A 112,614-nucleotide genomic window follows, 5' to 3' on the forward strand; every position below is an offset into this window, starting at 1 on the left:
AGTGGTTGTATCCCAACCAAAAAGGAATCCATCAAAACAGCCGAAACCGTTTCGACGGGGTTATGCATGGTATTTCATGCACTGGCTTTTAACACACTGTTGAGTTCTCAAGAAACGGACGCGTACATCTCCACTAGAATCCGACTAGGACCCTAGCAGTGAGGCGCACATTTCATTTCCTTCAGTCTACTAGATCTGGACGATCCTTGTCAAACCGCCCGATCCGGGAGCTTCCGGACTTGCCCCTCTTCGAGGCAACCCTGCTAACTTACTCCAACTTTCGGCCCTTGTCCAACCGCATGGTCGGCGCAGCCCGAGAATCGGGATCCATCAGAGGGGTGTCAGGGCTAACTGCCCTGCGTTGAAAACTGTAGCAGCCCCGACGGGGTCGAAGGTCCAGTCTTAGGTAACGAATGGACCTTCCCCGCGTGCGTACCTTTCAAACACCGAGCCCGGCGAGCTGTGTCTCCAGCCGCGCGATGTCCGCGGCGGCCTGCTCGGCCCGGCCTCTGACCTTGGCGACGACGTCGTCCGGCGCCTTGGCCATGAACTGCTCGTTGCCCAGCTTGGCCGCCACCTGAGCGGCCTCCTTGCGCGCCACCGCCAGGTCCTTCTCCAGCCGCTTGCGCTCGGCCACGACGTCGATCGCGCCGGCCGTGTCGATCTCGATGCTCACCTCGCCCACGGTGAAGCGGGCTGTGGCGTCGAACGTCTCCGGCGGCTCCGTCAGGCGCAGCAACGACCGGATCGCCGCCTCCTGGCCGGCCAGGAGCGTGCCGGTGAGCCCCAGCCTGGCGGCCACCTTCTGGCCCGGCTTGAGCCCCTGATCCGACCGGAACCGGCGGACCTCCGTCACCAGCTCCTGGAGCGCGTCGATCTCCGCCTCGGCGGCCGCGTCCGTGTAGCGGGCCTCGGCCACCGGCCAGGGCGCCACGACGATCGACTCACCACCGGTGACGGCCCGCCACAGCTCCTCGGTCACGAACGGCACCAGCGGATGCAGCAGCCGCAGCAGCGCGTCCAGGACGTGGCCGAGCACCAGCCTGGTGTGCTCCAGCCCTTCGCCGAGCTGGATCTTGGCCAGCTCCAGATACCAGTCGCAGACCTCGTCCCACGCGAAGTGGTAGAGCAGATCGGCCGCCTTGGCGAACTCGAACTCCTCGAAAGCCGCGTCGGCCGCCCCCACCACGCTCTGCAGGCGCGACAGGATCCACCGATCGGCCGCCGTCAGCTCAGCCCCTTCGAGCGAGCCCACGGCCGCGCCGTTCATCAGGGCGAACCGGGTGGCGTTCCAGATCTTGTTGCAGAAGTTGCGGGATCCGGCCGCCCACTCCTCGCTCACCGCAACGTCCGCGCCGGGATTGGCGCCGCGCAGCAGGGTGAAGCGGGTGGCGTCGGCGCCGAAGCGGTCGATCCAGTCGAGCGGATCGACCACGTTGCCGAACGACTTCGACATCTTCTTGCCGTACTGGTCGCGGACCATGCCGTGCAGGGCGACGACGCGGAACGGCGGCTCGCCGTCCATGGCGTACAGGCCGAACATCATCATCCTGGCCACCCAGAAGAACAGGATGTCGTATCCGGTGACCAGCACGGAGGTGGGGTAGAAGCGCGCCAGCTCCGGCGTCGCGTCCGGCCAGCCCATCGTCGAGAACGGCCACAGCCCCGAGGAGAACCAGGTGTCCAGGACGTCGGGGTCCTGCGTGTAGCCGGCGGGCGGCTCCTCGTCGGGGCCCACGCAGACGACTTCGCCGCCCGGGCCGTACCAGACCGGGATGCGGTGGCCCCACCAGAGCTGGCGGGAGATGCACCAGTCGTGCATGTCGTCGACCCAGTCGAAGTAGCGCTTGGCCAGCTCCGGCGGGTGGATGCGGGTGCGCCCGTCGCGAACGGCGTCGCCCGCGGCCTTGGCCAGTGGCGCCACGTTGACGAACCACTGCAGCGAAAGCCGCGGCTCGACCACGGTCTTGCAGCGCGAGCAGTGACCGACCGAGTGCACGTAGGGCCGCTTCTCGGCGACGATCCTGCCCTCGGCGCGCAGCGCGGCCACGACGGCGGGACGGGCCTCGAAGCGGTCGAGCCCCTCGAACGGGCCGTGCGCGGTGATCACGCCGCGCTCGTCCATGACCGTCAGCGAGGGCAGCGAGTGGCGGCGCCCGATCTCGAAGTCGTTGGGGTCGTGGGCCGGCGTCACCTTGACCGCGCCCGTGCCGAACGACGGATCGACGTGCTCGTCGGCGACCACCGGGATCATGCGGCCGGTGAGCGGCACCTCGACCAGAGTGCCGATCAGGTGGGCGTAGCGTTCGTCGGACGGGTGAACGGCCACGGCGGTGTCGCCGAGCATGGTCTCGGCCCGGGTGGTGGCCACCACGATCTCGTCGGAGTAGCGGATCGAGACCAGCTCGCCCTCGTCCTCGCTGTGCTCGACCTCGATGTCGGACAGCGCGGTGAGGCAGCGCGGACACCAGTTGATGATCCGCTCGGCGCGGTAGATCAGCCCGTCGTCGAACAGCTTCTTGAAGATGGTCTGCACGGCCCGCGAGAGGCCGGTGTCCATCGTGAACCGCTCGCGCGACCAGTCGACCCCGTCGCCGAGCTTGCGCATCTGGCCGAGGATCCGGCCGCCGGACTCCTCCTTCCACTCCCAGACGCGCTCGACGAACGCCTCACGCCCCAGGTCGTGCCGCGACAGGGACTGCTTGGCCAGCTCGCGCTCGACGACGTTCTGGGTGGCGATGCCGGCGTGGTCCATGCCGGGCAGCCAGAGAGTCTCGCGCCCCTGCATGCGGGCGCGGCGCGTCAGCGCGTCCTGGATGGAGTGATCGAGCGCGTGCCCGATGTGCAGGACGCCCGTCACGTTGGGCGGTGGGAGGACGATGCTGTACGGCTCGCGCGAGCTGCCCGGATCGGCGGAGAAGTAGCCTTCGGATACCCAGCGCTCATAGCTACGGGTCTCGACGTCGGCCGGTGTGTATTGGGTGGGCAGCTCTGGCGTTGTCACAGTGACCAATTCTAGGGAGGCGGACAAGCGAAACGCCCCATGGTTTCGTGACCACGGGGCGCTCGGGGTGCGGAAAGGCGGCTCAGGCCGACTTTTCGCGAGGTGTGCGCTGCTGCTTGGCGGCGAGCTGGTCGCGCGGGACGAGCGTCGGGATCGCATGCTCAAGCACCGACTCACGGGTGATGACCACGCGGGCGACGTCCTGCCTGGAGGGCACTTCGTACATGACGGACTGGAGCACCTCCTCCAGGATCGCGCGCAGGCCGCGGGCGCCGGTGCCGCGCAGGATCGCCTGGTCGGCGATGGCCTCAAGGGCGCCGTCGGTGAACTCCAGCTCCACGCCGTCGAGCTCGAGCAGCTTGCGGTATTGCTTGACCAGCGCGTTGCGGGGCTCGGTGAGGATCTGGATGAGCGCCTCGCGGTCGAGGTTGTGCACCGAGGTGATGACCGGCAGGCGGCCGACGAACTCGGGGATCATGCCGAACTTCAGCAGGTCTTCGGGCATCACGTCGGCGAAGATGTCGGCCATGTCGACCTCTTCCTTCGACCGGATGATGGCGTTGAAGCCGATGCCCTTCTTGCCGATGCGGGACTCGATGATCTTTTCCAGACCCGCGAACGCGCCGCCGCAGATGAACAGCACGTTGGTCGTGTCGATCTGGATGAACTCCTGGTGCGGGTGCTTGCGGCCGCCCTGCGGGGGCACGCTGGCCGTGGTGCCCTCCAGTATCTTGAGCAGCGCCTGCTGCACGCCCTCACCCGAGACGTCGCGCGTGATCGACGGGTTTTCGCTCTTGCGAGCGATCTTGTCGACCTCGTCGATGTAGATGATGCCGGTCTCGGCCTTCTTGACGTCGTAGTCGGCGGCCTGGATGAGCTTGAGGAGGATGTTCTCCACATCCTCGCCCACGTATCCCGCCTCGGTCAGCGCGGTGGCGTCGGCGATGGCGAAGGGAACGTTGAGCATCTTCGCCAGGGTCTGCGCCAGCAGCGTCTTACCCGAGCCGGTGGGCCCGAGCAACAAGATGTTGCTCTTGGCCAGCTCAAGGCCGTCGTCTCTGCCCCGGTCTCCGGACTGCACCCGCTTGTAGTGGTTGTAGACCGCCACCGAGAGCGCCTTCTTCGCCTTGTCCTGACCGATGACATAGGCGTCGAGGAACTCGTAGATCTCCCTCGGCTTGGGCAGGTTGTCCCACTTGAGCTCGGAGGACTCGGAAAGCTCCTCCTCGATGATCTCGTTGCAGAGATCGATGCACTCATCGCAGATGTAGACGCCTGGACCGGCAATGAGCTTTTTGACTTGCTTCTGACTCTTTCCGCAGAAAGAGCACTTCAGCAGGTCTCCCCCGTCGCCGATGCGTGCCACCCCAGATACTCCTTTGCGTGGGACCGCCCTGCTTGCTCTCGCGAGCAGTGTCTCCGGACATCCTCCGGACTAGGCCGAACCGCTCAGGTTTCGACGTTACCGTCTTCTGGGCCCTCAGTGAGCCCCCTAGCGGCGAGTCGCACCGGAACGTGCCCTATTGGGCAGCGCTCCGGTGCGTCACCTCTCGTCTAGGAAGCTACGGCCTGAGCTCGTTTCTTCCTGGACGGGATGATGTCATCGATCAGACCATACGCCTTCGCCTCGTCCGCGTTGAGAATTTTGTCGCGTTCGATGTCCTTGCGGACTTCAGCAGAGGGCTTGCCCGAGTGCTTCGCCACGATCTCCTCGAGCAGAGAGCGCATGCGCAGGATCTCACGGGCCTGGATCTCGATGTCGCTGCCCTGGCCGCCACCCTCGGTGGACGGCTGGTGGATCAGCACCCGGGCGTTGGGCAGCGCGAACCGCTTGCCCGGGGTGCCGCCGGCCAGCAACACGGCCGCGGCCGAAGCGGCCTGGCCGAGGCAGACGGTCTGGATCTCCGGCCGGACGAACTGCATCGTGTCGTAAATCGCCGTCATGGCGGTGAAGGAACCGCCGGGCGAGTTGATGTAGATGCTGATGTCACGGTCGGGGTCGAGCGACTCCAGCGTCAGCAGCTGGGCCATCACGTCGTTGGCCGACGCGTCGTCGATCTGCACTCCGAGGAAGATGATGCGGTCCTCGAAGAGCTTGTTGTACGGGTTCATCTCCTTCACGCCATATGACGTGCGCTCGACGAAGGAGGGGAGAACGTAACGGCTTTCGATGTTCATGGTCAGCTCCCCCTAGGAGACCGGGCCCTGCGTGGGCACCTGCCGTGCGCTGCGCACGACGTGGTCGATGAAGCCGTAGTCCTTGGCCTCTTCGGCGGTGAACCAGCGGTCGCGGTCGGAATCTGCCTCGATCTGATCAAGCGGCTGCCCCGTGTGGAAGGCGATCCGCTCGGCCAGCGTCTTTTTCACATAGAGCATCTGCTCGGCCTGGATGGCGATGTCGGCGGCGGTGCCACCGATGCCGCCGGACGGCTGATGCATCATGACGCGGGCGTGCGGCAGGCCGTAGCGCTTGCCCGCCGCACCGGCGGACAGCAAGAACTGGCCCATCGAGGCCGCCATCCCCATCACGACCGTGGAAACGTCGTTAGGAACGTATTCCATCATGTCGTAGATGGCCATGCCGGCACTCACCGAGCCACCCGGCGAGTTGATGTAGAGCGTGATGTCACGGTCGGGGTCGTCGGCCGCGAGCAACAGGAGCTCGGCGCAGATCCGGTTGGCGATCTCGTCGTTGACCTCCTGCCCGAGCACGATGATCCGCTCCCGGAGCAGGCGCTGGTAAAGCTGGTCCTCAAGCCGGAAGGACGAGCCGTTCTCACGGCCTCGCGACTCAGGCTGATAGAAGGTCGGCGGGCTGGTCACAGCGTCACCTTCCGATGCGTCGTAATCGATTGGCTTTGCTTGTGACCTTAACGCGCGCCACCTACAGGTCATGCCCGGTCCCCGTACTGTTCGCTGACGGCGCAGGTACGGAAGCGCGCAAGACGCCCGGCTTCTGGCGCCTCGCCCGGTATCGCCGGCGCAGGCCGCCGCAGCGTCGCGAGGTCCGGTGTGGCTATCAGGGCGCTCTGTGGCGACCTCGCGGGGGCGGGCCCCTACCCGATGAGCCGTCCCCGTCTCCCGGCTCGCCACACGCCGTCTGAGCGCCCCGCGCGGAGCCGGCGACGTCCAAGTCCCTGGAAAGGCGGAAGCCCCCGGACCGGTGTGGTCAGGGGGCTTCGGCCGTTGCTCGGGCGGAGGTTACGCCTGGGCCTTGTCCTCGGCGGGAGCCTCGTCCTCGGCCGGGGCCTCTTCCTCGACGACCTCTTCGCCGTTGATCTCGGCGTAGATCGCCTTGAGGTCCACGTCGTTGCCCTCGCTGTCGACGACCTTGGCCGCGTCACCGAGCACCGACTTGGCCTTGTCGCGGACGATCTCGACCATCGCCAGCGTGAGCTGGTCGTTGTCGGCGAGGTGCTTGGCCAGCTCGTTGGGCTGTACGCCCATCTCCATGGCGCGGCGGACCACGAAGTTGGTCAGCTCCTGCTCGGAGACGCCCAGCTCCTCGGACTTGACGATCTTGTCGAGCACGAAGCCGACCTTGAGCGCCTTGGCGGAGCCGTTGTCGAACTCGGCGAAGCGCTCCTCCTCGCTCGTCTGGTAGAGACGGAAGAAGGCGTCGCGGCTCAGGCCGCTCTCGGCGATCTGGTGGTCGAGGTTGTGCTTGCGAGCGTCGACCTCGGCCTTGAGCGCGCTTTCCGGCAGCGGGATGTCGATCTTCTCGAGCAGCGAGTCGAGCGCGTTCTCGCGGGCCTGCACGACCTGGTCGATCAGCTTGTTGCGGCGGGACTGCTCGCGGATGCTGTTCTTCAGCTCGTCGAGCGTGTCGAACTCGCTCGCGAGCTGGGCGAACTCGTCGTCCAGCTCGGGGAGGACCTTCTCCTTGACCGCCTTGACGCTGATGATGACGTCGGCCTCGTCGCCGGCGTTCTCGCCGCCGACCAGCTCGGTCTTGAAGCTCTTCTCGTCGCCCGCGGACATGCCTTCGAGCGCGGTGTCGAGGCCCTGCAGGACGGAGCCGGCGCCGACCTCGTAGGAGACCTCGCTGGCCTGCTGCTCCTCGATGTTCTCGCCGTTGATCTCGGCACGCAGGTCCATGATCACGAAGTCGCCGTTGGCGGCGGCCCGCTCGACGCCGGTCAGCGTCGCGAAGCGCTGGCGCAGCCCGTCGAGCTGGCCGTCCACGTCTTCGTCGGAGACCTCGGCGGAGTCGACCGTGACCTCGGCGCCCGCGTAGTCGGGCACCTCGAAGTTGGGCCGGATGTCGACCTCGGCGGTGAACTCGATCTGCTCACCGTCGTCGATCCTCGTGACCTCGATGTCCGGCTGGCTGACCGGGAACACGTCGACCTCGTCGACGGCCTGGCCGTACAGCTTGGGCACCGCGTCGTTGAGGGTCTCCTCCAGCACTACCGCCCGGCCGAAGCGCTGCTCGATGATGCGGGCCGGAACCTTGCCAGGCCGGAACCCGGGGACGCGCACCTGCTGCGCGACCTTCTTGTACGCCGCATCCATGCTCGGGCGCAGCTCGTCGAACGGCACCTCGACAGTGAGCTTGACCCGGGTCGGGCTGAGCTCCTCGACAGCGGTCTTCACGGAATGGTCTCCTTGATCAAGCTACGAGTGATCGCGGGCGCGTCCATCGGCTCACGCGCCGCGCCCACATGTGCGGCGTTGGGCATGCTCCGCCACGGCGGGATCCAACGCCGATGGCCAGTCTAGGGCAGATGCGTACCCAACAACGACGCCGCCGCCGTCAGAACTCGTCCGCGATCGTACGCAGGAGCTCGATCGTCTCATCCGGAGTGGTGCTCACGGCGCACAACCGCTCCATCACCTCGGTGTACCGATCCACGTCCTCCCGCTTGTCCAGGTAGAGGGCACTGGCGAGCTGCTCGACGTACACCACGTCGGGCAGGTCGGCGTCGGGGAAGCGGAGGATGCTGAACGCTCCCCCCTCCGACGGGTGCCCGCCGAAGCTGAACGGCATGATCTGGATCGTGATGCTCGACTGGCGCATCAAGTCGATGAGGTGTTCGATCTGGGCTCGCATCACCTCGGTGCCGCCGATGGGCCGCCGCAACGCGGCCTCGTCGATAACGGCCCAGAAGATCGGGCCGTCCGGTCTGTCGAACATCCGCTGGCGCTCCAGCCGGAGATCCACCCTACGGGCGATCTCCTCCGCCCCGATGCCCGCCGATCCGGCGGTCACCACGGCCCTTGCATACTCCTTGGTCTGCAACAGTCCTGGCACGAACTGGACCTCGTAGGTCCTGATCCTGGCGGCGGCCTCTTCAAGGCCGACGTACGCCTGGAACCACGTGGGCAGGACGTCGTTGAACCGGTGCCACCATCCAGGCTCGTTGGCCGTGGCCACCAGGTCGAGCACGGCCGAGCGGGCCTGATGATCCACGACCCCGTACAGGGTCAGCAGGTCCGCCACGTCGCGTTCTTTGAACCCCACTCGGCCGAGTTCCATCCGGCTGATCTTGGATTCCGAGCCCCGGATGAGGTGGCCCGCCTCCTCACGAGTGACATTCTTCGCTTCCCTGAGCTTGCGCAGCTGGGAGCCCAGGAGGATGCGCAGCGCCGTCGGCCCGGAACCCGGCTGGTTCTGCGTCACTTTGCCTCCTATCAAGGTCCGCACACACAGTGACACCACATTGCCGGGTATGACAAGGTCTCAACCTCGTGTCCGATTCGGATACCTATGCACCAAAACGCCGCTTGCTGCTGCACAATGCAACTGCACGTGCATTTGGGTCTTGCAGCAGCAGCGGATCGTGACCCATGATGGCCTAGTGCATAGTGGGATATTGGGCCAAACATGCACTAACCAAGGTTGAACGGGGAGGTATCGGCAGCATGGTGGAGGATCCTCTGACCACTGCCGATTGCCTGCAGATCACCCGCGAGGTCGGCTTCGATCACCTGCTCATGGGCGGGAAGCCGTACACGACCTCGTGCCCCTTGCCTTTCCAGGCCGACTCGGTGAAGACCGCCAGGGACGTGACCCGCTCGACGCTGCGGCGGTGGGGGTTGCACGAGCTGAGCGACGACGCCGCGCTCGTGGTGTCCGAGCTGGTGACGAACGCGGTCAGGTACGCGATGTACGACGCGGGACGCCGGGAGATCGAACTGCTGCTGATGCGGGTGGCCCCGCATGTGCTGCTGGCGGTGGCGGATCCCAGCGACGACGTGCCGCGGCCCAAGGAGCCCGACTTCATCTCGGAGAACGGGCGCGGCCTTTACATCGTCGAAACGTACAGCCAGTGCTGGGGCTGGGACCCGCTCGACCGCGGCGGCAAGGCCGTCTGGGCGCTCTTCCGCACCGAATCCTGACTGCTCCACCCGTCTTTTTCCTGCCTTAGGGCATCTTTGCGCGCGCTCATGACTGGAATGCTAGTTTGGTCACCAGTCATCAGTCATGGGAGGAGCGCTCGTGCGGGATGATCAGAGCGGCCGGGCCGACCGGATCCTCGACGCGGCCAAGGACCTGTTGCTGCGCTGGGGATACCGGCGGGTGACGATCGATGAGATCGCCAAGCGGGCCGCGGTCGGCAAGGGCACGGTCTACCTGCACTGGCGTACGCGCGAGCAGTTGTTCTTCGCCGTGGGCGCCCGGGAGGCGGTCGCGATGATCGACGCGATCGCGGCGGCCATGCGGGCCGATCCCGGCGAGATCGCCCTGCACCGGTACATGCGCCGGTTCTTCATGGAGGCAATGAGCCGGCCCGTGTTGCGCGCTCTGTTCACCCGGGACGCGGAGACGCTCGACAAGTTCCTCTCCAGCCCGGCCAGGCAGCCGCTGCAGGGCGCGAAGCTCCTGGCCTCGCGCGAATATCTGGGCGTGCTGGCCGCGCACGGCCTGCTGCGACCCGGCCTGCGGCCTGAGGACCTCGACTATTCGCTGCCGACGATCGTGTTCGGCTTCTTCGGGGTCGATCCGCTGCTGCCCGCCGGCCTCACGCTCGGGCTGGAGGAGAAGGCCGGGCATCTGGCCGACACGCTGCGCAGGACGTTCGAGCCCGAGCCGTTGCCGGACTGCGGGCCGGCCGCCGAACGGGTGATCGAGGTCTTCGAGCAGCTCTCCCGTGACTTCAGCGACGCCGCTTACGGAGGCAACGATGGATCATGACATCACCGGGCTGCACCACGTGGGCCACCTCGTGCACGACATGGAGCGGGCGCTGGAGCTGTATCGGCGGCTGGGGTTCGTCCTGCCCGGGCCCGCGTACCCGGTGCTGGGCGAGCCGCCGGAGCCGTTCGGGGTCGGGAACACGCACGCGTACTTCCCGGGCAACTTCATCGAGCTGGTCACGGTCGCGGGCTCAGGGCGGGTGCCGGACGACGCCCGGCTGATGCCGCTGCGGGCGCCCGAGGGCGCGCTGCCCCGTCTCAAGGAGGCCATCCGCGGTACGGCCGCCAACCTGGAGTCCTGCCTGCGGCGGTTCGAGGGGGTGCACATCCTGATGTTCGACTCGCCCGACATCCTGGGCGCCGCCGCCCGGCTGGAGGGGAACGGGGTCGGGCATGGTGGCGTGCAGGCCGCGCAACGACCGGTGGAGACGGCTGACGGGGTGCGGATGGAGCCGGTCCGCTATCTGGAGCTCGACGGGACGGGGCCCGGGCTCGTACCGGAGGGCAGGGTGGGCCTGGCCGCGAACTCCCCCGAGGCCGCCCCAGACGTCCCCGAGCATCCCAACGGCGCTGTCGCGCTGGTGGAGTGCGTGCTGTGCGTCGCCGACGGCGAGCTGGACGACGCCGAGCGGCGTTACGAAAGCTATCTGGGACGGGCGGCGTGGCGCGGGGCGGCGGGGACGCGGACGTTCGAGCTCGCGGGCCCCGCCAGGGTCACGCTGGTGGCGGCGTCGGCGCTGGACGGGCTCCTGCCGGGCGAGGCGGCGTCCGCGCTGCCGGGCTTCGTGGCCTACGCGGTGGCGGTACGCGACGTCGCGGCGGCCGAGCGGCTCCTGCGGGACGCCGGGCTCCCGGTGGGCAAGACGGCCTCGGGAGAGGTCTTCGTGCCCGGCCGGGCGGCGTTCGGCGTCGCCATCGTCTTCCGCCAGATCGCCTGACGGCGGTGGACGGACCGTTATTCGCCGGTGACGCCGTCGATACGCTCGCGTAGCAGGTCTGCGTGACCGTTGTGCCTGGCGTACTCCTCGATCATGTGGATGAGGATCCAGCGGTGGGAGCAGTCCTGGCCGTTGCGGTCGCCGACGGCGTCCAGCGGCTTGGCCGCCGAGATGGCGCGGGCGCGAGCGATCTCGTCCTGCCAGGTCGCGAAGGCTTCTTCGGCGGAGGCGGTGCCGGTCTCCTTGAAGTCGGCGTCGTTGTCGCGGTCCTTGTCCCAGAGCTTGGGGATGTCCTCGCCGTTCAGCACACGGCGGAACCAGGAGCGTTCGACGTGGGCCATGTGCCTGACCAGGCCGAGCAGGGACAGGTTCGAGGGTGGCGCGGAGCGCTCGCGCAGTTGCGCCTCCGACAGGCCCGCGCATTTGACGGCGAGCGTGCCACGGTGCCATTCGAGCCAGTTGTTCAGGACGGTCAGCTCGTCGCCGATGAGGGGTGGGGGGATGCGGCTGTCAATCACGAGGCTCGACCTTATCCGCCTGCCGCGACTGCTCCCGACCATGGGTCGCGCGGCGTTCGTCCTGGAAGAAGCGGTAGACCGCGGCGCGTACCTCCTCGTTCACGACGTTACTGACGAACGCGTCGGCGGTGTCGCCGCACAGGTGCCGCAACGCGGGGGATTCGTCGAGCAGGGACTGGATCAGGGCTCGCTGAGGTGTCAGGCGCAAGGGGCGGCCGGCGGCGTCGGCCAGGAGGCCGTGCCTTCCCGTATAGGCGAACGCGGGTGCGAGGCGTTCGCCGTCGATGGCGACCGGGTGATCCAGGGGCCTGCGGTGGTAGTTGGGCTCGGTGAGGTCGAGTGCGGCGAGCTGGCTTTCGTCGAGCCAGAGCACGTACAGGCTGGAGGTCTCGCCGGGGGTCTCCAGCGGCGCGGCCGGCACGTAGCCCCATCTGCTCACGTGGGCGGAGACGCCGGGCGCGATGCCGCGGACGTCGGCGAGCGTCATGGGGACGACGGGGCGTACGCCGTGATCGAGGAACTTCCTGCGTATCTGGCTGGGTGCGGCGTTGGAGCCCACGGCGACGACGAGGTGGCGTGCGTCCAGCGGGTGGCAGGCCAGGCGGGCCAGCAGGCTCCCCAGCGCCTCCTCCCCGGCCCGCCACTCCTCCGGCGGCCTGCCCGCGGTGGCGCGCAGCGGTACGTAGGCGTCGTCGAGCAGGACTCCGGACGCGGCCGGGATGCGGCCTGGGTAGGTGAGCGGACGCGACATGGGGTCGTCTGCGAAGAGCTTCACGCACTCCAGCATGGCGTCCCCTCGCCTGTTCTGTTTCTTGGTACGGCCGCCGTCACCGGCCGGTGAGCCGGGCCCACAGCGCCGCGGTGCCCGCCCGGCGCCCCCAGGCGATCACGGCGGACAGCACGAGCAGGAGCAGCGGCAGGAACACGCCTCCGCCCGACACGAACACCTCGGTCAGCGTCGCGCCGACCATCAGGCCTGCGAGCGCCAGCCCCGCCGTCCCCGCCAGCCGCGGCACGAACAGCGCCGCCGCCCCCGCCACCTCCAGCACCGCCACCAGGTAACGGAACCAGTCGCCGAGCCCGATCGCCTCGAACGTCGAGGCCGCCGGCTCGGCGTTGGTGAACTTGCCCATGGCCGACATCAGAAAGAACCCCGCCACCGCGACCTGGAGCACCCACAGGGCGACGTTGAGCACGCGTCCCGCGGTGGTCGCCGGCTTGCCGTCGGAACGCGGCGCTGTCCTGGTCATGATCTCCTGCCTTCCCTTGAGCTGCGTGCTTCCGACGCTAGGCGGGAAGATCGGCGGAGAGAATCGGCTCAGGTGCCGGACCGGGGTGTACCTACCTACACCAGCGACGTGAGCCCTGGCCGATCAGCCTGGCGGATTCGATCCGCCAGGCCACGTCGATCGCTAGTCCTTGGCGGCGTGCTCTGGGCGCATCCGCTTCTCGGCCTCCGCGATCTCGGCAGGGAAGGAGGCGTCGAAGTCATCGGCGTCGAGGATCTTCCGGAGCTCGACCTCGCTGCCGCGCAACGGCGAGCGCTTGACCCACTCGACGGCCTCCTCCATCGAGGCGACCTCCCAGATCGAGTAGCCGGCGATCAGCTCCTTCGTCTCGGCGAACGGGCCGTCGATCACCGTGGCGTTGCCTTCGGCGTCGAACGCGACCCGCTTGCCCTTGCTGGACGGCTGGAGCCCGTCGCCGGCCACCACGACGCCCGCCGCGACGAGCTTCTCGTTGAACAGGTCCATCGCCACGAACTCCTCGGCGGTGCCGAACTCTCCGGACTCGGACTGCTCCGTCGCCTTGCCCAGAACCATGACCTTCATCGCGATGCTCCTTCGCGCCTGCCCGAGATCGGCCCCATTGACCGATTCAACCCTGGCTCACCCATGCGTCGAACGGGAAGGGATGGATTCGACATGACGCCGCACTTTTTCTCGCGAATCTTGGAGCATTGCTCTCCGGCAGCGGGCCACCGCAGGCGACGTAGTCAAGCAGGCGGGGCGCTGCCATCAGGGCTGTCAGGAGCTTCGCCCGCATTTTCAGGCCGTGCTTCGCCCGGGACAGGCGCTGCAACATGTTTCAGCAGATCTCCCAGGCGCACCGCGCGTCGAGGAGCCGGCTTGGGGTCAGCCCTTCTGAACTCTATGCAGGTGTGTTCTCGCGCCAGCCACTGCTCATCCATGGGCGCGCCCATGATGGCCTCCGCCGTCATCAGCGACGCCTTGCGGTAGCGGGTCTGCCACCCCTCCAACCCGCTGGGGGTGGTGCTCATCCAGTGCTCGACCGTCTCCTGGTCGGGCGTGGCGTCGTACTCCCACCCAGTGCCCTCGAAGCTCACTACAACGCGCCCCTTCTCCCGGTACGTGACGAAGGGTGGACCGAAGTCACTCCAGCCGACGTCCAGGCACACGCCTGCCTGAGAGAGGCGAGCCTGCGCACCGGTCTCCATGAAGGGCAGCCCTGGCTCCAAGAGGACGACGCCATGGCCGAGCGCACCGGCGAAGAGGAACGGTATCCCCTCCTCGACACCGAAGTGGGCGGCTAAGTCGGTCTCGCGAAACGTGGCGGTCGTCACCAGGTTCCGGCCTCCGCTGTAGATGGCGAGGACGTCGTCCAGGGTGACGCCCGTACACCAGGTGATCCAGGTGGTGTTCCCTAAGGTGTCGGCCACCTGCTTGTAGTCAGTCACGGCGTGATCTTGCCGTTCCCTACCGGAGACAGCAAGGGCTGGACGCTTCGTCGAGGGACAGCTGGGACACCCTGTCGGCCTCCTCATGCCACGCCGAAGCACGCGCCGAACTGAATGCGGTCCGACCGGTCCCGGCACCCGGGCCGGTGCCAGGGCCGGTGCCAGGGGTGGATTGGGTCGACCATGTGGAAACGGATCCGATCCGGGCTCTGGAAGCCTTCGTCCTCGGCTGGTTCCCTGCCGAGGAGCCGGAAGAGGAGAGTACGGCGGGCGAACTGGGCGACCTGCCGGAGGCGCTGGCTGCCTTCCACCGCTTGGCCCGCCTCCGACCGGCGCTCCACAGATTCCACGACCCGGTGCTGCAGCAGCCCAAACGCACATCCGGGCCGCTCGGCGACCGGCTGGCGGGCAGGGCGGACGTCGTGCCCAGAGCCGGCGACGACCGAAGCGGTTACCGGAGCCGTCGTCCGGTCCGGGACCGTAGCGATCGATCGCATCTCCGGCGGCTCTGAGAAGACTCAGAAGGCCCCTCCCGATCGGGAGGAGCCTTCTGGCTGGTCGGGGCGACAGGATTTGAACCTGCGACTTCTTGCTCCCAAAGCAAGCGCGCTGCCAAGCTGCGCCACGCCCCGTCTCGCCGAGTGCGCATACGCTCCGGGACTCCGGTACGCTTACGCCCTGACGACCGGATGAAGTCTAGACCAGAGTTCGACCGGTTCGCGCGGACGTAGCTCAATGGTAGAGCCCTAGTCTTCCAAACTAGCTACGCGGGTTCGATTCCCGTCGTCCGCTCCAGATGACGAAAGGCCAGGTCGCCGAGGTTCGGCACCTGGCCTTTCCCGATGTTCAGGGCGTCGCCGGCGATTTACACTGCGCGTTATGGCTTCCGAGAAGATCCCCCGGTCCTTCACCCGGCACGAGGGCGATCCGGGCCGTGTGGCGGTGCTGCTGCCCGGCCAGGGCTACACGGCCGCCCGTCCCCTCCTCCACTTCGCGCGCGCGGTGCTCGTGCAGCATGGCTGGTCCGTGCAGGAGATCTGGTGGGACGCTCCGATCGGCCCGTCTGTCGAGGACCGGGAGAAGTGGGTCGTCGATCAGGCGCGGCAGGCCCTCGATGCCGAGGATGCCGGCCGGGTGCTCCTGGTCGGTAAGTCGCTCAGTACGTTCGCCGCGCCCCTCGCGGCGGATCGCGGGCTGCCGGCGATCTGGCTGACTCCGCTGATCGCCCTGGGCGGTGTGCTGGAGGGCCTGCGCCGCAGCGAGGCGCCCACGTTGCTGGTCGGGGGCACCGGTGACCGGTCGTGGGACGGTGACGTCGTACGGACGCTGGATCACCCGTACGTCGAGATCCCCGACGCCGACCACGGCCTCGAGATCCATGGCGACGCGGTCGGGTCGGTCCAGATACTCAAGGATGTGACGGCTGCCATGTCCGGCTTCGTGGCAGGGCTCGGCTGAGTGGCTGGGGCACGCCGCTCGGAAGAGGGCTCGTAGGCTGGCGGTGATGCGTGCGCGACCGATCTCCCATGACGTGCTCGTCGAAGAGCTGGCCGAGCTGATCTCCGCCCGCCCCCCGGACGAGTGGGTGCGGGTGGCCGTGGACGGCGCGCCCGCCGCGCGGCCCGACCGGCTCGCCGACGCGCTGGCGGCGCCGCTGCGGCTGCGGGGCCGGCCCGTGCTGCGCGTGTCCGCCGGCGACTTCCTGCGGCCCGCGTCCCTGCGGCTGGAGCACGGCAAGACCGATCCCGACGCCTTCTACGAGGACTGGCTCGACGTCAAGGCCCTGCGCAGGGAGGTGCTCGAACCGCTCGATCCGGGCGGGTCCGGGCAGGTGCTGCGGGCGTTGTGGGACAGCAGGATCGATCGGGCCTACCGGCTGCCGTACCAGGAGCTGCCCGAAGGCGGCGTGGTGATCGTCGACGGGACGCTGCTGCTGGGGCGCGGGCTGGCGTTCGAGGTGAGCGCGCATGTGTGGCTGTCCCCCGGCGCGCTGGAGCGCGGGACGCCGGAGGACGAGCGGTGGCGGCTGCCCGCGTACGAGCGCTACGAGCGGGAGGTACGGCCGCAGCGGGCGGCGGACGTGGTGATCAGGGCCGATCATCCGGATCGACTGGCGTTGCTGCAGCCGGACGCGGATCATGAGTGACCGCCCGCACCGGCCGTGGACACTCCGGCGGGTGGCGCTGGAACAAGGTGCGTAACCGGCGCAGAAGCCGTACCGCCGTTCTCTCATGCAGGTGTACGGCGCCACCGTCCACGCCAGCCCCTCCCCCGTGACCGGCTCGGGCAGCAAGGTGCTGGCCGACGACCCGGAGTCGCCCGGCAGCCTGGGCATCGCGATCAGCGAGGCGGTCGAGGTGGCCGCCGCGACGCCCGATGCCCGCTGCGCGCTCGGCTCGGTGCTCAACCACGTGCTCATGCGCCAGACAGTGATCGGCGAGCCGGCGTCCGCTTCGCCAGGACGGAGGGCATCCTGCCCGCGCCCGAGCCCACGCACGCGCTGGCCGAGACCATCGCCGAGGCCCTGCGCTGCAAGGAGAGCGGGGAGGAGAAGGTCATCCTGACCGCCCTCTGCGGTCACGGCCACTTCGACCTGGGCGCCTACGACCGGTATCTGGCAGGCGACCTGGAGGACTTCACGCTGCCGCAGGAGTGCATCGACCAGGCGCTCAGCGAACTGCCCACATGAGAAAAGGGTGGCCGCCCGCGAGCGGCCACCTCTCAACGTGCCGTGGGGCGCTTGCCGTGGTTGGCCTTCTTCTTCCTGCGTGCCTTGCCCTTGCGTGCGCGCCTGGCCATAGGCTGCCTCCCGGTGCTCGGTACGACACATGAGCACCCAACGTCTCTCGGCTGCCCCGGCCCGGCAAGCGATCCGCCCGAACTAACATTCCTCAACAATTCCGTGTCATAATTTGGTGGAATCTGTTGGAAGGAACGGGCGTGCTCGCACAGCAGCGACAGCAGGCGATCCTCGAACGCGTGCGCACCAGCGGGGGCGTCCGGGTCGCCGATCTCGTACGCGAGCTCGGCGTCTCCGACATGACCATCCGCCGCGACCTCGAGGTGCTGGCCGAGCGCGGGCTGCTGGAGAAGGTGCACGGCGGCGCGACCGCCCTGGGCCCCGGCTCGACCGAGGAGCCCGGCTTCACCGCCAAGTCCGCCCGCCAGCAGCCGGAGAAAGAGGCCATCGCGCGGCGCGCCGCCCAGCTCGTCCGGCCGGGCACGGCCGTGGCGCTCAGCGCGGGCACCACGACCTGGGCGCTGGCCCACCATCTGATCGGCATCCCCGAGCTGACCGTGATCACCAATTCGATCCCCGTCGCCGAGGTCTTCCACCGCAATCCGCTCACCGACAGGACCGTCGTGCTGACCGGCGGCGTGCGCACGCCGTCCGACGCCCTGGTGGGCCCGGTGGCCGTGGCGGCGATCCGCCGCCTGCACGTGGACACGTTGTTCCTCGGAGTGCACGGGATGAGCGTGCGGGCCGGCTTCACCACGCCCAACCTGCTGGAGTCCGAGACCGACAGGGAGCTGGTGGCGGCCGCGCACCGGCTGGTCATCCCCGCCGACCACACCAAGTGGAACACCGTCGGCATCAGCACCATCGCCGAGCTGACCGAGGCCGACGTGGTCATCAGCGACGCGGGGCTGCCCGAGGACGCACGCATGGAGCTGGCCGAACGGGCCGGAGAACTGATCATCGCGGAGGGCACGTCTTGAAACGCACCATCACCCACCTGGCCGACGGCCGAGAGCTGATCTACTTCGACCGGCGGGACGACGCCGACAGGAGCGCGATCGACCGCCGGGTGCTCGACCCCCGGCCGGTGGCCTCCGAGCTGCGTTACGACCCGCTGACCGAGGAGTGGGTCGCGATGGCGGGGCACCGGCAGACGCGGACGTTCCTGCCGACGGGCACGGCCGCCGAGTGCCCGCTGTGCCCGTCGTCGGACACGCGGTCCACGGAGATCCCGGCGTACGACTACGACGTGGTGGTGTTCGAGAACCGCTTCCCCTCCTTTTCCGGAAATTTCGGGACCTATGGCGAGCCGGGCGGGCTGAGTGAGGTACGTCCGGGCGTGGGGCGCTGCGAGGTGGTCTGTTTCACCTCGGAGCATTCGTCGTCCTTCTCCAGGCTGTCCGACGCCCAGGTCGAGCTGGTCATGGAGGCGTGGGCCGACCGTACGGCCGAGCTGTCCGGCATCGAGGGCGTGGAGCAGGTGTTCTGCTTCGAGAACCGGGGCGAGGAGATCGGCATCACGCTCGCCCACCCGCACGGCCAGATCTACGCCTACCCGTACGTCACACCGCGGACCAAGCTGCAGCTCGCCGCCGCCGCGCGCTATCAGGGAGCGGGCAACCTGTTCGCCGACGTGCTGGCCGCCGAGCGCGCCGCAGGGACGCGCGTGATCGCCTCCAACGAGCTGTGGACGGCCTTCGTGCCGGCCGCCGCGCGCTGGCCGTTCGAGGTGCACATCTACCCGCACCGGCAGGTGCCCGACCTGGCGGCGCTGTCGGAGACGGAGCGGGCCGCGTTCGCACCGCTCTACACCTCGGTGCTGCGGGCCTTCGACGACCTGTTCGGCGTCGTGATGCCGTACATCTCGGCCTGGCACCAGGCGCCGGTCCGCCAGGACCGCGAGCTGGGCTACCTGCACCTGGAGCTGTTCAGCATCAGGCGGGCGCCGGGCAAGCTGAAGTATCTCGCCGGCTCGGAGTCGGCGATGGGCGCCTTCGTCAACGACGTGCTGCCCGAGGAGGCCGCCAGCATGCTTCGGTCACAAGTAGATCACTAATAGATTGCTAGTTAAGGTCGCATGACTCGTGATCTACCACTAACATCCCTATATGCACCGGCCATAACGGTCGTTGTTGCCTAATTCCGGGCGCGTCGCCCGGGAGCCGGGGACCCATCGCATTTGGGGTGAATCCACTTCGGTGGTAGGGAAGCACTCCCATGCCCGAACCCGTCAGCTAACCCGGTCGGCAGAGGGAGAGGAACACCTACGTGGCGGCTTCGTCCCCTGCGAAACTTGCCATCGGTCTCATCATCGCCGCCGCCGTCGCACTCTTCCCGGTGACCTCGGCGGCCGCGGCCCCCAAGCCGACGGAATCCGAGCTCCGCGCCCAGCTCAAGCAGCTCAACAGCAAGGTCGACAAGCTGATCGAGAAGTACAACCTCAAGCGCGTCGAGCTGGCCAAGGCGCAGGAAGCCGCCAAGACCGCCGAGGAGCGGCTGGCCACCGCCGAGCAGACGCTGGTGACGGCCGAGCAGCGGGTCGCCGAGATCGCCACCCTGCGCTACCAGGCCGGGGATCCCACGCTGCCCGGCTTCATGGTCCCCGACAGCACCGGCGGGGCCGTCGTGCTCGACCATCTCATCGCCGAGCAGCAGGCCGTCGTGCAGAGCGTGACCAAGGCCAGGGACGACAAGAAGAAGGCCGCGGACGACGCCGCCACACTCGCCACGCAGATCCGCGGGGACACGGCGGAGGTGGCCGAGCAGCGCGACGAGGCCGAGGACGTCATCGACGACATCAAGAAGAAGCTCCAGGACCTCGTGCCGTTCGGCACCGGCCGCAAATCCGACGGAAGCTGGGCTCCTGAGCTGCCCACCGGCTCGGACAACATCACCCCGCGTACGCAGCTGATGAAGGCTCAGGTGCAGAAGAACTTCTCACTGCCGTTCGAGGTGGGCTGCTTCCGCTCGGGCTCCAGCGGCGAGCACCCGCTCGGACGGGCCTGCGACTTCATGATGAGCACGGGCGGCTCGATGCCCTCCGCCGTCAACAACGCCCTGGGCGACCGGATCGCCGAATGGGCGCTCAAGAACAAGAGCCGGCTCGGGATCAAGTACGTGATCTGGAAGCAGCGCATCAACCAGGGGTCTGGCTGGCGCGCGATGTCGGACCGCGGCAGCGTCACGGAGAACCACTTCGACCACGTGCACATCTCGATGAACTGAGCTGCATGGGGCAGCCTCGCAGGTAGACGACGCCTTTCGCTCGGCTGCCCCATGATCAGGGCGCTTTCAGGGCACTCCACGCCTTACCTACAGCCTCCCTCATACGATCTTCGCTAGACGGCATCAGATGGGTATAGGTCCGCAGTGTGAAGCCGGGATCGGCATGCCCGAGGAATTCCGCCACGGCCTTGATCGACACACCGTCTTCCAGCAGCACCGACGCGAAGTGATGCCGAAGCATGTGGAATCCGTTCTCACGAGTGGCCGCTATGCCGGCCTTCTTCAGGGCGGGCTTCCAGACGTAGAGATTGAACTCCGTACGGGAAATCGGAGTGTGCTGTCGCGTCACGAACACCAGCTTGGCCGTGTGCAACGGCCCGTCAGGCGTCCTCCACGGCAAAGTGACCTCTGTGAGCGGATGGCCAGCAATGTGATCGGCCAACTGCTCCGCCACCACCTTGGGTAACGGAATGTCTCGGAGCTTGCCACCCTTGGGCGGAGCGAAGACGCGCACGCGACCTCCCAACACCTTGACTTGGCGTCGAACGTGCAGGACAGCGCGTTCGCTATCGATGTCATCGGCAGCCAGGCCGAACGTTTCCCCTTGTCGCAAGCCGAGGCCAGCAGCAGTCAGGACCATCGCCCGGTACCGCTGAGTAATGGCGTCCGCCATTGTCCAGACCTGGCTCACCGTTCACGGATGGATTCGCTTGGCCTCGAACTTGGGACTCTTCACCGAACCAACCGGCCCGTGCCAATGTGTCGACAGCTAACACCCGTTACAACTTTGCTTACGTCTTCAAGCCCGCCGTACGGCGGGGAGGCTCCGGCCCAACGATGAGGGGTATGGAGTCGTGGAAGCCTCATGATCGTCAGCCAGCGGTAAAGATCCACGAACAGAATCCACTCGTTCCCAGGGCTCCACCGAAGATCGAAAGAAGGCGTCCAGGCAGACAGCAGGACAGCGCGACGACCACCAAGGCCGCGCCAGCTCACAAGCCCGAGAAGCCTCACGGAGGCAGGCGCCGGCCACCCACGCACCGCCTCTTCTACTCTGCCCTTGCCAACACGCACACCACCGCGAAAGACGCAGCACAGGAGCCTGGCCTCTGCGCGCCCGCTCGCGACTGCTGCGGCTCGTTCCGGCCGCGTCAGCCGCGGCGGCGCGCGTGCCGACAAGCGGCACACCGTAAGCAGAAACGACGCCCTGGACGACCTGGAGCACTCCACTCCACATACCTCAAGCCTCCAGCACAAGGCACAGGACCATCAGCGGCCACCACACAGCCCACGCGTCAGCGACGTCAAGTCAAAGGGGCGGAGAACACTCGCAGCCACGCCCGAGGAGAGGAAGACCGCACGGCCAGACGGGCGGTTCCGGGGGTCGCCGAATTGTTTCGGAGCCAGATCCATGGAAACCCTCCAAGATCGCAAAAGAGGGGCCGGAGGGGAAAGTTCGCGGGCAGGGGCGCTTCCCCTCCCCATTAAGTCGATCATTGCAATGCCCCTCTTTTACGATCTTTCCCCATGGATCCAGCGCCACCGCAACAATTCCTCAACCCCCTGCAAGCCCCGCATCCCTGGAGCCGACTCGCACGGAGCCCCGCCCTGGGCAGCGTTGCCCAGTCGTGATGCTTTTTCTCTACTATCGCCTGACGTGATGGATCTTGAAAACACGCTCCTTGGCCTTCTCGCCGCAGGTACGGTGTCGCTACTTATTGCCGTTTACTGGATCGTCCTCGGCGACTTCCGGATCAGACCGGAGGTCGCCTTCGTCTGGATAGGCGTAGGTGCTACGTTCATGATCGGCGCAGTCGCAGCGGCCATCTATGAGGCAGGTCGTAAGCGATAAGCATCCCCTGAGCACCCGCTGCTCGATCCTTCAGCGCGCCCGGAGCCCATCAAGGGCGCCACGTGCTCGCAACGCTCCGGACTGTCTCCGGAATGATCAATACCCCCCAGCGTGATTCAAAGTACGTTTCACCAGCTCACAGCCGCACTTAGCAGGGAATCGCAAGCTCTCTCCCAAAGCGGTTGCCTTCCTGGTCCGCACACATCCAGGGCACATCCAGGGCACACGGCCACGTAAAACGCCGTGAAACGTTGGCAATTGGTCAGATACAGCAGCGCAGCTCAACCAAGCCCTAGTAGTACTTTGTTAGTTTGTTATGGCGGGTGCTGGTGGCAGGTCGGGCAACGACCGCTCCAGGTGGCTAACAACACCTGGAGCATGTGCAAGATCTTGTAGAAGGTCAGGCCGCTCCAGCCGCTTTTGGGCTGGTCAACCGCAGTTCAGTGCGGAACAGGTGGACGGCCGAGACCAGGTGACGTGGCGATGCCATCCCATCCAGGAGCGCCCCTCGAAATGGGTCAGGCCCAGGCCGGTCTTGAGCTCGCGGTAGTCGTGCTCGATGCGCCAGCGGATCTTGGCCAGGCGGACCAGTTCCCGCAGTCGCATGTCGGCCGGCAGGGTGGACAGCCAGTAGTCGGTGGGCTCGCTCTCGCCGGGTGGCCATTCGGCCAGAAGCCAGCAGTCGGGCAGATGCCCGTCATCGTCTCGGGGGATGTCGCTGTTGGCGGGCCGTACCCGCAGGACGAGGAAGCGTGAGCGCATCGTGGCGGCCGGGTTGCCCCTGCTCTTCTTGGTGCCCTGCCGCCGGCTCACCCGGCGCAGACTGCCTCGTCCGGCGGCCAGGGCCAGCTCGCGCAGGCTGGAGGGCGCGCTGCGGTACTTGGCCACCGGACGGCGGCCGTTGCCGGAGTACGGCACCGTCTCAGGAACGACATCGGCGGCATACGCGCTGGTGCCGCCCTTGACAGCGACCACGTACGACAGGCCGCGCCCGGTCAGGCCCAGCCGCAGCGCGGTCACATCGCCGTAGCCGGAATCGGCCACCACCAGCGGCGGCACCTGGCCCCAGGAGGCCAGTTCATCGAGCATCTCCAGGGCCTGCTGCCACTTGGGATGGTGTCGCTGATCGTCAGGGATCCGGCAGCGCCGCCGCCGCTCGGCGATCGCTGCCGTTTCGGCCGCGTCTTCGGCCAGCGCGTCGTCCCAGCGTTGCGGCAGGAACAGCCGCCAGTTCAACGCGGCCGAGCAGGCGTCGGTGACCGCGTGCACGCTGACCGCGATCTGGCAGTTGGTCACCTTCCCCGCGGTCCCGATGTACTGCCGGGCCACTCCGGGCGAGGCGTCACCGTCCTTCAGGTGCCCGGTGTCGTCCAGCACCCACGCCTGCGGCGCCGCCACCTTGACCGCACGCTGCGCCAGACATCGCCGTACCGTCACGTAATCCCAGGTCGAGGAGGTGATGAACTGCTGCAGCCGCTGATGATCCACGCCCAGCCGCTCAGCCATCGGCACCATCGACTTACGCCGCCCGTCCAGCATCAGCCCCCGCAGGTACAACCCACCGTTGGACCGCTGCTCCCGACGCGTGAAGGAGGTGAACACCTCACCCGCGAAGTCCTCGAGACGGCCGCGGACATCGGCCAGCTCCACCGGAGTCATGTAAAGACCGTCGCACATAGTCTCGAACTAACAAAGTACTACTAGTGCCCTTCTCGCAGGTAAACTAGCCAGCGCCATCACATCTCGATGAACTGAGCCGGCGGGTCAGGGCAGCCGGGCGGCGAGCGACTTGGGGGCGATCCTGCGGTAGGCGTCGGCGACGATCTCCGCCACCTCCGCCCAGTCGACCTCGACGTCCAGATAGACCCCGAGCCACCCCCTGTGCCCCACGTACGGCGGGCGGAAGAAGCGCTCGGGGTCTTCCGCGACCAGCTCCTCCTGCGCTCCGGGAGGAGCCGCGCACCAGAACGCCAGCCGGTCGTCGTGATGGTGGTCGGCGAACATCACGAACGTCTTCTTGCCCCTGACGAACCACGTCGGCTCGCCGTGGCTGAGCCGCTCGGTGGTCTCCGGCAGCGCCAGGCACAGCTCGCGCAGCCGCTCCACGGCGTCCAACGTGTCAGCCGGTCAGCGTGAGCGGGTTGACCAGGTCGGCGTAGACGAGCAGGCCCGCCATGATCATCATGACCAACGCGATCGCGTACGTCAGCGGCAGCACCTTGGCGATGTCCACGTATCCGGGCTCCGGCCGCCGCAGGAGCTTGGCGTAGGCCCGCTTGAGCCCCTCCCACAGGCCGCCCGCGATGTGGCCGCCGTCCAGGGGCAGCAGCGGGATGAGGTTGAACATGCCGATCGCCAGGTTGAAGCCCGCCAGCAGGTTGATGAAGAAGGCGAGCTTGTTCTCGTTGGACATGTCGGAGGAGAAGATCTCGCCGCCTATGCGGCCCGCGCCGACCACGCCCACGGGCCCCTCGGGGTCGCGCGCCTCGCCGGAGAAGGCCGCGTGCCAGATCCCGACCATCTTCTCCGGCAGGTTGACCAGGGAGCCCGCCACCCTGGCGGTGAGGTCGCCCATGTAGCCGACGACCTGGCCGACGCTCTGCGTCTGCATGATCTGGGTGGGCAGGACGCCGAGGAAGCCGACGTTCTTGTCGATCTTCTCCGGGTCCTGGAGGTTGGGCCGGTCCTGGGCGATGAGGCTGACGTTGAGCGTTATCGGCTTGCCGTCGCGCACGATGCCGAGCGCCACCGGGCCGGCGCCGTGGGAGCGGATGAGGCGGGTGGCGTCGTCCCAGGAGGCGATCTGCTGCCCGTCGAAGGAGACCATGCGGTCGCCCGCCTTCAGCCCCGCCTGCGCGGCGGGCGTGGGCTTGTCGCTGGCCTTGCAGGCGGTGCGCTGCTCCGCCATCGGGATGACGCACGTGTTGGTGTCGGGCGACACGATCGGCGCCCACGTCGGCAACCCGATGCCGACCAGCAGGATGCTGAAGAACACGAAGGCGAGCACGAAGTTCATCGCCGGGCCGCCGGACATGATGATGACCTTCTGCCACCACTTCTTCCGGTAGAAGACCCGGTCCTCGTCGCCCGGCTGCACCTCTTCCTGCGCGGCGTCGCGGGCGGACTCGATGAGGCCCTGGAACGGCCCCGTCGCCGTGCTGCGCAGCTTCGTGGGATCGTCGCCGGGACGCGGCGGCAGCATGCCGATCATGCGGATGTAGCCGCCGAGCGGGATCCACTTGATGCCGTATTCGGTCTCGCCCTTACGCCGTGACCAGGCCGTCGAGCCGAAGCCCACCATGTATTGGGTCACCCTGACGCCAAAGATCTTGGCAGGCACGAGGTGGCCGATCTCGTGCATGGCGATCGAGAACATCAACCCGAGCAGGAAGATGACGATCCCCACGAGGTAGAGCCAGTTCATCTAGACGCGCTCCATAGCAGACGGCAAGGGCTGACGAAAGGTTCGACAGCCCCAGAGTAGTCGAACTCCCCGCAGCGCACGGCTTGCGCGCCTTTTGGTGAGCATTGACAGTACGCAATCAAACGATCACCCTAAGAGACGACGGAGGGGGACGTCTTGATCCGCATACTCATCGCCGAACACCTGCCCTTGGTCCGCCGTGGCCTGCTCGCCACGCTCGGAGCCGAGCCCGACCTGCGGGTGGTCGCCGAGGCCGGCCGCCCTGAGGAGGTGGTGGACGCGGCGCTGGCCGGGGGGCCCGACGTCGCGGTCGTCGATCTCGACCTGCCGGGGTTGCCGGTCGCGGCCCAGCTCACCGAGCAGGCGCCGGGCTGCGGGGTGCTGATGCTGTCGGCCGCGCCCAATCCCGGTCAGGTGCGCAGGGCGCTGGCGGCGAACGCGCTGGGGTTCATGAGCCTGTGTGTGCCGCCCGAGCGCCTGGCCGAGGGGGTGCGCCAGGTGGCGGCGGGCCGGCGGGCCATCGAGACGGAGCTGGCGGTGGCCGCACTCCAGTGCGCCGACAATCCGCTGACCAGGCGGGAGCTCGACGTGCTGCGGATTGCGGCGGGCGGGGCGCGCTCGACGGAGATCGCCGACGAGCTCTTCCTGTCGGTCGGGACCGTGCGCAACCATCTGTCGCGGATCATGTGCAAGACGGGCGCCCGCAACCGGCTCGACGCCGTACGGATCGCCAGCGACTGCGGCTGGCTGTGAGCCGGGCCTGAACCGGTCGAGGTGTTACGGGACCCCGGTGGAGCCGCGCCGCTCCGCCGGGACCCGAACCCCTAGAGGATCTCAGCCACGCGAAGCCCGCTGCCAGTGACCGCCATCACGACCTGACCTGTGTGAAACGTCACTACGGCCGCCAGATCAGCACCAGCGCGCAATCGTCGTTGTGCCCCGACGCCATGGAGTTGACCAGCACACGGGCGCCGTCGCGGAACCCGGAGGGCAGCAGCCGCTCCGCCTCCCCGAGCAGCCGGTCGAGCCCGGCGTCGATGTCGCGGCCCGGCTGCTCGATCAGCCCGTCGGTGTAGAGCAGCAGCGCGTCGCCCTTGCGCAGGGTGCCGCTGTCGGGCTCGCAGTGCAGGTCGGGCACGACGCCGAGGACCACGCCCTTGGCCGTGGCGACCTGCCAGTTGCCCGTGCCCGCGTCGAACTTCACCACCGGCGGATGCCCGGCCGAGGTGATCGTGTAGTCGCCCGTCTCCAGGTCGAGGCGTACGTGGACCGCCGTCACGAACCCTTCGTCACCGCGCTGGCGGTGCAGGTAGGCGTTGCAGGCGGGCAGGAAGTCGCCGACCGAGCCCAGCAGCCCGCCGAACGTGCCCGACAGCAGCAGCGCCCTGGTGCCGGCGTCGACGCCCTTGCCCGACACGTCGACCAGGGCGATCTCGACGGCGTTTCCGTCGCGCATGGAGACCAGGAAGTCGCCGCCGAACGACGAGCCGCCCGCCTGCTTGAGCACGACCTTGCCGCCCCAGTCTTTCGGCAGCGGCGGCAGTTCGCCCTGGCTCCGCAGCCGGTCGCGCAGCTCAAGGAGCATCGCGTCGCCGCGCAGGCCCTGCACGCCCAGCTTGCCCCTGGTACGGGCCATGAGCACGGCGAGCACGGTGGTGAACCCGATCGTCACGGTGAGCCCCAGGCCGATGCGCGCCACGCCCAGCGTGATCGCGATGTAGCCGAGCGCCGCGCCGACGGCCACGAGCAGCTTGACCAGGCTGGCCAGCCGGAGCTGCAGCCCGCCGAGGAGGGTGACCAGGATGAGCAACGAGGGCGAGAACCACTCGGTGGACACCTTCGCGGCCAGCGCCCCGATGACGAGCGCGAGCACGGACAGGGTGACGAGCAGGTTGCGGTCGCGGGCCAGCGGGCCTCTGCGCACGAACCGGACGGCAGACACCAGAAACGGCACCCGCACCAGGACGGCGCGGACCCGTGGCGGGATCAGCGGCGCCGGACGGGAACTCATGATGCGCCTGACTGTATCGGTCTGACCCCTGTTTGGGCAGCCCACTTGACCAAGGCCTTGATCATTAAGGACGGATATTGGGTGGCCGTCCTCCTTTGCCCGCTCTTACCTTGGACGGATGACGTATCCGATCCGCCCGATTGACGAGGCCGAGTGGCCTGCCTTCTCCGGGGTCCTCGAAGAGGCGTTCGGCTGGACACCGCACCCCACGCAAAAAGAGCGGTACAAGGCCGAAACCGAGTTCGACCGGACGCTCGCCGCCTTCGACGGCGACGTCATCGCAGGGGTCACCTCCATCTTCAGCTTCACCATGACGGTGCCGGGAGCCCAGCTCCCCGTCGCGGGCGTGACGAGCGTCAGCGTGCTGGCCTCGCACCGCCGCCGCGGCCTGCTCACCGCGCTGATGCGCAGGCAGCTCGCCGACATCCGCGAGCGCGGCGAGAGCGTCGCCGCCCTCTACGCCTCCGAGGCCACCATCTACAGCAGGTACGGGTACGGCAGGGCGGCCAGCGAGCTGTCCTTCCAGATCCGCAAGCACGGCTCCGCGTTCGTCAAGAACGCACCCCAGGACCCGGAGCTCAGGCTCAGGGTCGCCAAGCCCGCCGACGTACGCGCCGAGATGGAGCAGCTGTTCGCCTCCGTCGTCTCGGCCCGGCCAGGACGCTACGAGCGCAGATCGCAGACCTGGACCGGCCTGCTGGCCGACGAGGAGTTCGACCAGCGCGGCGCGGGCCCGCTGCGCTCGGTGCTCGCCGAGGACGATCGCGGCGTGCGCGGCTACGCGCTGTTCCGCATCAAGTCGTCCTGGGACGACAACGGCGTGCCCGACAGCGAGCTGAAGCTGTACGAGCTGGAGGCGGCCGATCCCGCCGCCTACGCCCTGCTCTGGCGCAGCGTCCTGGACCGGGACCTGGTCTCCAGGATCGAGGCGGGCACCAGGCCCGTGGACGACCCGCTGATCGCGCTGCTGGCCGACACGCGCCAGCTGCGTGCGCGGTGGGGCGACGAGCTGTGGATCCGCCTCGTCGAGGTGGACAGGGCGCTGACCGCGCGGGCGTACTCGGCTCCGGTGGACGTGGTGATCGAGGTCGAGGACGACATCTGCCCCTGGAACGCCAGGCGCTGGCGGCTCACCGCCGACCTCACGGGGGCCGAGTGCAAGCCCGTAGAGGACCAGCCCGACATGACGCTGCCGGTCACCGCGCTCGGCTCGGCGTACCTGGGCGACGGGCTGCTCATGGAGTCGCTGGCGGCGGGGCTGCTGCGCGAGCACACGCCGGGCACGGTCCGCGCACTGGGCACCGCCATGTCCTGGAGCCCGAAACCGTGGGCGGGTCTGACGTTCTGACGTAAGGTCGGAGACATGGCGCTGCAAAGTCTGCAGATCACGGCGGTCATCGCCATGCGTGCCCGCGACGTCTCCAAGCCGTCGAAGGAGCAGCAGGAGGCCGCCGACCGGCGGCCTCTGCGCGATGAGATGCCCAGACGCGATTCCAAACGCAAGCCGGGTTAGGGCAGCGAGGGGAGCTGGCCGATCGTCTCGTAGGTGGCCAGCTGGGCGATCCGCCTGCTGTGCCGCTCGCTGCCGGAGAACGACGTCGTCAGGAACACCTCCACGAACCTGGTCGCCTCCTCCGTGGAGTGCATGCGGGCACCGACGCTGACCACGTTGGCGTTGTTGTGCTCGCGGGCCAGGCTCGCCGTCTCCTCGCTCCAGGCCAGGGCGGCGCGGATGTTGCGCACCTTGTTGGCGGCGATCTGCTCGCCGTTGCCCGAGCCGCCGATGACGATCCCCAGGCTGCCGGGGTCGCCCGCGACGCCCTCCGCGGCGCGCAGCACGAACGCGGGATAGTCGTCCTCGGCGTCGTAGACGAAGGGACCGCAGTCGGTCACCTCGTGGCCGTGGTCCTTGAGCCAGGACACGAGGTGGTTTTTGAGCTCATAGCCGGCATGGTCGGCACCGATGTAGACACGCACCCGCCCAGTCTTCCACAGCCCCGGCCTTCGGGCTCGCTGACTAGAGTAAGGACTCTTAACGTTGTCCAGTCCTTACGAAAGTGGAGACCCATGCGTGAGATCCGCGTCATCGGCGATCCGGTCCTGCGCACGCCCGCGGAGCCGGTGACGGATTTCGACCGCGAGCTGCGCCGCCTGATCGATGAGATGTTCCAGGCCATGTACGCGGTCGACGGCGTCGGCCTGGCCGGCCCGCAGATCGGCGTGTCGCGGCGTCTGTTCGTCTACGACATCAGCGGGCGCAAGGGCCACCTGGTCAATCCGGTCCTGACCGTCGACGACGAGGAAGAGGTGCTCGACGAGGAGGGCTGCCTGTCGGTGCCCGACCGCCGGACCCGCCTGCCGATCTACGCCCCGGTCGGACGGGCCGCCGGCGTGACCGTCGAGGGCCTCGACCGCCTCCAGCGGCCGGTACGCGTCAAGGCCCGCGGCTCGCTGGCCCGCTGCTTCCAGCATGAGACCGAGCACCTCGACGGCAAGCTGTACGTCGACCGCCTCCCCAAGGACGAAGCCCGCAAGATCATGCTCAGAGCGTAGGTTGGCGGCATGAGCGTACTTTCGGGAAAAGGCGCATTGGTAACCGGCGGCTCCAGGGGCATCGGCAGGGCCGTCGTGGAGCGGCTGACCCAGGACGGCGCCGAGGTCGTCTTCTGCTACGAGCACTCGGAGGAGGCGGCCCGGCAGGTCGCCAAGGAGACGGGCGCGCACGCGGTGCGCGCCGATCTGGGTGACAAGGAGGACCTGGAGCGGCTGTTCGGCGAGGCGGAGGCGCGGCTGCCCGGTCTGGACATCCTCGTCAACAACGCCGCCATCACCGGGCAACTGCCCATGGCGGACATCACGGACGCCGACTACGAGCGGGTGTTCGCGGTGAACACCCGGGCCGTGTTCCTGGCCACGCAGTGGGCGGGGCGGGTCATGCGGGACGACGGGCGGATCATCAGCATCTCGACCCTCAATACCCAGGTGCCCGCGCCGGGCCTGATGCTCTACTGCGGCAGCAAGGGCGCCATCGAGCAGTTCGCCAAGGTGGCGGCGCGGGAGCTGGGCGGGCGCGGGATCACCGTCAACGTCGTCTCCTCCGGCGCCACCGACACCGACATGCTGCGCGGGGCCAACGCACCCGAGGCGCTGGCTCAGACGGCGGCCTTCACCGCGCTGGGGCGGCTCGGCCGGACCGACGACCTCGCGGCCGTGGTGGCGTTCCTCGCCGGTCCCGACAGCCGCTGGGTCACCGGCCACAACATCCACGCCACCGGCGGGATGATCGTCTGACGCCGGCGCCGGGGCGGGCGACCGCCCCGGCGCCGCGCGCTAGAGCTGCAGGGACTTGACCTCGAGGTATTCCTCAAGGCCGTACTCGCCGAGCTCGCGGCCCACGCCCGACTGCTTGTAGCCGCCGAAGGGGGCCAGCGGGTTGAACCGGCCGCCGTTGACCGCCACCTGGCCCGTGCGCAGCCGCTTGGCGACCGCGAGCGCGTGCTGCTCATCGCCCGACCAGACCGCGCCGGCCAGGCCGTACTTGGTGTCGTTGGCGATCCGGACGGCGATGTCCTCGGTCGTGTACGGGATCAGCGACAGGACCGGCCCGAAGATCTCCTCCTGCTCGATCGTCATCCCCGGCTCCACCCCCGCGAACACCGTGGGCTCGACGTAGTAGCCGCGCTCGTGCGGCCGGTCGGTGCCGCCCGCGACCAGCCGGGCGCCTTCTTCCTGGCCCCGGTTCACGTAGTGGATCACCCGGTCGCGCTGGGCCGCGGACACCAGCGGGCCGATCTTGGTGGACTCGTCGAAGGGGTCGCCGACGGTGTAGCCGCGGGCGAACTCGACGGCCAGCCGGACGGCCTCGTCGTACTGGTCGCGGTGGACGATCATGCGGCTCCACGCCGAGCACGTCTGGCCGGCGTTGACGAAGCAGTTGGCCACGCCGACCTTGACCGCCAGGGCGAGGTCCGCGTCGGGCAGGATGATGTTGGCGGACTTGCCGCCGAGCTCCAGCGCCACCCGCTTGACCGACTCGGCCGCCAGCGCGGCGACCCTGCGGCCCGCGGCCGTCGAGCCGGTGAAGGAGACCATGTCCACCTCGGGGTGGGCGGCCATGGCCTCGCCGACGACCGGCCCGCGCCCGCTGACCAGGTTGAACACACCGGGGGGCAGGCCCACCTCGTCGAAGATCTCCGCCAGCGCGTACGCGGCCAGCGGCGCCACCTCGCTCGGCTTGAGCACCACCGTGCAGCCCGCGGCCAGCGCGGGCGCGACCTTGCAGATGACCTGGTGCAGCGGATAGTTCCAGGGGGTGATCGCGGCGACCACCCCGATCGGCTCCTTGACCAGCAGGGAGTTGCCGATGCGCGACTCGCGCGGGTAGCTCTCGGCGAGCTGGGCGTAGGACGACAGGACCGTCGCCGGCATCAGCGTCTGCACCTTGAGCGCGAACCCCAGGGGCGCGCCCATGTCGGTGGCGATCGTCCTGGCCACCTCGTCGGAGCGCTGTTTCAGCAGCTCGGCCGCGGCGCCGAGCAGCTTGCCGCGCTCGGCGGGCGGCGTCTCGGCCCAGGCGGTGAAGGCTTGTCTTGCGGCGGTGACGGCGGATTCGACATCGTCGGGAGAGCCTGCCGGCACCCGGTCGATGATCTCTTCCGTAGCCGGATTGACGACCTCGATGGGCTCGTCCGACGCCGAAGCAGTCCACGAGCCGCCGATATACAGCTGACGCATAGCCACATCCTGACAGTGCCTCAGGAGGCAAGGGCAAGGCAAACCTTGACTGGAGGATAAGCCTTCTCCACCGCGATCAACGTTTCCCCCGTCCGCGTATCACGATTGTCCCCAGCGGCCCCCGACGCCGGATGGACATGTCAGTCGAACTGCGGGCGCTTGGTGCGGGTGCGCTTCAGCTCGAAGAAGTCATCGGATTCGGTGACCATCAGTACGCCGTCCCAAAGCCGGCCCGCTTCCTCTCCCCTCGGGATCCTGGTGATCACGGGCCCGAAGAAGGCGTTGGCGCCGACGCGGATGACCGGGGTGCCGACCTCCTGGCCGACGAGGTTGATGCCCTCGTCGTGGGAGGTGCGGATGATGCCGTCCCATTCGTCGGACTGCATGGCGTCGGCCAGGCCCGGCTCGAGGCCCGCGCTCGCGAGCGCGCCCTCGACGACCTCGCGCAGGCGCTCGGGCTCCTTGCTCATGCCCTCGTTGTGCAGGCGCGTGCCGAGCTCGGTGTAGAGGGTGCCGATGACCTGGTCCCCGTGCTTGGCCGCGGCCGCGGCCACCACCCGCACGGCTCCCATCGCCCGCGCGGCGCGCTCGCGGTATTCATCGGTGACGTCCTTGTCCTCATTGAGGATGAACAGGGACATGAAGCGCCAGCGGGGCTCGATGGAGCGGACTTTCTCAACTTCGAGCAACCATCGTGACGTAACCCAGGCGAACGGACAGGAAGGATCGAACCACAGATCCACGGGAATCTTCTCAGTCACGTCTGGCCATAACCTGAGGTGGTTCGGATCGTATTCCCGGCATGGCAGGATACGGACAACCCCGACGAAGTGGTGAAAAGGAGCGCAACTTGGCAGGCAACCTGACCCGGGACGAGGCTCGCGAGCGCGCCCGGCTGTTGAAGGTCGAGTCGTACGAGGTCGCACTCGACCTGACGGAGGGGGACGAGCGTTTCGAGAGTGTCACGACGGTCCGCTTCGCCAGCAGCCGCCCAGGCGCGTCCACGTTCATCGACCTGCACGGTGCGCGCGTACGCAAGGTGACGCTCAACGGCGCGGACCTCGACGTCGCGGGCTACGACGCGGAGAAGGGGCGCTTCCCGCTGCCCTCCCTCGCCGAGTCCAACGAGCTGCGGGTGGACGCCGACTGCAGCTACATGCGCACGGGCGAGGGCCTGCACCGCTTCGTCGACCCGGTGGATCAGAAGGTCTACCTGCACAGCCAGTTCGAGACGGCCGACGCGCACCGCATGTACGCCTGTTTCGACCAGCCCGACCTCAAGGCCTCCTTCCAGCTCACCGCGCTGGCGCCCGGCGACTGGGAGGTCGTCTCCAACGCCGCCGCCGCCAAGGTGACGGAGCTGCCCGGGGAGAGCGGCAAGCACGGCACGGTGCAGGCGGCCAGGCGCTGGGAGTTCCCGCCCACGCCGGTCATGTCCACCTACATCACCGCGCTGGTCGCGGGTCCCTACCACAAGGTGACCTCCGAGCACGACGGCATCCCGCTGGGCATCTACTGCCGTGCCTCGCTGGCCGAGCACCTCGACGCCGACAACATCCTCGAGGTCACCCGGCAGGGCTTCGACTTCTTCCACCGCGTGTTCGGGGTGCGCTACCCCTTCGGCAAGTACGACCAGCTCTTCGTGCCCGAGTTCAACGCCGGCGCGATGGAGAACGCGGGCTGCGTGACGTTCCTGGAGGACTACGTCTTCCGCTCCCGGGTCACCGACGCGGTGGTCGAGCGGCGCGCCGAGACGATCCTGCACGAGATGGCGCACATGTGGTTCGGCGACCTGGTCACCATGCGCTGGTGGGACGACCTGTGGCTGAACGAGTCGTTCGCCACCTACATGTCCGTCCTCGCCCAGGCCGAGGCCACGAGGTGGGGCAAGCGGGCGTGGACCACGTTCGCGAACGTGGAGAAGGCCTGGGCCTACCGCCAGGACCAGCTCCCCTCGACGCACCCCATCGCCGCCGACATCCCCGACATGCAGGCGGTCGAGGTCAACTTCGACGGCATCACGTACGCCAAGGGCGCCTCGGTGCTCAAGCAGCTCGTCGCGTACGTGGGCCTGGACAACTTCCTGGCCGGCGTCCGCGACTACTTCGCCGAGCACGCCTGGGGCAACACCGAGCTGAAGGACCTGCTCACCGCGCTGGAGCGGACCTCGGGCCGCGACCTGTCCTCCTGGTCGAAGGAGTGGCTGGAGACCTCGTGGGTCAACACGCTGCGCCCGTCGTTCGAGGTGTCGGGGGGCCGGTTCACCAGCTTCGAGGTGCTCCAGGAGGCTCCGGCCGACTATCCGACGCTGCGCTCGCACCGGATCGCGATCGGCCTGTACTCGCTGGCCGACGGCGCCCTGACCCGGACCAAGCGGGTCGAGCTGGACGTGGTCGGCGGCCGTACGAGCGTGGCGCAGCTCGTCGGCGAGGAGCAGCCCGACCTGGTGCTGCTCAACGACGACGACCTGACCTACGCCAAGATCCGCCTCGACGACGACTCCCTGCGGACGCTGGTCAACGGCGGCATCGCCCAGTTCACCGAGTCGCTGCCGCGAGCCCTGTGCTGGTCGGCGGCCTGGGACATGACCCGCGACGGCGAGATGTCCACGCGTGACTACGTCAAGCTGGTCATCTCGGGCGCGGCCACGGTCGCCGACATCACGGTCCTGCAGGCGGTGCTGCGGCAGGCCCGCATGTCCGTGCAGCAGTACGCCGACCCGGCCTGGCGCGCCGAGGGCCTGACGCTGCTGGCCGCGGAGCTGCGCTCGCTGTTCGCCGCGGCCGAGCCGGGGTCGGACCACCAGCTCGCGTTCCTCCAGGCGTTCGCCCCCGTGGCGAACTCCGCGGCGGACCTGACGCTGCTGGAAGGCATCCTCGACGGCTCCTCGGTGCCCGAGGGGCTGACCGTGGACGCCGACCTGCGCTGGACGCTGGTGCACGCGCTGGTGGTCGGCGGCCGGCTGGCCGAGGCCGACATCGACGCGGAGCTCGACCGGGACCCTACGGCGACGGGTGAGCGGTCGGCCGCGCTGTGCCGGGCCGCGCTCCCGGACGCCGGGGCCAAGGCGGCGGCGTGGGAGCGGATCGTGGGCGGCAAGCTGGCCAACCACATCGCCCGCACCACGATCGGCGGGTTCCAGGACCCGCACCACCCCGAGCTGCTCGCGCCGTACCGGGAGAAGTACTTCGCGGAGGTCGGGCGGATCTACGCGGAGTGGACGTTCGACCAGGCGTCGTCGTTCGCGGTGGGCTGCTTCCCCTCGCTGCTCATCGAGCCGGCGACCGTACAGGCCGCGCACGACTTCCTGGCGGCCCAGAACCCGCCGCAGGCGCTGCGCCGGCTGATCCTCGAAGGGGCCGACGGCGTCAGCCGCGCCCTGCGTAACCAGGAGAAGGACGCCGCCTCCGCCTGACGTCTCCACCGGAAGGCCCCCGCCACACCTGGCGGGGGCCTTCCGCGTTTCGCGGAGGTTTCCGGGTCTTGACAGCCGCCTGCCCGACGGCCATTCTTCGTGACTAACTTTATTCCTAAAGAAAGTCCTCATCCATGGCAGGCACTGACCGCGGCGACCTCACCAGAACGGCGATCCTCGCCCTGCTCGGCACGGGCGGGCCGCTCAGCAGGACGGAGATCGCGCGCAAGCTCGATCTCAGCCCGGCCACCGTCACGCAGCTCACCCGCGAGCTCATGGGGCAGGGGATGCTGGCGGAGCTGGACCTCAAGCCGTCGCGCGGCGGGCGGCCCGCGCAACGGCTCGGGCTGGTGGGCAGCGCGGGGCGGGCGCTGGGCGTCAAGGTGACGGCCGATCACCTGGTGATCGTGGACGTCCGGCTCGACGGCGCGGTGCTGGGGTCGTGGGAGCGGCCGTTCGACCCGTCGTCGCGGAACGTGCTGGACGAGCTGGCGGCGGCGGTCGAGTCCGTGGTGTCGGAAAGCTCGGCACCCCCGGAAAGCTCGGCACCCCCGGAAAGCTCGGCACCCTTGGAAAGCTCGGCGTCCCCCGAGAGCTCGGCGTCCCCCGAGAGCTCGGCGTCCCCCGAGAGCTCGGCGCTCCCCGAGGCGGGCGGGCAGGTGCCGCCGCTGCTCGGCGTCGGGGTCGGGGTGCCGGGCAGCGTGGACGACCAGGCGGCCGGGACGGTGAACGCGCCGACGCTCGGCTGGCAGGCCATGGCCGTGGGCGACTGGCTGCGGCGGCGGCTGAAGCTGCCGGTGCTGGTCGAGAACGACGTGAACGCGCTGGCGGCGGCCGAGCGGCTGTACGGGCGCGGGCGTACGCACCGGGACTTCCTCGTGGTGACGATCGGGCGCGGCGTCGGCGCGGCCATCGTCGCGGACGGACGGGTGTACCGGGGGGCGCGGGGCGGCGCGGGCGAGTTCGGTCACCTGCCGGTGGCTCCTGACGGGCCGGAGTGCGGCTGCGGGGCCAGGGGCTGCCTGGAGGCCTTCGTCGGCAGCTCCGGCCTCCTCGCCGCCGCCCGCCAGGCCGATGACGGCGGTGATCCGCTGGGCGCGGTGGCCGCGCTCGGGCGGGCCGGCGCGGACGGGGATCCGGTCGCGCGGGCGGTGTTCGCCGAGGCGGGGACGATCCTGGGGCGCGCCACCGCCGGGCTGATCAACGTGGTGGACCCCGAGGTCGTGGTCGTGCTCGGCGAGGGCACCGCCGACTGGCCACTGTGGCGGGCGGGGTTCGAGCCGGCGCTCAGGGCCCAGCTCTACCCGGGAAGGCGCGACATCTCCGTCGAGGTGGAGGGCTGGGACGACACGAGCTGGGCCCAGGGCGCGGCGGCGCTGGTGCTGGCCACGCCGTTCGACGCCGCCGGGACCGCCGGCGAGCAGGGCCGCCTGGTGCGCGCCCGCCTCATCGGGGCCACACCATGAGCGCGCCGGCCAGGCCGTCCGCGCCGTCAGGGCGGCGCGGCGGCTGGCGGTACGCCGGGACCGTGGCGGTGTTCCTGCTCCCGAGCCTCGTCCCCCTGACGCTCTACACCCTCGTCCCGATGCTCGGCTCGCTCTGGACCAGCCTGCACGAGTGGGACCTCATCACCGAGATGCGCTGGGTGGGCCTGGCCAACTACGCCGAGCTGCTCGGCGACCCCGAGACGCGGGCCGCGTTCGCGCACACGCTCACCTTCATCGCCGGCTACCTGCCGCTGGTCTATCTGGGCGGTCTCGGCCTGGCCGTGCTGCTCAACCGGGCGATGGCGGGCCGCAGCCTGCTGCGCGGCGTCTACTTCCTGCCGGTGATCACGAGCTGGGTCGTCGTCGCGCTGATGTGGAAGTGGCTGCTCAACCCGGCCAGCGGCATCGTCAACTGGGCGCTCGGCCTGGCCGGCGTCGAAGGGCCCGGCTGGTGGACCGACCCGGACTGGGCGATGCCGTCGATCATCCTCGCCTCGGCCTGGAAGGACCTGGGCTTCGTGATGATCATCCTGCTGGCCGGCCTGCAGGCGATCCCCCGGGAGTACCAGGAGGCCGCCATGGTCGACGGGGCCACGGCGTGGCGCAGGTTCCTGCACATCACGCTGCCGCTGCTGTCGCCTTCGACGTTCTTCGTCGTCGTCATCTCGCTGATCAACGGCTTCCAGGTCTTCGACCAGGTCAAGATCATGACGGGTGGCGGTCCCGGCGGCGCCACGCAGGTCGTGGTCTCGCAGATCTACGACCTCACGTTCAGGTACGGCAGGGCCGGCGCCGCCTCGGCGCTGTCCTGGCTGCTGTTCGCCCTGGTCCTGCTGGTGACGATCGTGCAGATCCGCGGGCAGAGGCGGTGGGTGACCTATGGGTAAGGCCCTGCTGGGTAAGACGCTGCGCTACCTGCTGGTGGGCCTGGGCGCGCTGGTGATGCTGTTCCCGTTCGCGTGGGCGGTGATCACCTCGATCACGCCGAGCGACGCGGTGCTGGCCGTGCCGCCCGACTTCACGCCCGACGGCGCGAGCCTGGACGCGTACGGGAAGCTGCTGGAGACGCTGCCGTTCTGGCGGATCGTGCTCAACAGCGCCTGGATCGGCGCGGCGTCCACCATGTTGCAGCTCGTCACGAGCGCGATGGCGGCCTACGCGTTCGCGCGGCTGCCCTTCCCCGGCAGGGGCGCGCTGTTCGCGGTCTACCTGACGACGCTGATGATGCCGCTGCCCGTGCTGGTCGTGCCGCTGTTCATCGAGATGCGCACGTTCGGGCTGGTGGACACGTACTTCGCGCTGCTCGCGCCGACCATCGCCTCGGCGTTCGGGGTGTTCCTGCTGCGGCAGGCGATCAGCCAGGTGCCGCGCGAGTTCGACGAGGCGGCCGTGCTGGACGGCGCCGGGCATTTCCGCATCTTCCTGTACGTCGTGCTGCCGCTGATCCGCCCGGCCCTGGCCACGTTCGCGATCTTCGGCTTCATGGCGAGCTGGAACAGCTACCTCTGGCCACTGATCATCATCAAGTCGCCCGAGTTCATGACGCTCCCGCTGGGCCTGGCCACGCTGCACGGCCAGTTCACCACCGAATGGGACGTGGTCATGGCGGGCTCGGTGATCAGTGTCGTACCGATCCTCATCCTCTACGTCTTCGCGCAGAAGCACGTCATCGCCAGCGTCGCGCAGAGCGGGCTCAAGTAAAGGAATCCCCCCATGTCAAGACACCTTCCCATCGCCACCGTCGTAGCGGTCGCCCTGCTCGCCACCGCCTGCTCCCAGGGCTCGGCCACCAGGGTCGAGAGCGGCGCGGACGGCAAGACCACGCTGCGGTACTTCACGTTCTCGGCGGCCCCTGACCACGTCAAGGAGCTCGGCACGATCGAGAAGGCCTTCGAGAAGGAGAACCCGAAGGTGGACGTGGTCGTCGAGACCGCCCCCTTCGACGAGTACTTCACCAAGCTCCAGACCAGCATCGCGGGCGGCACGGCGCCGGACGCGTTCGAGCTCAACTACGAGAACTTCGTCACCTACGCCAGCGCGGGCTCACTCCTCGACCTCGGCACGGTCGCGGGCGACGGCGACAGCGCGGTGTACGCGCAGGAGTCGCTCAACGCGTTCAAGAGCGACGGCAAGCAGTACGCCCTGCCCGCCTCCTTCTCCACCGTCGTCCTGCTCTACAACAAGGACCTGTTCGAGCAGGCCGGGGTGGCCACGCCGACGGCGGACTGGACGTGGAAGGACGAGCAGGCCGCCGCGGCCAAGCTGACCGACAGGAAGAAGGGCGTGTACGGCGACTTCCAGCCGGTGCAGTTCTTCGAGTTCTACAAGGCGCTCAAGCAGGCGGGCGGCGAGTTCCTGGCCGCCGACGGAAAGAGCGCCACGTTCGACAGCCCAGAGGGGGTCGAGGCCGCGCAGTGGCTGGTCTCCAAGGTAGGCAAGACGATGCCGACCGAGGCCGAGATCGGCGGCACCGCCGACTACGACACGAACCTCTTCAAATCCGGCAAGCTCGCCATGTGGCACAACGGCATCTGGCAGTTCGCGGGGCTGAAGGACGTGCCGTTCGAGTGGGACGTGGTGGTCGAGCCCGGTGACGCGGCCAAGGCCAGCGCGGTCTTCCACAACGCCGTCGCCGCCTCCGCCACGACGAAGCACGGCAAGGAGGCGTACGCGTGGGCCCGCTTCCTGTCCTCCTCCGGCGTCGCGGCGACCACCCGCATCGAGTCGTCGTGGGAGCTGCCGCCGGTCGCCGACCAGCAGGTCCTCGCCGGCTACCTCAAGGACCCGAAGCCGGCGAACCGGCAGGCCGTGTTCGACTCGCTCAAGTCGATCGCGCTGCCGCCGGTCATCAAGCGGCAGCAGGAGATGCAGGACGCGGTGACCAAGCAGCTCGGCGAGGCCGCCGCGGGGCGCAAATCCGTGCAGGACGCGCTCAAGGCCGCGGCCGCCGACGTCGACGCCCTGCTGGGCTAGCCGTCTTCCCCCTACGTACCAGGAGAGTTTCGTTGTCCCTCGTCGCGCACAGCCTCGACGTGATCAAGAGATTGCAGTCGCCGACCGGGGCCTATCCGGCCTCGCCCACCTTCTCCGCCTACCGCGGCTACTCGTGGCTGCGTGACGGGGCGTTCATCGCCGAGGGGGTGAGCAGGCACGGCGACGTGCCCGGCGCGGACGCCTTCCACGCCTGGTGCGCCCGCGTGGTGGGGGACCGGGCGGGGCAGGTCGACTCGCTGGTGTCGCGCGCCGCCCGCGGCGCGGAGGTGCCCGTCTCCGAGATGCTGCCGACCAGGTTCACGCTAGACGGGGTGGACGGGGCCGACGACTGGTGGGACTTCCAGCTCGACGGGTACGGAACGTGGCTCTGGGCGCTGCGCGAGCACTCCGTGCGGCACGGCGGTACGGTCCCCGGGGTCGAGAAGGGGGTCAGGACGGCCGCCCGATATCTGACGGCGTTCTGGCACCTGCCCTGCTACGACTGGTGGGAGGAGCACGTCGAGCAGCGGCACGTCGCCACGCTCGGCGCCATCCACGCGGGCCTGCGGGCGGCGGCCGGGCTCGGCCTGCTGAGCCCGGCGGAGGAGGCGGCGGCGGGCGAGGCCGTGGCGGGCATCGCGGCGCTGGTGGCCCGCGAAGGCGTCAACGCCCAGGGCGGCCACCTGCGGAAGTGGCTCGGGAGCGACGCCGTGGACGCCAGCCTGCTGGCGTGCGTCGAGCCGTTCGGGCTCTACCCGGCCGATCATCCGGTCGGCGCGGCGACGGTGGCGGAGGTGGAGCGGCGGCTCGCCACGGACGGCGGCGTGCACCGCTACCTCGACGACACCTTCTACGGCGGCGGCCGGTGGGTGCTGCTGGCCGGGCTGCTCGGCTGGAACCACGCCAGGGCGGGCCGCCGGGCCGAGGCCCTGCGCTACCTGGACTGGATGGCCGCGCAGGCGACCCCCGGCGGCGACCTGCCCGAGCAGGTGTCCGACCGGCTGCTCGCGCCGGACCGGCTCCAGGAGTGGCTCGACCGCTGGGGCCCCGTGGCGACGCCGCTGCTGTGGTCGCACGGGATGTACCTGATCCTCGCCGACGAGCTGGAGGTACGGGCATGATCCGGCATCGTCCTTACGGGTCCGGGCATCCGTACGCCACCACCGAGGACCAGCGCGTCCCCGCCGTGCCGGTGGACGGGGAGGCGGTGGAGCTGCGGGTACGCGCGTCGGCGAACGTCGTGGCGGTCGCGTGCGAGTGGACCGCCGACGACGCCGCCCCGCTGGAGCTGCCGCTGACCAGGCGCGAGGCGGACGCGGCGGACGGCGGGAGCGCCGACGGCGGGCATCTCGCCGCGGCCCAGGCGCGGGCGGCCCGTGCGGTCGCCGGGTCGTGGGCCGTGCGGACGCCGGTCCTGCGGGCCGGGCGCCGCTACTCCTACCGCTTCCGCGCCACCATGGCGGACGGCGGCGTACGTACCGGCAGGTGGTTCGAGGTGTCTTCGGCGAGCTGGTCGGACTCCGGCGGGAAGCTGCACGTCAGCGGTGCGGACCGGGTGGTGCCGGGGACCGTGCGGTGGCTGGCGGACGGCGACGGGATCCTGCGCGTGCGCTTCGAGCTCGCGCTCGGACCCGGCGAGCACGTGGTGGGGTTCGGCGAGCGGTTCGACGCCGTGGACCAGCGCGGCAGGCGGCTCGACGCCGTCGTGTTCGAGCAGTACAAGTCGCAGGGCGAGCACGCTCGTACGTACCTGCCGATGCCGTTCGCCCTGGTCGTGGGTGGTGCGGCGAGCTGGGGCTGGCACGTGGACACCTCGCGCCGCACCTGGTACGACGTCGGCGCGACCACACCGGGCCGGGTCCTGGTGGAGGCGGAGACCGGTCCGGACGGCGAGCTGGGCCTGCGCTTCTACGACGGCGACGCGCCCGCCGCGATCCTGCGCGGCTTCCTCGGCGACGTCGGGCGGCCGGTGGAGCTGCCCTCGTGGGTGTTCAGGCTGTGGGCCAGCGGCAACGAGTGGAACACGCAGGAGCGGGTGCTGGCCGAGATGGACCGGCACCGCGAGCACGGCATCCCCGTGGGGGCGCTGGTCATCGAGGCGTGGAGCGACGAGACGACGTTCACGGCGTTCAGAGGCGCCGAGTACGAGCCGTCGGAGGACCCCCACCGCCTGGCCGACTACACCTTCCCGCCGGACGGACCCTGGCCCGACCCCAAGGGCCTGGTGGACGAGCTGCACCGCAGGGACGTCAAGGTGCTGCTCTGGCAGATCCCGCTGCAGAAGATGCGGCCGCATCCCCGGCACCAGGCCGCCGTGGACGCCAGGCAGCTCGTCGAGCGCGGGTACGGCGTGCGCGAGCCCGACGGGCGGCCCTACCGCAACAGGGGCTGGTGGTTCCCGCTCGCGCTCATGCCCGACCTGTCCGCGCCCGAGGTGCGCGACTGGTGGACGGCCAAGCGCCGCTACCTGGTCGAGGAGGTGGGCGTCGACGGGTTCAAGACCGACGGCGGCGAGCACGCATGGGGCCACGACCTGCGCTACGCCGACGGGCGCGACGGCGCGGCGGGCAACGGGCTGTTCCCCGTCCACTACGCCCGCGCCTTCGGCGACCTGCTGGAGTCCTGCGGCAAGGCGCCGGTGACGTTCAGCCGGGCGGGGTTCGCGGGGTCGCAGCCGCACGGCGTGTTCTGGGCCGGGGACGAGGACTCGACGTGGGCGGCGTTCAGGTCGTCGATCAGGGCCGGGATCACCGCGTCCGCCTGCGGGATCGTCTATTGGGGCTGGGACCTGGCCGGGTTCTCCGGCGGGGTGCCGGGCGCGGAGCTGTATCTGCGGGCGGCGGGCGCGTCGGTGTTCATGCCGATCATGCAGTACCACTCCGAGTTCAACCACCACCGCACGCCCATCAGGGATCGCACGCCCTGGAACGTCGCGGCCCAGACCGGCGACGATCGGGTGATCCCCGTCTTCAGGCGGCTGGCCGAGCTGCGCGAGCGGCTGGTGCCGTACCTGGCCGAGCAGGCGCGCCAGGCGGTCGGCGGCGGCGCGCCGCTCATGCGCGGGCTGTTCTTCGACCATCCGCGCGATCCGGGCATCTGGCGATACCCGCTGCAGTACAAACTCGGGGACGCGCTCCTTGTGGCTCCCGTGACAGAACCTGATATGCCGGAGGTTACGGTTTACCTACCGGAAGGTGAGTGGATCGACGTGTGGACCGGAGCCGCTCTGACCGGGGGCGGCGAGGTACGCCTGCCCGCCGCCCTCGACCGCCCGCCCGTCGTCTGCGCGGCGGCGCACTGGACACGTCTCACCTCTGTCTTCACCGATTGAGAGTCTTGGCGCTGGCATCGCGGGCGCGGTGTTAGCCTCGGGGACGTGCTAGGCGCGGGGACCACTCTCAATGATCGCTACGTGCTGTCCGACCGCCTCGGCGGCGGCGGCATGGGCGAGGTGTGGCGTGCCGACGACACCGTTCTCGGGCGGGCCGTGGCGGTCAAGGTGCTGACGCCCGCCCTCACCGACAACCCGACGTTCGCCCAGCGCTTCCAGAACGAAGCCAGGGCCATGGCCACCCTCAGGCATCCCGGCGTGGTCGACGTCTACGACTACGGCATCAGCGACGTCGAGGGCCGCCAGGTGAGCTTCCTGGTCATGGAATACGTGCCGGGCGAGTCGCTCGACCGCGTGCTGCGGCGCGGCGCGCTCGGCCCCGAGGCCACCATGCGGCTGGTCGCCGAGGTCGGCGACGCGCTGGCCGCCGCGCACGCGCAGGGCATCGTGCACCGCGACGTCAAGTCGGCCAACCTCATGGTCAGGCCCGGCGGCAGCGTGGCGCTCACCGACTTCGGCATCGCGCACTCGGTCTCCGCCGGTCACCTGACGACCACGGGCACCATGCTCTGCTCGGCCGGCTACTGCGCCCCCGAGATGGCCACGGCCAGCGACGTGACGCCTGCGGTCGACATCTACGCCCTGGGCGTGGTGGCCTACGAGTGCCTGACCGGGCAGCTGCCGTTCCAGGGCGACACGCCCGTGCAGATCATCTTCAAGCACCTCAACTCCCCCATTCCGCGTCTGCCCGACGACGTGCCGCCGGGGCCGCGGCAGGTGGTGACGCGGGCGCTGGAGAAGACGCCCGACGCGCGCTGGCCGACGGCCGCGCTGATGGCCGAGGCCGCCCGCAAGGCCCTGGCCTCGCCCGGCACCCTGCCCGTCCCGCGTCCCCGCCGCACGGCGCGCGTGGTGCTGACCGCGTTCGCCGCCATAGCGGTGTCCGCCGCCGTCGCGGGCTCCGTCTGGCTGCGGCCCACCGAGCCCGCGTCGAGCAACGACGTCGAGCCGCCGAGCGTCGGCGGCACCGTCACCGAGGTCTCCCCCACGCCGCCCTCAGCCGGTCGGCACACGTCCTCGCCGCCGGTCAAGCGGACCCCCGCCGCCCGGCCGACGCGCGTCACCCCCGTGCCGACGAGCCCCACCGCGACGGTCAGCGTTTCCCCTCCGACCAGGACGCCGACGCCCACGCCGACCACCTCGGCACCCGAGGAGCCGACCGAGCAGCCGACGACTCCTGGCCCCGAGGAGCCGACGTCGGAGCCGTCCGACACCATCCCGCCCGGCGACATCCAGTGCATCCGCGCTCCCTGCCCGTGATCGCGTACGGATCTTGAATCCGTCCGCCCTGGTGATCCGCCATGCCCGCGTCCCCGTCGTCATCAACCGCTCGCCCCTCGTGAGAAAGTCATCGCGTGGACTCGACTCGTGACCTGCTCATCGCCCTCGCCCGCCGCTACGCCTTCGCCGATCTCGGCGCGCTCGCATCGGTCGACGAGGTCGCCGAGGTCTGCGAGTTCGGGCAGCGGCTGCTCTCCCTCGACGCGGAGGACTTCGCCGCCGAGGCCAAGGTCGTGCCGGCCGACCTGCGGCGGCGGGCGCGGGCCTGCCACATGCCGCAGACGCCGCGCGAGCAGCCCAGGGGGGCGCTGGAGTCGCTGCGTCCGGCGTACGGGCTGCTGCTGGAGGTGATCGCCGTGCGGTGGCACCGGCGGGAGCTGAGCCCCATGATCGCCGCGGTGCACATCGCCAGCGAATACCTGCCGCTGCTGGCCTTCGAGCCGCAGCTCGGCCATGCGGGCGATCCCGCGCGGTGGCCCGCGGGGCTGAGCGCGGCCGGGAGCAGGTTCGGCGTGATCGGCGATCGGGAGTGTGACCACACCAAGTCCGAGCAGTCCGCCACGAACAGGACGCTGCGGGTGTCGGTGGAGCCGCCCGAGGGGTGGCGCGCGTACTTCGACCGGCAGCACAGCCAGGTGGCGGGCGCGTTCGGGGTGTGCGTGGCCACCTGCCGCAACCCGTGCACGGCCATGGACTGGGTGGAGCCCGAGCCGCGCGCCGACCTCCAGGTGCGGGCGCGCACGGCGCTGGCCTTCGCCGAGACCCCGCTCGTACGCCTGCGCCACGCGGCTCCCGTGGGCCACGGCTTCGGCGTGCCGTCGCCCGAGGAGGTGCTCGACGCGTGGGAGCGCAGCCGCGCGGCGCTGGACAAGAGCGCCGTGGGGGCGGCGGCGCTGAAGGACGACGGATTCCCGCTGCCCGGGCTGCCGGCGCTGTTCTCGGCCATCGCCGACGCGCCGATCGAGCCCGCGACCCTGCTGGGCGGGGTCAGCGAGCACATCGTCCGCCTGCTCGAAGCCGGCTGAGCCGGGCCTTCGGCGCTCGAAACGCGGCCGAGCCGGGCAGCGGTCGCCGGGACTGGCTAGCGCCGGGCGGTGGCCTGTTCGCCGAGGGCGGCGATGCCGTACAGCAGCCCGCCCACCAGGTCGCCCACGCTGAACGCGGTCGCCATCGACATCCCGGTCAGCCGGCACGCGCTGTCGCCCAGCCGCCGCCTGGCGTTCTCCCCGGTCACGATCTCCAGCGCCCGCCCCGCGAAGTCCACGAACACCACCACGGCGTCGTCGGCCTCATCGCCCAGCGCGGCGTGCAGCCGCTCGGCGAAGTGCCGCCGCCCGCCCACCGGCTCTCCGAGGAACACGCCGAACCGCAGCCCGCTGCGGCGCTCGGCGGTGTGCAGCGCCTGCCTGACGTCATCGGCCTGTACGGCGGTCAGTCCGCGCATCGCCACCTCACCATCCCGCCGACGAGCCGCCGACGTGCCTGCCGGGCTCCGCCGTCTCGGCCGCGGCCACCCAGTCGTGCTCGGGCACCTCCGCCCAGTGCGCCACCCGGTCGGCCAGCACCAGCCCCGAGGTGCTCACGCCGCGCTCGCTCCTGGACGGCCCGCCCAGCCACACGGGGCCGTACTCGATCCGGCGCTGCGCGCTGCGGCCGGGCACCATGACCACCAGGCTGATCAGCACGAACAGCCCGAAAGACACGCCGATGAGGAAGAGCAGAATCTCCGCTGCGCTGTTCACACCAAGAACGTAAACCCCGTTGGGCGGTCCGGCCAGACCCGTCTGCGGGTGGCCGCCGGACCTGTCCGGAAATGTCGGCCGCGAAGATCCGGAGAACTGTCCTGCCGGACAGGCGGCGCGATCGGCATGTCCTATAGCGAGGTAAGATCGTTTAGCGGGGAGAACCTCTCTGGAGAGGAACAAAAGACATACCCCGAAATCATGAGTGGAACACGATGAGCTGGGCCATAAAACTATGGACAGGCCAACCCTAGGAATCCTTAAGATTCCCGAGCTACGGTGAGTTACGTGGACTCCGACATCCAGCGAGAAGACGGTCACAACGCGTCACCAATCTGGGTGAGCGACCGGCCAGAAAGCGAGCAGACCGCCGCCGCGAAGCCTTCGGCGCCCACCTCCACGTACGCGCCCGTCGAGCGCGCGTCCGTGCGTAGCCTGCTCCAGCAACCACGCTTCCGCCATCTGCGCAACCGCGCGATCGTGGCGGTGGCCGTCGGTCTGCTGGTGGGCTTCCTTGTGCGCGACTGGCGGGTGGGGGTGACCGCGGGTGTGATCGCGGCCATCCTGGAGGCGGTCTACCGTGCGCGCTCCAACTCGTCCGTGCCCGCGTGGCGGCGGACGTCCGTGGCGGAGCGCCGTACCGAGGCACAACTGCGCAAGCTCGAACGCAGCGGCTACCGCACGCTGCACGCCAGGGCGATCCCGGGCAGCGAGGCCCAGATCGACCACCTCGTGGTGGGCCCGACCGGCGTGTACGCGGTCGACTCCGAGAAGTGGGACAAGCGTCTGCCCGTACGCGTGCAAATGGGCAAGAAGCTCTTCCACGGCCCGTTCGACATGAAGCCCCGCATCACCGAGGCGAAATGGGAGGCTTCGCAGGCCAGCGAGCTGATCAGCAAGGCGTTCGGCCGCGAGGTCTCCGTCGTGCCCTCCCTCGCCATCTACGGCCCTCCGGTGCCGTGGAAGATCATGACCATTCGCGGCGTGGACGTCTACCAGGGCGACCGGGCGCGCAAGTGGATCACCAAGCGGGAGCGGGCGCTGACCGACGGCGAGATCGACCGCATCTACGACATCGCCGGGCAGGTGCTTCCCGCCCGCTACGGCGAGGGCTGAGCGACCCGCTCACGCCTCCCGGACCTGGGCCGCCAGCCTCGCACCGAAGTCGTCGAGGCCGGCGGCCAGCTCCGCGCTCGGCGGCAGCGTCTGCGGAAGTCTTGAGTAGAGCGCGGTGCCGAACCCGGCGATGCGCACGATGTGGTCGATCAGCGCGTCCCTGTCGCGCGGCCACGGGAACGACGGCTGGGCGATCAGCAGCGAGACGCAGCCGTGCACGGCCGACCAGAGGCCCAGCGCGAGCTCCTCGGGGTCGCCTTCGAGCACCCGGGTCTCCACGCAGGCCGTGACCGCGCTCACCATGTGCCCGAACGCCTGCGCGGCGGCGGGCGGCACGCCCTGCGTCGCCGACGGGCGCATCATCAGCACCTGATACTGCACGGGATGGTCGAGCGCGAACCTGGCGTACGCGCGGCCGCACCTGCCCAGGGCGAGGAACGGGTCGCCGCCGAGGTTCGCGGTGAAGAGCCTGCCCAGCTCGTCCCACACCCGCAGGCAGACCGCCTCGACGAGCTCCTCCTTGTCCGCGAAGTGCAAGTAGACCGAGGGCGTGGAGACGCCGGCCCGCAGGGCGACCGCGCGCAGCGTGAGCGCGTCCTCGGTGCCCGATTCGGCCAGCAGGTCCTCGGCCGCGCGCAGGATCTCCTCCCGCAGCAGCACTCCCTCGCCGCGTCTGGCGCGTACGCGTCTCGTGGTCATGCTTCTCAGGTTGACGCCGTCAGGTTAACGATGTCAATCTGACCTTCTGCGGAAGGAATTGCGAAAAATGGGGACTTTCCGGGAAGCAACAGCACTGACCGTCCGCGGCGACGGCGAGTTCGGGGCCGTGCTCGACGCCCAGTGGAGCGTCGGGACCCGGCTGCACGGCGGCTACCTGCTGGCCGTGCTGGGCCGAGCCGCCTGCGAGAGCGCCGCGGGCGCCGGGCATCCGCACGTCACGGCCGTGAGCGGGTCGTTCATCGAGCCTCCGGAGCCGGGCGAGGCCGTGGCGAGGATCGAGACGTTGCGGGTGGGCAGGAGCGTGGCCCAGGTCAGGGCCGCGCTGGTGCAGCAGGGCAGGACCCGGGTCGAGGCGCACATCACGCTCGGCCTGCTGGACGACTCCGACCCCTGGTGGTCGGCGGCCGAGCCGGTGGAGCTCCCGCCCGAGCAGGACTGCTTCCTGGCCCCCATCGAGCCCCCCGGCGCCGGGTTCCCCGTGCCGCTGATGGCCGTGGTCGAGGAGCGCATCGATCCCGGCCATCTGGCCTTCGCCTTCGGCGCGCCCTCCAAGCGCGGCGTCATCGCGTCCTGGCAGCGGCTGGCCGACGGCTCGGACTGGGACCCGCTGAGCCTGCTGGTGGCGCTCGACCCGGTGCCGCCGGTCTCGTTCGACCTGGGGCTGCCGGGGTGGGTGCCGACCATCCAGCTCTCGGCGTACCTCCGCAGGCTGCCCGCCCCCGGCCCGATCCGGGTGCGGCTGACGGCCACGGACGTCGGCGGCGACCGGATGGACGAGGTGGCCCACGTGTGGGACGACAAGGGCCGGCTGGTGGCTCAGGCGACCCAGCTCGCCGCCGTGCGGCTGCCCGCTTAGCGGTCCTGTTGCGCCACGATCCGGTAACCAAGCGTCCGATCCGTGGACGGACGTCTCAGTTACCGGGCGGTGGCCGTAACATGTGAAGACTCGCTAGCGATGGGAGACGCCCAATGCCCGCCCTCAGGTCACGTACAGTCACCCACGGCAGGAATATGGCCGGTGCCCGGGCCCTGCTCCGGGCGACCGGCGTAGCCGGGAGCGACTTCGGCAAGCCCATTATCGCCGTGGCCAACAGCTTCACCCAGTTCGTGCCCGGCCATGTGCATCTGCGCGAGGTGGGCGACGTGGTGTCCGCCGCGATCCGCGAGGCCGGAGCCATTCCCCGTGAGTTCAACACGATCGCGGTCGACGACGGCATCGCCATGGGCCACGCCGGCATGCTCTACTCGCTGCCGTCGCGCGAGCTGATCGCCGACGCCGTCGAATACATGGTCGAGGCCCACTGCGCGGACGCGATGATCTGCGTCTCCAACTGCGACAAGATCACGCCGGGCATGCTGCTGGCCGCGTTCAGGCTCAACATCCCGACCATCTTCGTCTCCGGCGGGCCGATGGAGGCGGGCAAGACGCCCGGCAAGAAGCTCGACCTGATCGACCCCATGATCGCCGCCGCCGACGACTCGGTCTCCGACGCCGAGTTGCTGGAGATGGAGGAGAACGCCTGCCCGACCTGCGGGTCCTGCTCGGGCATGTTCACCGCCAACTCGATGAACTGCCTGGCCGAGGCCATCGGCCTGGGGCTTCCCGGCAACGGCACGATCCTGGCCACGCACAAGGCGCGCAAGAAGCTGTTCGAGGACGCGGGCCGGCAACTCGTGGAGATCACCCGCCGCTACTACGAGGACGGCGACGAGTCGGTGCTGCCGCGCGCGATCGCCACTCGCGAGGCGTTCGAGAACGCGATGACGCTCGACGTGGCGATGGGCGGCTCGACCAACACGATCCTGCACATCCTGGCCGCGGCCCGCGAGGCCCAGGTGGACTTCGGGCTCAAGGAGATCAACGAGATCTCGCTGCGGGTGCCGTGCGTCTGCAAGGTCGCCCCCGCGACGAACAAGTACCACATCGAGGACGTCCACCGCGCCGGCGGCATCCCGGCCATCCTGGGCGCGCTCGACCGGGGCGGGCTGCTGCACCGCGACGTGCCCACCGTGAACGGCGGGACGCTGGGCGACATGCTGGCCTCCTGGGACGTGTGCTCCCCGTCGGTGCTGCCCGAGGCCGTCGAGCTGTGGCACGCGGCGCCGGGCAACGTGCGCACGGTCAAGGCGTATTCGCAGGACAACCGCTGGGACTCCCTCGACGTCGACCGCTCGGAGGGGTGCATCCGCGACGTGGAGCACGCCTACACCGCCGACGGCGGCCTGGCCGTCCTCTACGGCAACATCTCGCGCGACGGCGCGGTGGTGAAGACGGCCGGGGTCGACGAGTCGATCTGGAAGTTCAGCGGGCCCGCGGTCGTGTTCGAGTCGCAGGACGAGGCCGTCGAGGGCATCCTCGGCGGGCGGGTCAAGGCCGGTGACGTCGTGGTCATCCGCTACGAGGGCCCCAAGGGCGGCCCCGGCATGCAGGAGATGCTCTACCCGACCTCGTTCCTCAAGGGCAGGGGGCTGGGCAAGGTGTGCGCGCTCGTCACCGACGGCCGCTTCTCCGGCGGCACCTCCGGCCTGTCCATCGGCCACGCCTCGCCCGAGGCGGCGGAGGGCGGCGCGATCGCGCTGGTCGAGGACGGCGACCTCGTCGACATCGACATCCCCAACCGGAAGCTGGAGCTGCGGGTGCCCGAGGCGGAGCTGGCGGCGCGGCGCGAGCGGCTGCTGGCGGACCTGGGCGGCTACCGGCCGCGCGACCGCAACCGGCCGGTGAGCGTGGCGCTGCAGGCGTACGCGGCGATGACGACGTCCGCCTCCACGGGCGCTTCGCGCGACCTGACGCAGCTTTCGAGGTAGCAGATCGGCGGTCTGTGCGGCGGGTGAGAAGACACTTGCCTGCCGCACAGGTTTTCGAAAATTGTCGGTCGTCATCCCTATTATTGGGGTATGACGACAGTCGTGAAGCACGATACTCGCCCGCTGACGACCGCCGAGATCGCCGCACTCGCCCTCTCCCTCGCTCACCTCGGATCGGGCCCCCAGGCCGTCACCGCCAGGCGCGGCCTGCAGCACGCACTCGAGCACCTGGAGCTCGACGACGACGTCATCGCCACCACGCTCGAAACCCTCACCGAGCCGCTGCCCCTGGAGGTCGCCTCCAGGGCCAGGCTCATGGCCGACGCCATCACCAGCCGTCTCATGATCCGCCTCCACTACCGAGACGCCTCCGGCACCATCACCTCGCGCGACGTCGAGCCGGTGACGTGCCTGGTCCACCGCGAATACTGGTATCTCGTCGGCGTGTGCAGGATGCGCCGCGCGATCAGGGCGTTCAGGTTCGACCGGATCATCGCGGTCGAGCCCACGCTCACGCCGTCCAGGCCGCATCTGGCCGACCGGTTCCTGCCGTTCCAGCGGCGCAAGCGCAGCCGGGCCGCGTAGGAAACTGGCCGGCGTTTGACCGGCCGGCCCCCGGCCGTTGGGGTGGCGACTGACAGGCTCCCGCACATGCGCGTTCGGGGGATCTCGTTCATCGTCGCCCTGCTGCTGGTCGCGCCCGGGTGCGGCGCCGACGTCGCGGCGCCGCGGCCGGTCACCGCGATCCAGCAGAGACCTGGCGGGGTGGCCGTCGGGAGTGCCCTGCCGCCGCGCGCACAGGGCGCGCTCGACCAGGCGCTGGAGCGTTACCTGCGCGGGCGTCCCGGGCGGGCGGCGCTGGCCGTCTTCGACCGTACGACCGGCGCCCGCTACTCCTTCCGCGAGCGGCCGTCCTTCATGCTGGCCAGCGTGGCCAAGGTGGACATCCTGCTGGCGTTCCTGCTGGGCAAGCAGCGGGAACGGGAGCCGTTGAGCGCGTACGAGCGCACGCTGGCCTCCCGGATGATCCGCCGCAGCGACAACGACTGCGCGCACGAGCTCTACCTGACCATCGGCGGCCGGGCCGGGCTGGCCGGGGTCCTGCGCGGGCTGGAGGTCGAGCACACGCGGCCCGGCCCGGGGCTCTCGTGGGGATCGACCATGAGCCGGCCGTCCGACCAGGTGAAGGTGCTGGAGCAGCTCACCGATCCGGCGGGGCCCGTGTCGGCCCGCAACCGGCGTTACGCGCTGGAGCTCATGTCGTCCGTGGAGCCGTCGCAGGCGTGGGGGGTCAGCGCGGCCGCGCATGAGGGTGCGGTGGCGCTCAAGAACGGGTGGCTGCCCGCGCGCGTGCACGACGGGCTGTGGACGGTCAACAGCGTGGGGCGGCTGCACGTGCGCGGGCACGAGCTGCTGATCGCGGTGCTGTCGGAGCGCAGCCCGGACATGGAGACGGGGATCGCGACCGTGGAGCGGCTCGCCCGGCTGGCGGTGAGCACGCTGACCCGCTCCCGGCCGGCCGCCGAAGCGGCTATGGCGGCCCGGCCGCGTGGCTGAGGGCGGCCCGCTTCAGGGGCGGGCGCCCGGCCCGCGTGGTGAAGAGCCGCCTTGGTCAGGAGCAGCAGCCTCCGCCGCAGCAGCCGCCACCGCCGCCACCGCTCGCCCGGGGCGCGGCGGCGCCGCCGGTCATGGACACCGTGGACAGCAGCTTCACCGTGTCGGCGTGGCCGTCGGGGCAGCTCGCCGGGTCGTCGGAGGCCGACATCGGGCGGGAGACCTCGAACGTGGAGCCGCAGGCGCGGCAGCGGAAGTCGTATCGCGGCATGGCCTAAGCGTAACCGCAGACCCGGCCATCCGGTGCGGCCCGTCTAACGCCCTGAATAGGTGAGGTGGGCGTAGTCGGACACGGGCTCGTAGCCGATCGCCTGGTAGATGGCGTTGCTCGTGGGATTGTCCAGGTCGGTGAAGAGAACGACCTGCTCGCAGCGCTCCGCGAGGGCGACCCGGCTGGCGTGGGCCGTGGCGGCGGCGCCGTACCCGCGCCTGCGGCAGGACTGCGGGGTGTAGACGGGCCCGATGCGGCAGACCCCGCCCGCCGCCGGTGAGAGCGCGGCGAGCGAGACCGGCGCCCCGCCCGCCTCCCACACGAACAGCTCGCGCCCCGCCAGCCGCTGCGCCACCCGCTCGGCCACGTCGTCGGCCTCGCCGAGCCCCACCTCCGCGCCGAACGCCTGATACCAGCTCACCAGCAGCGGGAAGTCGGCGGGAACGGCCAGCCTGCCCGAGCCGGGCACGTCGGGGACGTCGAGCGTGCCGAGGCGGTAGAGCCGTTCGGACACCACTCTCCGTGGCGGCCCGAGCAGCCGGACGATCTCCGACGTCAGCTCCACGCGGCCCACGACGGTGGGCAGGTCGCCGCCGAGCGCCTCCACCAGGGGCGCGACGGCCTCGACCGGCATGACGGCCAGGCCGACGGGATGCGGCGGGGTGCGGAAGGCGGCCCCGCGGACTTCGCCGTCCACCGTCCACCAGCCGAAGCGCGGGTTCTTGACGGGCATGCCCGCCCGCAGATTGGCCAGGACGGTGAGCGCGACGGTGTTCTGCACCGGGTCGCCGAGCAGAAAGGGCTCGGCGACCGCGGCGTACTCCTCAGGGTCCGAGGTTAAGGTCCACATGCCTGTTCATGCTGACAGGCGGCGGACTCCCGGTATATGCGGCCCCGTGTCAGGCGGCTGCCTCAAGGTAGGGCGCCCACTGGGGGTCTCCGACGAGGGAGGCGCCGATGAGCCGCCAGTGGGCGCCTCGTGGCACGGCCGGGCTGACGCGTAGCGTCCATCCCAGCTCCTCCAGGTATTTGTCGGCCTTCCTGTGGTTGCACGTCGTGCACGAGGCGACGCAGTTTTCCCAGGTGTGCGTGCCGCCCCTGGACCGCGGGACGACGTGGTCGATGGTCTCGGCACGCAGCCCGCAGTAGGCGCAGCGGTAGTCGTCGCGCCGCATGAGCGCGGCCCTGGTCAGGGGGATGCGCGACCGGTAGGGGATCCGGACATATCTTCGCAGCCTGATCACCGACGGCACGTCGAGCGTGCAGCTCGCGGAGCGCAGCACTGCGCCCCGGCCGTCGCGGTGGACGACGTCGGCCTTCTCCCGCAGCACGAGCACGATGGCGCGGTGCAGCGAAAGGGTGGTCAGGGGTTCGTAGGTGGCATTAAGCAGCAGGACTTGGCGCATCATCGGGCCTCTTCCTGCTGCGCGCGTATCAAAGGGGACATGCCGCGGCATGTCCCGCCTGTCGGCCCCTCCTGGGGCACTTGTGCTTCCGTCACGTGGACCTCCGCCGGACGGTCCAGCGGATGGTCACCACGGCACCGTCCTGTCACCAAGTCTGGCGTTTGCACCGTGGTCCCCGCCACCCCAAAACCGGCAGCCGGAATGACTAGAGGGACGCACGATACGTTTTATGCCCGCTTCACCAGCGCTTTACGCATGCACGTTGGCAGTAGGGTTCGTTCATGACGCGAGAGCCGTACCCGACCGCACGCCGCGAGAACACCGTCGACATCCTGCACGAAACACCCGTGTCAGATCCCTATCGGTGGCTCGAGGATCCCAACAGTCCCGAGACGAAGGGCTGGCTGCTCGCGCAGGGCGAGTTGTTCAGCGAAGGTCGCGGGACTCAGCGGTTCAAGAGCAGGATCGCGGAGCTGCTCAGGTCCGGTTCGGTGGGCACGCCGGCCTGGCGGGGCGGGCGTCACTTCTTCAGCCGGCGCACGCCCGACCAGGAGCACGCCGTCTACTACGTCGTCGAGCCCGACGGCACCGAGCGCGCGCTCGTCGACCCGATGGAGATCGACCCGTCGGGGCTGACCACGCTCGACGCGGTGCAGCCCGACAAGGAGGGGCGGCTGCTCGCGTACCAGATCTCCGTGGGCGGCGACGAGGAGTCGGTCCTCTACATCGTGGACGTCGCCACGGGGGCGCGCGTCGAGGGCCCGATCGACCGCTGCCGCTACTCCCCCATCGCCTGGCTGCCCGGCGGTGCGGCGTTCTACTACGTACGCCGGCTGCCGAGCACCGAGGTGCCGGAGAACGAGACGCAGTTCCACCGCCGCGTCTACCTCCACCGCGTCGGCACCTCGACCGAGGAAGACGTGATGATCTTCGGGCAGGGCCTGAAGATGACGAACTACTACGGCGTCTCGGTCTCGCGTGACGGCCGCTGGCTGCAGGTGTCGGCGCATGAGGGCACCGCGCCGCGCAACGACCTCTGGGTGGCCGACCTGACCGCGTCGCCGATCGAGCAGCCGGAGCTGACGGTCGTGCAAGAGGGTCTGGACGCGCAGTCCGGGCTCGTGTTCGGCCGCGACGGCCGCCTCTACGTGCACACCGACCTCAACGCGTCGCGGGCCAGGGTGTGCGTGGCCGATCCGGCCGAGCCCGGGTTCGAGACCTGGCGCGACCTGATCCCCGAGGACCCCGAGGCGGTGCTGAGCGACTTCGCGATCCTCGACGACCTGGAGCGCCCGGTGCTGCTGGTGGGCTGGACCCGCCACGCGATCAGCGAGATCACCGTGCACGACCTGGCCACCGGCGAGCGCGTCGGCGAAGTGCCCACGCCCGGCCTGGGCACGATCGGCGGCATCTCGGAGCGTCCTGAGGGCGGTCACGAGGCGTGGTTCGGCTACACCGACAACACCACGCCGCCGACGATCCAGCGCTACGACGCCAGGACGGGCGAGACCACGCTCTGGGCGGCCTCGCCCGGCGCGGTCGAGGTGCCCGACGTGCGCACCTCGCAGGTCGTCTACCGGTCCAAGGACGGCACGGACGTCCGCATGCTGATCATCTCGCCCGCCGACGACACGCCCGGTCCGCGGCCCACGATCCTGTACGGCTACGGCGGCTTCGGCCTGTCGATGACCCCGGGCTACTCCGCCTCGGTCCTGAGCTGGGTGGAGGCGGGCGGCGTCTACGCGATCGCCAACCTGCGCGGGGGCGGCGAGGAGGGCGAGGACTGGCACCGGGCCGGCATGTTCGGCAACAAGCAGAACGTCTTCGACGACTTCCACGCCGCCGCCGAGCACCTCATCGCCACCGGCGTGACGACGGCCGGGCAGCTCGGCATCTCCGGCGGCTCCAACGGCGGCCTGCTGGTGGGCGCGGCGCTGACGCAGCGCCCCGAGCTGTACGCCGCCGTCGTGTGCTCGGCGCCGCTGCTCGACATGATCAGGTACGAGCAGTTCGGGCTCGGCGCCACCTGGAACGTCGAGTACGGCTCGGCCGAGGACGCGGAAGGGTTCGGCTGGCTGCTGGGCTACTCGCCGTACCACGCCGTCAAGGAAGGGGTCCCGTACCCTGCGACGTTGTTCACCGTCTTCCAGTCCGACACGCGCGTGCACCCGATGCACGCGTGGAAGATGTGCGCGGCGCTGCAGCACGCCACGTCGTCGGACCGTCCGGTGCTGCTGCGTAACGAGGCCGAGGTCGGCCACGGCGCCCGCTCGGTGAGCAGGACGGTCGACCTGTCGGCCGACACGCTCACCTTCCTCGCACGGCACACCGGCCTATAGTCTCGAAAACATGAGCACGCTGGGGCTGGCCATGGTCGAGGCCACCCCCAGCGCTGCGTTGCGGCCCTATGTGACGCGGCTGTGCGCCTATCGCGAACATTACGGCTCCCCGGTGACGCGGTCGGAGATGGCCATGCCGGGGGCCGTGCTCATCCTCGGGTTCGGCTCGCCGATGGAAGTCGGCGGGGAGCCGGTCACGGCGTTCTCGGGCGGGCTCGGCGACCGCTTCACCGTCACCCGCACGGTGGGGCCGAGCGAGGGCGTGGAGGTGGTGCTCACGCCGTTCGGGGCCAGGAGGCTCTACGGCGTGCCGATGCGGCACCTGAAGAACCTGACCCTGCCGCTCGGTGACCTGCTCGGGCCTTGGGCCGACATGGCGGTGGGCAGACTGGCGGAGACGCCGTCGTGGCAGGACCGGCTGGCGCTGACCGACCGGCTGCTGGCCGCACGCATCCGTTCGGCGCCCGCGATCGGCCCCGAGCTGCCGTGGGCGTGGGCGCGGCTGCTGGAGTCCGGTGGCCGCCTGGGCGTGTCGTCGCTGGCGGAGTCGCTGGGCTGGAGCCATCGCCATCTCGTCGCGCGCTTCCACGACCAGATCGGGCTCTCGCCGAAGGCGGCCGCGCGGGTGATCAGGTTCGGGCGGGCGATGCGGCTGCTGCGGTCGGGCAGGCCCATCGCGTGGGCGGCGGCCGAGTGCGGCTTCTACGACCAGGCGCACATGAACCGGGAGTTCCGGCTGCTCGGCGACACGACTCCCGGTCAGATTTTTCCAAGACCGTCGGACGCGTCCCGGGCATCCTGAGCCTATGACTCGAACGGTTTACGCACTCGCCCGCTTCCAGAACTGCCAGGCCGGGCTGGACTTCCTGACCAGCGCGTTCGGGTTCCGGGTGCACGAGGCGAGCAAGAACGACGAAGGCGTGGTCAACCACGCGGAGCTGCTGGTCGGGGACGACCTGATCATGATCGGCGAGGGCCGGGCGGGCGGGCCCGGCATCTACGTCGCGGTGGACGACGTCGACGCTCACCACGACCGCGCCAGGGCGGCCGGGGCCGAGATCACCATGGAGCTGGTGGATCAGCCTTATGGGTCGCGCGAGTACGGCTGCAAGGATCCGGAGGGGAACTCCTGGTTCTTCGGGACGTACCGGCCTTGATGCGGGGCGGGTAGGCGCTCGGGGCGGTGGCATCGGGGCGACCCGCACCGGGGGACGTCGTATGCGCTCTCCGGGCCACTTGAGCGGGTCGTTCCCCCGTTGGAGGGGGCGACCCGCAGCGCTGGGCTTTCAGCAGCACGCTTGAGCGACCGATCAGTCCGGCGGCACCGGATCCGAGTCGGGAGCCGGGACCGAAGCTGACCCAGGCATCGGGGCCGACTCCGGGGCGAGGGAGCGGGGGGACGGGACCGGGAGCGGGTGGGCGGCCTCGGGGCGCAGGCCGTCGAAGACCAGGCCGAGGTAGCGCCGCCAGATGCCCGGGACCGCGTCCCCCAGGGGCGCCGTCGCCTGCGAGACGCCGTTGATCAGCAACACGACGTCATGGCCTGTGGCGTCATCCCGTACGGCCCCGGCCCGCCGAGCGTGGGCCGTGAGCGCGTCCGCGACCGCCACCAGCCGGTCACTCGCGGCTCTGACCTGCGGATCCTGACGGGTGTTCGCGGTGACCGCCTGACAGAACGAGCGATCGGCGCACTGCAGCTCGATCGCCCCCGCCATGAACTCCAGCAGCGCCCCACCGGGATCCGCGCTCCCCATCAGCGCCTCCCCCGCGTCGGACAGCCGATCGAGCTGGTCGCCGAAGATCGCAGCCATGAGCTGCTCCTTCGTGGCGAAATGCCGGAACACCGTGCCCTTGCCGATCCCCGCCCTGGCCGCGATGCGGGCGATCGAGACCTCCGTCCCATGCTCCGCGAACTCGGCCGCGGCGGCATCCAGCAGCAACCGCCTGTTGCGTACGGCATCGGCCCGCATCTTCCCCACGACCGCGACCCTATCGCAAACGGACCAGCCGGTCATATTATGCTGATAACGTGACCGCACGGTCCGCTTAGTGAGCTGCGTTCGGAGGAGGGCATATGAAGGCGCTGGTGGCCAGGGGATATGGCGGGGTGGAGATGCTGGAGCTGACGGACGTACCGGTCCTGGCGCCGGGACCCGGCCAGATCCAGGTACGGATCACGGCGGCCGGCCTCAACCCGGCCGACCTCAGGCTGGTGAGCGGGGTGTTCAAGGAGGCGGTGCCGCTGACGTTCCCGCACGTCCTCGGGGGCGACTTCGCCGGCACGGTCACACGCGCGGGCGAGGACGTGGAACGCTTCGCACCCGGCGATGAGATCTTCGGCTTCGGTCTCGTACGCTCGGCCGGGAGCATGGCGAGCGTGGCCGCCGCGCCGCCCTCCTTCACGACGGGGACGATGGCCGAGTACGCGCTGTTCGACGCCGACACGCCCGCTCTGGAGCACCGGCCGGCCGGTCTGGACGCCGGGCATGCCGCGGTTCTCCCGACGGCGGCCCTGACCGCGCTGCCCCTGCTGCGCGCCTGGGACTTCACGAGGGGCATGAAGGTGCTGGTCATCGGGGCCGCGGGCGGAGTGGGCGGCGCGGTGGTACCGCTGCTGGCCGCGCGCGGGGTCCACGTGATCGCCACCGCGATCGCCTCGGACGAGGGCTATGTCCGTGGGCTGGGGGCCGCGGAGCTGATCGACTACCGCTCGGCCGAGGTGGCCGATGAGAGCCTGCGCCGCCATCCGAACGGTGTCGACGCGCTGGTCAACCTGGCCCTCCCGGGGACCTCGCTGCCTGCCGTGGCACGGGCGGTACGTCCCGGCGGCCGCCTGCTGAACATCGCCTTCCCCAGTCCAGGGCCCGACTCCGGCTTCGAGACCGTCTACACGAAGGCTCGTCCCGGCGATCTGGAGGAGGTGGGGGCACTCGCCGTAAAGGGTGTCCTTCCCGACACCGTCACCAGGCGCTACGACCTGGCCGATGCGGTGCGGGCTTATGCGGACCTGGCGCACGAACACGTACGAGGCAAGCTCCTGGTTGCCGTCTCGCCGAGGTAGCGAGCGCCGGATCATCGGCTTGGCACGCCGCACGCAGTCGGCTCCGCAGGCAGGGGGCTCCGCAGGCAGAGGAGCTGCTTGCCACCAGTTCTGGCCGGCAAGAGGCGAAGTCTGGGGCGGCGATTTTGTCGGTGCCGTTTGCCAGTATCAGGCGGCATGACGACCGATCCCCTCGCCCAGTTCCGCTGGCTGCAGGCTCCTGAAGCGGACGCGGCCAATCCGCTCGGCGACATCTACTGTGTGTCCTTCTTTCGTGGGCTCGAGCCCGCCGAGGTGTTACGCCGCTTCGGACCGGCTGGGCCGCCAGGCCGGGAGATGAGCTTCGCCGAGCTGGACAAGCAGGTCTTCGAGTTCGTCCAGGAGACCGGCGGCGGTGAATGCGGGGGTTATGTCGCGGCGATCCCGGCTGGGGAGTGGTGCGTCGCGGTGGAGCTCTGGGGCTGGAATGCGACCATCGAGAAAACGCTGACCCGGATGTCCAAGGGCAGTGAGGTGGTGGCCGTCGGGCGGCACGACTTCGCGGAGGACGACTTCAGCTACGCCGTCGACGGCACCCTCATCACGAGCTTCCCACCGATCACGCCCAGTGATCGCCACGGAAGTGACCCGGATCGGCTCAACGACCTCATGCGTGAGATCGGGCTCTCTCCGGAGGAGGACGATGACGACACCTGGGAGGCGCGATGGGAGGACATGTCCAGCAATGGCCTCGCGCGAGCGTTCTCGCTGGCAGCCAGGATGACCGGGGTGACGTTCACGGCCGACCTGCTCCAGGGCCCGCTCCTGGTGGGCGCCATCGAGGACTGACACCAGCCGACACCGCACCCCGAACGACGGCCACCACACGTCGGCGCACCCCGAACGACGGCCACCACACGTCGGCGCACCCCGAACAACGGCCACCACACGTCGGCGCGCCCGACGACCGTAACAACCGCCTGATCAACTACCTCGCGCCGACAACCAACCGGCGCAGTGCTTGTCGGGCGACCACCCCTATCCCGGGCAGCCGCGCCTACGCAAAGCGCGACCGCCGCCGTACCCGGCCGGCTGCCAACGCTCCAACCCGGCCATCACCGCATCCGGGCGACTGCCGGCGCTCCCACCAGGCCATCGCCGTATCCGGCCCCACCCCACCGTCCGCAGACCAGCCGCCACCAAAAGCGGGTGCCGTCCCGGTCGCCGCGCCCGGTCGGGCCAAGGTGGGGAGTGAGCGATCGCCGTGTTCCAGGTCGGGCGGTGCTTGGTCTTGCTGCGGGTGCTCGTGGGAGGGCTGCGCGGGGTCTAGCGGGGGAAGACGATGGTTTTGTGTCCGTCCAGTAGCACGCGTTGCTCCGCATGCCACCTGACCGCCCTGGCCAGGGCCACGCACTCCACGTCCCGGCCGATCGCCACCAGGTCCTCGGGTGAGTGGCTGTGGTTGACCCTGGCCACTTCCTGCTCGATGATCGGCCCCTCGTCCAGGTCGGAGGTCACGTAGTGGGCCGTGGCGCCGATGAGCTTGACGCCGCGGTTGTGCGCCTGGTGGTACGGCTTGGCGCCCTTGAACGACGGCAGGAACGAGTGGTGGATGTTGATGGCCCGGCCCGCCAGCTTCTCGCAGAGGTCCTCGGAGAGCACCTGCATGTAGCGGGCCAGCACCACCAGGTCCACCTGATAGTGCTCGACCAGCGCCAGCACCTCGGCCTCCTGCTTGGCCTTGGTCTCCGAGGTGATCGGCAAGTGGTGGTAGTCGACCCCGTACGACTGCGTGAGCGGGCGCAGGTCCGGATGGTTGGAGGCGACTGCGACGATCTCGATGTCCAAGGTCTTCGATCTGACCCGGTAGAGCAGGTCGTTGAGGCAGTGGCCGAACTTGCTGACCATGATCAGGACGCGCGGCTTCTTGGCCGCGGCGCGCAGCTTGAACTCCATGGCGAAGTCCGCCGCCAACGTCGCGAAGGCCGCGTTGAGGTCGTCTTCGGTCAGCGGGCCCGCGAACTGCACGCGCATGAAGAAGCGCTGCCCCACCGGGTCGCCGAACTGCTGGCTCTCCATGATGTTGCAACCGTGTCCGGCGAGCAGGCCGGAGACGGCGGCCACCACACCGGGGCGGTCGGGGCAGGACAGGGTCAAGACGTATTCGGCGGGGCTGGTCATGCCTTCACTCTCACGGGCGTGGGATCGTCAGGTGCCTTGTGGCTGATCTGGGCAGAGTACAGGTCGCCGGTCAGAATCGAGGGCACCCGCCCCAGTCCGGGGCTGTCCGGGGTAGCCTGGCGCGGCATCCGGCCGCGCGCCCGCGACTCCGGGCCCGCGCCCGACTCGCACGTGCGGGCGCACGTGCGGCCGCACGTGCGAGAGCACGTACAGGTGCAGGACGCGCGGCGCGGGCATCCGTTAAGGGGCCTTGGTCATCATTCACCCGATCTTGGGTAGTTATTGGGCATCGCGCACGACGTATGTCGTGGGAACAGCCGCGATTCCCCCCATAAGGGCTGTGGCTGGATCGAACGCGTCCCGCCTGGGGGCCGGGCGGACGGGGATGGAGCACGTGCCGTTGGAAACCGCCGTACTGATCGTGGTCGCCGGCCTGTTCGCCGTCGTGTCCGGGATCAACGACGGCGGCGCCCTCCTCGCGACCGGGCTCAAGCTGACCGCGGTGCGCCCCGCGACCGGCATCCTCGCGCTCGTCGTGCTGGTCGCCCTCGTGCCGCTGGTGACGCAGCAGGTGGCGCTGACGTTCGTGACCAGGCTGGGCACCTTCGACGAGCCCGGCGGAAAGATCGTGATGACGACCGCCGTGATCGCGTCGCTGATCGTGGTCGCCCGGCTCAGCGCCAAGGGGCGGCCGACCAGTCTCACCCTGGCCATCGTCGGCGGCCTCACCGGCGCCGGGCTGGGCTGGGGGCTGCCGGTCTCGGCCGGTCAGGTGGGGCTGGTGCTCGCGTTCGGCCTGGCGGCGCCCATCGTCGGCGGGCTCGTGGCCTGGGTGCTCATCCGCGTGCTGGTGGTGGTGACCACGACCCGGGGGCTGCCGCGCTGGCACTGGGCGGGGTTCCTGCTGCAGAGCCTCGCCTACGCGGCCAACGACGCGCAGAAGATGCTGGCCGTGTTCATGATCGCGTTCGGCTTCTCGGAGGCGCCGCTGACGTACACGTCGCTGGTGGCCGTCCTGTTCGGGCTCGGCACCCTGTACGGCCTGCCCAAGGCGGGACGCACGCTCAGCCGCGAGATCACCGTCAGCAGGCCCGCGCACGGCGTCGCCGCCGAGCTGGCCGCGGGCGGGGCGGTGATCGGCTGCGCCGCCGCCGGCATGCCGGTGAGCATGACCCAGGCCATCGCCGGCGGGATGATCGGCGCGGGCGTGGCCCAGGGCAGCGGCCGGGTCCGCTGGTACGCCGCCGTGAAGATCGTCACGGCCTGGCTGCTGACCCTGCCCGCGAGCGCGTTGCTGGGCTGCGGGCTGGCGCTGCTCGTGAAGGGGTTCGCGAGCATGGAGGTCACATGAAGGGATGGCGAGTGCGGCACTGTTGCTCATCGAAGGCGGCAGGACGGTGAAGCGCCTGCGGCGGATCCGGGATCTCATGACCGGCCGCATGGACAGCGCGCTCACCGATGCCCTGCTCGGGCAGCTCCAGGCCACCAAGGAGGGCGCGTGGCTGGCGATGGCCATGATCGGCGGCGAGGTGGGCAGGACCGGGGCGCACGAGCAGATGCGCTCGATCGAGCACCTCGGCGACGAGGAGCGCGCCCGGCTCATCGAGGAGCTCAAGTCCGCCCTCGTCACGCCGATCGACCGCGAGGACCTGTTTCGCCTGTCGCGTTCGATCGACGACGTGCTGGACTCCCTGCGGGACTTCGTCCGCGAGTCGCATCTTTACCGGGTGCCCGACCAGATCCGCTTCACCCCGCTGCTCGACCAGGTGATCGTCGGCATCGACGCGCTCGAGAACGCCGTCCAGGACCTCGCCAGCCGCCCCGCCGTGGTGGTCCACGACGCGCTGGAGGCGAAGAAGGCGGGCGGCGCCATCCGGCGGATGTACCAGTACGAGATCTCGCGGATCTTCTCCGGTGAGGTCACGGCGAACGCGTTGAAGGAGCGGGAGCTCGTACGCCGGCTGGAGATCGTCGGCGTGGCCATCGGCGAGGCGGCCGATGCCATCACCGACGGCGCGATGAAGCGGTGACCAGGGGCTACAGGCCGAAGGCCGGAGCCAGCCGGGTGAGCTGGGTGAGGGCGTCGGCCAGATCGGGGACGTCAGCGGACAGGGGCTGGACGGCGACGTGGTCGGCGCCGGCGTCGAGGTGGGCCTGGACGCGCTCGGCGATGGCGGCCTGGTCGCCCCAGGCCACGATCGCGTCGGCGAGCCGGTCGCTGCCCCCGCCGGCGAAGTCGGCGTCGGTGTAGCCGAGGGTGCGCAGGTTGTTGAGGTAGTTGGGCAAGGTCAGGTAGTAGGCCATGTGGGTGCGGGCGATCGCGCGGGCGCGTGCGGGGTCGGACTCGAGCACGACCGCCTGCTCGGGGATCAGCAGGCGGCCCGCGCCGAGGATCGCGCGGGCCTGGGCGGTGTGCTCGGGCGGCACGAAGTAGGTGTGGGCGCCGTCGGCGCGGTCTCGCGAGAGCTCCAGCATCTTCGGCCGCAACGCCGCCAGGAGCGTCGGGAACTCGGCGTCGGGCAAGATCTTGTAGGCCTCGTCCATGGCGTCGAGATAGGTGCGCATCGTGGTCAGCGGCTTGGTGTAGTCGTGGCCGCGGCGGGCGACCAGCGGGCCGTGGCTGACGCCGACGCCCAGGAGGAACCGGTCATGATGGCCGTCGGTCACGGTCACCGCGCCGGCCGCCATGGCCGTGGCGTCGCGGGCCCAAAGGTTGGCGATGCCGGTGCCGACCGCGATGCGCTCGGTGGCCGCCAGCAGGATGGCGGCGGCGGCGAACGGCTCCTTGCTGCCCCAGCCCTCGTTGACCCAGATCGAGCCGTAGCCGAGCTCCTCGATCCGTGCCGCCGCGCGTCGCCCCTCCGCCGCGGGGGCCTTGCCGACCATGGGATGCCACACTCCGACGCGCCCGATCTCCACGGCCGCTCTCCTCTCGCGTAGGATGTTCGATCGAGATGGAACACTACACTGATGTTCGACGGCAGTCGAACAGAACCCGTAACCTGACCCACGCCTCGCCGCTGGAGGCCTCGCTCCAAGCCGCGCTCGACGCGCTGGGCGACCCGGTCCGCCGCAGCATCGTGCGCGAGCTGGCCGGCGTGCCCGACTGGACACGCGCCTGCGGCACGTTCAGCCACCTGCCGGTGGCCAAGTCCACGCTCAGCCACCATTTCTCCGTTCTGCGCAACGTCGGCCTGCTCGAACAACGCGACGAGGGCGCCCGCCGGCTCAACCGCCTCAGGCGCGCGGAGTTCGACGACCGCTTTCCCGGGCTGCTCGCGCTGGTGCTCGCCGAAGAAGGAGCAGCCGGTACGCAGTGATCTTCCCGCCCTTGGTTGCCTGGTCAGGCGCCTCGGAGGTGCAATGAAAGGTGTGATCGCCAACGCCAGGACGACGGAGAGACCGGACGTGCGTCCCCGGCTGGCGGTTTCGAGCTGCCTGCTGGGCGAGCCCGTCCGCTACAACGGCGGGCACAGCCGCGACCGGTTCCTGTCCGGCGCGCTCGACCCGTACGTGGACTGGGTGCCCATCTGCCCCGAGGTGGAGGCGGGCCTGGGCACGCCCCGCGAGACCCTCCGGCAGGAGGTCTCGCCCCAGGGCCCGCGCCTGATGACCCGCACGACGCGCGTCGACCTGACCGACCGCATGACCGCGCTGGCCGCCGGGCGCGCCGCCACGCTCGACGCGGACGGCTACGTGTTCAAGGCCAAGAGCCCCACCTGCGGCATCCACGGCGTGCCGCTCTATCCCGCCGACGGGCCGCCGGTCGATCGGCGGCGGCAGGGCCTGTTCGCCGGGACCGTCATGGAGGCGCACCCGCTGCTGCCGGTGGAGGACGAGGGGCGGCTGCACGACGCGCTGCTGCGGGAGAGCTTCGTGGAGCGCGTGTTCGCCCACGCCAGGCTGCGCGCGCTGCTGAGCGGCGACTGGCGGCCGCGCGACCTGGTCGCCTTTCACGCACGGCACAAGATGCAGCTGCTCGCCCACGATCCGGAGCTCTACCGCCAGGCCGGGCGCGTGGTGGCCGCGGCCGGCGCCCGCCCGCGGGAGGAGGTGGCCGCCGACTACGCCGAGGTGTTCCAGCGGACGCTCGCCACGAGGGCCACCGTCGGCAGGAACGTCAACGCGCTGCAACACTGCCTGGGCATGCTCGCGCTCGACCCCACCCGGCGGGCGGACCTGGTGGAGGTGATCGACTCTTACCAGGCGGGCCTGGTGCCGCTGAGCGTGCCCACGACGCTGCTGCGCCATCACGCTCGCGGGGAGGCCGCCGCATACGTCCACGACCAGACGTACTTCTCGCCCTTCCCCGACGACCTGCGCCTGCGCAACCACGTCCCGGGCGGCTGACCGGCGCGGAGGGCCGGTCGATAGCGTCATCCCATGAGCACCGGCGAGAACATCACGGAGGGCGGCGACCGCCCGGCCGCGCGTGTCGTCTGCCTGGACCGCGACGGCCGGGTCCTGCTGATGCACTGGCACGACCGGGTCAGCCGGATGGACGTCTGGGAGCCGCCGGGCGGCGGGCTCGACCCCGGCGAGACGGCGCTGGAGGCGGCCAGGCGGGAGCTGACCGAGGAGACGGGGCTGCCCGGCTCGGCGGTGCTGGACCGGTTCGTCGCGGTCGAGCGGGACTTCACCTGGTACGGCGTCCGCTACGTGAAGACCGAGCCGTTCTACCTCGCCAGGTTCGACGAGGCGCGCCCGGACGTCGATCCCGGGGGGCTCACCGACGAGGAGCGCGCGGCGTACCTCGGCTACGCATGGGCCGGGGAGCTGCCCGAAGGGGTCGAGCCGCCGGAGCTGGCCGCGGTCGTCGAGAAGCTCACTTCCGCTGATCGCCCCTGAACCGCCCGGCAGGCGGATCGGGCGGAGGTCTCATCGCAGGTCCACGGTCACGCCTGGAGATCCACGCTCACGCCCGCAGGTCCACGGTCACGCCCGCGGACGCGACGGCCAGCGGGCCGGTGTACGACTCGGCGGCCGACGCGAGCGCGGGGCCCGCGGGGGTGTCCGGCCACAGGTGGGTGAGCAGCAGGCGCGACACCCCGGCCGCCGCCGCCGTACGGCCCGCGTCCCGCGCGCTGGACAGGTAGGGTGCGTCCTCCTCCGGCACCCGTTCCGGATAGGTCGCCTCCGCCACCAGCAGATCCGCGTCCTTGGCCAGCGCCACCAGCTCGGCGGCCGGCCCGGTGTCGCCGGTGTAGGCGAGCACCCGGCCGCCACCGCTCAGCCGCAGCCCCGCGTTGGGCACGTGGTGCGGCAGGTCGAAGGCGTCCAGGCGGAAGGGCCCCAGCTCGTACGGCACGCCGGGTGCCAGGTCGTGCACCGTGAAACCGCCGGCCAGCATGCGTGCCTTGTCCAGCGCCAGCACGGCGTCCAGCGCTCCCGGCGGCGCGTACACCGGCAGCGGCGGCACCGGCGCGTCGCCGAGCACGCGGGCGCGCAGGAGCGGGTTCAGGTCGGCACAGTGGTCGGGGTGGCCGTGGCTGACCAGCACCGCGTCCACCTCGTCGGCCCGCATGGAGGTGAGCAGGCGCGGCAGCGTGGCGTAGCCGGGGTCGATGAGGACGCGGAAGCCCTCGTGCTCGACCACGTATCCGCTGCATGCCTGGCCGGCCGCGGGCCACGCTCCACACCCACCCAAGACGGTCAATTTCATCGCAACTCCAAGATCCAGCTCACCGAGGGAACGTCTGAGCCGCCACGAGCGTGCGGGACTGCACGCCCTGGAGGCCGGGGGTCAGGGCCCGGGGCGCGGTCGGGCGCTTTCGCCGCGGGGATGCCCCAGCTCGGCCAGGGTCGTCGTCATCAGCCCGCGCAACAGCGCGCCCGCCACCTTCTCGTGCTCCGGCTCCACGGGCAGCCCCTGAGCCACCCGGTCCCGGTAGACCTCTCGCTCGCGCCCATCGGTGTAGGGCAGCGCGGTCATCCCGACGATCACGGTGGTCCTGGTGCCGCCCCTCGGCAGGACGGCGATGGCATGCGTACGCAGCAGGGTCTCGTCGGGCGCGCCGTACCAGCCGCATTTGACCCCGGCCTCCGGCGAGCCGATCGCCTCGCGGACGCCGAACGCCTGCCCCGTGCTGACCTCCCGCATCCAGTCCAGGATGGTGCCCGCGACGGGGTCGCCCGCGGCGGCGGACTGGGCGAGCGCCGCGTAGGCGGTCGCCACCTCCTCGGCCGCGACCTCCACGGACCCGAACCGCGACGGATCCCCGTTGGGCGGCGACCAGGCGACGCCGGTGCGCTGGTAGAGGTCGTCGAGGATCACGCGGGGACCGGCGGCGAGCCACAGGTTGAGCGTGTCGGCGTTCGAGGAGACGATCACGGCGGGCTCGGCGTGCCGGCGCCAGCGGCCGGCGTCGGGGATGCGGTCCGCGCTCACCCACGCGTAGAGCGGCTTGAGCAGGGAGGCGCAGCGCAGCCGGGTCATGCCCGCGCTGACGCTCACCGTGCGGGCCGGCGGCCCGCCATAGCCGCGTCTGATGCCCGCCGCCTGAACGCTGGCACCGTGATCGAGGTCGTCTAGCAGCCCGTTGAAGCCCACATCCTCAACCGTAGACCCTACGGCGAGGTCCCCCAGCGCCCTTCGTACCACTCCACGCTGGGCGGTTCGCCGGGCAGCGGGGTCACGCCGGGCGCGCGCAGCCCGTCGAGCGCGATGGCCAGCAGCCGCTCCTTGACCTGCTGGTGTTCCGGGCTCGCCGGGCCGGGGGCGGGGCGGCTGAACTGCTCGATGAGCAGCGAGAGGTCGAGCATGGTCACGTCGCTCCTGAGCACGCCCGCCTCGTGCGCCCTGGCGACGAGCCGCCTGGTCGCCTCGTCGGACCTGCGGGCGGTGCGCCACATCTCGCCGGTCACCTCGATGGTGCCCGCGACCGGCGCCAGCGCGCCCGACCGGAAGCCCACACAGGCGCGTACGTAACGGGCCAGCCCGGTCCACGGATCCGGCTCGGCCAGGCCCGACTCCGCCGCTTCGACCGCGCGTTCCATGGCGATCACGCACAGGCGCTGGAGCAGCTCCTCCTTGGTGCGATAGCGGCGGTAGAGGCTGCCCATGCCGACGCCCGCCTGCTTGGCGATGGCCGACACCGGCGCGTCGAACCCCTGCGTCGTGAACACCTCATGCGCCGCCTGCAACAGCCGCAGGTCGTTGCGTGCCGCCTCGGCCTGCCTGCCGCGTGTAGCCATGCGGTCAAGGATATTCCGGAGCCCGTACACTTCTAACGGAGCAAAGCGCTCCGATAAAGAACAGGCAGGTGGATCATGCGTGCGGTGATGCTGCGGCGGTACGGCGGGCCGGAGGCTCTGGTCGTCGAGGAGGTGCCGGATCCGGTTCCCGGGCCCGGGCAGGTGGTGGTGGAGGTGTCGGTGGCCGGCATCACGTTCGTGGAGACCCAGGTACGCGCGGATCGCGGCCCGCGCCGGGCCGAGCTGCCCGCGATCCTGGGCAACGGCGTCGCGGGCACCGTGGTGTCGGCGGGTGACGACGTGGACCGGACGCTGATCGGCACGCGGGTGGTCAGCACGCTGGGCGGCTACGGGGGTTACGCGGAGCTGGCGGTGGCGAGCGCCGGCGACCTCATCCCCATCCCTGACGGTCTGTCGCCGGAGGTCGCGGTGGCGGTGCTGGCGGACGGCCGCACGGCGGTGGGCCTGGCGCGCGCCGCCGCGCCGCAGCCCGGCGAGTGGGTGCTGGTGCTCGCGGCGGGCGGCGGCGTGGGCAGCCTGCTCGTGCAGCTCGCCCGCGCGGCCGGGGCGCGCGTGATCGGCGCGGCCGGCAACGCGGCCAAGCGCGACCTGGCCGCGTCGCTGGGGGCCGAGCTGAGCGTCGACTACACCCGCCCGGACTGGACCGACCAGGTACGCGCCGCGACCGGCTGGAACGGGGACCCCGGCGGGACCGACCAGGTACGCGCCGCGACCGGCTGGAACGGGGACGCCGGCAGGACCGGAGCACCGGGTCGGACGCGTGGCGTGGACGTGGTCTTCGACGGCGTCGGCGGCGACCTCGGCGCGGCGGCCCAGGCCCTGCTCAAGGACCAGGGCCGGCTGAGCGTGTACGGCATGGCGGGCGGCCCGATGACCAAGCCGGACCCGCGCGTCAGAGCCGTCGCCTGGCCGTCGACGGACCTGCGCGAGCTGTCCAGGGACGCCCTCGCCCTGGCCGCCGCCGACCGCCTGCGTCCCTCCATCGGCGCCACGCTCCCGCTGGAGTCCGCCGCCGAGGCGCACGCCGCGATCGAGGCCCGCACGGTGACCGGGAAGACCCTGCTCATTCCAGCGCGGCGGCGAAACGGGAGCGCAGCTCGCCCAGACGCTTGACGGGCTCGTTGCTGAACACCAGCCGTACGTACCGGGGCGCGACCGTCTCGCCCCAGGCCGTCATCGGGGTGGCGGCGATCCGGCCGCGTTCGAGCAGGCGGGCGGACAGGTCGGTGGCCGTCAGCCCCAAGGCCGCCGCGTCCACCAGGCAGGACCAGCCGCCGGCCGCCCGCACCACCGGCAGGCCGTCGAGCTGCCGGATCACCGTGTCGTGGCGGGCCTCGTACTCGGCGACCGCCTCGGCCACCCCCGAGGGGCCGCCGAGCGCGGCGGCGGCGCCGAGCTGGTGGAAGCCGCTGGCCACGGTGGTGTTGTAGATGACCGCCATCATGATGCGGGACATGATGTCCGCCGGGCCGGCGATCCAGCCGATGCGCCAGCCGATCATGCGATATTCCTTCGACACCGAGCCGATGATGATCGTACGCTCGGCGAGCCCGTCCACCTGACACGGGTTGATGCGCGGGTGGTCCCCGAAGACGATGCGCTCCATGGCCGCGTCGTAGATCAGATACGCGCCGGTCCGCTCGCAGACGGCCGCGATCGCCTCCCAGTCCGCCCGGCCGAACACCACGCCCGACGGCATCGAGGGGCTCATCAGCAGCAGCGCCGCCGCCGAGCGCACCCGGCCCAGCGCGTCACGATCGAGCCGCCAGTGACCGGCGTCCACCCGCAGCGGTACCAGCTCGGGGCGGGCGCCGGACAGCCGTACCCGCTGGAGCAGCCCCGCGTACGTGGGGTCGGTGAGCACCACCGGGTCACCCGGCTCGGTGGTGGCGAGCAGCACGGGCATGACCGCCGACGTGCCGCCCGACGTGATGGCCACCTGGCGCAGCGGGTCGAAGTCCAGCCCGGTCCGCACGCGCAGGTCGGCCGCGACCGCCTGGCACAGCACCGGCAGCCCGGTGAGCGGCAGCCAGCTGTTGCCCGTCCCCGCCGCCAGCGACTCCCTGGTGGCGGCCACGGCGACGGGCGGGGGCGGGATGTCGGTGTCGAGGTTCTCCAGCCGCAGCACGTCGGGGTCGTCCCCGGCGGCGGCCGCCACTGTGTCGAGATCGATCGGTTGCACGCGCGCGAATCTGGAGTTGGGCCGCATCGACAGCACCTTCCACGAGTGTTCCGTATACGGAACATCCCTTGGACTCAACCGGGTGTCAAGCGCCGAACCTGGCCCAGGAGACGACGAGCGCCAGCGGCATCAGCCCCACCAGCGCCAGCGCGGTCAGCGCCTTCCACCGCCGCGCCACCCCGGGCTCCGTCAGGAACGCCCCCAGCCCGCCCGCCCCCGCGAAGGCCACCGCCGCCGTGACCGCATGGGCGAACTCCGACGTCCACGACGGCAGCGACTCCCCCACCAGCCTGAACACCACCAGCACCCCGGCCGTCACCAGCGCCACCCGCCGCCCGGGCCGGACGTCCACCCGTTCGAGCAGGTACGCGGACCCGCCGACCAGCACCGCGGTGATCACCGCGACGATCCCGACGGCGGGCACCAGGCAGCCCCATTCCTCGCAGCCGACGCCGGTCCACGCCAGACGCACCGTGGCCCACCACAGCACCCCCAGGGCCGCGCACGTCAGAGCGGCTCGCCCCATTCGCCCCCTCATGGACCCATGGTGCCCCATCAGGAGAACCGGTCCGCCCGGAGCTCGTCGGCCTCGGCCTCGGCGTCGCGGCCCAGGGCATGGAGCGCGACGGCGCGGTTGGCGTACAGGTCGGCGTGCGGCTGGAGCTCGATGGCCTGCGTCAGATCCTCGACCGCGCCCTCCACGTCGCCGGCCGCGTACCGCAGCACTCCCCGGTTCCCCCAGGCGGCGGCGAGGCCGGGCGCGTGCTCCACGGCCTGGTCCAGCGCCGAGCGGGCGGCGGCGAGCCGGCCCGCCGTCGTGTCGATCTGGCCGAGCACCGTGAGCAGGTGCGGGTTGGCGGGATCCAGGGCGAGCCCGGCCGTGACGTCCGCCCTGGCCTCCTCGTCCCGGTCGGAGGCGGCCAGCAGCCCGGCGCGGTTGATGTAGGCGTCCAGATAGGCGGGGTCGAGCTCGATCACCCGGCCCAGGTCGGCGAGGGCCGACTCCGTGTCGCCCATGATCGCGCACAGCTCCGCGCGGTTGTAGTACGCCTCGGGCAGCGGCGGCCCGGCCCGCATGGCCCGCTCGAAGTCGGCCAGCGCCTCCTCGCGCAGACCGAGCTTGGCCAGCAGGTTCCCCCGCTCCAGGTAGTAGTCGGGAAAGGCGGGATTCATCGCGATCGCGGCCGCGTAGTCCTCCAGCGCCTCCTTGGTGTCCCCGAGCGCGGCGAAGAGCTGGGCCCGGTTGGCCAGCAGCACCATCCGGTGCAGCGGATGGTGCTCGCCCAGCTCGCGCGCCAGCTCGATGGCCGACTCGACCAGCGCCAGCGCGGCGCCGAGCCGGCCGTGCCGCAGCTCGATCAGCGCCAGGCCGTTGCGGTCGAAGCCCAGCTTGAAGGCCCGTTCCGCGGGGTCGGGCAGGAGGCTGGAGATGGCGATCGCCTCGTTGATCCAGGCTCTGGCCCTGGCCAGGTCGCGGCGGGCCGGGTCGGGGTTGCGGGCGTCGAGCATGGCGGTGCCGTACGCGCTGGCGGCGTGCATCGCCGGGTCCTGGCTGGTCCCGCGCACCTGGTCCCACACCGTACGGGCCTCCGCGACGCGGCCGAGGCCCCCGAGCGCGGTCGCGGTGCGCTGGGCGAAGCGCCACCAGCGCTCCCCGCCAGGCTCGGTACGCGCCATGCCCAGCTCCCCGAGCTCGACGATCGCGTGCAGGAACCCCTCACGGGTACAGCGGTCCACCACGGCCCACAGCTCGTCCGGGCCGCGGGTGTCGGGCGCGGGCTCAGGGCCGCCCGAGTACAGCATGACCGTCAGCGTGGCGGCCGGGATCCGCCGCGTCATCACGTCGAGCAGCTCGATGTCCGTGGGATCGGCCTCAGCGGTGTTGCAGACGGCGATCGCCCGCCCGGGACGCACGACGTCACGGAAGAACTCCGCGAGCCCGTTGGCCAGCCGCAGCGTACGGCGGGGCGCGGGGACCAGGATGCGCTCGTCCTCCGGCAGGCTCTCGTCGATCGGCACCCGTCGCGCGGGAATGAGCTCGGCCAGCTCCGGTGCCGCGGCCCTGATCTCGATGTCGTGTTCGGCCACCAGGTCGCTTGTCCGCTCCATGGCCTGCGGCACCAGATGGCCCAGCAAGGCGGCGGCGACAGTGTAGGGGCCGCGTGGCCGCCGATGCCCGTCGATCAGTGGCATCAGCAGCCGCGCGGCCCCCCATCGGGCGGGTGGTTCACCCTGAACTCTGAGGTGGGACCTCTCCTCGGTCACCCCTTGTGAATGACGCTGGAGGTCCCTGCGAGCCTTGCGGTACCAGGCTTGCGGACAACGATGCGCTTCATGACGAACCTCTCCACTTGGGGTTAATTCACTATTATTAGGGCACCCCACCGAATATCAAGATTTATGGCGAATAAGTGGGAGGCTAATGGATAAGAAGCACTTGCCTTTTGATTGGGATATCTAACCTGTTAGGAGCGAAACCAGCGATGCAATGCAGTGGTTCGCCCCTGCCCGGATTCTTCCATCAGCTCGCAGAGACACCGGCCGAGCAACGTCACAGACCGGCAGCAGCCAGGGCCAGGCAGGCTCCTGGCGCGGACGATGGCGGAGGCCCGATCGATCAGCCGCTCAAGGCTGGGCTCGCCACCGCCCTTGAGTGAGCGGGTGTGCCAGGGACACGACTCCGCGTCCCCGCAGGCGTACTTGACCGGATAGGGCACCGGCCCGCCGTCGAGCCGCACCGGATCCGCACGTTTGACCCGCAGCCCGGCCAGCACCTTGGCCGCTCTGTCCGCCACGGCGAGCGAATCCCCGCCTTCACGCCTGCGCCCTTTTCCCGCCGCGACCCTTTCCGGCACGGCCAGCAGCATCGCGACCGCCATCAGGCCGCCGCCCACGATCATGCTCCAGCCGACCTGCTCCTGGAACCAGATCACCGAGATCCCGGCCACCCACACGGGCTGTGACGACATCAGGATCGCGCTCGGCACGGCGGGCACGTACGCCTGGCCGTACGAGCGGGCCAGGAAGCCCAGCGCGCACGAAACCACCGACAGATGGGCCAGAACCCCCCAGTCCGGAAGGGTGGCCGGCAAGGTGATCCCGTCGCGCACCGCGAAGACCCCGGTGAGCAGTCCGATGGTGAAGAGCTGGATCACGGTCAGCGGGAAGGCGTGATAACGCGTCCCACGACTGGTCAGCCGCGCGAGCAGCAGCGTGTGGCCGGAATAGAGCGCCGCGGCGGCGAGCGTGACCGTCAGGGCCAGCACCGACACCTGGTGCTCCTCCACCCCGCGCAGAAGTGTGAAGGCGGTCATGCCGGCCAGCGCGAGCACCACGCCGGCCCAGACCCGCCTCGGCACCTTCGCCTTGTGCAGGAAGAGGGCCAGGATCGGGGTGATCACCACGCTGCAGCCGACGGCGAAGCCGGACACGGACGACGGCAGGCTGTGCAGCGCCATGGCCTGGCCCACCTGGCCGGCCCCGAACATCAGCCCGAGCAGGATCCCGTTGACCCACGTCCCCCGTGGCAGTCCCCGGAGGCAGGACGGCCTGAGGAGGAACAGCGTCGCGGCGGCGATCAGGTAGCGCTCGGCGAGCAGATCCTCGACAGGTAACCGGTGGATGAGTTCTTTCATCAGCGGGAACGCCGACCCCCAAGCGGCGCTGACGAACAACAGAAGCACGGCTCCCTGGAGGGGTCTGGGAGCGGGCACGACTGCCATGGCAAAAGCATCCCACTACGATTCGCAGCCATGGATGTACAGCCAGCAGCCGGTTAGGGTCCTCTACACCCGGGTGGTAAGAGCCTCACCCGCGAGCGCGTACATCCTTATCCGACGAAGCAACTACCCGGCCATTTCCTACATATACGTCATGAGGATTTGGCGGCAATTGCCCAATGAGCTGCCGGGGCAGCGATCACCCACTGTGACGGGGAGAGGCTCGGCGGTGCGGTCACGCCGGAGGGATCCGGGAGAGATCACCGGAGAAAAGCGCGTGCGGCCCCGGAGGGGGAACATGGGGCCGTCTGGTGCAGTTGATCAGAACTCGAGAAGCGAAGGCGGTATGAGGCGTTTCTCTCCGTAGACGACGATCAGGTCGCCCACCTGCTGCCTGGAGAGCTCCCGCCATCCCTGACGCGCGTACAGCGCCAGGGCGGCCTCCTGGTTGAGGGTCGTGTCACCCCTGACGCTGTGGAACCCGAGCTCCACCGCGCGCCGTTCGAGGGCGATGAGCATGGCCGCGCCGAAACCGCGCCGCTGGAACTCGGGATGGACCCTGAGCCGGCAGATCTCGGCGGTCCCGGTGTCGACGGGTTTGAGCCCGCCCATGGCGACGACCCGGGCGCCCACCGCGCCGACGAGGAAGTCTCCCCCGCACGCCAGGTAGATCTCCTGGATGCGCGGGAAGTCGTCGTCGTAGTAGACGCCGTCACCGGGAACCAGGCCCACCTCTGCGAGGCAGACCCGGTGGAGTGCGAGGATGGTGTCGAGATCGGACCAGCGATAACGCCGGATCTTCATGCACCGCCCCCCTTCAGTTGGGGCTGTTTGGGCCGGCGCAACGCGGCCCGGTAGTCTTCGAGACCCGCAGCGCCCGCGTCCGCGGCCACGATCGCCTGTTCCAGCGCCAGGGCGGGACGCGCGATGAAGTCGGTCAGATATTCGTCGCCGACCATGTTGAGCGCTTGCGTGCCGATCTTCAGCGCCTCGTCGACGTCTCCGTCGATCAGCCGGCACTGGGCCTGGTCGAGCCTGATCAGCGTCTGGTCGAGGATGTGGTCCTCGTACTTGCCCAGAGCCTGGTCCAGCACCACCTCGGCCTCGATCGTCTGGCCGAGCTTGGTGAGCACGTCGCCCTGGTAGAAGTAGAGCTGCCGCTCGGTGTAGCCGAAGGCGAGGTCTTCCTGGTCCTCCGACTTCATGTGGGAGAACGCGTTCCTGGCCCGGGCCAGCGCGCGCTTGGCCTGGTCGACGACCTCCTTCTTGCTGTCGGTGCCCGACAGCATGGCCAGGGCCCTGGCCTCGACGACCGGGGCCATGGCCTGCGCGGGGCACGGCGTGGAGCCCGCCAGGTCACGGCTCTTCTTGGCGAGGTTGAGCGCCTCGCGGGCGTCGCCGAAGTAGAGGGGCACCAGCGACTCGCGAGCCGTGATCCACGCGCGCAGCGCGCGGTCGCCCGTCTCGTCCGCCGCCGTACGGCCGGTGCGGAAGAACGAGCGCGCCAGCCGGTGGTCGCCCAGGTTTATCATGATCATGCCGCTCAGCCCGGCCAGCTGGGCCGCCATCCTGCACAGGCGTTCCTGGATATCGATGGGCTGGCGACGGGACATGGCCGTGCGTACGGCGCTCAGTTCGAGCAGCACGTCGCACAGCAGTCTCAGGGGGGCGGTCGTGGCGTATTGGCGGCCGAAGCTGATCGTCGTCTCTTCCCACGCGTCCAGCATCGCGGCCGACACGGTGGCCGACACCATCGTCTCGTCCATCCGGCGCCTGATGCCCTCGCACGCGCCCAGCACCGGTCCGTCGAGTTGCTGGGAGAGCTTGGTGTCGGTGTTCAGCAGATTTAACAACGTCCGGCGGAGGATGTTCTCGTCGTCCTCGGCGTCCGGCTCCGTGACCATCGGCTGGAGCGACAGCTCCCGCTGCGTCGGCAGCAGCGGCCGCTCCTTCTCGCCCCCCAGCACGCCGGGCATCCGGTGGCCGTGGCCGCAGATGCACGGACCGTCGAAGCCGAGCGCGAGCGGCTCGACGCGGTAGACGGTGCACAGGTAGTGGAGGTATTCGGGGCCTGGGCGCTTGAGCCCGCTCTCATAGGCGGACAGGAGGGTCTCGCCGATGCCGGGCATGGGTTTCGAGTCACGTTCGAACAGGGCTCTCACCTGTTCGATGACGTCGGCCAGCGCGATCCCGTAGGACAGGCGATGAGCCTTTATCCGGGTCGTGGTGAAGTGGGTCGTGCACGCTTCGTGGATCTCATCAGCTATCTGGGCAGAAGTACGCCCGGTGGCCAAACCCTTGGCTCGGATCCGCCGGGCGATCTCCGTCTCCCTGTGCTGTCTGCCGGACATCCCGGCCCCTCTCACACATGTCTCGACCGGTTCGCAACTGGTGACTCAGCGTAGCCTCGATGTCGCTGTGCGACTACCCATGACTATGAAGCAACGGCGACAGATTGGGAACGCTCTTCCAGCGTACGGATAAGGATCGTCCTCCGAGAGTGCGTTTCTTACAACCGATAAGGGAGAAGCAACTCCCCGTGAGTGCAGACCCTCGTTGCGCCCCGCCTTGACATGAGACATCTTTGGCCCACCAGCAACGATTCCTGGAGGAGGGACGAACGGTGGGGGACGACAACTTCGAGCACTTGCAGCGTCTCGTGTCAGAACTCGGGGCCCGTGGGTTGCTCGCAAGAGTGGTCCAGACCCAGAGCGGACGGAGGTTCGTCAGGGTCATCAATCCGAACGCGACGAGCCTCTCCGAGAACGTCACCTGTCGGCCGACGACATCTGAGCTGCCGGACTGGTGGTACTGCTGGTCCTGGGGCGAGCCGATGCACACGGCCGACGATCCGGCTGGGGCCGCGACGAAGGTCGCACGCGTACTTGCCGCTGTGGGGGAGTGATGACGTGGTGATCCGGGTGGAGCGCAGCCACCACGGGTCACCGCACCCGCGGCGGCCTCACGGAGCCGGCGGAGTGGCCGGTGCGGAGGGTCTCCTGTTTGCCGGAGCCCTGGTCACTCCGCCGGTTCCCAACTTGAGCCGTACGGCGATCGAGCCGTACTCGTAGGGCCGCCCGCCTGGTCCGCCAGGCGGGTGTTCGGGGGATCCCTCCCGGAACCGGCACGGGACATGCTTCCGGGTGTGTGTCCCGCACCGAGCCGTCCGTCATCGGAGCGTCCGCTCTCTCCCTCCGCGGCCCAGAGAGCGGCGTCCCCGTCTTCCCCGGCGTGATGTGACGGCGGGTGGTTCGGTCGGCGGTATTTTTGGATGCGAAACGGTCCAAAAAGAGTCGACCGAACCGCTTCCGGAGGGGGATCCACCCAGTGTTACTGCTGGTGACAACGTCGCCACCACCCGCTTCTCCATCGCCATCATCGATTCTCGACGTGGAGAAGGTCACCCAAAACATCGGAGGTTACTGCGAGGAAGACCCCCTTTGCTCTACGGTGTTTGGGATGTTCGGCAACGCCCCCTGGGCGCCATTGGTGGCCAGCGCGATCACCATCGTCCTGATCCTTGTTCTGGCCGTCATCATCCGGAAAGTCGCGCACCGCCTGATCACCAAGGTGGTCAACCGCGCGGCCGAGGGAGGGTCGCTCACCAGCCGGTTCCGCAAGGGCGCGGCGACCGACGGCATCGACGCGTTACTGCACGAACGGCGCAAGCAGCGGGCCGAGACGATGGGCTCGGTGCTCAAGCATGTCGCGTCCATCGTCATCATGGGCACCGCGGTGCTGACCGTGCTCGACCGGCTGACGATTCCCATCGCTCCCCTGCTGACCAGCGTCGGCATCCTCGGCGTGGCCATCGGCTTCGGCGCGCAGGAGCTGGTCAAGGACTTCATCGCGGGAATGTTCATGCTCCTCGAAGACCAGTACGGCGTGGGCGACGTCATCGACGCGGGCGCCGCCGTCGGCACGGTCGAGGCGGTGACCCTGCGCGTGACGAGGCTGCGCGACGTGGACGGCCGGGTCTGGTACGTGCGCAACGGCACCATCACCCGGATCGGGAACGAGTCGCAGGGCTGGTCGCGGGCGTACATGGACGTCCCGGTGGCCTATGACGCGGACATCCTGGGCGTACGGGTGCTCCTTGAGCACGTGGGCGAGGAGATCTGGGCCGACCCTGAGCTCCGCGAGGCCAAGATCGTGGAGCCGCCGCAGGTGTTCGGCGTCGAGCAGCTCTCCGACAGCTCGCTGGTGTTCCGCATCAGCGTCAAGACGCTGCCCTCGCAGCAGGCCGCGGTCTCCAGGGAGATGCGGCTCAGGGTCAAGTCGGCCCTCGACACCGCGGGCATCCCCATGGTCGCCGGCGCCTAGCGCCACCCCTGTGGTGTGCCGCAGGACGCGGCACACCATAGGCTAGGGGCGTGACTGAGACCTCCTTCTACGACGCCGTCGGCGGCGAGGAGACCTTCCGGCGCCTCGTGCACCGCTTCTACGAGGGGGTCGCGGACGACCCGCTGCTCCGGCCGCTCTACCCGGAGCCCGATCTGGCGGGCGCCGAGGAGCGGTTGCGGGGCTTCCTGGCCCAATACTGGGGCGGCCCCAACACCTACAGCCAGGAGCGCGGCCACCCGCGGCTGCGCATGCGCCACATGCCGTTCGTGATCGGCGAGCCGGAGCGCGACGCCTGGCTGCGGCACATGCGCGACGCGGTCGACTCCCTCGATCTGACCGAGGAGCAGTCTGCCAAGCTCTGGGACTATCTGGTCTACGCGGCCCAAAGCCTGGTGAACTCGCCCACATAACGGGCATGACCGCCACATGGATATCCCCTGGTGGCGCGACGCCGTCGTCTACGAGATCTACGTTCGCAGCTTCGCCGACGCCTCTGGAGACGGCGTCGGCGATCTGGCCGGAGTGCGTGAGCGCCTGCCGTACCTCGCGCGGCTCGGGGTCGACGCCATCTGGCTGACGCCCTTCTACCCCTCCCCCATGGCCGACGGCGGCTATGACGTGGCGGACTACCGGGGCGTCGATCCGCTCTTCGGCACGCTGACCGACTTCGAGGCGCTGGTGTCCGACGCGCACGAGCAGGGGCTGAAGGTGCTCGTGGACATCGTGCCCAACCACAGCTCCTCCGAGCATCCCTGGTTCCAGGCTGCGCTGCGGGGCGAGAAGCGCGATCGCTACATGTTCCGCGACAAGACCAACAACTGGCAGTCGACGTTCAGCGGGCCGGCGTGGACGAAGGTGGCGGACGGGCAGTCGTACCTGCATCTGTTCGCGCCGGGGCAGCCCGACTTCAACTGGCGCAATCCTGAGGTGCACCGCGAGTTCCTCGACATCCTGCGGTTCTGGCTGGATCGCGGGGTGGACGGGTTCCGTATCGACGTGGCGATGGGGCTCTACAAGGCCGAAGGGCTGCCGGACGTGGGCGACCAGTCGTTCAAGTCGGTCTCGCCCGTGTGGGGGCAGCCCGAGGTGCACGAGGTCTATCGCGAATGGCGCAAGGTGCTCGACGGCTATCCGGGCGAACGGATGGCCGTGGGCGAGGTGTGGACCGACAGCTCCGAGGACCTCGCGCTCTATCTGCGGCCCGACGAGCTGCACCAGAGCTTCAACTTCGCCTGGCTGCAGGCGCCGTGGTCGCCGACGGCGTTCAAGAAGGTGATCGAGGACACTCTGGCCGCGGTGCCGTTCGCGACGTGGGTGCTGTCCAATCATGATGTCGTACGCCACCGCACCCGGTACGAGACGGCCGACCCCGGCACGGGGCTGGCGCGGTCGAGGGCGGCGCTGCTGACGATGCTGGCCCTGCCCGGCTCCGCCTACCTCTACCAGGGCGAGGAGCTCGGGCTGCCCGAGGTGACCGACCTGCCGGACGAGGCCAGGCAGGACCCGGTCTTCTTCCAGTCGGAGGGCACGCTGCCGGGGCGCGACGGCTGCCGGGTGCCGATCCCGTGGACGGTGGACCCGCCCTCGCACGGGTTCTCGCCGGGCGGGGTGGAGCCGTGGCTGCCGCAGCCGGCGACGTTCGCGGAGCTGAGCGTCGAGAAGCAGGAAGGCGACTCGGGCTCGACGCTGGAGTTCTATCGCCGGGCCCTGGCCTGCCGCCGTGACCTGGCCGGATCCATTCCTTATACGCTGGAGTGGCTGGAGTCTCCCGAGGGAGTGCTTTTCTTCACCCGCGGCTCGCTGATCTGCGCCGTCAACTGCGGCCTGAAGCCCGTACGTCTGCCCGAGCACGACAGCGTGCTGCTGTCCAGCGGCCCGATCAAGGGCGACCTGCTGCCGCCGGACACCGCGGTGTGGCTGCGGCGCGCGTCATAACCCCTTGGGCTGCTCGTCGCGCCAAGGGATGACGGGCAGCGAGAGCAGCGCGCACGCCAGGCCGGCGGCGAAGCCCGTCCACATGCCCGCGTTCGCCATGAGCACGCCGGCCAGCGGGGTCACGGCCAGGGAGACGGAGTTCTGGACCGTGTTGTGGGTGCCGAGCACCCGGCCCGCCCAGGTGGGCCCGGCGAGCTCGCCCGCCGCGAGGTAGGCGAGCCCGTTGCCGGCCACGGTCATCACCGCGGCCAGGGCGATCATGAAGGGCCCGAGCCAGGTGCGCCCGATCGTGCCGGCGACGAGCAGCGCCAGCACGCCCAGGTTGACGATGGTGATCAGTAACAGGGGCCGCATGCGCAGCCCGGTCCGGTCGGACCAGCGCCCGGCCGCGATGCGCACCGCGGCCCCGCCGATCGCCGCCACCCCGAAGAGCTGGCCCGCTCCCACGCTGTCCCAGCCGTAGAGCTTGACGAGGCAGCTCACGCCGTACGTGCTGACCACGATCTGCGGGACCACGTGCAGCGCGCTGGTGGCGTGCACCCGCCACAGCGCGGGCTGCCGGTACGGCGTCCCGGCCGGCGCGGTGCCCGACGCGGCGAGGTCGTGCGGCGGCTCGGTCAGGAAGAGCGCGGCCAGCAGGGCGGCCAGCAGGCTCACGCAGGCGCACACGATGAGCACGCCCGGCAGCCCGTACGCCTGCGCGGTCGGCGGGAGCGCGAAGGCGCCGATCGCCATGCCGAGGGTGAAGGAGACCTGGCGCAGGCCCATGGCCATGCCGCGCTCCGGCGGCTCGAACCAGCGCAGCACGATCCGCCCGCCGCCGACCATCGCGGCCGAGCCCGCCGCGCCGGCCAGGGCGAGCAGCGCGATCACCACCCAGGTCTGCTCGACGTAGGCGACGGCGGCGAACAGCACGGCCGCCAGCGCCACGCCGGTGCCGAGCACCAGCCGCTCGCCGTGCCTGTCGGCCAGCGCGCCCCACGCGACGAGGGCGATCAGAATGCCGATGGCCGGGGCGTTCGCGATCATTCCGGCCACCGGCATCGGAACACCGAAATGTCGCTCTATTTCTGGCATGACAAGGGGCAGGCCGAAGAGGCCTAAGGTGACGCTGGCGTGAGCGTTGACGCCCAGCGCCAGCATCAACCAGCGCTTCATAACCTGATCTTCCGGTAGCGAGGGGATTTGCGGTAGCGGCTAGGCCGGCTCGGCGTATCGCTTGAGATAGGCCAGCTCGCTCTCGTTGAGCCTGCGCGGGGCCTCCCGCTCGACGTCGTAGGCCGCGATCACCGACTTGGCCGTGACGTAGACGCCCTCGTCGTCGCGGACCTCGTAGTGCAGCGTGAAGCGCACCGGACGGATCTCCGTGACCCAGGACTCGACGCGTACGGGCTCGGCGCGGAAGCCGAGCGGCCGGCGGTAGTCGATCTCGTGGCGGGTCACGACCAGGCCCTTGAACGGCTCGTCCCCCGCCTTGTGCGGATCGATGTGGAACATGCCGAAGCGGGCGTCCTCCAGATAGTCGAGGAAGCGCACGTTGTTCACGTGGCCTTGGGAGTCGATGTCGGCGAATCTGACCGTCCTGAGGTAGACGTGCCGCTGGGCCTGGGTGCGTTCAACCACGTCAGCAACCGTACCGGGCCGGGTCAGCCGGCCTTGCGCCGGGCCAGGCAGGCCAGCACGGTGAGCACCGAGATCGCGGCCATGGTGCTGAGCGCCCAGCGATAGCCGGTCACGAGCTGCTCGACCGCGCCGTTCTGGAGGTGGGAGAGGGTGCCGGCGAAGACGCTCTGGTGCAGCGCGGCGGGCAGGGGCGCGGTGATGATGGACAGGACCAGTCCGGTGCCCACGACGTTCCCGGTGTTCTGCAGCATGAGGCGCATGGCGTTGACGATGCCGAGCCGTTCCGAGGGCAGGCCGTCCAGGATGGCGGTGGTGTTGGAGGGCAGGAACACGCCCGACCCGAGCCCGATGAGCACGAGCGCGCCGGCCACCGCCGCGTACGGTGTGGACGAGGACATCACGGCCAGCATGGCGACCAGCCCGCAGGTCGTCGCGGAGGCCCCGGCCACGGCCAGCGTGCGGGCGCTCATCAGGCGTTGCAGGAAGCCCGAGCTCACCGACGCGATCATCGCCGCGATGGCCAGCGGCAGCACCTTCAACCCGGCCTGTACGGGATCGTCGCCCCGCACGGCCTGGAAGTAGAGGGCGACGAGGAAGACCATGCCCATCCGCGCGACCGCGTTCAGGAACGACGCGAGCGTGCCGAACGCGAACGCCCGGTCGCGGAACAGGCTCAGGTCCACCACCGGATGCGCCGCCCGCGACTCCTGGAGGAAGAACAGCGGCAGCCCCACGACGAAGCCGGCCAGCCCGGCCAGCACCACCGGGTGCCCCCAGCCGAGCCTGGTGAACTCCGACAGCGCCAGCAGCAGCCCGCCGAGCGTGACCAGCACGAGCATGCTCCCCGGCAGGTCGAGCCCGCGTTCGCGCTCGTCCCTGACCGTCGGCCGCAGCACGATGGCGCCCCAGACCAGGCAGATCAGGCCGATCGGCACGTTGAACCAGAACACCCACCGCCAGCCCAGGCTCGCGGCCAGCAGGCCGCCGAGCGTCGGCCCGATCAGCCCGGCGATCGAGAACGAGGCCACGTAGACCCCCATCCCCTCCCCCAGCCGCTCGCGCGGGAAGGCGTCGCTGACCAGGGCGGCGCTGTTGGTGAGCAGCATGGCCGCGCCCACCGCCTGGACCACCCGCATGGCCACGATCACCCACGCGTTCGGCGCCATACCGGCCAGCAGGGCCGCGACCGTGTACGTGGCCAGTCCTAAGAGGTACATCCTGCGCCTGCCGAACAGATCCGCGAGGCGCCCGAATACCACCATGAGGACGGTCGTGGTCAACTGGAAGCCCAGGAGGATCCAGCCCGCGGCCGTGGCGTCGGCTCCGGTGTGCCTGGCGATCTCGGGGAGTGCGACGTTGATGGCGCTGCCGCCGAGTCCGGTCAGCACGCTGGCCAGGCTCACCACCGACAGCGTTCGCCAGGCGTAACCGACGGGAGTGGTCGTAGCCAGCAAGGGCCGTGTCCTTTCTAGATTTTAATACTAGAATCTAGTTCACATCGTCAGCCGGTCAAGGATCGAGGTGTCGGATGAGTGGGATCGTCGAAGGCCGCGTGGTGATCGTCACGGGCGCGGCCAGGGGGATCGGGCGCGGGCACGCGCTGGAGTTCGCCCGGCAGGGCGCGAAGGTGGTGGTCAACGACCTGGGCGCGGAGGTGGACGGCACCGGGGCCTCCGGGGCCGCCGCCGAGGTGGTGGCGGAGATCGAGGCCATGGGCGGCCAGGCCGTGGTCAACGGCGAGGACGTCTCGGACTTCGACGGCGCCGAGCGGCTGGTGCGCTCGGCCGTCGAGCATTTCGGCACGCTGGACGTGCTGGTCAACAACGCGGGCATCCTGCGCGACCGGATGCTCGTCAACATGACCGCCGACGAGTGGGACGCCGTGATCAGGGTGCACCTGCGTGGCACGTTCGCACCGCTGCGCCATGCCGCCGCCTACTGGCGGAGCAAGGCGAAGTCGGGCGAGCGGGTGGATGCGCGGATCATCAACACGACCTCGTCCTCCGGCATCTACGGTAACCCGGGACAGGGAAACTACGGCGCCGCCAAGGCGGGCATCGCCGGGCTGACCGTGATCGCGGCCCGCGAGCTGGAACGCTACGGCGTGACCGTGAACGCGGTCGCCCCCGCCGCGCTCACCCGCATGACGGAGAACCTGATGCCCGCCGGGGCCACCGGCGCCGACCCTGACGACATCGCGCCGCTGGTGGTCTGGCTGTCCAGCGCGGAGGCCAGGGCGATCACCGGACGCGTGTTCAACGTGCGGGCGGGCGTGATCAGCGTGGCCGAGGGCTGGCACGCGGGCCCCGGCGTGGACAAGGGCAGCCGGTGGGACCCGGCCGAGCTGGGCTCCGTCATCCCCGCGCTGGTCGACAAGGCCGCGCCGAACGCACTCACCAACGGCCGCATTCCCGGACGGGAGGACTGACATGGCGCTCGACCACAGCCTGATCGGCATCGAGAGCCCGCCGCACGAGCGCACGTGGACCTCGAAGGACACCATGCTGTACGCGCTCGGCGTCGGAGCCGGGCTCTCCGAGCTGGAGTTCACCACGGAGAAGGGGCAGCGGGTGCTGCCCACGTTCGCGGTGCTGGCCGCACAGGCGCCGGGGCGGCGGCTCGGTGACTTCGACCCCGCCCTGCTGGTCCACGCCGAGCAGGCCTTCGAGCTGCGCGCGGAGCTGCCCGCGGCCGGTGGCGTGCGGACGACGACGAAGGTGACGGGGATCTACGACAAGGGCTCGGGCGCGCTGGTGACCACCGAGGCCACCGCCGTGGACCTGAGCACGGGCGAGGTGGTGATCGCCAATCGCAGCGCGGTGTTCATCAGGGGCGAGGGCGGGTTCGGCGGCGACCGTGGGCCGAAGGACGCGTGGACGCTGCCCGACCGGGCGCCCGACCACAAGGTGACCTACTCCACCAAACCGGAGCAGGCGCTGATCTACCGGCTGTCCGGCGACTACAACCCGCTGCACAGCGATCCCGAGTTCGCCGCCAGGGCCGGGTTCGACCGGCCGATCCTGCACGGCCTGTGCACGTACGGGGTGACGGGCCGGGCGCTGCTGCACACGGTGGCCGGGTCGGATCCGGCGCGGTTCAGGGCGATGTCGGGGCGATTCACCAGCCCGGTCTTCCCCGGGGAATCGCTCACGGTGTCGATCTGGGCGGACGGGTCCGACGTGGTGTTCAGGACCGCCAAGGACGACGGGACCGTGGTGATCGACCGGGGGCGCGCGACGATCGGCTGAGCCTCTTCAAGTGGAGGTCAGGTCTCTTCGAGGACCTTGAGAGGATCGAGGCGGTGGATCAGCGACATCGCCGCCTCGATGATCTCGCGCGCCTCCTCCTCCGTGTCGGAGGTGGCGACCTCGCGGGCGGCCTCACCGATGATGCTGGTCAGCACGGCCACGGTGAACCGGTCGAGGGGGTCGCCGCCGGCGCCGAGGAGCACGGCGTTCTGGCGTACCCACTCCCTGCCCCTGGTGCGGCGGATCAGCTCGAACCCGGGCGGCCCGTCGCCGTCGATGAACAGCCGCACCAGGTCGCGCCGGTCCCACGCGCCCGCGAGGTAGGCGCGGGCGCCGGCGATGAGCAGCTCGACCGGATCGTCCACGCCCGCCTTCTTGGCCTTGGCCACGCTGGCGGCGGAGGCCTGCTCGTGCGCTGCCTGGTGGTCCTCGTAGAGGGCCAGGAACAGCTCGGTCTTGCCGCCGAAGTGGTGGTAGAGGCTGCCGACGCTGGATCCGGCGCGGGCGACGACCTCGGAGACGTTGGAGTCGGCGAAGCCGTGCTCGCTGAAGACCTCGCGAGCAGCCTGCAGCATGCTTTTGCGGGTCTGGGCCGTACGGCTCCACTCCCACGAGGACTTACGTGCCATGACGGCATCATATCGCGCCAAATTCTAGAATCTGATTCTTGACAGGACGATGTCACCGCTGGAATCTATTCCTAGAGAACGATTCTAGAAATAACAGGAGGAGGCGGCTGTGGACTTCTCGCTCAGCACCGAGGAACGCCAGATCCGCGACACCGTCCGGTCCTTCGTCGAGAAGGAGATCATGCCGCTGGAGCCCGAGGTGCTGCGCAACGAGCGCGCGGGGCGCCCGGCGATCGACCCCGACGTCGTGCGCGACCTGCGGGCCAAGGCCAGGAAGTCCGGCTTCTGGGGCATCAACACGCCCGAGGAGTACGGCGGCGCGGCGCTCGGCCCGATCATGTCCGCGATCATCGCCATGGAGATCGGCAGGACGTTCGTGCCGTTCTCGTTCGGCGGCAGCGCCGACAACATCCTGTACGCGGGCACCGACGAGCAGAAACAGCGCTACCTGATCCCGACCATCGAGGGTGAGCGCCGCTCCTGCTTCGCGATCACCGAGCCGGGCGCCGGCTCCGACGCGCGCAACATCCGCACCCGCGCCACGCGGGACGGCGGCGAGTGGGTCATCAACGGCGAGAAGACGTTCATCACCGGCGGCAGCGAGGCCGACTTCGTCATGGTGTTCGCCGTGGCCGAGCCGTACGGCGCGACCTGCTTCCTGGTCGACAGGGACATGGGCTGGAAGTCCGAGCCGATCCCGACCATGGGCGAGTGGGGCCCGGCCGCGCTGGTGTTCCAGGACGTACGGGTGCCGGAGGAGAACATCCTGGGCGAGCTCGGCAAGGGCTTCGACCTGGCCATGCAGTGGATCGGGCAGGGCCGCTACATGATCCCGGCCAGGGCCATCGGCTCGGCCGAGCGCATGCTGGGGATGGCCATCGACTACGCCAAGATCCGCAAGTCCATGGGCCAGACGATCTCCGAGTACCAGGCCATCCAGTGGATGATCGCGGACTCGCAGGTGGAGATCGAGGCGGCGAAGTGGCTGACGCTGTACGCCGCCTGGCGGGTGAGCGAGGGCATGGACGCCCGGCACGCCTCCTCGATCGCCAAGCTCAACGGGGCCGTGATGGCAAACCAGGTGGTCGATCGGGTGCTGCAGATCCACGGGGGTATGGGGTACACGAAGGAGTTGCCGATCGAACGCTGGTATCGGGAGCTGCGGCTGCTGCGCATCTTCGAGGGGACCGACGAGATCCAGCGGCGCACGATCGCCCGCAACCTCATCAAGGGGCACGCCCGGCTCGGGCTCATCGGGGAGTGACGCACATGTCGGTGGAGGCGCTGTTCAATCCGCGTTCGATCGCGCTCGTCGGGGCGACGGACAAGTCCGGGTGGTCGATCAGCACGCTGCTCAACCTGCGCACGCACGGCTTCGCCGGGTCCGTGCACCTGGTGAACCCGCGTGGTGGCGTCGTGCACGGCTCGCCCGCGTTCCGCAGCCTGACCGAGATCCCCGAGCCCGTCGATCTGGCCTACGTCATGGTGCCGACGGCCGCTGTGCTCGGCGTGCTGCGCGAGGGGGCCAAGCTCGGGATCCGGTGCTACGTGATCCTCACGGCCGGGTTCGGGGAGGCCGGTGAGGAGGGGGCGCGGCTGGAGTCCGAAATTTCGGCATTCGCTGCGGAAAATGGGCTGACGATCCTCGGACCGAACGGGAACGGCTACATCAACGCCGCCGCCGACATAACCCCGTACGGGCTGCCGATCGCCGAGCCGCTGCTGCGCGGCTCCGTCGGCGTGGTGCTGCAGAGCGGCGCGCTGGCCAGCTCGGTGCTGGCCTTCGCGCAGGCCCGCAACGTCGGCATCAGCCTGCTCACCTCGATGGGTAACGAGTCGGTCGTCGCCGTCACCGACGTGATGGACTACCTGGTGGACGATCCGGCCACGAAGGTCGTCGCGCTGTTCCTGGAGACGATCAGGAACCCGGCCGAGTTCGCGCGGGTGGCGCGGCGCGCACTGCAGGCGGGCAAGCCGATCGTGGCCCTCAAGATCGGCCGCAGCCGGCTGGCCTCGCACACCGCGCAGGCGCACACGGGCGCGCTGGTGGGCGACGACGATGTCATCGACGCCGCGCTGCGCCAGCTCGGCGTGATCAGGGTCCGCTCGCTGGAGGACCTCATCATCACGGCCGGCCTGCTCGCCGCCACGGGGCCGCTGCCGGGGCGGCGCGTCGGCGTCGTCACGCCGTCCGGCGGCGCCTCGGAGATCATCGCGGACCGGGCCGAGGACGAGGGGCTGGAGCTGCCGCCGTTCGCGCCTGAGACGGTGGCGCGGCTGGCGGAGATCGTCCCGTCCTTCGGCACCGTGGCGAACCCGCTCGACGTCACCGGGTACGTCCTCATCGACCGCACCCTGCTCGGCCGCGCCCTGGAGGTGGTGACCGCCGATCCGGGGATCGACCTGGTCATGCTGCTGTCGGAGCCGCCCAGGGTCACGCCGCCCGACCCCGCTCCCGCCTTCGCCCTCTACTCGGCCAGCGCGCGCCGCATCGCCGAGTCGCCGGTGCCCGTCGTGGTGGTGAGCAACGTACTGACCGATGTCACGGAGTTCGGGCGGCGGGTGCAGCAGGAGACCGGGTTCCCGTACGTGGCGGGCGGGATCGAGCACGGGCTGCACGCCATCGGCGCGGCGGTCCGCTGGTCCGAGGCGCGGGCCCGGGTCCTGGCCCGGCCGCCCGCGCTCCCCTGCGAGCCCCGTCCCGCCCCGCCTGGAGCCACGGGCGTGTGGGCCGAGCACCGCGCCTCCGCCCTGCTCGCCTCGGCGGGCCTGCCGGTGGTGCCGTCTGCCTTGGTACGCGAGGAGCCGGAGGCTGTCGCGGCGGCCGAGGGCTTCGGGTATCCGGTGGTGCTCAAGATCGCCGCCGAAGGGCTCGGGCACAAGAGCGACATCGGGGGCGTCCGGCTCGGGCTGTCGGGGGCGGAGGAGGTGCGGGAGGCGTACCGCGCCCTGATCAACGCGATGCCCTCACCTTCCGGACCCTCACCTTCCGGACCCTCGCCATCGGGACCCCCGCCTTCCGGACCCCCGCCATCCGGACTCTCACCATCCGGACTCTCACCTTCTGGACTCTCGTCTTCCGGGCCGACGGACTCCGGACCGGCAGGTGCCGGGGCGGCAAGCTCCGGACCAGGGGGCTCCGGAGCGGCGGCGAGCAGTGGGGCGGTGCCAGCGCTGGCCGGGGTGCTCGTGCAGCCGCAGCGCAGCGGCGGCGTCGAGTTGCTCGTCGGGCTCGTCCGGGATCCCGCCTGGGGACTCACGCTGGCCGTCGGGCTCGGCGGAATCTGGGTGGAGGTGCTGCGTGACACCGCGCTGCGCGTCCTGCCAGTGGACACCGAGGAGGTACGCCTGGCGCTCTCCGAGCTGCGGGGCACGGCGCTCCTTCAGGGGGCCAGGGGCAGCGAGCCGGCAGACCTGGACGCGGTGGCCGAGGTCGTGGCCAGGATCGCCGCCTTCGCGGAGACCCTGGGCGACGAGCTGGAGTCCTTGGAGATCAACCCGCTTCTGGTCACCGGCTCCCACGTCGAGGCCCTGGACGCGCTGGTGACCTGGCGCACCCTGTAGTCGCCCTGCACCGCCCCGTCCCGGGGCGGTGCCTGGGTGGCCGAGACAGACCAGGATTCGGCCACCCAGCCATCAACCGTGCCGGGCCTCCCCGATGGGAGCGACCCGCAGAAGATCAGCGCGCCCTTCGAGCATGCAGAACTCCGACAAGTCCCCAAAAAGCACCACAAGGGTCGGAAAAGATCATTGCTTCTTGCTTTTCGGATATGGCCCAGAAGCGGAATCCGGCCGACGATGGCACGGAGATGGAACGCGATGGAACGCCATCCCTTGAAAAGGGAAAGAGGGGTTCGCAATGGCGAAGTTCATGGACGTGCACAGCGGATTCGTGGGCGTCACGGAGGAGCAGCTGCGGGAGGCGCACGAGCGCGACCTGGCGATCGAGGACGCCGAGGGCGTGCACTTCGAGCGCGCCTGGCTCGACCCAGATTCGGGCAAGGTGTTCTGCCTGTCCTCCGGCCCGTCCAAGGAGGCCGTACTGCGCGTGCACGAGAAGGCGGGCCACCCGACTACGGAGATCTACGAGCTGCCGATCGAAGTGGAGTAGTGCACCCCGGCGCTGGACGGCCACCGGCCCCACCCGGCGGCCGCTCAAGCCGTGCCCTATGACGGTCCGCCCGCGCCCGGCAGCCAGCCAAACCATGTCCGCAGACGGTCTCCGTTCACACCCGGAGACGGCCCTCCGCCCCACCTGATGACGGCCCTCCACCGTCTTGGCTGAAGCTCCTCCGCCTCGCCTCGCGGCGGCCCTCCCACCGTCCTGGCCGACAGTCCGCCACCTTGCCTGGTGACCGCCCAAGCTCCATTCGATGGCCGACAGCAGGCAAGCCCACCGCCGGCCGAGCCCCGCCAGCACCGGCCGAGCCCTGCCGGCACCCGGCGCGAGCTTCCACTACGCATCGAGCCCTGCCCGGACCTGCCGGCGGCGCCCAGCGCGGGCGGCGGAACTCCGCGTCCCAAGCCGCTGCTCAGGGCAGGTGGTTCGACAAGACCAAGGTGGCGGCCGAGGCGAACATGCCGCCGTTCCCCAGCACCACGCTCACCTCCACCCCCGGCACCTGAGCCGCCGCCTCGCCGCGCAGCTGGCGTACCGACTCCTGGATGGCGAACATGCCGTACATCCCGGTATGTGTGTACGACAGGCCGCCGCCGTTGGTGTTCAAGGGCAGGCGCCCGCCAGGCGACGTGTGCCCCTCGGTGATGAACGCGCCCGCCTCCCCGCGCCCGACGAATCCCAGGTCCTCCAGCCCGTAGATCGGCACGTGCGCGAAGGCGTCGTACACCATGAGGTGATCCACATCCTCGTGCCCGATCTTGGCCTCGGCGAAGGCCGACTCGCCCGAGACCCTGAACGCCTTGGAGCTGGTGAAATCCTCCATCTGCGAGATGATCGGCGACTCCGCCGACTCACCCGACCCCAGCAGATAGACCGGCGATCGGCGAGCCCGCTCCTCAGACGTGACGATGAGCGCGCCGCCCCCGTCCGTCACCAGGCAGCACTCCAGGAGGTGGAACGGGTAGGCCACCATCTTCGACCCGAGCACGTCGTCCACCGTGATCAGGTCCTGGTACATGGCCCTCGGGTTCAGGTTCGCCCATCGGCGTTGCGCCACCGCCACCTGCGCCAGTTGCTCATGCGTGAGCCCGGTTTCCTTCATGTAGCGCAGGGCCGTGATCGTGAACGACGTCGGCGGCCCCACCACCCCGTACGGCAGCTCGAACTGCCCCAGCAACGAGTCCGGCCCCATCCCGTAGCGGGGCGCCCCGACGCGCGACCTGCCCGACTCGCCGTGGGTGATCAGCACCGTACGGCACATGCCGGCGCGAATGGCGGCGGCGGCATGCCGTACGTGGAACAGGAACGACGACCCGCCCACGCCCGTACCGTCCAGCCAAGTCGGCGTGATCCCCAGCGCGTGGGCGATCTGGATCGGGCCGGGTGTGCCGACGGTCGCTACGCCGTCGATGTCATCCTTCGTCATCCCCGCGTCGGCCAGCGCATTCTTGGCGGCCTCCAGGTGGAGCTGCATGGTCGAGTGGTTCGGGAGCCGGCCCACCTCGTCGGTCTCCGCCGCACCCGCGATCACGATGGTCATGCGACGCCTCCGACCGGCTCGAAGAGCGGCACGTGGACGTCCCCGCGCTGCTCGAACACCACCCGCAATTCCATGTCCAGCGGCAGGTTCTCGGGGGTGTTCGCGACGCCCACGATGTTCGTCATCATGCGCACGCCCTCCTCCAGCTCCACGACCGCGATCGCGTACGGCCCCTCCTCCTCGAAACCGGGCGCGGGGCGATGGTTGATCACGTACGAGTAGAGGGTCGCGCGGCCGCTCGCGCGTACCCACTCGACCTGATCGCCGCCGCAGTGCGGGCAACTCGGACGCGGGTAGAAGTAGTGGCGCTCGCACGTCTGGCAGCGCTGGATCCTGAGCTCTCCCGCCGCTGCGCCGTCCCAGAACGGCCGGGTTTCTGGCGTGGGCCTAGGTGCCGGCTTCATCGGCCTCCCCAATCTAGTTCTAGAATTCCACTCTAGATCTATGTTCCGCGCCAAGGGAAGAGCCCACCACCCAGACCCCACCCCGGCGGGATATTGGGGGCGGAGGTATGAGACGGCGAAGGGCCAGGGACTCGGAGGCGAGACGCGAGGCAGCGGAAGGCCAGGGGCTTGGGGGCGGAGGTCCGAGACAGCGGAGGGCCAGGCACTTGGGTCCGAAGTCCGGGACAGCGGAAGCCCAGGGACTCAGATCGAGGCATGAGACAGGCGAAGGTCAGGGACTCGGGACTGAGGCGGCGGAAGGTCAGGGGCTTGGGGTGCCGGTGCCGTTTCGGCCGTGGCCGGCCAGGACCTGCTCCAGGGTCGGGCGCGGCTCGTCCGGCGAGCGTGGTCCCGGCTGGGCGAGCTGGATCAGGACCCCATGCGCCTCCTTCGGATGCAGGAACACCTCCCGCCAGCGCACATCCCCCTGCTTGAGGCCGTGCAGGCGATAGCCGCGGCCAGTGAGCAGGGCCACCGCCGCGTCCAAATCCGCGACGTGGAAGTTGAGGTGGTGCACCCCGCCCCTCCCCCGCGTGAGCTCGAAGAAGCTGTCGAAGAACGACGATCCGGCCAGCGGCTCCATGAGCTCGACCTTGCCGCCGTTCGGGTAGGTGAGCTGCAACGTGCGATAACCGGCGACCCGGTTGTCGCCGCCACCACCCAGGTGCCGGCCGCCGAGCAGGTCGTGGTAGATCGGCAGCAGGTCCCTGATCCGGGGCGCGGCCACCGCTGTGTGGTCGAAGGACACGTCGAGGCCGTCGAGTTCCAGGTCCAATGCACGACTCCTTACTCCGAGCGAATCCTAGAATTTGATTCTAGCGCGGCGGCCGGGCGCGCACTCTTGACGTCAAGCGATGTGAGGAGCAGCATCTCAGAAGTAGATTCTAGAGCTTGCTTCTAGAACTACTGACGGGGGTCCAGCCGACCAGAAAGGCTAGCCATGAGGCTGTCCTACGTCCGCGAGCTCGACGAATATCCGACCGGCGCCCGGCGCATGAAGATCCTCACGATGGCCGTGCTGGCCATCCTGATCGGTTCTTATGAGGGGCAGATCGCACCCGTCGTGCCACTTCTCCTCAAAGATCTGAACATGTCACTGGCCACGTACGGCGCCGTGTCGGGCACCGCGGCAGTGGCCGGGGCGATCGCCTCCATCCTGGGCGGCAGGCTCACCGACCGGATCGGCCGGGTGCGCCTGCTCATCCCGCTCATGGCCCTGACGGCCGTCTGTTGTTTCGCCATGACACTTGTGCAGAGCCCGCGCGACCTGCTGATCGCCAGGATCGTGCTGGCCTTCGTGGACGGCGTGGCCATGGCCAGCACCGCGCCGCTCATCCGCGACTTCTCCCCGCGCATGGGACGGGCTCAGGCGTTCGGCTTCTGGACCTGGGGCCCGGTCGGCGCGAACTTCCTCGCCGCCGCGGTCGCGGCCTGGACCCTGCCGATCTTCGACGACTCGTGGCGTTCGCAGTTCGTCATCATGGGGTGCTTCTCGCTGGTCATCTCAGTGGTCATCGCGTTCAACATCGCGGACCTGTCGCCCGAGCTGCGGGCCAGGATCCAGCACACCGAACGCGCCGCGACCCAGGTCGTCGATCTGCGTCAGCCGCCGCGGATCCGCTCGCTCTTCGTCCGGCGGAACATCTGGGCACACGTCATCGGCATCTCGCTGTGGCTGGTGCTCTACATCACGCTGTCGCTCTTCGGGCAGACGATGCTGGTCGGGGCGCTCGGTATCAGCAGTGCGGAGGCTTCAACGATCATGGCGGCGTTCTGGAGTCTGAACCTGATCACGTTGATCGTAACAGGGCGCCTGTCCGACCGGTTCCAGCTGCGCAAGCCGTTCACGCTGGGCGGAACCATCGCCGCCGTCCTCGTCACCGCCTACCTCGCCGTCTCGCTCGGGCAGGAAGGCGTGTCCACCGGAACCCTGATGGTGGTGGGCGCACTGCTCGGCGGCTCGCTCGGCATCGCGTACGCACCCTGGATGGCCAACTACTCCGAGGACGCCGAGGACGCCGACCCGCGGCTGCAGGGGACGGCGTGGGGGCTGTTCGGATTCCTCACCAAGGGCATCGCCGTCATCGGGCTGCTGGTCATCCCGCACGTGGTGGAGGCGACGAACTGGCAGACGTGGCTGTTCGTGGCGCTGGGCTGCCTCGTCCTGTTCATCCCCGCGATCCTGCTGTTCAATGGACCGTGGCGGCGCGCCGCCCCCGTTCCCGCCGCAGTGGCTGTCGGAAAGGCCGAAGGGTGAACGAGCTGTCCGCCGTCGCCGACTCCGACCTGCGGGGCATCCGCGATCTCGACATCGACGACGTGCTCGCGTACGTGCACCGCGACCTCAAGCGCCTGCCCGACTACACCGAGCTCTACAAGCGCTACCTGCGCCAGCGATGGGACGTCTACGAGCTGGACTTCACGCAGGACGTCGTGGATTGGCGGGAGGGCATGTCCCAGGAGGAACGGGACGCCTTCGTGGGGATCTCCGCCGGTTTCCACCACGGGGAGCGGCAGGTGGAGGTGGAGCTGCCGGTGTTCATGCTGGGCGGCTCCGAGGAGTCCAAGATCTACATGTCCAGCCAGATCGAGGACGAGGCGCGGCACACCGTGTTCTTCGACCGCTTTTATCGTGAAGTGGTGGGCATGCCGGGCGACTCGGTGCAGGAGGTGCTGGACGCGTCGTTCGAGCACGTCTCCGAGACGTTCGTGGGGCCGTTCGGACTGCTCGCGTACCAGGCCGACGAGCTGCGCAAGGACCCGGAGGATCCGGCCGCCCGGGTGCGCTACGGGACGACGTACTTCCTGTGGATCGAGGGCGTGCTGGCGCTGTCCGTCATGAAGATCACGCTGACCTACTGCCGGGAGCGGGGGTTCCTGCCCGGTTACTACACCGGCTTCACCGCCACGTGCCGGGACGAGGCCAGGCATGTCCAGTTCGGGATGCGGTTCCTGCGCGATTCCGTGCAGGAGGATCCACGGCTGCTGCTCCAGATCCACGAGACGCTCCGTACGATCCTCGCCATCAACGGCGCCACCAGCCGCCGGCTCGCCCTCGAATCGCTGGGCTGGTCGCCGGAGGAGGTCCGACGGCTCATGATCCGCCAGCTGCACATGAAGCTGGTGGACGTGGGCATCGCGCTCCCGCCGGACATCCAGGACATGGTCTCTCGCATCGAACCAGAGCTCGCCGGAGGGTGACATATGCGCTTCTTCACCCAGGAATGGGCCGAAGCCGCCCGCGCCGCCGTGGACGCGGGGCCGCCCCAGGAAGGCAAACTCCCCGCGTACTGGCACTGGATCGATCGCGCCCGCGCCGGCTACACCGCCACGTGGGCGCTGGGAGTGCGGGAGACGGGCGCGTATCTGGTCCTCACCTGGAAGGACGGCAAGTGCGCCGAGGCGGCGATCACGCAGGGGCCGGTGGAGGCCGACTACGTGCTGGCCGCCGGGCAGACGACATGGGAAGAACTGCGGGAGGGGGCCGACCCGGGGCGGGTGGTGATGTATCGGGGATTACGCCTCGAACGCGGAGAGGTGCTGGGGTTCTTCCGAGTCATCTACTTCTTCGTGGAATCCCTGGCCGCCCTGTCCCACGTCCCCGCCGACCCCTGACGGAGGCGGCCGAGCGGCCGCCGGTCTCGGCGGGTGGCTCGTGCCGACCCTCTTGAGAGTGGCGGTCGGATGCCGGTCGAGCTCTGGAGATGGTGATCGGGCGGCCGGCGGGTGATCGGGTGACCGCTGCCCGCTGGAAGTGGGGGTCGACCGGTCAGGTGGTGGCTTCTCCGGCCGCTCCGGTGGCGGGCATTTCACCACCCAGACGGCCGGCGTGCCCGCCGTGACGGCGGGCGGCCACGTGCGGGTCAGCGAGCGTCTCCCTGGACGTGCTCAGCCATGGTCGGCGGGTGGTGTGCCTTGGCTCTGCCGTACGAGATGGGGGGTGTGCGGTTTGACCTCAGGCCAGCCCGCACACCACCCGGAAGCGTCACGCAGGCCAGCCAGTGCACCACCCGATACCGTGTGGCGGGCTTGACACCAGGTCAAGCCCGCACATTCGGGTCAGTCGCGGTGCAGCTTTCGGTAAGTCACCCGGTGCGGGCGGGCGGCGTCGGCACCCAGGCGCTCGATCTTGTTCTTCTCGTAGTCGGCGAAGTTGCCCTCGAACCAGAACCAGTTCGACCCTTCCTCCCACGCCAGGATGTGGGTGGCGATGCGGTCGAGGAACCACCGGTCGTGGGAGGTGATGACCGCGCAGCCCGGGAAGTCGAGCAGCGCGTTCTCCAGCGACGACAGCGTCTCGGTGTCGAGGTCGTTGGTGGGCTCGTCGAGCAGGAGGACGTTGCCGCCCTGCTTGAGGGTGAGCGCGAGGTTGAGCCGGTTGCGCTCGCCGCCCGACAGCACCCCCGCCTTCTTCTGCTGGTCAGGGCCCTTGAACCCGAACGCCGCGATATACGCCCGCGACGGCATCTCGACGTTGCCGACCTTGATGTGGTCGAGCCCGTCGGAGACGACCTCCCAGACGTTCTTGTTCGCGTCGATGCCGCCACGGCTCTGATCCGCGTAGGAGATCTTGACGGTGTCGCCGACGGTGAGAGAGCCGTTGTCGGGCGTCTCCCCACCTGTGATCATGCGGAACAGGGTCGTCTTGCCGACGCCGTTGGGGCCGATGATGCCGACGATGCCGTTACGGGGCAGGTCGAACGTCAGGTCCTCCATCAGCAGCCGGTCGCCGAAACCCTTGCTGAGGCGGTCTGTCGTGATCACGGTGGTGCCCAGGCGCGGCCCCGGCGGGATCTGGATCTCGTCGAAGTCGAGCTTGCGGTGCTTGTCGGCCTCGGCCGCCATCTCCTCGTAGCGCTGGAGACGGGCCTTGCTCTTGGTCTGGCGGGCCTTCGGGTTGGAGCGAACCCAGTCGAGCTCGTCCTCCAAGCGCTTCTTCCGCTTGATGTCCTTCTGCCCCTCGACCTTGAGCCGCTGCGTCTTGGCCTCCAGGTAGGTGGAGTAGTTGCCTTCGTAGGCATACGCCCGGCCGCGGTCGAGCTCCAGGATCCAGCCCGCGACGTTGTCGAGGAAGTAGCGGTCGTGGGTGACGGCCAGGACGGTCCCGGCGTACTTCTCCAGGTGCTGCTCCAGCCACTGCACGCTCTCGGCGTCGAGGTGGTTGGTGGGCTCGTCGAGCAGCAGCAGGTCGGGGCCTTCGAGGAGCAGCTTGCACAGCGCCACCCGGCGGCGCTCACCACCGGACAGCTTGCTCACCTCCGCGTCGGGCGGCGGGCAGCGCAGGGCGTCCATGGCCTGTTCGAGCTGGCTGTCGAGATCCCACGCGTTGCGGTGCTCAAGCTGGTCCTGCAGCTTGCCCATCTCTTCCAGCAACGCGTCACTGTAGTCGGTGGCCATCTGCTCGGCGATGTCGTTGTAGCGCTGGAGCATCGCCATCGTCTCGGCGACACCTTCCTGCACGTTGCCGAGGACGGTCTTCTCTTCGTTGAGCGGAGGCTCCTGCTGGAGCATGCCGACCGTGAAGCCGGGCATGAGCTTGGCGTCACCGTTGGACGGCTGCTCCAGGCCGGCCATCATCCGGAGCAGCGTCGACTTTCCGGTGCCGTTCGGCCCCAGGACACCGATCTTGGCTCCGGGCAGGAACGACAGCGTGACGTCGTCAAGGACAACCTTGTCGCCGTGCGCCTTGCGCACGCGCTGCAGCGTGTAGATGTACTCCGGCATGTCCTCTAGCTTAGGGGCTCCCAACCCAGGCTTCCGCCGCTCCTCCCCGAGCAGCCGCACTGCGCGCGCTCTCCGCGCCTATCGACCGCGTCCCATCTCGCCCTTCGGAACGCCACCGACCTCCCAGTCCTCTCGGGACGGCACAAGCTTCTGCAGCCCCCTCGAACGGCACCAGCTCCTGCAGCCGGTCCCCGAACAGCACCGACTTCCGCAGATCTCCCCGAACAGCACCAAACGCCCGCAGCCCCTCCGAACGGCACCAGCTTCCGCACGCACCCTCAAACGGAACCGACTCCCGCAGATCTCCCCGAACGTCACTGATCTCTGCAGGTCATCCGGAGGGAACGGCACCGACGTCGATCGGAACTTCGCAGCCCAGGTCAGGGGGCGGGGTCCTTCGGGAGAGAGCGTGGCGCTGGTTGCACGGCGGGGATGCAGACGCGGTCCCTGCCCAGCTCCTTGGCCCGGTAGAGAGCCAGGTCGGCGGCGGCCAGCAGGTCGATCAGGTCGTCACCGTGGACTCTCATCAGCGCGACCCCCGCCGAGATCGTGACCCTGATCAGAGTGTCGTCGGCGGGGACGGCCATGTGCCCGATGCGGATACGCAGGCGTTCGGCGACGCTGCGAGCCTCGTCGGCGTCGGCACCGGGCAGCAGGACGACGAACTCCTCTCCCCCGAACCTGCCCACCACGTCATAGTCACGCAGCTGACCGCGCAACGTGCTCGCCACCCCGACCAGAACCTGATCGCCCACGAGGTGCCCGTGGGCGTCGTTGACGCGTTTGAAGTGGTCGATGTCGATGATCAGGAGGGCAAGGGTCTCTCCGGTACGGCGGGCCCGGACGATCTCGGTGTCGGCCTCGCGTTGCCAGGCGGCGGCGTTCAGCAGGCCGGTCTTGGCGTCCGTACGGGCGGCGGCCTGGAGCTGGGCGTGCAGGAGACTGCGTTGCAGCAGCACCACCGGCGGCAGCGCGAGCACCAGCAGGGCCAGGTTGAGGCCGCAGCCGATCGAGACCGTGACGCCCAGGCAGAGCTCCACGATGTCGAGCAGCACGCTCTCCCTGTCCCACAGCACCTCCCGCCAGGGCGTGTCCGGGTCGGCCGTGTGCGCGGCGATGGCGATGAGGCCGATGTTGAGCAGGGAGAAGAGCACGGCGGCCGCCACCGCGAAGGTGATCGGCGTGCCGCTGCCCCGCGACAACACCCACGGATCCTCCACGAACTGGTGGAACACCACCGAGGCCGTGCACCCGGACAGGCCGATGGCGGCCGCGCTGAACACACGTCTGTAGAGGACCGTCGCTCTCACGCGTATCTGGAGCAGGATTTGCAGCACTATCGGGGCGAAAAGGGCATAGATCGGCGGCAGGAGGAGCGCCACCGGCAGCCACCAGGCCGACAACAGGTCTCGCGAGACTCCGGCCGGAACGCCCAGGCGTCTGGTGGCCTCTATGCACACCACACCGCACCCCATGAGGGCGGCGAAGGTCAGCGAGTCTCGCCAGCGGAAATCCGCGGACGTCGCGAACAGCAGAATCGCAAAGAGATCAAGAGCGACTATCGCGCACAAATAGACCACGAGCGGACGACGTTGCCCTAGCAACGGCCAGCGCCCGGCCAGTGTTGACACAGCGTCGCGAGACTTGACCGAGGCGTGACTGGTCGCCGCCATCTCGTCTCCTCCCTGACTAACGATGTGTAACACAATAATTGCGGAGTGTGCGATGCGCGATGGGAACCGATACGTTGGCAGTGACCACACCTGCTCAATCCGTGAGCGGGCCGTGATGGAAAGGAGCAGCCATGGTTCGGGGCGTGGTATGGACCTGACAGGTGCTCTAGCCATCTGACACGGCAACTCACCATCGGCCGCCCCTCGGGGTGACAACGGGACCCGGCCGGTGCCCCCTCCCCCCTCCCATTCCGGCTCAGCCTCCTGCACTTCTACGGCCCGTTCCGGCCTTCCACATTTCCCCTCTCCCCATTCCGGGTCATCCGTCTGCGCTTCTCCCGCTTCGCCCCGGGTCGTCTCCTCGCGCTTGTCTCGCTCCACCTCGGGGTCCTGAGTCCTGCCTGTGAGCTGCTTCCGCCCCCTTCTGGGTCCTGTCTCTCAGCTACTCGGATGTCTGACCGTGGGCTGATCAGCGGGAGTTCCCGGACGTGGAGCGCCCGAACGTGGAGTACGTGGGCGTTCGTTCGTCCGGTTGTGGAGGGGGCGACGGGGCCGCTGGCCGTGACCCCCTCCGCCGGGCGCTACGCCGCTACTCGCTCCTCTGCCAAGCCTGCCTGCTCGGCATCGCCGTCCTCTTCGACGTCTTCGGCGCGGACGGGTGCGAGGACGTCGGCGCCCAGGATGCGGACGGTGTCGCCGTCGCCTTCCGAAGTGAAGACGTTGCCGGCGCTCGGTGCCGTCGCGCCGTCTGATTCCAGGGTGCCGTCGCCGTCCGGCCCCAGCGTGCGTACGGTGTCATGATCGGCGCCCAGGAGGTGGACCGTGTCGCCTCCTGCGGTGGCCTCTTGGCGGGCGACGGGACGCAGGCCGCGCGTGCCCATCGCCCAGTCCCGGGTCTCCTCGTCGAGGCGGTCGCGCATCTCCTTGCTCATCGAGCCCGCCCCGCCGGCCCGGTCCGGCTTGGAGAAGACGCCGCTGCCCCAGCGCAGGTCGTGCCCTACCGCGCTGGCCTCGATCTCGGGCACGAAACGACGATCGCCCTCGGCCCCGAACTCACGGATGCGCAGCTTGCCTGACACGACCACCGGGTGGCCTGCCCGTACTGAGGCGGCGACGTTGTCCCCCAGGGCGCGCCAGCAGCGGACCGTGAAGCAGACCCGCTCGCCGTCCGTCCACTGCCCCGTCCGCTTGTCGAAGTAGCGATGCGAGCTGAACACCTTCAGTGAGGTGACCTTGCTGCCGTCGTCGAAGCTGTATTGCCGTGGCTCTGCTGCGACGTTGCCGGTGAGCGTGATGTAGATGTCGTTCATCCCGTGCCTCCCATGCGGCGGGCCGACTGCCCGCGACCTGGGACTACGGTGCCGTGCGGAGGGTGGATGGTGAGTGGTCGAACGGGGTTCTGTGGATGGGGGTGGCGGTGGGGGCGGAGGTTGTGGATGAAGCCCGTCCTGTCCGCCCACCGCACCCACCTGACCCGTCAGGATCAGCCCACGCCCCGTCGGTCACTGCACCCACTTGACCCCGGCAGGATCAGCCGACACCCCATCCGGTCACCGCATCGGCCCGACCGGTGGGGACCAGCCGGCACTCCGTCCGGTCATCGCACGGACCCCAGGCTGGGTGCCGCACGACCAGCGCACCGACCTGACTCCTACGTCAGCCGCATGCCGCCCGATCCGTGGGCCGACCTGACTCCTACGTCAGGCCGTGTGCCGCCCGATCCCCCCGTACGAACCCCGCCTGCGGGGTCAGACTGACAAGTCGCGCAAGGCTGTGTAGAACGCGTTATGGCGGCCCAGCTCGCGCTCGACCGGCTCGACGACCATGGTGGCCGACACAGCTCCCACCCTGCGGCGCATCTCTCGTTCGAGCCGCTCCCGCTCCCGGGACGCCCCGAGCTCGACGAAGTTGCGGGACGCGATCCCGGACAACGCACCCAGCCCCAGGACAGAAGCCATCATCAGCCCCACCCACGGCAGCGCCGCGGTGTCACCCAGCAGTTCGAGGGACGGTGGGAGCTGTCCGGGCATGAGCAGGCCCACCACCAGCCAGGCCACGCCCGCCACGAACGCGGCCACCAGGAAGTACTGCCACACCTTGAGCACCCGCCACCAGCCGGGCACCCGGTCGAGCTGCGGCGCCACCTCGGTGAGGTCCTCGGTCAGCGCCTGCGGGAGCTGCCCTGAGCGGGACCTGGCCGCCTGCTGCACGGCCGTACGCCACACCGGGCTCATCCCCATGGACAGCCCGTCGGCGAGGGCCTGCACGGCGTTGGCCACTTCGGCCGACTGCGCGCTCACCGAGCTGGTCGAGATGCCGCGGATCTCCTCGCTCACGTCCTCAAGGCGCAGGCTCTTGAGCGGATCTGGGCGGAATTTGGCGAACCACCGCGGGTACGGCCACCCGACCCATCGGCTCGACCGCTCCGCGTAGACGTTCTCCATGGCCTCGCCCACAGCCGGTACGCCCACCGCGTCGCACAGCGCGTCCGTCAGCCCCATCCTGCGGGCTTCGTCGACCGACGAGGGCGCCGACAGCGCCTCGCCGAGCGGCATCGCCTGGCCGAGGCGCTGCTCCAGCCGGTGGAGGTCGGCTTCGAGCTTGTGGATGGCAGCGCGCCTGCGGGCGACGGCGGTCGCGATGACGCTCTTGAGGCTCTCGACGCCCCGGCCGGTGACCGCCGAGGTGGGGACCACGCTGGGGTGTTCGACGCCTTCGCGGTGCAGCAGGTCGTTGAGGTCGATGACCAGCTCGGCCAGCTCCTCGGCGGTCAGCCGGTCGGCCTGGTTGAGCGCGAACACGGTCACCGCCTCATGCCCCGCCAGCTCCGTCACGTAGCGCCGGTGCGTGGAGGCGTCGGCGTACTTCTGCGGGTCGAGCACCCACACCACCAGGTCGGCCAGGCCGATGAGCCGGTCGGCCTCGGTGTCGGTGAGCGCCCTGATCGAGTCGTGGTCGGGCAGGTCGAGCAGGATCAGCCCGTGGAGCTGGCTGTCGCCCTTGTCGAGCGCGCTGGCCCGGGAGAACCGGTGCCGCCACTGGATCTGCAGCCAGTCGAGCAGCGGCCCCGCACCTTCCAGGCCCCACACGCAGGCGTGGGTACGGGCGGTGGTCGGCCTGCGTACGCCGGTGGGCGACAGCTCCAGCCCCGAGAGGGAGTTGAACAGCGACGACTTGCCGCTGCCCGTCCCGCCCGCGAGGGCGACGACGGTGTGCTCCGACGACAGCTTGAGCCGGTCACCGGCGCGCAGCAGCAGGCCGTTGGCCTCGTTGAGCAGCTTCTTGTCCAGCCGCCCCGGGCCCAGCTCCACCACCTTGGTGAGCGCGGACAGCTTCGGCGCGAGCCCCGGCTTGGTGGTCATGGTGGTCATCGAGCGACCTCGAGGTTGTACGTTGCCTGGTAGAGCCGAGTCGCGACGGACTCGTCGGGAATGCCCGCGGAGTCGAGCGCTTGCACGTAACGCATGGCTTCCTCGTCGAACAGCATGCCGATCCTGGCTCGCAGGTCGCTGAGCGCCTTGGCGCCGATGCCGCGCAGCGACTCCGCTCCGAGCAGGGCGTTGACCAGCCGGTGCGGCACTCCTTCGCCGTTGCCACCGCTGAACATCGCGACCGTGAAAATGAGGGACAGCGAATCGGGGTCGAACGACACCAGCTTCGACACCGACCGCTTGGCCACGCCTTCCGTGCGTACGAGCTCGCTCAGGTGCTCCTGCCAGGAGGCGATGGCGCGGCTGGTGAGGCGGATCAGATTGTCCGAGGGCCGGTCGAGGCCCTCGCCGAGGGTGACGCCCAGCTCCGCGCGGTGCCGCCAGCGTCCGGCCACCTCCTCGGTGGCGCGGTTCGCGGCGGCGACGATCACCGACTCGAGGCCTGTGCGGATCGCGGCTTTGAACGCCAGCACGCGCTCCGGCGCCTGCTTGGCCGACCGGCCGCGTTTGCGCAGCTGAAGCGAGCGCATGAGGTCGCCGGAGCCGGCGAAGTCCTGCCAGCGCGCCAGCACCTCGCCGTGCAGCAGCGAACCGTTCTTGGACGCCTTGTCGATCTCGCTGAGCGCGCCCAGGAAGGCGGTCTCCACGTCGCTGCGCAATTCCGCCCTGAACGCGACCTGCGCCTCCAAATGCCTGGCCAGCGCGGGTACGCGGGTGCGGAAGCTGTTGAGCACACCGTTCAGGGTCTCGCGTACGGCCTGCGCCCGGCGCTCCTCGTCCACCGAGAGCTCGGCCAGCCAGAGACGCAGGTCGGTGACCTCGCTGTCGGGCAGCCTGCCGTCGGTGACCTTCGCTTCGTTGATGACGAACCTGTCGATGTCGCCCAGCCCATATTCGGTCAGCATGCGGACGAAGTGCTTCAGAACCACCTCGGCGGACTTCGGCTGCACCCGCGAGAGCACGATCGCGAGCCGGGCGCCGCGCTCCTTGGCGAGCCGCAGCAGGTTCCAGGCCGGAGCGTCGGCGTAGCGGGCTGCCGTGGTCACGAAGATCCACAGGTCGGCCGCGTCGAGCATGCGGTGGGCGACCTCGTGGTGCTCCTCGACGACCGAGTCGATGTCGGGGGTGTCGAGCAGTGCGACGCCCTGGGGCAGCTTCTCGGTCGAAATCACCACCATGCTGCGCATCCCGGCCTCGGGTGACGGCTTGTCGACGCGCGTCAGGCCGCCGAGCAGCTCTCCCTCCGCGAACCACTTGCGGTCGTCGGGGTGGCAGGCGAGCACGGGGGTGCCCGTGGTCGGGCGGCGTACGCCGGTGCGCGAGACGTTCTTCTCGGCCAGGGAGTTGACCAGGGTGGATTTGCCCGCCCCGGTCGAGCCGGCGATCACGATGAGGGCGGGGGCGGTGTTGGTCCGCACCCGCGGCAGCACGTAGTCCTCCAGCTGGGCCAGCAGGTCGGACTGCGCGCTCCTGGCCTCGACCGCACCTGGCAGGTCGAGGCTGAAGCGCAGGTCGGCGACGCTTTCGCGCAGAGTGTCGAGTGCCGCTGTGAGCATCTCCACGGTCTGCGCGGGCAGGGCCTGCGCCGCTGCCGCCGCCGGTCGGTCTGCACTGTCTGCCGCCGCCTGGTCACGCGACTGACCACCGGCGTCGGGACCGCCGGCATCGGAAGGACCGCCGGCATCGGAAGGACCGTCGGCGTCGTGCTCGTCCGATGGCTGCTCGGCGGGCTGGTGCAGGCCGATCGGCTCCTCATCGGCGGGTTGCTGATCGGTCAGCGGCTCGCCGGCCGACAACTGATCGGCCGGCTCCTCGCCGGTCCAAGGCTCCAGCAGGTCGCCCGGCTGCTCGTCCGTCGGAGAGTCCAGGTCGTCGCCCGGCTCCTCGCCGATCCGAGACTCCAGCAGGTCACCTGGCTGCTCGTCGGTCGGAGAGCCCAGGTCGTCTCGAAGCTCCTCGCCGAACGGCTCCTGCTCCCCACTCTCCTGATCAACAGGGTCAGCAAGCTCATCGGCAGGCTCTGGGTCAGCGGTATCCCAGTTGGCGGGCTCCGCATCGGCCGGCGCTTCGCCGACCGGCTCGGCACCGATCGGCTTCTCTTTCTCGACGTGCCAGGCCGATGTGTCCGAGGTCGTCGGCTCGGCTGTGGCGCGTTCCGCAAAAAGGGAGCCCGGCTCGGCCCCTCCGTCGGCACGGGCTTCCTGCGCCGCGCGCGCTTCCCGGATGGCCCTGGCGGCCTCCGCCGCGTGCAAGGCTCGCCCGGACGGCGCTTGCCCGGCCGATGCCTGGCCAAGCGAGGCCATTCCCGGCGGGGCCTGACGCGAGTCCGGCCCGCCCAGCGAGGCGGGCTTGACGAAGAGGGACGGCCGTTCGGCCGGCTCCGGCTGCTCAGCCGCGGTCGACTCACGCAAGGCGCGCGGCTTCTCGAAAGCCGAGAACTTCTCGCCTCCGGCAGCCGGGGGCTGAACGGCCTCAGCAGGCGGCGTCCGCCCCATCGTGGAACCGGGCGTCCGCTTGGTGAGAGGAGCCGGTGAGCGCCCCGCAGCGGAGGCAGGCGGCCCCCCGGCAGTAGCGGGCGGCTCGCCAGCAGTAGCAGGCGGCGCCCCGGCGGTGTCGGAGGGCGGCCCTCCAGCGGAGGGCGGTTGCCCAGCGGAGGGCGGCCCTCCAGCGGAGGACGGTTGCCCAGCGGAGGGCGGCTCTCCAGCGGAGGGTGGTGGATCCTCGGTGGCGGCCGGATCGTCGCGGGCCCCGCGCTCGTCCACCGCCTCCGGCTCCCCTCGTCCGCCCTTGGCGTCGAAAGCGTCGAAGGCGTCGTCATCCGTCACCGCGCGGAAGCTCAACGTCTGCTCCCCGGGTGACTCCTGTCGCCCGTCATCCATGGCCGTGTTCACGGCAAGCGCTCCGCTCGAACCATCTCGACCTCCTGGCCGACCCTCACGACGTCGCCGACGATGACAATCGCCGGCGGCCGGATTCCGGCCGCGGACACGCGGTCGGCCACGGTGGAAAGGGAAGCGGTGACCGCCCGCTGGGTCGGAAGAGTACCGTCCTGTACCACCATTACGGGAGTCTCCGGGGAACGTCCGTCTCGAAGGAGCGCTTCGGCCACCTTCGCCAGCCGCTCGACGGCCATCATCAGCACCAGCGTGCCCTGGGAACGAGCCAACCCCGGCCAGTCGACGGTGGACTTGGGATCGTCGGGCGCGACGTGCACGGAGATTACGTGAAACTCCTGGCTGACCCCCCGATGGGTGACCGGCACACCGGCCGCGGCGGGCACCGCCACGGCGCTCGTGATGCCCGGCACCACCAGCACCGGGATGCCCGCCTGGGCGCAGGCGATCATCTCCTCGCCGCCCCGCCCGAACACGAAGGGGTCGCCGCCCTTGAGCCGGACCACGAACTTGCCCTGTCTGGCGCGGTCCACGAGCAGCTCGTTGATCGTCTCCTGGGACAGCGACCGGCCGTAGGGGACCTTGGCGGCGTCGATCAGCTCGACGTCGGGCGCGAGCTCGTCGAGCAGGCCGCGCGGCGCGAGCCGGTCGGCGACCACCACGTCGGCCTGGGCGAGGAGCTGCCGGCCGCGCACGGTGATCAGCCCGGGGTCGCCGGGCCCGCCGCCGACCAGAGCCACGCCGACCGGTTTGGTGCGGTTGCGGCGGGCATCGACGGTGCCGTCGCGCAGCGCGCCGACGACCGCGTCCCTGATGCCGGCGGCTCTGCGCGGGTCGCCGCCCGCGGTGACCGCCACGCTGATCTCCTCGACCCGCCCGGTGGCCGGCGTCCAGGCGGCGGAGGCGTCCTTGTCGTCGGCTCGCACGCACCACACGCGTTTGGCCTCCGCCTCGGCGGCGACCGCCGTGTTGACGGACCTGTCGTCGGTGCAGGCCTGTACGAGCCAGGCCCCGTCGCAGTCGCCGACCTCGTAGGGGCGGGCGTGCCAGGTGACCCGGCCCGCCGCGATCAGGTCGTCGAGGGCGGGCGTGACGCCCGGCGACACGACGGTGACCTCCGCACCGGCCTCTAGCAGCGCGGGCACGCGTCGCTGGGCGACGCGGCCGCCGCCTACGACGAGGACCCGGCGGCCGGAAAGCCGCAGGCCGAGGAGGTAGGGGCCCATGAGGGGAATCTCCCGTTCGCGAAGGTTGTGTTAGGAGGTAAACCTACCGGCTCTCACTACGTCATTTGCTGCGCACGCATTAACGGCCGTCAAGAAGCGGCTGCCGCGGATCCCAGCGAGGCCCGCCCTCATCGTCCTTACGGCGTCTGGCCATCGCTGACAGAGCCTCAAGGATAACGCGGTTCCCGAGGAAGGCGGTGATGTCCGCGTGGTCGTACGGGGGCGCCACCTCGACCACCTCCATGCCGGCCACGGGCAGCTCGTAGCAGATCCTGCGCACGGCATCGAGGAGCTGCCTGGCCGACAGCCCGCCCGGCTCGGGCGTGCCGGTGCCGGGGGCGTGCCCGGGGTCGCAGACGTCGATGTCCACGGACAGGAAGATCTGGTCGCACTCGTCGAGCGCGATCCCGAACGACTCCGTCAGGCATTCCTCCAGGCCACGGGCCACGATCTCGGTCATCTCGTACGAGCGCATGTTCTGCTCGGCCATCCAGCCGAGCGTCTCGGGCTCCGGCCAGTAGCCGCGCAGCCCGAGCTGCAGGAACCTGTCACCCCGGATGGCCCCTGACTCGATGAGCCGCCGCATCGGCTGGCCGTGGCCGTGCAGGTGACCGAAGGCGATGTCGCCCGTGTCGGCGTGCGCGTCGAAGTGGATCATCGAGGTACGGCCGGCCGCGTGCGCCCTGGCGACGCCGCGGGCGTCCGGCAGGGCGACCGTGTGGTCGCCGCCGAGCACCAGGGGCATCGCCCCCGAGGACGCGATCTTGTGCACGGCCTCCTCGATGGCCGCCAGCGAGCCCTCGACGTCGCCCGAGTAGCACTCGACGTCACCCGCGTCCAGCACCCGCAGGTCCTTGAGCGCGTCCACCCGCAGCGCCAGGCTGGGCCTGGAGCCGTCGTGGGGCAGGTAACAGGCCTGGCGCAGGGCCATCGGGCCGAACCTGGCGCCCGGCCTGTTCGAGGTCCCCCCGTCGAAGGGCGCACCGAGGATCACCACGTCGGCGTCCTCGTAACCGGCGGGATCGTTGACGTCGCAACGGTCCACGCCGAGGAACGTGACATCCGGGCCGTACATGGGGCCGTAACGGGACACTGCCTCACCTCCAGTGTCCCCCATCATCACACGGGCTTTTCGGTCACTCCCGCCGAGTCGAACGTGGCCACGTCGTGCATCACCCGGACCGCCGCGCAGACCATCGGATGCGCGAGCAGCCCGCCGGTGCCCTCGCCGAGCCGCAGCTCCAGATCCACCAGCGGACGCAGCCCGAGGTGGACCAGCGCGGCGGAATGTCCGGGCTCGGCCGAGCGGTGGCCCGCCACGCAGTGGTCGGTGACGGCCGGGTCGAGGGCGGCGGCCACGAGGGCGGCGGCGCCCGCGATGACGCCGTCGAGGATCACCGGCACGCGGGCCGCCGCGCCGTACAGGATGAAGCCGGCGATGGCCGCGTGCTCGAACCCGCCGACGGCGGCCAGCGCCCGCAGCGCCTCGCTGGGCGGCGGGGCCGTGCCGGGGAAGCCCGCGAGGCCGTTGACGCGCAGGGATTCGCGGACGATGTCCACTTTGCTGTTGTACGTCGCGTCGTCGATCCCGGTGCCCCTGCCGGTCACCTCGGCCGGGTCCTTGCCGGTGAACACGGAGATCAGCGCGGCCGACGCGGTGGTGTTGGCGATGCCCATGTCGCCGGTGATCAGGCAGCGCGCGCCGCCGGCCACCAGGTCCCTGGCCACGACGATGCCCGCCTCCAGTGCCCTGACCGCCTGGTCCACGGTCATCGCGGGGCCTCGGGAGAGGTCCTCGGTGCCGTACGCGATCTTGTGAACCATCAGGCCGGGCACTTCGGCCAGGTCGGTGGCGACGCCGACGTCCACCACGGTCACCTGCACGCCGGCCTGGGCGGCGAAGGCGTTGGCGACCGCGCCGCCGGACAGGAAGTTGGCCACCATCTGCACCGTGACCTCCTGCGGCCACGGGGTGACGCCGCGCGCGTGCACGCCGTGGTCGGCCGCGAAGATGGCCAGCGCGGCCGGCTCGGGCATCGGCGGCGGGCTGGCGCCGGCCGCCCCGGCGAGGCGGATGGCGACCTCCTCCAGTGCGCCCAGCGAGCCACGGGGTTTGGTGAGACGATCCTGGTGTGCGCGGGCCTCGGCGAGCGCCCGCGGGTCGGCGGGACGGATCGCGGCGAGCGTCTCTGCCAGCACGGCAACCTCCACTTACGGTACGAGTTGGAGCGCTTCCTCATATCGGTCGATCACGACGTCGGCCAGGATCTCGCAGTCGCCGATCACCTCGGCGCAGCGGATGTCGAGGTCGGGATGCCCGGCGCCGTACGCCAGCGCCTGCGCCCACACGCGTTCGAGCAGGCCGCCGGCGAACAGCAGGTAGGGCACCACGATCACGCGCTTGGCCCCCAGGCGCCGGCAGCGCTCGAGACCGCCGGGGACCCCGGGAGGGGTGACCGACACGAAGGCGGTCTCGACGGTCATGAAGTCGTAGGCGTACATCTCCCAGAACAGCCGCGAGACGCGGTGGATCTCGGCGTTGGCGGCGGCGTCCGTGGAGCCCTCGCCGACCAGGACGACCGCGGTCTCCCCCGGCTCGGCGTGCACGGGGTAGTCCTCGACCGGCAGCGAGTCGACGGCGCGCAGCCGCGGCCTGGCCCCGGCCAGCTCCAGCGCGCGCGGCTTGACGATCTCGGCGGCGGCCTCGTTGAGCCGCTCGGCCAGCAGCGACAGGACGCGCGGGTCGGGGCCGAGCGGGCGGCCGTAGTCGTACATGAGGGTGGGGTGCCGCCGTTGTTCCTGAGCCATCGCGGCGGGGAACTCCTCCCCCATCCTGCTCAGGCTCAGCGGCAGCGCCACCAGGCGGTGATGGCCCCTGGCGACCAGGGAGGCGACGGAGTCGCTGAGCCGTGGGGTGGCCCTCTCCAGGTAACCGCCGGAGACATCGGCGCCCGTCTGGTCGAGCCGGCAGCGGAGCCGGTGGACGAACCTGCCGAACTCCGCTGCGTAGGCGTCGTCTTGTGAGCCCTGCCCGATCAGCAGGAGCGGCGGCTTCATTGTGAGCGATTCTCCGGTGCGCTAGACAAAGTCACGCGAGGATAACCGATGGGCACCGGTAGGGAACAGGTCACGCTGTGTGCGCAGGGGTCGCATGCACCACGAATACGGGGTCAGAGGCGGTCAGGCTGTGTGAGCCGTCGGGGCTGAGCGTCAGCTTGGAGACCAGGATCTGGGTGCCCTCGCCTCGGTAGCCCTGCTCGCGCAGCCGGGCGAGGATCGACGAGACCTGCTCGATCTTCCTGAGCGTGCACACGAGCGAGCGCGGGCGCCGGGCGGCGCACGCGACGACGACGTCGGGGCCGCCGCCGCCCACGTAGACGGCGTCGGGGTCGGGCAGCGGCTCCAGCGCGGGCGGCGCCTGGCCCCTGGTGAGAGCCACTTTGACGCCGTGCTGGAGCACGTTGGCGCGCAGCTCGGCGCACAGTTGCTCGTCGCGTTCGACGGCCATGACGGCCGCGCCCATCCTGGCGCACTCGACGGCGATCTCGCCGGCGCCCGCGCCGACGTCCCAGACCAGGTCGCCGAGCCGGGGCCCCAGCTTGGCCAGGACGAACGCCCTGACCTCGGCCGGGAGGGCGTTCGCGAACGGCAGCGCCCACTCGGCGGGGCCCGGCTGGGCGCCGGCCACCCAGCCGTTCGCCTTGGGCTGGTGCAGCGGATCGACGACGAGGACCACGTCGGGGTCCTTCCACGGCCTGGTCGTGGCCTCGCCCATGCGGCTGTGCGTGACCCGCTCGTCGGGGCCGCCGAGGTCCTCGCAGACGATCAGCGCGCGCGGCGTGGTCGGCGCCAGCTCCCTGGCGATCTCACCGGGGCCGACGCCCGGCGCGACGAGGAGCGCGACCTTGGGGTGCGCACGGCAGGCGTTCACGACGCGGTCGAGCTGGGCGGGGCCGGACGGGGCGACGACGAGCGCGTCCTCCCAGTTGAGCCCGGCGCAGGCGAAGGCGCGGGTGACGAGCGAGGTGGCGGGCAGCACGTCCGGTCTGAGGCCGTGGGAGCGTAATGTGCGTACGACGCCGAAGAAGCCGGGATCGCCCTCGGTGAGGACGACGGCGGGGCCTTCGCCGTGTTCGAGGTGGCCGTCGAGCGTTTCGAGCAGCGAGCCGTCGGCCACGGTCACCGCGGTGAGCCTGAGCCGCCCCAGAAGGGCGTCGGGCCCCACGACCAGCCCGGCCTCGTGCAACCGGTCCACCGCCCTGGCCGAGAGCTCGGTCCCGTCCCAGCCGACCACCGTGATCATGCGCCTCACCGTCCTCAGGTCAAGGGTGACGGTTCCGGACGGGTTTCACAAAGGGGTGCGAAGGTCAGTACGGTGTGCCCTCAGGCCAGGTCGGACGGGATGAGGCTGTAGACGACCAGGTCCTCGCCGCCGAGGCTGGCCCGGGCGACGCCCTCGCGCGCGAAGCCCGCCTTCTCCGCCACCCGCTGGGAGGCCGCGTTGGCGACGGCCGCGCGGAGCTGGATCCTGGCGAATCCCTGCCGCTCGAACATCCAGCGCGCGATGGCCGTCACGGCCTCGCCCGCGTACCCCTGCCCGCGCGCCCAAGGCGCGGTCATGTAGCCGATTTCGGCCGTCCTGTTGTCCCAGTCGAGGTCTCTCAGGTCCACGTTCACGGCG

General features: G+C 69.9%; 107 protein-coding genes, 2 tRNA genes, 1 pseudogene and 1 riboswitch (1 of these 111 only partly in view). Of the genes and pseudogenes, 53 read left to right on the forward strand and 57 right to left on the reverse strand.

What is annotated here, in order from left to right; translation table 11 throughout:
- Window positions 1-439: 439 nt before the first annotated feature.
- The 6 genes from ABEA43_RS36710 to ABEA43_RS36735 form a co-directional block, all read right to left on the reverse strand.
- A complete protein-coding gene (locus ABEA43_RS36710) occupies window positions 440-3,013 on the reverse strand; it encodes a valine--tRNA ligase (RefSeq protein WP_425570413.1) in 2,574 nt (857 codons plus the stop codon).
- Between the two features lie 73 nt (window positions 3,014-3,086).
- Window positions 3,087-4,370: an ATP-dependent Clp protease ATP-binding subunit ClpX gene (gene clpX / locus ABEA43_RS36715; RefSeq protein WP_138718359.1), complete on the reverse strand. Its 1,284-nt coding sequence runs from the start codon at window positions 4,368-4,370 to the stop codon at window positions 3,087-3,089.
- A gap of 188 nt (window positions 4,371-4,558) precedes the next feature.
- Complete coding sequence (locus ABEA43_RS36720) at window positions 4,559-5,182, reverse strand: ATP-dependent Clp protease proteolytic subunit (protein ID WP_345569242.1); 624 nt, start codon at window positions 5,180-5,182, stop codon at window positions 4,559-4,561.
- Between the two features lie 12 nt (window positions 5,183-5,194).
- Window positions 5,195-5,827 carry a ClpP family protease gene (locus tag ABEA43_RS36725; RefSeq protein WP_138691278.1) on the reverse strand — a complete coding sequence of 211 codons (633 nt, stop codon included), beginning with the start codon at window positions 5,825-5,827 and terminating at the stop codon, window positions 5,195-5,197.
- A 378-nt stretch (window positions 5,828-6,205) separates the two neighbouring features.
- Window positions 6,206-7,600, reverse strand: a complete 1,395-nt coding sequence (gene tig / locus ABEA43_RS36730) for a trigger factor (RefSeq protein WP_345569245.1) — start codon at window positions 7,598-7,600, stop codon at window positions 6,206-6,208.
- A 160-nt stretch (window positions 7,601-7,760) separates the two neighbouring features.
- Window positions 7,761-8,627, reverse strand: coding sequence for a helix-turn-helix domain-containing protein (locus ABEA43_RS36735; protein ID WP_345569246.1), 867 nt, complete (start codon window positions 8,625-8,627; stop codon window positions 7,761-7,763).
- A gap of 242 nt (window positions 8,628-8,869) precedes the next feature.
- On the opposite strand from ABEA43_RS36735, the gene ABEA43_RS36740 reads away from it, so the two are divergent.
- The 3 genes from ABEA43_RS36740 to ABEA43_RS36750 all read left to right on the forward strand — a co-directional run bounded on the left by ABEA43_RS36740 (window position 8,870) and on the right by ABEA43_RS36750 (window position 11,082).
- Complete coding sequence (locus tag ABEA43_RS36740) at window positions 8,870-9,346, forward strand: ATP-binding protein (protein WP_345569248.1); 477 nt, start codon at window positions 8,870-8,872, stop codon at window positions 9,344-9,346.
- 100 nt (window positions 9,347-9,446) lie between these two features.
- Window positions 9,447-10,142 (forward strand): TetR/AcrR family transcriptional regulator, encoded by a 696-nt coding sequence (locus ABEA43_RS36745; RefSeq protein ID WP_345569250.1) that lies wholly within the window; start codon window positions 9,447-9,449, stop codon window positions 10,140-10,142.
- Entirely contained in the window at window positions 10,132-11,082 is a 951-nt protein-coding gene (locus tag ABEA43_RS36750; RefSeq protein ID WP_345569253.1) for a VOC family protein, read from the forward strand. Before ABEA43_RS36745 ends, ABEA43_RS36750 begins: the two co-directional genes overlap by 11 nt.
- Before the next feature lie 17 nt (window positions 11,083-11,099).
- Here the strand turns inward: ABEA43_RS36750 and ABEA43_RS36755 are convergent, their stop codons facing one another.
- From ABEA43_RS36755 to ABEA43_RS36775, 5 genes are all read right to left on the reverse strand, one after another.
- Window positions 11,100-11,600, reverse strand: a complete 501-nt coding sequence (locus ABEA43_RS36755; RefSeq protein ID WP_345569255.1) for a DinB family protein — start codon at window positions 11,598-11,600, stop codon at window positions 11,100-11,102.
- Complete coding sequence (locus ABEA43_RS36760; protein WP_345569257.1) at window positions 11,593-12,375, reverse strand: hypothetical protein; 783 nt, start codon at window positions 12,373-12,375, stop codon at window positions 11,593-11,595. Before ABEA43_RS36760 ends, ABEA43_RS36755 begins: the two co-directional genes overlap by 8 nt.
- 52 nt (window positions 12,376-12,427) lie before the next feature.
- A complete protein-coding gene (locus ABEA43_RS36765; protein WP_345569259.1) occupies window positions 12,428-12,850 on the reverse strand; it encodes a DoxX family protein in 423 nt (140 codons plus the stop codon).
- 162 nt (window positions 12,851-13,012) lie between these two features.
- Complete coding sequence (locus ABEA43_RS36770) at window positions 13,013-13,432, reverse strand: YciI family protein (protein WP_345569260.1); 420 nt, start codon at window positions 13,430-13,432, stop codon at window positions 13,013-13,015.
- A 164-nt stretch (window positions 13,433-13,596) separates the two neighbouring features.
- On the reverse strand, window positions 13,597-14,298 hold the full coding sequence (locus ABEA43_RS36775) for a hypothetical protein (protein WP_345569261.1): 702 nt from the start codon (window positions 14,296-14,298) through the stop codon (window positions 13,597-13,599).
- A gap of 167 nt (window positions 14,299-14,465) precedes the next feature.
- Between ABEA43_RS36775 and ABEA43_RS36780 the strand changes: the two genes are divergently transcribed.
- Window positions 14,466-14,810, forward strand: a complete 345-nt coding sequence (locus ABEA43_RS36780; protein ID WP_345569263.1) for a hypothetical protein — start codon at window positions 14,466-14,468, stop codon at window positions 14,808-14,810.
- 43 nt (window positions 14,811-14,853) lie between these two features.
- Here the strand turns inward: ABEA43_RS36780 and ABEA43_RS36785 are convergent.
- A tRNA-Pro gene (locus tag ABEA43_RS36785) sits at window positions 14,854-14,930 on the reverse strand.
- An 89-nt stretch (window positions 14,931-15,019) separates the two neighbouring features.
- Here ABEA43_RS36785 and ABEA43_RS36790 point away from each other — a divergent pair.
- The 4 genes from ABEA43_RS36790 (at window position 15,020) to ABEA43_RS36805 (ending at window position 16,987) form a co-directional block, all read left to right on the forward strand.
- Window positions 15,020-15,093, forward strand: a tRNA-Gly gene (locus ABEA43_RS36790).
- Window positions 15,094-15,177: 84 nt separating this feature from the next.
- A complete protein-coding gene (locus ABEA43_RS36795; RefSeq protein WP_345569264.1) occupies window positions 15,178-15,756 on the forward strand; it encodes a hypothetical protein in 579 nt (192 codons plus the stop codon).
- 46 nt (window positions 15,757-15,802) lie between these two features.
- Entirely contained in the window at window positions 15,803-16,444 is a 642-nt protein-coding gene (locus ABEA43_RS36800; protein ID WP_345569265.1) for a nucleoside/nucleotide kinase family protein, read from the forward strand.
- A 15-nt stretch (window positions 16,445-16,459) separates the two neighbouring features.
- A complete protein-coding gene (locus tag ABEA43_RS36805) occupies window positions 16,460-16,987 on the forward strand; it encodes a hypothetical protein (protein ID WP_345569267.1) in 528 nt (175 codons plus the stop codon).
- Window positions 16,988-17,019: 32 nt separating this feature from the next.
- On the opposite strand, the gene ABEA43_RS68690 is transcribed toward ABEA43_RS36805, so the two are convergent.
- Window positions 17,020-17,097, reverse strand: a complete 78-nt coding sequence (locus tag ABEA43_RS68690; protein WP_486348728.1) for a 50S ribosomal protein bL37 — start codon at window positions 17,095-17,097, stop codon at window positions 17,020-17,022.
- Window positions 17,098-17,238: 141 nt separating this feature from the next.
- Here ABEA43_RS68690 and ABEA43_RS36810 point away from each other — a divergent pair, with 141 nt between their 5' ends.
- The 3 genes from ABEA43_RS36810 (at window position 17,239) to ABEA43_RS36820 (ending at window position 20,263) form a co-directional block, all read left to right on the forward strand.
- Window positions 17,239-18,018 (forward strand): DeoR/GlpR family DNA-binding transcription regulator, encoded by a 780-nt coding sequence (locus ABEA43_RS36810; RefSeq protein ID WP_345569269.1) that lies wholly within the window; start codon window positions 17,239-17,241, stop codon window positions 18,016-18,018.
- Window positions 18,015-19,094 (forward strand): galactose-1-phosphate uridylyltransferase, encoded by a 1,080-nt coding sequence (gene galT / locus ABEA43_RS36815; protein ID WP_345569271.1) that lies wholly within the window; start codon window positions 18,015-18,017, stop codon window positions 19,092-19,094. Before ABEA43_RS36810 ends, galT begins: the two co-directional genes overlap by 4 nt.
- 67 nt (window positions 19,095-19,161) lie before the next feature.
- A riboswitch (cyclic di-AMP (ydaO/yuaA leader) is annotated at window positions 19,162-19,301 on the forward strand.
- A gap of 5 nt (window positions 19,302-19,306) precedes the next feature.
- A complete protein-coding gene (locus tag ABEA43_RS36820) occupies window positions 19,307-20,263 on the forward strand; it encodes a coiled-coil domain-containing protein (RefSeq protein ID WP_345569272.1) in 957 nt (318 codons plus the stop codon).
- Window positions 20,264-20,318: 55 nt separating this feature from the next.
- Here the strand turns inward: ABEA43_RS36820 and ABEA43_RS36825 are convergent, their stop codons facing one another.
- Window positions 20,319-20,936 carry a tyrosine-type recombinase/integrase gene (locus tag ABEA43_RS36825; protein ID WP_345569274.1) on the reverse strand — a complete coding sequence of 206 codons (618 nt, stop codon included), beginning with the start codon at window positions 20,934-20,936 and terminating at the stop codon, window positions 20,319-20,321.
- Window positions 20,937-21,920: 984 nt separating this feature from the next.
- Between ABEA43_RS36825 and ABEA43_RS36830 the strand changes: the two genes are divergently transcribed.
- Entirely contained in the window at window positions 21,921-22,115 is a 195-nt protein-coding gene (locus tag ABEA43_RS36830; protein ID WP_345569276.1) for a hypothetical protein, read from the forward strand.
- A 400-nt stretch (window positions 22,116-22,515) separates the two neighbouring features.
- Here the strand turns inward: ABEA43_RS36830 and ABEA43_RS36835 are convergent.
- The 3 genes and pseudogenes from ABEA43_RS36835 to ABEA43_RS36845 form a co-directional block, all read right to left on the reverse strand.
- A pseudogene (locus tag ABEA43_RS36835) lies at window positions 22,516-23,774 on the reverse strand (IS701 family transposase).
- Between the two features lie 105 nt (window positions 23,775-23,879).
- Entirely contained in the window at window positions 23,880-24,221 is a 342-nt protein-coding gene (locus ABEA43_RS36840) for an MmcQ/YjbR family DNA-binding protein (RefSeq protein ID WP_345569609.1), read from the reverse strand.
- A 13-nt stretch (window positions 24,222-24,234) separates the two neighbouring features.
- Window positions 24,235-25,539: a M50 family metallopeptidase gene (locus tag ABEA43_RS36845; protein ID WP_345569278.1), complete on the reverse strand. Its 1,305-nt coding sequence runs from the start codon at window positions 25,537-25,539 to the stop codon at window positions 24,235-24,237.
- A gap of 156 nt (window positions 25,540-25,695) precedes the next feature.
- Here ABEA43_RS36845 and ABEA43_RS36850 point away from each other — a divergent pair, with 156 nt between their 5' ends.
- A complete protein-coding gene (locus tag ABEA43_RS36850) occupies window positions 25,696-26,292 on the forward strand; it encodes a LuxR C-terminal-related transcriptional regulator (RefSeq protein WP_345569280.1) in 597 nt (198 codons plus the stop codon).
- A gap of 142 nt (window positions 26,293-26,434) precedes the next feature.
- Here the strand turns inward: ABEA43_RS36850 and ABEA43_RS36855 are convergent, their stop codons facing one another.
- Complete coding sequence (locus ABEA43_RS36855) at window positions 26,435-27,550, reverse strand: PP2C family protein-serine/threonine phosphatase (RefSeq protein WP_345569282.1); 1,116 nt, start codon at window positions 27,548-27,550, stop codon at window positions 26,435-26,437.
- A 118-nt stretch (window positions 27,551-27,668) separates the two neighbouring features.
- On the opposite strand from ABEA43_RS36855, the gene ABEA43_RS36860 reads away from it, so the two are divergent.
- Complete coding sequence (locus ABEA43_RS36860; RefSeq protein ID WP_345569285.1) at window positions 27,669-28,898, forward strand: GNAT family N-acetyltransferase; 1,230 nt, start codon at window positions 27,669-27,671, stop codon at window positions 28,896-28,898.
- Between the two features lie 15 nt (window positions 28,899-28,913).
- Window positions 28,914-29,063, forward strand: coding sequence for a hypothetical protein (locus tag ABEA43_RS36865; protein WP_345569287.1), 150 nt, complete (start codon window positions 28,914-28,916; stop codon window positions 29,061-29,063).
- Here ABEA43_RS36865 and ABEA43_RS36870 read toward each other — a convergent pair.
- Window positions 29,060-29,527 (reverse strand): ribose-5-phosphate isomerase, encoded by a 468-nt coding sequence (locus ABEA43_RS36870; protein ID WP_345569289.1) that lies wholly within the window; start codon window positions 29,525-29,527, stop codon window positions 29,060-29,062. The two genes, ABEA43_RS36865 and ABEA43_RS36870, sit on opposite strands and share 4 nt — an antisense overlap.
- 90 nt (window positions 29,528-29,617) lie before the next feature.
- Between ABEA43_RS36870 and def the strand changes: the two genes are divergently transcribed.
- Window positions 29,618-30,103 (forward strand): peptide deformylase, encoded by a 486-nt coding sequence (gene def, locus ABEA43_RS36875; protein ID WP_345569290.1) that lies wholly within the window; start codon window positions 29,618-29,620, stop codon window positions 30,101-30,103.
- Window positions 30,104-30,112: 9 nt separating this feature from the next.
- Window positions 30,113-30,841: an SDR family oxidoreductase gene (locus tag ABEA43_RS36880; RefSeq protein ID WP_345569292.1), complete on the forward strand. Its 729-nt coding sequence runs from the start codon at window positions 30,113-30,115 to the stop codon at window positions 30,839-30,841.
- A 39-nt stretch (window positions 30,842-30,880) separates the two neighbouring features.
- Here ABEA43_RS36880 and ABEA43_RS36885 read toward each other — a convergent pair whose 3' ends face one another.
- Both ABEA43_RS36885 and ABEA43_RS36890 read right to left on the reverse strand, forming a co-directional pair.
- Window positions 30,881-32,284 (reverse strand): aldehyde dehydrogenase family protein, encoded by a 1,404-nt coding sequence (locus ABEA43_RS36885; protein WP_345569294.1) that lies wholly within the window; start codon window positions 32,282-32,284, stop codon window positions 30,881-30,883.
- 140 nt (window positions 32,285-32,424) lie between these two features.
- On the reverse strand, window positions 32,425-33,045 hold the full coding sequence (locus tag ABEA43_RS36890) for a mycothiol-dependent nitroreductase Rv2466c family protein (protein WP_425570414.1): 621 nt from the start codon (window positions 33,043-33,045) through the stop codon (window positions 32,425-32,427).
- An 89-nt stretch (window positions 33,046-33,134) separates the two neighbouring features.
- Here ABEA43_RS36890 and pepN point away from each other — a divergent pair, with 89 nt between their 5' ends.
- From pepN to ABEA43_RS36935, 9 genes are all read left to right on the forward strand, one after another.
- Window positions 33,135-35,699 (forward strand): aminopeptidase N, encoded by a 2,565-nt coding sequence (gene pepN, locus ABEA43_RS36895; protein ID WP_345569298.1) that lies wholly within the window; start codon window positions 33,135-33,137, stop codon window positions 35,697-35,699.
- 134 nt (window positions 35,700-35,833) lie between these two features.
- The gene (locus ABEA43_RS36900) at window positions 35,834-37,165 is read left to right on the forward strand and encodes an ROK family protein (RefSeq protein WP_345569299.1); all 1,332 of its coding nucleotides are present in this window, start codon (window positions 35,834-35,836) and stop codon (window positions 37,163-37,165) included.
- The gene (locus tag ABEA43_RS36905; protein ID WP_345569300.1) at window positions 37,162-38,073 is read left to right on the forward strand and encodes a carbohydrate ABC transporter permease; all 912 of its coding nucleotides are present in this window, start codon (window positions 37,162-37,164) and stop codon (window positions 38,071-38,073) included. The genes ABEA43_RS36900 and ABEA43_RS36905 overlap by 4 nt, the downstream gene beginning before the upstream one ends.
- Window positions 38,066-38,887 (forward strand): carbohydrate ABC transporter permease, encoded by an 822-nt coding sequence (locus tag ABEA43_RS36910; protein WP_345569302.1) that lies wholly within the window; start codon window positions 38,066-38,068, stop codon window positions 38,885-38,887. The genes ABEA43_RS36905 and ABEA43_RS36910 overlap by 8 nt, the downstream gene beginning before the upstream one ends.
- 12 nt (window positions 38,888-38,899) lie before the next feature.
- Window positions 38,900-40,159, forward strand: coding sequence for a sugar ABC transporter substrate-binding protein (locus ABEA43_RS36915; protein WP_345569304.1), 1,260 nt, complete (start codon window positions 38,900-38,902; stop codon window positions 40,157-40,159).
- A 32-nt stretch (window positions 40,160-40,191) separates the two neighbouring features.
- Window positions 40,192-41,280, forward strand: coding sequence for a glycoside hydrolase family 15 protein (locus ABEA43_RS36920; RefSeq protein WP_345569306.1), 1,089 nt, complete (start codon window positions 40,192-40,194; stop codon window positions 41,278-41,280).
- A complete protein-coding gene (locus ABEA43_RS36925; RefSeq protein WP_345569308.1) occupies window positions 41,277-43,490 on the forward strand; it encodes a glycoside hydrolase family 31 protein in 2,214 nt (737 codons plus the stop codon). The genes ABEA43_RS36920 and ABEA43_RS36925 overlap by 4 nt, the downstream gene beginning before the upstream one ends.
- 45 nt (window positions 43,491-43,535) lie before the next feature.
- Complete coding sequence (locus ABEA43_RS36930; RefSeq protein ID WP_345569309.1) at window positions 43,536-44,810, forward strand: serine/threonine-protein kinase; 1,275 nt, start codon at window positions 43,536-43,538, stop codon at window positions 44,808-44,810.
- A gap of 95 nt (window positions 44,811-44,905) precedes the next feature.
- On the forward strand, window positions 44,906-45,856 hold the full coding sequence (locus tag ABEA43_RS36935) for a hypothetical protein (RefSeq protein ID WP_345569310.1): 951 nt from the start codon (window positions 44,906-44,908) through the stop codon (window positions 45,854-45,856).
- A 56-nt stretch (window positions 45,857-45,912) separates the two neighbouring features.
- Here the strand turns inward: ABEA43_RS36935 and ABEA43_RS36940 are convergent, their stop codons facing one another.
- Window positions 45,913-46,275, reverse strand: coding sequence for a DUF5130 family protein (locus tag ABEA43_RS36940; protein WP_345569311.1), 363 nt, complete (start codon window positions 46,273-46,275; stop codon window positions 45,913-45,915).
- A gap of 7 nt (window positions 46,276-46,282) precedes the next feature.
- Window positions 46,283-46,573 carry a hypothetical protein gene (locus tag ABEA43_RS36945; protein ID WP_345569312.1) on the reverse strand — a complete coding sequence of 97 codons (291 nt, stop codon included), beginning with the start codon at window positions 46,571-46,573 and terminating at the stop codon, window positions 46,283-46,285.
- 288 nt (window positions 46,574-46,861) lie between these two features.
- Between ABEA43_RS36945 and ABEA43_RS36950 the strand changes: the two genes are divergently transcribed.
- Entirely contained in the window at window positions 46,862-47,689 is an 828-nt protein-coding gene (locus ABEA43_RS36950; protein WP_345569314.1) for a nuclease-related domain-containing protein, read from the forward strand.
- A gap of 9 nt (window positions 47,690-47,698) precedes the next feature.
- Here the strand turns inward: ABEA43_RS36950 and ABEA43_RS36955 are convergent, their stop codons facing one another.
- On the reverse strand, window positions 47,699-48,388 hold the full coding sequence (locus ABEA43_RS36955; protein WP_345569316.1) for a TetR/AcrR family transcriptional regulator: 690 nt from the start codon (window positions 48,386-48,388) through the stop codon (window positions 47,699-47,701).
- A gap of 67 nt (window positions 48,389-48,455) precedes the next feature.
- Here ABEA43_RS36955 and ABEA43_RS36960 point away from each other — a divergent pair, with 67 nt between their 5' ends.
- The 4 genes from ABEA43_RS36960 to ABEA43_RS36975 all read left to right on the forward strand — a co-directional run bounded on the left by ABEA43_RS36960 (window position 48,456) and on the right by ABEA43_RS36975 (window position 52,774).
- Window positions 48,456-49,265: a thioesterase family protein gene (locus ABEA43_RS36960; RefSeq protein WP_345569319.1), complete on the forward strand. Its 810-nt coding sequence runs from the start codon at window positions 48,456-48,458 to the stop codon at window positions 49,263-49,265.
- Window positions 49,266-49,378: 113 nt separating this feature from the next.
- A complete protein-coding gene (ilvD, locus tag ABEA43_RS36965) occupies window positions 49,379-51,217 on the forward strand; it encodes a dihydroxy-acid dehydratase (RefSeq protein WP_345569320.1) in 1,839 nt (612 codons plus the stop codon).
- Between the two features lie 90 nt (window positions 51,218-51,307).
- Complete coding sequence (locus ABEA43_RS36970; protein ID WP_345569321.1) at window positions 51,308-51,802, forward strand: helix-turn-helix transcriptional regulator; 495 nt, start codon at window positions 51,308-51,310, stop codon at window positions 51,800-51,802.
- Window positions 51,803-51,868: 66 nt separating this feature from the next.
- Window positions 51,869-52,774 (forward strand): serine hydrolase, encoded by a 906-nt coding sequence (locus tag ABEA43_RS36975; protein WP_345569323.1) that lies wholly within the window; start codon window positions 51,869-51,871, stop codon window positions 52,772-52,774.
- A 55-nt stretch (window positions 52,775-52,829) separates the two neighbouring features.
- Here the strand turns inward: ABEA43_RS36975 and ABEA43_RS36980 are convergent, their stop codons facing one another.
- From ABEA43_RS36980 to ABEA43_RS36990, 3 genes are read right to left on the reverse strand one after another with little or no spacing between them, the layout of a single operon-like run.
- Window positions 52,830-53,042 (reverse strand): FmdB family zinc ribbon protein, encoded by a 213-nt coding sequence (locus ABEA43_RS36980; protein WP_345569324.1) that lies wholly within the window; start codon window positions 53,040-53,042, stop codon window positions 52,830-52,832.
- A gap of 43 nt (window positions 53,043-53,085) precedes the next feature.
- Window positions 53,086-53,892 (reverse strand): GNAT family N-acetyltransferase, encoded by an 807-nt coding sequence (locus tag ABEA43_RS36985; protein WP_345569325.1) that lies wholly within the window; start codon window positions 53,890-53,892, stop codon window positions 53,086-53,088.
- 49 nt (window positions 53,893-53,941) lie between these two features.
- The gene (locus tag ABEA43_RS36990; protein WP_345569610.1) at window positions 53,942-54,448 is read right to left on the reverse strand and encodes an HNH endonuclease; all 507 of its coding nucleotides are present in this window, start codon (window positions 54,446-54,448) and stop codon (window positions 53,942-53,944) included.
- Between the two features lie 281 nt (window positions 54,449-54,729).
- Between ABEA43_RS36990 and ABEA43_RS36995 the strand changes: the two genes are divergently transcribed.
- Genes ABEA43_RS36995 through ABEA43_RS37005 form a run of 3 tightly spaced genes read left to right on the forward strand, consistent with a single transcriptional unit; the run spans window position 54,730 to window position 57,944 of the window.
- Complete coding sequence (locus ABEA43_RS36995; protein WP_345569327.1) at window positions 54,730-56,787, forward strand: prolyl oligopeptidase family serine peptidase; 2,058 nt, start codon at window positions 54,730-54,732, stop codon at window positions 56,785-56,787.
- Window positions 56,788-56,797: 10 nt separating this feature from the next.
- The gene (locus ABEA43_RS37000) at window positions 56,798-57,589 is read left to right on the forward strand and encodes a helix-turn-helix domain-containing protein (RefSeq protein ID WP_345569329.1); all 792 of its coding nucleotides are present in this window, start codon (window positions 56,798-56,800) and stop codon (window positions 57,587-57,589) included.
- 4 nt (window positions 57,590-57,593) lie between these two features.
- Window positions 57,594-57,944: a VOC family protein gene (locus ABEA43_RS37005; protein WP_345569330.1), complete on the forward strand. Its 351-nt coding sequence runs from the start codon at window positions 57,594-57,596 to the stop codon at window positions 57,942-57,944.
- A 153-nt stretch (window positions 57,945-58,097) separates the two neighbouring features.
- On the opposite strand, the gene ABEA43_RS37010 is transcribed toward ABEA43_RS37005, so the two are convergent.
- Window positions 58,098-58,757, reverse strand: coding sequence for a TetR/AcrR family transcriptional regulator (locus tag ABEA43_RS37010; protein WP_345569611.1), 660 nt, complete (start codon window positions 58,755-58,757; stop codon window positions 58,098-58,100).
- 104 nt (window positions 58,758-58,861) lie between these two features.
- Here ABEA43_RS37010 and ABEA43_RS37015 point away from each other — a divergent pair, with 104 nt between their 5' ends.
- Both ABEA43_RS37015 and ABEA43_RS37020 read left to right on the forward strand, forming a co-directional pair.
- Window positions 58,862-59,848, forward strand: a complete 987-nt coding sequence (locus ABEA43_RS37015) for an NADP-dependent oxidoreductase (protein WP_345569331.1) — start codon at window positions 58,862-58,864, stop codon at window positions 59,846-59,848.
- Between the two features lie 156 nt (window positions 59,849-60,004).
- On the forward strand, window positions 60,005-60,655 hold the full coding sequence (locus ABEA43_RS37020; RefSeq protein WP_345569332.1) for a DUF6461 domain-containing protein: 651 nt from the start codon (window positions 60,005-60,007) through the stop codon (window positions 60,653-60,655).
- A gap of 477 nt (window positions 60,656-61,132) precedes the next feature.
- Here the strand turns inward: ABEA43_RS37020 and purU are convergent, their stop codons facing one another.
- On the reverse strand, window positions 61,133-61,987 hold the full coding sequence (gene purU / locus ABEA43_RS37025) for a formyltetrahydrofolate deformylase (protein WP_345569333.1): 855 nt from the start codon (window positions 61,985-61,987) through the stop codon (window positions 61,133-61,135).
- A 394-nt stretch (window positions 61,988-62,381) separates the two neighbouring features.
- Between purU and ABEA43_RS37030 the strand changes: the two genes are divergently transcribed.
- A complete protein-coding gene (locus ABEA43_RS37030) occupies window positions 62,382-63,338 on the forward strand; it encodes an inorganic phosphate transporter (RefSeq protein ID WP_345569334.1) in 957 nt (318 codons plus the stop codon).
- A 4-nt stretch (window positions 63,339-63,342) separates the two neighbouring features.
- Window positions 63,343-64,017, forward strand: a complete 675-nt coding sequence (locus ABEA43_RS37035; protein WP_345569335.1) for a DUF47 domain-containing protein — start codon at window positions 63,343-63,345, stop codon at window positions 64,015-64,017.
- A gap of 7 nt (window positions 64,018-64,024) precedes the next feature.
- Here ABEA43_RS37035 and ABEA43_RS37040 read toward each other — a convergent pair whose 3' ends face one another.
- Window positions 64,025-64,906 carry a TIGR03620 family F420-dependent LLM class oxidoreductase gene (locus tag ABEA43_RS37040; protein ID WP_345569337.1) on the reverse strand — a complete coding sequence of 294 codons (882 nt, stop codon included), beginning with the start codon at window positions 64,904-64,906 and terminating at the stop codon, window positions 64,025-64,027.
- 35 nt (window positions 64,907-64,941) lie between these two features.
- Here ABEA43_RS37040 and ABEA43_RS37045 point away from each other — a divergent pair, with 35 nt between their 5' ends.
- From ABEA43_RS37045 to ABEA43_RS37055, 3 genes are read left to right on the forward strand one after another with little or no spacing between them, the layout of a single operon-like run.
- Window positions 64,942-65,307 (forward strand): ArsR/SmtB family transcription factor, encoded by a 366-nt coding sequence (locus ABEA43_RS37045; protein ID WP_345569339.1) that lies wholly within the window; start codon window positions 64,942-64,944, stop codon window positions 65,305-65,307.
- Between the two features lie 43 nt (window positions 65,308-65,350).
- Window positions 65,351-66,337: a YbgA family protein gene (locus tag ABEA43_RS37050; protein WP_345569341.1), complete on the forward strand. Its 987-nt coding sequence runs from the start codon at window positions 65,351-65,353 to the stop codon at window positions 66,335-66,337.
- 33 nt (window positions 66,338-66,370) lie between these two features.
- A complete protein-coding gene (locus ABEA43_RS37055) occupies window positions 66,371-66,835 on the forward strand; it encodes an NUDIX hydrolase (RefSeq protein ID WP_345569343.1) in 465 nt (154 codons plus the stop codon).
- A gap of 67 nt (window positions 66,836-66,902) precedes the next feature.
- Here the strand turns inward: ABEA43_RS37055 and ABEA43_RS37060 are convergent, their stop codons facing one another.
- The 3 genes from ABEA43_RS37060 to ABEA43_RS37070 form a co-directional block, all read right to left on the reverse strand.
- Entirely contained in the window at window positions 66,903-67,649 is a 747-nt protein-coding gene (locus tag ABEA43_RS37060; protein ID WP_345569345.1) for an MBL fold metallo-hydrolase, read from the reverse strand.
- A gap of 81 nt (window positions 67,650-67,730) precedes the next feature.
- Window positions 67,731-68,537 (reverse strand): hypothetical protein, encoded by an 807-nt coding sequence (locus ABEA43_RS37065; RefSeq protein WP_345569346.1) that lies wholly within the window; start codon window positions 68,535-68,537, stop codon window positions 67,731-67,733.
- Between the two features lie 17 nt (window positions 68,538-68,554).
- A complete protein-coding gene (locus tag ABEA43_RS37070) occupies window positions 68,555-69,181 on the reverse strand; it encodes a TetR/AcrR family transcriptional regulator (RefSeq protein WP_345569347.1) in 627 nt (208 codons plus the stop codon).
- A 75-nt stretch (window positions 69,182-69,256) separates the two neighbouring features.
- Here ABEA43_RS37070 and ABEA43_RS37075 point away from each other — a divergent pair, with 75 nt between their 5' ends.
- On the forward strand, window positions 69,257-70,315 hold the full coding sequence (locus tag ABEA43_RS37075; protein WP_345569349.1) for a zinc-binding dehydrogenase: 1,059 nt from the start codon (window positions 69,257-69,259) through the stop codon (window positions 70,313-70,315).
- Here ABEA43_RS37075 and ABEA43_RS37080 read toward each other — a convergent pair.
- The 6 genes from ABEA43_RS37080 to ABEA43_RS37105 all read right to left on the reverse strand — a co-directional run bounded on the left by ABEA43_RS37080 (window position 70,266) and on the right by ABEA43_RS37105 (window position 77,454).
- Window positions 70,266-71,384 (reverse strand): pyridoxal phosphate-dependent aminotransferase, encoded by a 1,119-nt coding sequence (locus ABEA43_RS37080; RefSeq protein ID WP_345569350.1) that lies wholly within the window; start codon window positions 71,382-71,384, stop codon window positions 70,266-70,268. The two genes, ABEA43_RS37075 and ABEA43_RS37080, sit on opposite strands and share 50 nt — an antisense overlap.
- Window positions 71,385-71,469: 85 nt before the next feature.
- A complete protein-coding gene (locus ABEA43_RS37085) occupies window positions 71,470-71,922 on the reverse strand; it encodes a hypothetical protein (RefSeq protein ID WP_345569351.1) in 453 nt (150 codons plus the stop codon).
- 17 nt (window positions 71,923-71,939) lie between these two features.
- Window positions 71,940-73,577, reverse strand: coding sequence for a tetratricopeptide repeat protein (locus tag ABEA43_RS37090; RefSeq protein ID WP_345569352.1), 1,638 nt, complete (start codon window positions 73,575-73,577; stop codon window positions 71,940-71,942).
- A gap of 272 nt (window positions 73,578-73,849) precedes the next feature.
- Window positions 73,850-75,067 (reverse strand): DMT family transporter, encoded by a 1,218-nt coding sequence (locus ABEA43_RS37095; protein ID WP_345569354.1) that lies wholly within the window; start codon window positions 75,065-75,067, stop codon window positions 73,850-73,852.
- 357 nt (window positions 75,068-75,424) lie between these two features.
- On the reverse strand, window positions 75,425-75,907 hold the full coding sequence (locus tag ABEA43_RS37100; protein WP_345569355.1) for a GNAT family N-acetyltransferase: 483 nt from the start codon (window positions 75,905-75,907) through the stop codon (window positions 75,425-75,427).
- Window positions 75,904-77,454, reverse strand: a complete 1,551-nt coding sequence (locus ABEA43_RS37105) for an NsdA family TPR-like regulatory protein (RefSeq protein WP_345569357.1) — start codon at window positions 77,452-77,454, stop codon at window positions 75,904-75,906. The genes ABEA43_RS37100 and ABEA43_RS37105 overlap by 4 nt, the downstream gene beginning before the upstream one ends.
- A gap of 1,108 nt (window positions 77,455-78,562) precedes the next feature.
- Here ABEA43_RS37105 and ABEA43_RS37110 point away from each other — a divergent pair.
- From ABEA43_RS37110 to ABEA43_RS37120, 3 genes are read left to right on the forward strand one after another with little or no spacing between them, the layout of a single operon-like run.
- On the forward strand, window positions 78,563-79,426 hold the full coding sequence (locus ABEA43_RS37110) for a mechanosensitive ion channel family protein (RefSeq protein ID WP_345569358.1): 864 nt from the start codon (window positions 78,563-78,565) through the stop codon (window positions 79,424-79,426).
- Window positions 79,427-79,476: 50 nt separating this feature from the next.
- Window positions 79,477-79,857, forward strand: coding sequence for a globin (locus tag ABEA43_RS37115; RefSeq protein ID WP_345569359.1), 381 nt, complete (start codon window positions 79,477-79,479; stop codon window positions 79,855-79,857).
- Window positions 79,858-79,873: 16 nt separating this feature from the next.
- Window positions 79,874-81,382, forward strand: coding sequence for a glycoside hydrolase family 13 protein (locus ABEA43_RS37120; protein ID WP_345569361.1), 1,509 nt, complete (start codon window positions 79,874-79,876; stop codon window positions 81,380-81,382).
- Here the strand turns inward: ABEA43_RS37120 and ABEA43_RS37125 are convergent.
- Genes ABEA43_RS37125 through ABEA43_RS37135 form a run of 3 tightly spaced genes read right to left on the reverse strand, consistent with a single transcriptional unit; the run spans window position 81,377 to window position 84,459 of the window.
- Window positions 81,377-82,540 carry an MFS transporter gene (locus tag ABEA43_RS37125; RefSeq protein ID WP_345569363.1) on the reverse strand — a complete coding sequence of 388 codons (1,164 nt, stop codon included), beginning with the start codon at window positions 82,538-82,540 and terminating at the stop codon, window positions 81,377-81,379. The two genes, ABEA43_RS37120 and ABEA43_RS37125, sit on opposite strands and share 6 nt — an antisense overlap.
- A 39-nt stretch (window positions 82,541-82,579) precedes the next feature.
- Entirely contained in the window at window positions 82,580-83,005 is a 426-nt protein-coding gene (locus ABEA43_RS37130; protein WP_345569365.1) for an acyl-CoA thioesterase, read from the reverse strand.
- 23 nt (window positions 83,006-83,028) lie between these two features.
- Window positions 83,029-84,459 carry an MFS transporter gene (locus ABEA43_RS37135; protein ID WP_345569367.1) on the reverse strand — a complete coding sequence of 477 codons (1,431 nt, stop codon included), beginning with the start codon at window positions 84,457-84,459 and terminating at the stop codon, window positions 83,029-83,031.
- A gap of 74 nt (window positions 84,460-84,533) precedes the next feature.
- On the opposite strand from ABEA43_RS37135, the gene ABEA43_RS37140 reads away from it, so the two are divergent.
- Complete coding sequence (locus ABEA43_RS37140) at window positions 84,534-85,433, forward strand: SDR family oxidoreductase (protein WP_345569369.1); 900 nt, start codon at window positions 84,534-84,536, stop codon at window positions 85,431-85,433.
- A 1-nt stretch (window position 85,434) separates the two neighbouring features.
- A complete protein-coding gene (locus ABEA43_RS37145; protein WP_345569371.1) occupies window positions 85,435-86,253 on the forward strand; it encodes a MaoC/PaaZ C-terminal domain-containing protein in 819 nt (272 codons plus the stop codon).
- Between the two features lie 17 nt (window positions 86,254-86,270).
- Here the strand turns inward: ABEA43_RS37145 and ABEA43_RS37150 are convergent, their stop codons facing one another.
- Window positions 86,271-86,882 (reverse strand): TetR/AcrR family transcriptional regulator, encoded by a 612-nt coding sequence (locus tag ABEA43_RS37150; RefSeq protein WP_345569373.1) that lies wholly within the window; start codon window positions 86,880-86,882, stop codon window positions 86,271-86,273.
- A 109-nt stretch (window positions 86,883-86,991) separates the two neighbouring features.
- Here ABEA43_RS37150 and ABEA43_RS37155 point away from each other — a divergent pair, with 109 nt between their 5' ends.
- The 3 genes from ABEA43_RS37155 (at window position 86,992) to ABEA43_RS37165 (ending at window position 90,993) form a co-directional block, all read left to right on the forward strand.
- Window positions 86,992-88,146 carry an acyl-CoA dehydrogenase family protein gene (locus ABEA43_RS37155; protein WP_345569375.1) on the forward strand — a complete coding sequence of 385 codons (1,155 nt, stop codon included), beginning with the start codon at window positions 86,992-86,994 and terminating at the stop codon, window positions 88,144-88,146.
- A 5-nt stretch (window positions 88,147-88,151) separates the two neighbouring features.
- Complete coding sequence (locus tag ABEA43_RS37160; protein WP_345569377.1) at window positions 88,152-90,446, forward strand: acetate--CoA ligase family protein; 2,295 nt, start codon at window positions 88,152-88,154, stop codon at window positions 90,444-90,446.
- A 295-nt stretch (window positions 90,447-90,741) separates the two neighbouring features.
- Complete coding sequence (locus ABEA43_RS37165; RefSeq protein ID WP_345569379.1) at window positions 90,742-90,993, forward strand: SCO4226 family nickel-binding protein; 252 nt, start codon at window positions 90,742-90,744, stop codon at window positions 90,991-90,993.
- Between the two features lie 421 nt (window positions 90,994-91,414).
- Here the strand turns inward: ABEA43_RS37165 and ABEA43_RS37170 are convergent, their stop codons facing one another.
- From ABEA43_RS37170 to ABEA43_RS37180, 3 genes are all read right to left on the reverse strand, one after another.
- Window positions 91,415-92,542 (reverse strand): thiolase C-terminal domain-containing protein, encoded by a 1,128-nt coding sequence (locus ABEA43_RS37170; protein ID WP_345569381.1) that lies wholly within the window; start codon window positions 92,540-92,542, stop codon window positions 91,415-91,417.
- On the reverse strand, window positions 92,539-92,946 hold the full coding sequence (locus ABEA43_RS37175; protein ID WP_345569382.1) for a Zn-ribbon domain-containing OB-fold protein: 408 nt from the start codon (window positions 92,944-92,946) through the stop codon (window positions 92,539-92,541). The genes ABEA43_RS37170 and ABEA43_RS37175 overlap by 4 nt, the downstream gene beginning before the upstream one ends.
- A 301-nt stretch (window positions 92,947-93,247) precedes the next feature.
- Window positions 93,248-93,760, reverse strand: a complete 513-nt coding sequence (locus ABEA43_RS37180; protein ID WP_345569383.1) for a VOC family protein — start codon at window positions 93,758-93,760, stop codon at window positions 93,248-93,250.
- A 165-nt stretch (window positions 93,761-93,925) separates the two neighbouring features.
- On the opposite strand from ABEA43_RS37180, the gene ABEA43_RS37185 reads away from it, so the two are divergent.
- From ABEA43_RS37185 to ABEA43_RS37195, 3 genes are read left to right on the forward strand one after another with little or no spacing between them, the layout of a single operon-like run.
- A complete protein-coding gene (locus ABEA43_RS37185; protein ID WP_345569384.1) occupies window positions 93,926-95,242 on the forward strand; it encodes an MFS transporter in 1,317 nt (438 codons plus the stop codon).
- Window positions 95,239-96,186: a ribonucleotide-diphosphate reductase subunit beta gene (locus tag ABEA43_RS37190; RefSeq protein WP_345569386.1), complete on the forward strand. Its 948-nt coding sequence runs from the start codon at window positions 95,239-95,241 to the stop codon at window positions 96,184-96,186. The genes ABEA43_RS37185 and ABEA43_RS37190 overlap by 4 nt, the downstream gene beginning before the upstream one ends.
- Before the next feature lie 3 nt (window positions 96,187-96,189).
- Complete coding sequence (locus ABEA43_RS37195; RefSeq protein ID WP_345569388.1) at window positions 96,190-96,600, forward strand: hypothetical protein; 411 nt, start codon at window positions 96,190-96,192, stop codon at window positions 96,598-96,600.
- A 444-nt stretch (window positions 96,601-97,044) separates the two neighbouring features.
- Here the strand turns inward: ABEA43_RS37195 and ettA are convergent, their stop codons facing one another.
- From ettA to ABEA43_RS37250, 11 genes are all read right to left on the reverse strand, one after another.
- Window positions 97,045-98,709 carry an energy-dependent translational throttle protein EttA gene (gene ettA / locus ABEA43_RS37200; RefSeq protein ID WP_345569390.1) on the reverse strand — a complete coding sequence of 555 codons (1,665 nt, stop codon included), beginning with the start codon at window positions 98,707-98,709 and terminating at the stop codon, window positions 97,045-97,047.
- 380 nt (window positions 98,710-99,089) lie between these two features.
- On the reverse strand, window positions 99,090-100,019 hold the full coding sequence (locus tag ABEA43_RS37205; RefSeq protein ID WP_345569392.1) for a GGDEF domain-containing protein: 930 nt from the start codon (window positions 100,017-100,019) through the stop codon (window positions 99,090-99,092).
- A 944-nt stretch (window positions 100,020-100,963) separates the two neighbouring features.
- Window positions 100,964-101,692, reverse strand: a complete 729-nt coding sequence (locus tag ABEA43_RS37210) for a single-stranded DNA-binding protein (RefSeq protein ID WP_345569394.1) — start codon at window positions 101,690-101,692, stop codon at window positions 100,964-100,966.
- 438 nt (window positions 101,693-102,130) lie between these two features.
- A complete protein-coding gene (locus ABEA43_RS37215; RefSeq protein WP_345569396.1) occupies window positions 102,131-103,753 on the reverse strand; it encodes a GTP-binding protein in 1,623 nt (540 codons plus the stop codon).
- Window positions 103,750-106,224 carry a dynamin family protein gene (locus ABEA43_RS37220; protein WP_345569398.1) on the reverse strand — a complete coding sequence of 825 codons (2,475 nt, stop codon included), beginning with the start codon at window positions 106,222-106,224 and terminating at the stop codon, window positions 103,750-103,752. Before ABEA43_RS37220 ends, ABEA43_RS37215 begins: the two co-directional genes overlap by 4 nt.
- A 476-nt stretch (window positions 106,225-106,700) precedes the next feature.
- Window positions 106,701-107,933, reverse strand: coding sequence for a uroporphyrinogen-III C-methyltransferase (cobA, locus tag ABEA43_RS37225; protein WP_345569399.1), 1,233 nt, complete (start codon window positions 107,931-107,933; stop codon window positions 106,701-106,703).
- A gap of 79 nt (window positions 107,934-108,012) precedes the next feature.
- Window positions 108,013-109,026 (reverse strand): agmatinase, encoded by a 1,014-nt coding sequence (speB, locus tag ABEA43_RS37230; RefSeq protein WP_345569401.1) that lies wholly within the window; start codon window positions 109,024-109,026, stop codon window positions 108,013-108,015.
- 26 nt (window positions 109,027-109,052) lie between these two features.
- The gene (gene cobT, locus ABEA43_RS37235; protein WP_345569402.1) at window positions 109,053-110,132 is read right to left on the reverse strand and encodes a nicotinate-nucleotide--dimethylbenzimidazole phosphoribosyltransferase; all 1,080 of its coding nucleotides are present in this window, start codon (window positions 110,130-110,132) and stop codon (window positions 109,053-109,055) included.
- Window positions 110,133-110,144: 12 nt separating this feature from the next.
- The gene (locus tag ABEA43_RS37240) at window positions 110,145-110,990 is read right to left on the reverse strand and encodes a sirohydrochlorin chelatase (RefSeq protein ID WP_345569404.1); all 846 of its coding nucleotides are present in this window, start codon (window positions 110,988-110,990) and stop codon (window positions 110,145-110,147) included.
- Window positions 110,991-111,060: 70 nt separating this feature from the next.
- A complete protein-coding gene (locus tag ABEA43_RS37245) occupies window positions 111,061-112,236 on the reverse strand; it encodes a bifunctional cobalt-precorrin-7 (C(5))-methyltransferase/cobalt-precorrin-6B (C(15))-methyltransferase (protein ID WP_345569406.1) in 1,176 nt (391 codons plus the stop codon).
- Between the two features lie 80 nt (window positions 112,237-112,316).
- On the reverse strand, window positions 112,317-112,614 hold the 3' portion of the coding sequence (locus tag ABEA43_RS37250) for a GNAT family N-acetyltransferase (RefSeq protein WP_345569408.1). Its footprint extends 782 nt past the window's final position; the window shows 298 of its 1,080 coding nt (coding positions 783-1,080); the start codon falls outside the window, past its right edge; the stop codon is at window positions 112,317-112,319.

Source organism: Nonomuraea rosea, from assembly GCF_039539705.1.
In the GTDB taxonomy this organism is placed as follows: domain Bacteria; phylum Actinomycetota; class Actinomycetes; order Streptosporangiales; family Streptosporangiaceae; genus Nonomuraea; species Nonomuraea rosea.

What these genes read in the sequence shown, in the direction of transcription:
- ABEA43_RS36720 (WP_345569242.1), bottom strand. Translation starts at nt 5,182, where the DNA reads ATGAACATCGAAAGCCGTTACGTTCTCCCCTCCTTCGTCGAGCGCACG.
- ABEA43_RS36740 (WP_345569248.1), top strand. Translation starts at nt 8,870, where the DNA reads ATGGTGGAGGATCCTCTGACCACTGCCGATTGCCTGCAGATCACCCGC.
- ABEA43_RS36750 (WP_345569253.1), top strand. Translation starts at nt 10,132, where the DNA reads ATGGATCATGACATCACCGGGCTGCACCACGTGGGCCACCTCGTGCAC.
- ABEA43_RS36765 (WP_345569259.1), bottom strand. Translation starts at nt 12,850, where the DNA reads ATGACCAGGACAGCGCCGCGTTCCGACGGCAAGCCGGCGACCACCGCG.
- ABEA43_RS36770 (WP_345569260.1), bottom strand. Translation starts at nt 13,432, where the DNA reads ATGAAGGTCATGGTTCTGGGCAAGGCGACGGAGCAGTCCGAGTCCGGA.
- ABEA43_RS36795 (WP_345569264.1), top strand. Translation starts at nt 15,178, where the DNA reads ATGGCTTCCGAGAAGATCCCCCGGTCCTTCACCCGGCACGAGGGCGAT.
- ABEA43_RS36800 (WP_345569265.1), top strand. Translation starts at nt 15,803, where the DNA reads ATGCGTGCGCGACCGATCTCCCATGACGTGCTCGTCGAAGAGCTGGCC.
- ABEA43_RS68690 (WP_486348728.1), bottom strand. Translation starts at nt 17,097, where the DNA reads ATGGCCAGGCGCGCACGCAAGGGCAAGGCACGCAGGAAGAAGAAGGCC.
- ABEA43_RS36825 (WP_345569274.1), bottom strand. Translation starts at nt 20,936, where the DNA reads ATGGCGGACGCCATTACTCAGCGGTACCGGGCGATGGTCCTGACTGCT.
- ABEA43_RS36845 (WP_345569278.1), bottom strand. Translation starts at nt 25,539, where the DNA reads ATGAACTGGCTCTACCTCGTGGGGATCGTCATCTTCCTGCTCGGGTTG.
- ABEA43_RS36855 (WP_345569282.1), bottom strand. Translation starts at nt 27,550, where the DNA reads ATGAGTTCCCGTCCGGCGCCGCTGATCCCGCCACGGGTCCGCGCCGTC.
- ABEA43_RS36860 (WP_345569285.1), top strand. Translation starts at nt 27,669, where the DNA reads ATGACGTATCCGATCCGCCCGATTGACGAGGCCGAGTGGCCTGCCTTC.
- ABEA43_RS36865 (WP_345569287.1), top strand. Translation starts at nt 28,914, where the DNA reads ATGGCGCTGCAAAGTCTGCAGATCACGGCGGTCATCGCCATGCGTGCC.
- def (WP_345569290.1), top strand. Translation starts at nt 29,618, where the DNA reads ATGCGTGAGATCCGCGTCATCGGCGATCCGGTCCTGCGCACGCCCGCG.
- ABEA43_RS36880 (WP_345569292.1), top strand. Translation starts at nt 30,113, where the DNA reads ATGAGCGTACTTTCGGGAAAAGGCGCATTGGTAACCGGCGGCTCCAGG.
- ABEA43_RS36885 (WP_345569294.1), bottom strand. Translation starts at nt 32,284, where the DNA reads ATGCGTCAGCTGTATATCGGCGGCTCGTGGACTGCTTCGGCGTCGGAC.
- ABEA43_RS36900 (WP_345569299.1), top strand. Translation starts at nt 35,834, where the DNA reads ATGGCAGGCACTGACCGCGGCGACCTCACCAGAACGGCGATCCTCGCC.
- ABEA43_RS36905 (WP_345569300.1), top strand. Translation starts at nt 37,162, where the DNA reads ATGAGCGCGCCGGCCAGGCCGTCCGCGCCGTCAGGGCGGCGCGGCGGC.
- ABEA43_RS36910 (WP_345569302.1), top strand. Translation starts at nt 38,066, where the DNA reads ATGGGTAAGGCCCTGCTGGGTAAGACGCTGCGCTACCTGCTGGTGGGC.
- ABEA43_RS36915 (WP_345569304.1), top strand. Translation starts at nt 38,900, where the DNA reads ATGTCAAGACACCTTCCCATCGCCACCGTCGTAGCGGTCGCCCTGCTC.
- ABEA43_RS36925 (WP_345569308.1), top strand. Translation starts at nt 41,277, where the DNA reads ATGATCCGGCATCGTCCTTACGGGTCCGGGCATCCGTACGCCACCACC.
- ABEA43_RS36940 (WP_345569311.1), bottom strand. Translation starts at nt 46,275, where the DNA reads ATGCGCGGACTGACCGCCGTACAGGCCGATGACGTCAGGCAGGCGCTG.
- ABEA43_RS36955 (WP_345569316.1), bottom strand. Translation starts at nt 48,388, where the DNA reads ATGACCACGAGACGCGTACGCGCCAGACGCGGCGAGGGAGTGCTGCTG.
- ABEA43_RS36960 (WP_345569319.1), top strand. Translation starts at nt 48,456, where the DNA reads ATGGGGACTTTCCGGGAAGCAACAGCACTGACCGTCCGCGGCGACGGC.
- ilvD (WP_345569320.1), top strand. Translation starts at nt 49,379, where the DNA reads ATGCCCGCCCTCAGGTCACGTACAGTCACCCACGGCAGGAATATGGCC.
- ABEA43_RS36970 (WP_345569321.1), top strand. Translation starts at nt 51,308, where the DNA reads ATGACGACAGTCGTGAAGCACGATACTCGCCCGCTGACGACCGCCGAG.
- ABEA43_RS36975 (WP_345569323.1), top strand. Translation starts at nt 51,869, where the DNA reads ATGCGCGTTCGGGGGATCTCGTTCATCGTCGCCCTGCTGCTGGTCGCG.
- ABEA43_RS36980 (WP_345569324.1), bottom strand. Translation starts at nt 53,042, where the DNA reads ATGCCGCGATACGACTTCCGCTGCCGCGCCTGCGGCTCCACGTTCGAG.
- ABEA43_RS36985 (WP_345569325.1), bottom strand. Translation starts at nt 53,892, where the DNA reads ATGTGGACCTTAACCTCGGACCCTGAGGAGTACGCCGCGGTCGCCGAG.
- ABEA43_RS36990 (WP_345569610.1), bottom strand. Translation starts at nt 54,448, where the DNA reads ATGCGCCAAGTCCTGCTGCTTAATGCCACCTACGAACCCCTGACCACC.
- ABEA43_RS36995 (WP_345569327.1), top strand. Translation starts at nt 54,730, where the DNA reads ATGACGCGAGAGCCGTACCCGACCGCACGCCGCGAGAACACCGTCGAC.
- ABEA43_RS37000 (WP_345569329.1), top strand. Translation starts at nt 56,798, where the DNA reads ATGAGCACGCTGGGGCTGGCCATGGTCGAGGCCACCCCCAGCGCTGCG.
- ABEA43_RS37005 (WP_345569330.1), top strand. Translation starts at nt 57,594, where the DNA reads ATGACTCGAACGGTTTACGCACTCGCCCGCTTCCAGAACTGCCAGGCC.
- ABEA43_RS37010 (WP_345569611.1), bottom strand. Translation starts at nt 58,757, where the DNA reads ATGCGGGCCGATGCCGTACGCAACAGGCGGTTGCTGCTGGATGCCGCC.
- ABEA43_RS37015 (WP_345569331.1), top strand. Translation starts at nt 58,862, where the DNA reads ATGAAGGCGCTGGTGGCCAGGGGATATGGCGGGGTGGAGATGCTGGAG.
- ABEA43_RS37020 (WP_345569332.1), top strand. Translation starts at nt 60,005, where the DNA reads ATGACGACCGATCCCCTCGCCCAGTTCCGCTGGCTGCAGGCTCCTGAA.
- purU (WP_345569333.1), bottom strand. Translation starts at nt 61,987, where the DNA reads ATGACCAGCCCCGCCGAATACGTCTTGACCCTGTCCTGCCCCGACCGC.
- ABEA43_RS37035 (WP_345569335.1), top strand. Translation starts at nt 63,343, where the DNA reads ATGGCGAGTGCGGCACTGTTGCTCATCGAAGGCGGCAGGACGGTGAAG.
- ABEA43_RS37045 (WP_345569339.1), top strand. Translation starts at nt 64,942, where the DNA reads ATGGAACACTACACTGATGTTCGACGGCAGTCGAACAGAACCCGTAAC.
- ABEA43_RS37050 (WP_345569341.1), top strand. Translation starts at nt 65,351, where the DNA reads ATGAAAGGTGTGATCGCCAACGCCAGGACGACGGAGAGACCGGACGTG.
- ABEA43_RS37055 (WP_345569343.1), top strand. Translation starts at nt 66,371, where the DNA reads ATGAGCACCGGCGAGAACATCACGGAGGGCGGCGACCGCCCGGCCGCG.
- ABEA43_RS37060 (WP_345569345.1), bottom strand. Translation starts at nt 67,649, where the DNA reads ATGAAATTGACCGTCTTGGGTGGGTGTGGAGCGTGGCCCGCGGCCGGC.
- ABEA43_RS37070 (WP_345569347.1), bottom strand. Translation starts at nt 69,181, where the DNA reads ATGGCTACACGCGGCAGGCAGGCCGAGGCGGCACGCAACGACCTGCGG.
- ABEA43_RS37075 (WP_345569349.1), top strand. Translation starts at nt 69,257, where the DNA reads ATGCGTGCGGTGATGCTGCGGCGGTACGGCGGGCCGGAGGCTCTGGTC.
- ABEA43_RS37085 (WP_345569351.1), bottom strand. Translation starts at nt 71,922, where the DNA reads ATGAGGGGGCGAATGGGGCGAGCCGCTCTGACGTGCGCGGCCCTGGGG.
- ABEA43_RS37090 (WP_345569352.1), bottom strand. Translation starts at nt 73,577, where the DNA reads ATGCCACTGATCGACGGGCATCGGCGGCCACGCGGCCCCTACACTGTC.
- ABEA43_RS37100 (WP_345569355.1), bottom strand. Translation starts at nt 75,907, where the DNA reads ATGAAGATCCGGCGTTATCGCTGGTCCGATCTCGACACCATCCTCGCA.
- ABEA43_RS37105 (WP_345569357.1), bottom strand. Translation starts at nt 77,454, where the DNA reads ATGTCCGGCAGACAGCACAGGGAGACGGAGATCGCCCGGCGGATCCGA.
- ABEA43_RS37110 (WP_345569358.1), top strand. Translation starts at nt 78,563, where the DNA reads ATGTTCGGCAACGCCCCCTGGGCGCCATTGGTGGCCAGCGCGATCACC.
- ABEA43_RS37120 (WP_345569361.1), top strand. Translation starts at nt 79,874, where the DNA reads ATGGATATCCCCTGGTGGCGCGACGCCGTCGTCTACGAGATCTACGTT.
- ABEA43_RS37125 (WP_345569363.1), bottom strand. Translation starts at nt 82,540, where the DNA reads ATGAAGCGCTGGTTGATGCTGGCGCTGGGCGTCAACGCTCACGCCAGC.
- ABEA43_RS37140 (WP_345569369.1), top strand. Translation starts at nt 84,534, where the DNA reads ATGAGTGGGATCGTCGAAGGCCGCGTGGTGATCGTCACGGGCGCGGCC.
- ABEA43_RS37145 (WP_345569371.1), top strand. Translation starts at nt 85,435, where the DNA reads ATGGCGCTCGACCACAGCCTGATCGGCATCGAGAGCCCGCCGCACGAG.
- ABEA43_RS37150 (WP_345569373.1), bottom strand. Translation starts at nt 86,882, where the DNA reads ATGGCACGTAAGTCCTCGTGGGAGTGGAGCCGTACGGCCCAGACCCGC.
- ABEA43_RS37160 (WP_345569377.1), top strand. Translation starts at nt 88,152, where the DNA reads ATGTCGGTGGAGGCGCTGTTCAATCCGCGTTCGATCGCGCTCGTCGGG.
- ABEA43_RS37165 (WP_345569379.1), top strand. Translation starts at nt 90,742, where the DNA reads ATGGCGAAGTTCATGGACGTGCACAGCGGATTCGTGGGCGTCACGGAG.
- ABEA43_RS37170 (WP_345569381.1), bottom strand. Translation starts at nt 92,542, where the DNA reads ATGACCATCGTGATCGCGGGTGCGGCGGAGACCGACGAGGTGGGCCGG.
- ABEA43_RS37175 (WP_345569382.1), bottom strand. Translation starts at nt 92,946, where the DNA reads ATGAAGCCGGCACCTAGGCCCACGCCAGAAACCCGGCCGTTCTGGGAC.
- ABEA43_RS37185 (WP_345569384.1), top strand. Translation starts at nt 93,926, where the DNA reads ATGAGGCTGTCCTACGTCCGCGAGCTCGACGAATATCCGACCGGCGCC.
- ABEA43_RS37195 (WP_345569388.1), top strand. Translation starts at nt 96,190, where the DNA reads ATGCGCTTCTTCACCCAGGAATGGGCCGAAGCCGCCCGCGCCGCCGTG.
- ettA (WP_345569390.1), bottom strand. Translation starts at nt 98,709, where the DNA reads ATGCCGGAGTACATCTACACGCTGCAGCGCGTGCGCAAGGCGCACGGC.
- ABEA43_RS37210 (WP_345569394.1), bottom strand. Translation starts at nt 101,692, where the DNA reads ATGAACGACATCTACATCACGCTCACCGGCAACGTCGCAGCAGAGCCA.
- ABEA43_RS37215 (WP_345569396.1), bottom strand. Translation starts at nt 103,753, where the DNA reads ATGACCACCATGACCACCAAGCCGGGGCTCGCGCCGAAGCTGTCCGCG.
- cobA (WP_345569399.1), bottom strand. Translation starts at nt 107,933, where the DNA reads ATGGGCCCCTACCTCCTCGGCCTGCGGCTTTCCGGCCGCCGGGTCCTC.
- ABEA43_RS37240 (WP_345569404.1), bottom strand. Translation starts at nt 110,990, where the DNA reads ATGAAGCCGCCGCTCCTGCTGATCGGGCAGGGCTCACAAGACGACGCC.
- ABEA43_RS37245 (WP_345569406.1), bottom strand. Translation starts at nt 112,236, where the DNA reads ATGATCACGGTGGTCGGCTGGGACGGGACCGAGCTCTCGGCCAGGGCG.